At 72.6% G+C, this 114,491-nt stretch carries 97 protein-coding genes and 1 pseudogene (2 of these 98 cut by a window edge); 42 read left to right on the top strand and 56 right to left on the bottom strand.

Translation table 11 applies throughout. The annotated features are described in order from the left end of the window. The 3 genes in view from ACZ6R9_RS22680 to ACZ6R9_RS22670 are tightly spaced (at most 51 nt apart) and all read left to right on the top strand, a layout consistent with a single transcriptional unit that may run on beyond the window. A protein-coding gene (locus tag ACZ6R9_RS22680; RefSeq protein WP_380485940.1) for an HAD family hydrolase crosses the window boundary here: on the top strand, positions 1–339 show its 3' portion. 330 nt of this gene lie to the left of the window's left edge; only the last 339 of its 669 coding nucleotides appear in the window; its start codon lies beyond the left edge, outside the window; the stop codon is at positions 337–339. Further along, complete coding sequence (locus tag ACZ6R9_RS22675) at positions 339–659, top strand: DMT family transporter (RefSeq protein WP_380485938.1); 321 nt, start codon at positions 339–341, stop codon at positions 657–659. Before ACZ6R9_RS22680 ends, ACZ6R9_RS22675 begins: the two co-directional genes overlap by 1 nt. Before the next feature lie 51 nt (positions 660–710). Then, a complete protein-coding gene (locus ACZ6R9_RS22670) occupies positions 711–1,268 on the top strand; it encodes a DUF6584 family protein (protein ID WP_465539923.1) in 558 nt (185 codons plus the stop codon). A 124-nt stretch (positions 1,269–1,392) separates the two neighbouring features. On the opposite strand, the gene ACZ6R9_RS22665 is transcribed toward ACZ6R9_RS22670, so the two are convergent. The 4 genes from ACZ6R9_RS22665 to ACZ6R9_RS22650 form a co-directional block, all read right to left on the bottom strand. Next, positions 1,393–2,598: a glycoside hydrolase family 3 N-terminal domain-containing protein gene (locus ACZ6R9_RS22665; RefSeq protein ID WP_465539921.1), complete on the bottom strand. Its 1,206-nt coding sequence runs from the start codon at positions 2,596–2,598 to the stop codon at positions 1,393–1,395. 83 nt (positions 2,599–2,681) lie between these two features. After that, positions 2,682–3,362, bottom strand: a complete 681-nt coding sequence (locus ACZ6R9_RS22660; protein ID WP_465539920.1) for a phosphonatase-like hydrolase — start codon at positions 3,360–3,362, stop codon at positions 2,682–2,684. A 24-nt stretch (positions 3,363–3,386) separates the two neighbouring features. Then, entirely contained in the window at positions 3,387–4,508 is a 1,122-nt protein-coding gene (locus tag ACZ6R9_RS22655; protein ID WP_465539919.1) for a TIGR03364 family FAD-dependent oxidoreductase, read from the bottom strand. 96 nt (positions 4,509–4,604) lie between these two features. Next, on the bottom strand, positions 4,605–5,243 hold the full coding sequence (locus ACZ6R9_RS22650; RefSeq protein ID WP_380485929.1) for a phosphatase PAP2 family protein: 639 nt from the start codon (positions 5,241–5,243) through the stop codon (positions 4,605–4,607). A 189-nt stretch (positions 5,244–5,432) separates the two neighbouring features. Here ACZ6R9_RS22650 and ACZ6R9_RS22645 point away from each other — a divergent pair, with 189 nt between their 5' ends. The 3 genes from ACZ6R9_RS22645 to ACZ6R9_RS22635 all read left to right on the top strand — a co-directional run bounded on the left by ACZ6R9_RS22645 (position 5,433) and on the right by ACZ6R9_RS22635 (position 8,437). Beyond that, complete coding sequence (locus ACZ6R9_RS22645; RefSeq protein WP_465539917.1) at positions 5,433–5,801, top strand: BlaI/MecI/CopY family transcriptional regulator; 369 nt, start codon at positions 5,433–5,435, stop codon at positions 5,799–5,801. Further along, positions 5,798–6,862, top strand: coding sequence for a M56 family metallopeptidase (locus ACZ6R9_RS22640; RefSeq protein ID WP_465539916.1), 1,065 nt, complete (start codon positions 5,798–5,800; stop codon positions 6,860–6,862). The genes ACZ6R9_RS22645 and ACZ6R9_RS22640 overlap by 4 nt, the downstream gene beginning before the upstream one ends. 162 nt (positions 6,863–7,024) lie before the next feature. Further along, positions 7,025–8,437, top strand: coding sequence for a sigma-54-dependent transcriptional regulator family protein (locus ACZ6R9_RS22635; protein ID WP_465539914.1), 1,413 nt, complete (start codon positions 7,025–7,027; stop codon positions 8,435–8,437). Here ACZ6R9_RS22635 and ACZ6R9_RS22630 read toward each other — a convergent pair. Next, the gene (locus ACZ6R9_RS22630) at positions 8,356–8,853 is read right to left on the bottom strand and encodes an SsgA family sporulation/cell division regulator (protein WP_380485408.1); all 498 of its coding nucleotides are present in this window, start codon (positions 8,851–8,853) and stop codon (positions 8,356–8,358) included. The two genes, ACZ6R9_RS22635 and ACZ6R9_RS22630, sit on opposite strands and share 82 nt — an antisense overlap. 286 nt (positions 8,854–9,139) lie before the next feature. On the opposite strand from ACZ6R9_RS22630, the gene ACZ6R9_RS22625 reads away from it, so the two are divergent. Then, a complete protein-coding gene (locus ACZ6R9_RS22625) occupies positions 9,140–10,057 on the top strand; it encodes a hypothetical protein (protein WP_465539912.1) in 918 nt (305 codons plus the stop codon). A 172-nt stretch (positions 10,058–10,229) separates the two neighbouring features. Here the strand turns inward: ACZ6R9_RS22625 and pepN (ACZ6R9_RS22620) are convergent, their stop codons facing one another. Further along, a complete protein-coding gene (gene pepN / locus ACZ6R9_RS22620; RefSeq protein ID WP_465539910.1) occupies positions 10,230–12,722 on the bottom strand; it encodes an aminopeptidase N in 2,493 nt (830 codons plus the stop codon). A 127-nt stretch (positions 12,723–12,849) separates the two neighbouring features. Here pepN (ACZ6R9_RS22620) and ACZ6R9_RS22615 point away from each other — a divergent pair, with 127 nt between their 5' ends. After that, on the top strand, positions 12,850–13,992 hold the full coding sequence (locus ACZ6R9_RS22615) for a TerD family protein (RefSeq protein ID WP_380485414.1): 1,143 nt from the start codon (positions 12,850–12,852) through the stop codon (positions 13,990–13,992). 58 nt (positions 13,993–14,050) lie between these two features. Here the strand turns inward: ACZ6R9_RS22615 and ACZ6R9_RS22610 are convergent, their stop codons facing one another. Continuing rightward, on the bottom strand, positions 14,051–14,980 hold the full coding sequence (locus tag ACZ6R9_RS22610; protein WP_380485415.1) for a proline dehydrogenase family protein: 930 nt from the start codon (positions 14,978–14,980) through the stop codon (positions 14,051–14,053). 83 nt (positions 14,981–15,063) lie between these two features. Next, entirely contained in the window at positions 15,064–16,692 is a 1,629-nt protein-coding gene (gene pruA / locus ACZ6R9_RS22605; RefSeq protein ID WP_380485417.1) for an L-glutamate gamma-semialdehyde dehydrogenase, read from the bottom strand. 296 nt (positions 16,693–16,988) lie between these two features. Between pruA and ACZ6R9_RS22600 the strand changes: the two genes are divergently transcribed. Next, entirely contained in the window at positions 16,989–18,584 is a 1,596-nt protein-coding gene (locus ACZ6R9_RS22600; RefSeq protein WP_380485418.1) for a PucR family transcriptional regulator, read from the top strand. A 103-nt stretch (positions 18,585–18,687) separates the two neighbouring features. Here ACZ6R9_RS22600 and ACZ6R9_RS22595 read toward each other — a convergent pair whose 3' ends face one another. The 3 genes from ACZ6R9_RS22595 to ACZ6R9_RS22585 form a co-directional block, all read right to left on the bottom strand. Beyond that, on the bottom strand, positions 18,688–20,163 hold the full coding sequence (locus tag ACZ6R9_RS22595) for an alkaline phosphatase PhoX (protein WP_465539907.1): 1,476 nt from the start codon (positions 20,161–20,163) through the stop codon (positions 18,688–18,690). A gap of 144 nt (positions 20,164–20,307) precedes the next feature. Then, the gene (locus ACZ6R9_RS22590; RefSeq protein ID WP_465539906.1) at positions 20,308–21,414 is read right to left on the bottom strand and encodes a hypothetical protein; all 1,107 of its coding nucleotides are present in this window, start codon (positions 21,412–21,414) and stop codon (positions 20,308–20,310) included. 151 nt (positions 21,415–21,565) lie between these two features. Continuing rightward, on the bottom strand, positions 21,566–23,170 hold the full coding sequence (locus ACZ6R9_RS22585; RefSeq protein ID WP_380485424.1) for a hypothetical protein: 1,605 nt from the start codon (positions 23,168–23,170) through the stop codon (positions 21,566–21,568). 374 nt (positions 23,171–23,544) lie between these two features. Between ACZ6R9_RS22585 and ACZ6R9_RS22580 the strand changes: the two genes are divergently transcribed. Further along, entirely contained in the window at positions 23,545–24,870 is a 1,326-nt protein-coding gene (locus ACZ6R9_RS22580; RefSeq protein ID WP_465539904.1) for an MFS transporter, read from the top strand. A 190-nt stretch (positions 24,871–25,060) separates the two neighbouring features. Here ACZ6R9_RS22580 and ACZ6R9_RS22575 read toward each other — a convergent pair whose 3' ends face one another. The 8 genes from ACZ6R9_RS22575 to ACZ6R9_RS22540 form a co-directional block, all read right to left on the bottom strand. After that, positions 25,061–25,348, bottom strand: coding sequence for a metal-sulfur cluster assembly factor (locus ACZ6R9_RS22575; RefSeq protein ID WP_051055973.1), 288 nt, complete (start codon positions 25,346–25,348; stop codon positions 25,061–25,063). 125 nt (positions 25,349–25,473) lie between these two features. Then, a complete protein-coding gene (gene sufU / locus ACZ6R9_RS22570; protein ID WP_380485428.1) occupies positions 25,474–25,929 on the bottom strand; it encodes a Fe-S cluster assembly sulfur transfer protein SufU in 456 nt (151 codons plus the stop codon). A gap of 9 nt (positions 25,930–25,938) precedes the next feature. Then, positions 25,939–27,201, bottom strand: a complete 1,263-nt coding sequence (locus tag ACZ6R9_RS22565) for a cysteine desulfurase (protein WP_380485430.1) — start codon at positions 27,199–27,201, stop codon at positions 25,939–25,941. After that, positions 27,198–27,989 carry a Fe-S cluster assembly ATPase SufC gene (gene sufC / locus ACZ6R9_RS22560; protein ID WP_380485432.1) on the bottom strand — a complete coding sequence of 264 codons (792 nt, stop codon included), beginning with the start codon at positions 27,987–27,989 and terminating at the stop codon, positions 27,198–27,200. Before sufC ends, ACZ6R9_RS22565 begins: the two co-directional genes overlap by 4 nt. 7 nt (positions 27,990–27,996) lie before the next feature. Beyond that, on the bottom strand, positions 27,997–28,320 hold the full coding sequence (locus tag ACZ6R9_RS22555; protein WP_035867074.1) for a non-heme iron oxygenase ferredoxin subunit: 324 nt from the start codon (positions 28,318–28,320) through the stop codon (positions 27,997–27,999). Further along, complete coding sequence (gene sufD, locus ACZ6R9_RS22550; protein WP_380485434.1) at positions 28,317–29,549, bottom strand: Fe-S cluster assembly protein SufD; 1,233 nt, start codon at positions 29,547–29,549, stop codon at positions 28,317–28,319. The genes ACZ6R9_RS22555 and sufD overlap by 4 nt, the downstream gene beginning before the upstream one ends. Before the next feature lie 60 nt (positions 29,550–29,609). After that, positions 29,610–31,022 carry a Fe-S cluster assembly protein SufB gene (sufB, locus tag ACZ6R9_RS22545; RefSeq protein ID WP_380485436.1) on the bottom strand — a complete coding sequence of 471 codons (1,413 nt, stop codon included), beginning with the start codon at positions 31,020–31,022 and terminating at the stop codon, positions 29,610–29,612. Next, entirely contained in the window at positions 31,019–31,885 is an 867-nt protein-coding gene (locus ACZ6R9_RS22540; RefSeq protein ID WP_380485438.1) for a helix-turn-helix transcriptional regulator, read from the bottom strand. The genes sufB and ACZ6R9_RS22540 overlap by 4 nt, the downstream gene beginning before the upstream one ends. 124 nt (positions 31,886–32,009) lie before the next feature. Between ACZ6R9_RS22540 and ACZ6R9_RS22535 the strand changes: the two genes are divergently transcribed. Together ACZ6R9_RS22535 and ACZ6R9_RS22530 are read left to right on the top strand one after the other, a co-directional pair. After that, positions 32,010–32,927, top strand: a complete 918-nt coding sequence (locus tag ACZ6R9_RS22535) for an ABC transporter ATP-binding protein (RefSeq protein WP_465539899.1) — start codon at positions 32,010–32,012, stop codon at positions 32,925–32,927. Beyond that, entirely contained in the window at positions 32,924–33,694 is a 771-nt protein-coding gene (locus ACZ6R9_RS22530; RefSeq protein ID WP_465539897.1) for an ABC transporter permease, read from the top strand. The genes ACZ6R9_RS22535 and ACZ6R9_RS22530 overlap by 4 nt, the downstream gene beginning before the upstream one ends. Before the next feature lie 34 nt (positions 33,695–33,728). Here the strand turns inward: ACZ6R9_RS22530 and ACZ6R9_RS22525 are convergent, their stop codons facing one another. Next, positions 33,729–33,956, bottom strand: a complete 228-nt coding sequence (locus ACZ6R9_RS22525; protein WP_465539895.1) for an LPXTG cell wall anchor domain-containing protein — start codon at positions 33,954–33,956, stop codon at positions 33,729–33,731. 213 nt (positions 33,957–34,169) lie between these two features. Here ACZ6R9_RS22525 and ACZ6R9_RS22520 point away from each other — a divergent pair, with 213 nt between their 5' ends. Further along, positions 34,170–35,135 carry a COX15/CtaA family protein gene (locus ACZ6R9_RS22520; RefSeq protein WP_380485446.1) on the top strand — a complete coding sequence of 322 codons (966 nt, stop codon included), beginning with the start codon at positions 34,170–34,172 and terminating at the stop codon, positions 35,133–35,135. A 3-nt stretch (positions 35,136–35,138) separates the two neighbouring features. Here the strand turns inward: ACZ6R9_RS22520 and ACZ6R9_RS22515 are convergent, their stop codons facing one another. Continuing rightward, positions 35,139–35,288, bottom strand: coding sequence for a hypothetical protein (locus ACZ6R9_RS22515; protein WP_380485448.1), 150 nt, complete (start codon positions 35,286–35,288; stop codon positions 35,139–35,141). Between the two features lie 25 nt (positions 35,289–35,313). On the opposite strand from ACZ6R9_RS22515, the gene ACZ6R9_RS22510 reads away from it, so the two are divergent. Then, complete coding sequence (locus ACZ6R9_RS22510; RefSeq protein ID WP_465539891.1) at positions 35,314–35,643, top strand: hypothetical protein; 330 nt, start codon at positions 35,314–35,316, stop codon at positions 35,641–35,643. A 6-nt stretch (positions 35,644–35,649) separates the two neighbouring features. Here the strand turns inward: ACZ6R9_RS22510 and ACZ6R9_RS22505 are convergent, their stop codons facing one another. Genes ACZ6R9_RS22505 through ACZ6R9_RS22495 form a run of 3 tightly spaced genes read right to left on the bottom strand, consistent with a single transcriptional unit; the run spans position 35,650 to position 37,832 of the window. After that, the gene (locus ACZ6R9_RS22505) at positions 35,650–35,979 is read right to left on the bottom strand and encodes a hypothetical protein (RefSeq protein ID WP_380485452.1); all 330 of its coding nucleotides are present in this window, start codon (positions 35,977–35,979) and stop codon (positions 35,650–35,652) included. A 9-nt stretch (positions 35,980–35,988) separates the two neighbouring features. Beyond that, positions 35,989–37,236, bottom strand: coding sequence for an FAD-dependent monooxygenase (locus ACZ6R9_RS22500; protein ID WP_465539889.1), 1,248 nt, complete (start codon positions 37,234–37,236; stop codon positions 35,989–35,991). Next, on the bottom strand, positions 37,233–37,832 hold the full coding sequence (locus tag ACZ6R9_RS22495) for a chorismate pyruvate-lyase family protein (protein WP_380485456.1): 600 nt from the start codon (positions 37,830–37,832) through the stop codon (positions 37,233–37,235). The genes ACZ6R9_RS22500 and ACZ6R9_RS22495 overlap by 4 nt, the downstream gene beginning before the upstream one ends. 136 nt (positions 37,833–37,968) lie before the next feature. Between ACZ6R9_RS22495 and ACZ6R9_RS22490 the strand changes: the two genes are divergently transcribed. Then, complete coding sequence (locus ACZ6R9_RS22490) at positions 37,969–38,613, top strand: DUF2461 domain-containing protein (protein WP_465539887.1); 645 nt, start codon at positions 37,969–37,971, stop codon at positions 38,611–38,613. 27 nt (positions 38,614–38,640) lie between these two features. On the opposite strand, the gene ACZ6R9_RS22485 is transcribed toward ACZ6R9_RS22490, so the two are convergent. Beyond that, positions 38,641–39,582 (bottom strand): heme o synthase, encoded by a 942-nt coding sequence (locus tag ACZ6R9_RS22485; protein WP_380485460.1) that lies wholly within the window; start codon positions 39,580–39,582, stop codon positions 38,641–38,643. 403 nt (positions 39,583–39,985) lie between these two features. Here ACZ6R9_RS22485 and tkt point away from each other — a divergent pair, with 403 nt between their 5' ends. The 5 genes from tkt to pgl all read left to right on the top strand — a co-directional run bounded on the left by tkt (position 39,986) and on the right by pgl (position 46,728). Then, on the top strand, positions 39,986–42,082 hold the full coding sequence (gene tkt, locus ACZ6R9_RS22480) for a transketolase (protein WP_380485462.1): 2,097 nt from the start codon (positions 39,986–39,988) through the stop codon (positions 42,080–42,082). A gap of 98 nt (positions 42,083–42,180) precedes the next feature. Beyond that, positions 42,181–43,314 (top strand): transaldolase, encoded by a 1,134-nt coding sequence (gene tal / locus ACZ6R9_RS22475; RefSeq protein WP_465539885.1) that lies wholly within the window; start codon positions 42,181–42,183, stop codon positions 43,312–43,314. A gap of 68 nt (positions 43,315–43,382) precedes the next feature. Next, on the top strand, positions 43,383–44,942 hold the full coding sequence (gene zwf, locus ACZ6R9_RS22470; RefSeq protein WP_380485633.1) for a glucose-6-phosphate dehydrogenase: 1,560 nt from the start codon (positions 43,383–43,385) through the stop codon (positions 44,940–44,942). Next, entirely contained in the window at positions 44,939–45,994 is a 1,056-nt protein-coding gene (gene opcA / locus ACZ6R9_RS22465; protein WP_380485466.1) for a glucose-6-phosphate dehydrogenase assembly protein OpcA, read from the top strand. The genes zwf and opcA overlap by 4 nt, the downstream gene beginning before the upstream one ends. Beyond that, positions 45,991–46,728, top strand: a complete 738-nt coding sequence (pgl, locus tag ACZ6R9_RS22460) for a 6-phosphogluconolactonase (protein ID WP_465539883.1) — start codon at positions 45,991–45,993, stop codon at positions 46,726–46,728. The genes opcA and pgl overlap by 4 nt, the downstream gene beginning before the upstream one ends. A gap of 541 nt (positions 46,729–47,269) precedes the next feature. On the opposite strand, the gene ACZ6R9_RS22455 is transcribed toward pgl, so the two are convergent. From ACZ6R9_RS22455 to uvrA, 11 genes are all read right to left on the bottom strand, one after another. Beyond that, positions 47,270–47,605 carry an RNA polymerase-binding protein RbpA gene (locus ACZ6R9_RS22455; RefSeq protein ID WP_073814874.1) on the bottom strand — a complete coding sequence of 112 codons (336 nt, stop codon included), beginning with the start codon at positions 47,603–47,605 and terminating at the stop codon, positions 47,270–47,272. A gap of 127 nt (positions 47,606–47,732) precedes the next feature. Continuing rightward, on the bottom strand, positions 47,733–47,966 hold the full coding sequence (gene secG / locus ACZ6R9_RS22450) for a preprotein translocase subunit SecG (RefSeq protein ID WP_380485470.1): 234 nt from the start codon (positions 47,964–47,966) through the stop codon (positions 47,733–47,735). An 88-nt stretch (positions 47,967–48,054) separates the two neighbouring features. Continuing rightward, positions 48,055–48,840, bottom strand: a complete 786-nt coding sequence (gene tpiA, locus ACZ6R9_RS22445) for a triose-phosphate isomerase (RefSeq protein WP_380485472.1) — start codon at positions 48,838–48,840, stop codon at positions 48,055–48,057. Between the two features lie 7 nt (positions 48,841–48,847). Continuing rightward, positions 48,848–50,053 carry a phosphoglycerate kinase gene (locus ACZ6R9_RS22440; RefSeq protein WP_380485474.1) on the bottom strand — a complete coding sequence of 402 codons (1,206 nt, stop codon included), beginning with the start codon at positions 50,051–50,053 and terminating at the stop codon, positions 48,848–48,850. 158 nt (positions 50,054–50,211) lie between these two features. Beyond that, a complete protein-coding gene (gene gap, locus ACZ6R9_RS22435) occupies positions 50,212–51,219 on the bottom strand; it encodes a type I glyceraldehyde-3-phosphate dehydrogenase (protein WP_380485476.1) in 1,008 nt (335 codons plus the stop codon). A 232-nt stretch (positions 51,220–51,451) separates the two neighbouring features. Beyond that, positions 51,452–52,432, bottom strand: coding sequence for a DNA-binding protein WhiA (whiA, locus tag ACZ6R9_RS22430; RefSeq protein ID WP_043910002.1), 981 nt, complete (start codon positions 52,430–52,432; stop codon positions 51,452–51,454). Beyond that, positions 52,423–53,481, bottom strand: coding sequence for a gluconeogenesis factor YvcK family protein (locus ACZ6R9_RS22425; protein ID WP_380485478.1), 1,059 nt, complete (start codon positions 53,479–53,481; stop codon positions 52,423–52,425). The genes whiA and ACZ6R9_RS22425 overlap by 10 nt, the downstream gene beginning before the upstream one ends. Positions 53,482–53,542: 61 nt before the next feature. Further along, positions 53,543–54,427 carry an RNase adapter RapZ gene (gene rapZ, locus ACZ6R9_RS22420; RefSeq protein ID WP_380485480.1) on the bottom strand — a complete coding sequence of 295 codons (885 nt, stop codon included), beginning with the start codon at positions 54,425–54,427 and terminating at the stop codon, positions 53,543–53,545. After that, a complete protein-coding gene (gene uvrC, locus ACZ6R9_RS22415; protein WP_380485481.1) occupies positions 54,424–56,442 on the bottom strand; it encodes an excinuclease ABC subunit UvrC in 2,019 nt (672 codons plus the stop codon). The genes rapZ and uvrC overlap by 4 nt, the downstream gene beginning before the upstream one ends. A 43-nt stretch (positions 56,443–56,485) precedes the next feature. Beyond that, entirely contained in the window at positions 56,486–56,896 is a 411-nt protein-coding gene (locus ACZ6R9_RS22410; protein ID WP_380485483.1) for a Rieske (2Fe-2S) protein, read from the bottom strand. Between the two features lie 194 nt (positions 56,897–57,090). Next, complete coding sequence (uvrA, locus tag ACZ6R9_RS22405; RefSeq protein WP_380485485.1) at positions 57,091–59,967, bottom strand: excinuclease ABC subunit UvrA; 2,877 nt, start codon at positions 59,965–59,967, stop codon at positions 57,091–57,093. Between the two features lie 236 nt (positions 59,968–60,203). Between uvrA and ACZ6R9_RS22400 the strand changes: the two genes are divergently transcribed. Together ACZ6R9_RS22400 and ACZ6R9_RS22395 are read left to right on the top strand one after the other, a co-directional pair. Next, complete coding sequence (locus ACZ6R9_RS22400; RefSeq protein WP_465539877.1) at positions 60,204–60,956, top strand: maleylpyruvate isomerase family mycothiol-dependent enzyme; 753 nt, start codon at positions 60,204–60,206, stop codon at positions 60,954–60,956. 47 nt (positions 60,957–61,003) lie between these two features. Then, positions 61,004–61,657 (top strand): MBL fold metallo-hydrolase, encoded by a 654-nt coding sequence (locus tag ACZ6R9_RS22395; protein ID WP_380485489.1) that lies wholly within the window; start codon positions 61,004–61,006, stop codon positions 61,655–61,657. Between the two features lie 50 nt (positions 61,658–61,707). Here the strand turns inward: ACZ6R9_RS22395 and ACZ6R9_RS22390 are convergent, their stop codons facing one another. The 4 genes from ACZ6R9_RS22390 to zapE all read right to left on the bottom strand — a co-directional run bounded on the left by ACZ6R9_RS22390 (position 61,708) and on the right by zapE (position 66,834). After that, a complete protein-coding gene (locus ACZ6R9_RS22390; protein WP_465539875.1) occupies positions 61,708–62,688 on the bottom strand; it encodes a TerC family protein in 981 nt (326 codons plus the stop codon). 219 nt (positions 62,689–62,907) lie between these two features. Further along, positions 62,908–63,486 (bottom strand): TerD family protein, encoded by a 579-nt coding sequence (locus tag ACZ6R9_RS22385; RefSeq protein ID WP_380485493.1) that lies wholly within the window; start codon positions 63,484–63,486, stop codon positions 62,908–62,910. A gap of 172 nt (positions 63,487–63,658) precedes the next feature. Then, entirely contained in the window at positions 63,659–65,749 is a 2,091-nt protein-coding gene (gene uvrB, locus ACZ6R9_RS22380; protein ID WP_380485495.1) for an excinuclease ABC subunit UvrB, read from the bottom strand. A gap of 35 nt (positions 65,750–65,784) precedes the next feature. Continuing rightward, complete coding sequence (zapE, locus tag ACZ6R9_RS22375) at positions 65,785–66,834, bottom strand: cell division protein ZapE (RefSeq protein WP_380485497.1); 1,050 nt, start codon at positions 66,832–66,834, stop codon at positions 65,785–65,787. Positions 66,835–67,037: 203 nt separating this feature from the next. On the opposite strand from zapE, the gene ACZ6R9_RS22370 reads away from it, so the two are divergent. The 5 genes from ACZ6R9_RS22370 to ACZ6R9_RS22350 all read left to right on the top strand — a co-directional run bounded on the left by ACZ6R9_RS22370 (position 67,038) and on the right by ACZ6R9_RS22350 (position 72,520). Next, complete coding sequence (locus ACZ6R9_RS22370) at positions 67,038–67,814, top strand: pyrimidine reductase family protein (RefSeq protein WP_465539872.1); 777 nt, start codon at positions 67,038–67,040, stop codon at positions 67,812–67,814. A gap of 133 nt (positions 67,815–67,947) precedes the next feature. Next, the gene (locus ACZ6R9_RS22365; protein WP_380485501.1) at positions 67,948–68,412 is read left to right on the top strand and encodes an indole-3-glycerol phosphate synthase; all 465 of its coding nucleotides are present in this window, start codon (positions 67,948–67,950) and stop codon (positions 68,410–68,412) included. Between the two features lie 120 nt (positions 68,413–68,532). After that, complete coding sequence (murC, locus tag ACZ6R9_RS22360) at positions 68,533–69,918, top strand: UDP-N-acetylmuramate--L-alanine ligase (protein ID WP_465540068.1); 1,386 nt, start codon at positions 68,533–68,535, stop codon at positions 69,916–69,918. Positions 69,919–69,946: 28 nt separating this feature from the next. Continuing rightward, entirely contained in the window at positions 69,947–70,351 is a 405-nt protein-coding gene (msrB, locus tag ACZ6R9_RS22355; RefSeq protein ID WP_465539870.1) for a peptide-methionine (R)-S-oxide reductase MsrB, read from the top strand. 93 nt (positions 70,352–70,444) lie between these two features. Beyond that, entirely contained in the window at positions 70,445–72,520 is a 2,076-nt protein-coding gene (locus ACZ6R9_RS22350) for a restriction endonuclease (RefSeq protein WP_465539868.1), read from the top strand. 205 nt (positions 72,521–72,725) lie between these two features. Here the strand turns inward: ACZ6R9_RS22350 and ACZ6R9_RS22345 are convergent, their stop codons facing one another. After that, positions 72,726–73,640, bottom strand: a complete 915-nt coding sequence (locus ACZ6R9_RS22345; RefSeq protein WP_380485506.1) for a GNAT family N-acetyltransferase — start codon at positions 73,638–73,640, stop codon at positions 72,726–72,728. A gap of 206 nt (positions 73,641–73,846) precedes the next feature. On the opposite strand from ACZ6R9_RS22345, the pseudogene ACZ6R9_RS22340 reads away from it, so the two are divergent. The 3 genes and pseudogenes from ACZ6R9_RS22340 to ACZ6R9_RS22330 form a co-directional block, all read left to right on the top strand. After that, positions 73,847–75,017 (top strand): annotated as a pseudogene (locus ACZ6R9_RS22340) (MbnB/TglH/ChrH family RiPP precursor modification enzyme); the annotation flags it as partial. Positions 75,018–75,407: 390 nt separating this feature from the next. Continuing rightward, complete coding sequence (locus tag ACZ6R9_RS22335) at positions 75,408–76,463, top strand: TIGR04222 domain-containing membrane protein (RefSeq protein WP_465539865.1); 1,056 nt, start codon at positions 75,408–75,410, stop codon at positions 76,461–76,463. Between the two features lie 75 nt (positions 76,464–76,538). After that, positions 76,539–77,303 (top strand): TIGR04222 domain-containing membrane protein, encoded by a 765-nt coding sequence (locus tag ACZ6R9_RS22330; RefSeq protein WP_465539863.1) that lies wholly within the window; start codon positions 76,539–76,541, stop codon positions 77,301–77,303. Positions 77,304–77,359: 56 nt separating this feature from the next. Here the strand turns inward: ACZ6R9_RS22330 and hemQ are convergent, their stop codons facing one another. Both hemQ and hemG read right to left on the bottom strand, forming a co-directional pair. After that, positions 77,360–78,070: a hydrogen peroxide-dependent heme synthase gene (gene hemQ / locus ACZ6R9_RS22325; RefSeq protein WP_380485512.1), complete on the bottom strand. Its 711-nt coding sequence runs from the start codon at positions 78,068–78,070 to the stop codon at positions 77,360–77,362. A 30-nt stretch (positions 78,071–78,100) separates the two neighbouring features. Beyond that, complete coding sequence (gene hemG / locus ACZ6R9_RS22320) at positions 78,101–79,471, bottom strand: protoporphyrinogen oxidase (RefSeq protein WP_465539861.1); 1,371 nt, start codon at positions 79,469–79,471, stop codon at positions 78,101–78,103. Between the two features lie 186 nt (positions 79,472–79,657). Between hemG and ACZ6R9_RS22315 the strand changes: the two genes are divergently transcribed. Continuing rightward, a complete protein-coding gene (locus ACZ6R9_RS22315) occupies positions 79,658–80,623 on the top strand; it encodes a DUF4349 domain-containing protein (RefSeq protein WP_465539859.1) in 966 nt (321 codons plus the stop codon). Between the two features lie 179 nt (positions 80,624–80,802). On the opposite strand, the gene hemE is transcribed toward ACZ6R9_RS22315, so the two are convergent. Further along, a complete protein-coding gene (hemE, locus tag ACZ6R9_RS22310; protein ID WP_380485518.1) occupies positions 80,803–81,891 on the bottom strand; it encodes a uroporphyrinogen decarboxylase in 1,089 nt (362 codons plus the stop codon). A 166-nt stretch (positions 81,892–82,057) separates the two neighbouring features. Here hemE and ACZ6R9_RS22305 point away from each other — a divergent pair, with 166 nt between their 5' ends. The 5 genes from ACZ6R9_RS22305 (at position 82,058) to ACZ6R9_RS22285 (ending at position 88,795) form a co-directional block, all read left to right on the top strand. Further along, on the top strand, positions 82,058–82,711 hold the full coding sequence (locus ACZ6R9_RS22305; protein ID WP_380485520.1) for a DUF3000 domain-containing protein: 654 nt from the start codon (positions 82,058–82,060) through the stop codon (positions 82,709–82,711). A 388-nt stretch (positions 82,712–83,099) separates the two neighbouring features. Beyond that, the gene (locus ACZ6R9_RS22300) at positions 83,100–83,828 is read left to right on the top strand and encodes a LuxR C-terminal-related transcriptional regulator (protein WP_465539856.1); all 729 of its coding nucleotides are present in this window, start codon (positions 83,100–83,102) and stop codon (positions 83,826–83,828) included. A 190-nt stretch (positions 83,829–84,018) separates the two neighbouring features. Beyond that, the gene (locus ACZ6R9_RS22295) at positions 84,019–85,254 is read left to right on the top strand and encodes an HRDC domain-containing protein (RefSeq protein WP_380485524.1); all 1,236 of its coding nucleotides are present in this window, start codon (positions 84,019–84,021) and stop codon (positions 85,252–85,254) included. Between the two features lie 194 nt (positions 85,255–85,448). After that, positions 85,449–86,666 (top strand): thiolase family protein, encoded by a 1,218-nt coding sequence (locus ACZ6R9_RS22290; protein ID WP_380485526.1) that lies wholly within the window; start codon positions 85,449–85,451, stop codon positions 86,664–86,666. A gap of 2 nt (positions 86,667–86,668) precedes the next feature. After that, a complete protein-coding gene (locus ACZ6R9_RS22285; RefSeq protein WP_465539854.1) occupies positions 86,669–88,795 on the top strand; it encodes a 3-hydroxyacyl-CoA dehydrogenase NAD-binding domain-containing protein in 2,127 nt (708 codons plus the stop codon). Between the two features lie 278 nt (positions 88,796–89,073). Here ACZ6R9_RS22285 and ACZ6R9_RS22280 read toward each other — a convergent pair whose 3' ends face one another. From ACZ6R9_RS22280 to ACZ6R9_RS22250, 7 genes are all read right to left on the bottom strand, one after another. Continuing rightward, the gene (locus tag ACZ6R9_RS22280) at positions 89,074–89,526 is read right to left on the bottom strand and encodes a hypothetical protein (protein WP_465539852.1); all 453 of its coding nucleotides are present in this window, start codon (positions 89,524–89,526) and stop codon (positions 89,074–89,076) included. A gap of 2 nt (positions 89,527–89,528) precedes the next feature. Then, entirely contained in the window at positions 89,529–91,046 is a 1,518-nt protein-coding gene (locus ACZ6R9_RS22275; RefSeq protein WP_465539850.1) for a glycosyltransferase family 39 protein, read from the bottom strand. Between the two features lie 135 nt (positions 91,047–91,181). Beyond that, complete coding sequence (dxs, locus tag ACZ6R9_RS22270; RefSeq protein ID WP_465539848.1) at positions 91,182–93,083, bottom strand: 1-deoxy-D-xylulose-5-phosphate synthase; 1,902 nt, start codon at positions 93,081–93,083, stop codon at positions 91,182–91,184. Positions 93,084–93,289: 206 nt separating this feature from the next. Next, the gene (locus ACZ6R9_RS22265) at positions 93,290–94,546 is read right to left on the bottom strand and encodes a sugar ABC transporter permease (RefSeq protein ID WP_465539846.1); all 1,257 of its coding nucleotides are present in this window, start codon (positions 94,544–94,546) and stop codon (positions 93,290–93,292) included. Continuing rightward, the gene (locus tag ACZ6R9_RS22260) at positions 94,543–95,331 is read right to left on the bottom strand and encodes an ATP-binding cassette domain-containing protein (protein WP_465539844.1); all 789 of its coding nucleotides are present in this window, start codon (positions 95,329–95,331) and stop codon (positions 94,543–94,545) included. The genes ACZ6R9_RS22265 and ACZ6R9_RS22260 overlap by 4 nt, the downstream gene beginning before the upstream one ends. A 140-nt stretch (positions 95,332–95,471) precedes the next feature. After that, positions 95,472–96,566, bottom strand: coding sequence for a sugar ABC transporter substrate-binding protein (locus ACZ6R9_RS22255; protein ID WP_380485539.1), 1,095 nt, complete (start codon positions 96,564–96,566; stop codon positions 95,472–95,474). 201 nt (positions 96,567–96,767) lie between these two features. Then, positions 96,768–97,937 (bottom strand): ROK family transcriptional regulator, encoded by a 1,170-nt coding sequence (locus ACZ6R9_RS22250; RefSeq protein WP_465539842.1) that lies wholly within the window; start codon positions 97,935–97,937, stop codon positions 96,768–96,770. Between the two features lie 161 nt (positions 97,938–98,098). On the opposite strand from ACZ6R9_RS22250, the gene pepN (ACZ6R9_RS22245) reads away from it, so the two are divergent. Then, entirely contained in the window at positions 98,099–100,663 is a 2,565-nt protein-coding gene (gene pepN, locus ACZ6R9_RS22245; RefSeq protein ID WP_465539840.1) for an aminopeptidase N, read from the top strand. 127 nt (positions 100,664–100,790) lie between these two features. Here the strand turns inward: pepN (ACZ6R9_RS22245) and ACZ6R9_RS22240 are convergent, their stop codons facing one another. Together ACZ6R9_RS22240 and ACZ6R9_RS22235 are read right to left on the bottom strand one after the other, a co-directional pair. Then, entirely contained in the window at positions 100,791–102,338 is a 1,548-nt protein-coding gene (locus tag ACZ6R9_RS22240) for a sensor histidine kinase (RefSeq protein ID WP_465539838.1), read from the bottom strand. Next, a complete protein-coding gene (locus ACZ6R9_RS22235) occupies positions 102,335–103,039 on the bottom strand; it encodes a response regulator transcription factor (protein ID WP_380485545.1) in 705 nt (234 codons plus the stop codon). Before ACZ6R9_RS22235 ends, ACZ6R9_RS22240 begins: the two co-directional genes overlap by 4 nt. Before the next feature lie 180 nt (positions 103,040–103,219). Between ACZ6R9_RS22235 and ACZ6R9_RS22230 the strand changes: the two genes are divergently transcribed. The 3 genes from ACZ6R9_RS22230 to ACZ6R9_RS22220 are packed head-to-tail and all read left to right on the top strand — an operon-like array spanning position 103,220 to position 105,833. Continuing rightward, positions 103,220–104,578 carry a ferredoxin reductase family protein gene (locus ACZ6R9_RS22230; RefSeq protein WP_465539835.1) on the top strand — a complete coding sequence of 453 codons (1,359 nt, stop codon included), beginning with the start codon at positions 103,220–103,222 and terminating at the stop codon, positions 104,576–104,578. An 11-nt stretch (positions 104,579–104,589) separates the two neighbouring features. After that, on the top strand, positions 104,590–105,123 hold the full coding sequence (locus tag ACZ6R9_RS22225; RefSeq protein ID WP_380485550.1) for an FMN-binding protein: 534 nt from the start codon (positions 104,590–104,592) through the stop codon (positions 105,121–105,123). Next, entirely contained in the window at positions 105,120–105,833 is a 714-nt protein-coding gene (locus tag ACZ6R9_RS22220) for an FAD:protein FMN transferase (RefSeq protein WP_465539833.1), read from the top strand. Before ACZ6R9_RS22225 ends, ACZ6R9_RS22220 begins: the two co-directional genes overlap by 4 nt. 111 nt (positions 105,834–105,944) lie before the next feature. Here ACZ6R9_RS22220 and psbW read toward each other — a convergent pair whose 3' ends face one another. Both psbW and malQ read right to left on the bottom strand, forming a co-directional pair. Next, on the bottom strand, positions 105,945–106,163 hold the full coding sequence (psbW, locus tag ACZ6R9_RS22215) for a photosystem II reaction center protein PsbW (protein ID WP_083462161.1): 219 nt from the start codon (positions 106,161–106,163) through the stop codon (positions 105,945–105,947). A gap of 21 nt (positions 106,164–106,184) precedes the next feature. Beyond that, a complete protein-coding gene (gene malQ, locus ACZ6R9_RS22210; protein ID WP_465539830.1) occupies positions 106,185–108,335 on the bottom strand; it encodes a 4-alpha-glucanotransferase in 2,151 nt (716 codons plus the stop codon). 296 nt (positions 108,336–108,631) lie between these two features. Here malQ and ACZ6R9_RS22205 point away from each other — a divergent pair, with 296 nt between their 5' ends. Further along, on the top strand, positions 108,632–112,444 hold the full coding sequence (locus ACZ6R9_RS22205) for a beta-N-acetylglucosaminidase domain-containing protein (RefSeq protein WP_465539829.1): 3,813 nt from the start codon (positions 108,632–108,634) through the stop codon (positions 112,442–112,444). 91 nt (positions 112,445–112,535) lie between these two features. Here ACZ6R9_RS22205 and ACZ6R9_RS22200 read toward each other — a convergent pair whose 3' ends face one another. Continuing rightward, positions 112,536–113,153: an HNH endonuclease gene (locus ACZ6R9_RS22200; RefSeq protein WP_380485557.1), complete on the bottom strand. Its 618-nt coding sequence runs from the start codon at positions 113,151–113,153 to the stop codon at positions 112,536–112,538. A 306-nt stretch (positions 113,154–113,459) separates the two neighbouring features. On the opposite strand from ACZ6R9_RS22200, the gene ACZ6R9_RS22195 reads away from it, so the two are divergent. Next, positions 113,460–114,491, top strand: partial view of a mechanosensitive ion channel family protein gene (locus ACZ6R9_RS22195; protein ID WP_465539827.1) — the 5' portion only. Its footprint extends 39 nt past the window's final position; the window shows 1,032 of its 1,071 coding nt (coding positions 1–1,032); its start codon is at positions 113,460–113,462; its stop codon lies off the right edge, out of view.

The raw sequence follows: 114,491 nt of genomic DNA, 5'->3' as shown, positions 1-114,491 counted from the left end.
GTCTCCGCCTCCCCGCGCCGCGTCGTCGATCTCGTCCTGGGCGCTCTCGGCCCGCACTGGTTCGCCACCACGCTCGCCGCCGAGGACACCCCCCGCACCAAGCCCGCCCCGGACCCGTACCTGGCCGCCGCCGACCGTCTCGGTCTCGCCCCGGCCGCCTGCGTCGCCGTCGAGGACACCCCGACCGGTGTCGCCTCCGCGCACGCCGCCGGCTGCGCCGTCCTCGCGGTGCCGTCCACCGTCCCGATCCCGGCCGCCGACGGCATCACGGTGCTGGACAGCCTGGTCCACGCGGACCTCGGCTTCCTCGCTTCCCTCAGCGCCGCCCCGGCGTCCTGATGCCGTACCTGCTGCTCGCCCTCGCGATAGCCGGCGAGGTCTGCGCGACCAGCCTGCTCAAACTCACCGACGGCTTCTCCCGCCTGTGGCCCAGCCTGGCCGTGGCCGTCGGCTACGTGCTGTCGTTCCTCCTGCTGGGCCGCGCCCTCAGGCACATCCCGGTCTCCGTCGCCTACGCCGTCTGGTCCGGCGCGGGCACGGCCGCCGTGGCGGCCATAGGCGCCACCTTCTTCGGCGAGTCCCTGGGCCGTCTCCAGTGGTGCGGCATCGCCCTGGTGATCGCCGGCGTGATCCTGCTCAACCTGCGCTCCACGCACTGACCTGCCCGAACCCGATTGACCTCCGCACCACGGCTCGGCCAGCATCCCGTCATGCCCCTGCCCGCCGCCCTCGCCCGCGCCGACGCCGACCTCGCGGCGGGCCGCGTCCCGATGGCCCGGCGGCGGCTGCGCAGCCTGGTGTCGAACCACCCGACCGACCTGACGGCGCGCCACCGCCTGGCCGCCGTGTACCGCCTGCACGGCGAGCCGGCCGAGGCGGGCCGCTGGAACTACCTGGACGAGTCGCTCACCACGGACGAACTCCTCGCCTTCGAGCGCCGGTTCCGCACCCCGGCCCGGCGGCTGTCCGTCCTGCGCTGGCCCGACCCGGCACACAACCCGCCGCCGACCCCGCTCGCCCGCCGCCGTCTCGCCGCCCTGCACCGCCAGGCCACCGGCACCCCGCCGACCTGGCCCGACCACCCGGACGACGCGGCGACAACGGGCCCGCCCCGCCCGCCGCGCCCGATGCCGCCCCAGCTCCAACGGCGGCCGCCCCAGCCGCAGTTCGCCCCGCACCGACCCGAGATGCCGATGCGTGTCGCCGCGTTCCGCCTGGCGCTGTTCGTCGCCTGCGGCGCAGCCCTGATCGTCCTGGTGTTCCGCTGAGCACCCCGCGGCGGCCGAAGGAACCCGCCCGGCCGGACCGGCAACACCCGTGCCCGGCGGCCCGGTTGACGCCCCACCCGCCACGCGGACCGACCACTGGGCCTGAACTCGCCCACCCTGTCCGCTACTTGAGCGAATCGCGCAGCGTGTCCACCCGGTTCGCGGAGGCGGTGAACCCGTCGCGGTCGAGGTCCCCGGCGTCCAGCGCGCCCGCCAGCGCCGCGGCCGCCTGGTCGCCCTGGGCGACGTCGCGCGCGGAGCACAGGATCAGATCGACGCCGGCCGAGGCCACGGCCAGCGCACGCTTGCCGGTGCTGCCGACGGGGTCGAGCGCCTTGGCCTCCAGCGCGTCGGTGATGGTGACGCCCTGGTAGTTCAGCCGCCCCCGCAGCTCGTCGCGGACGATCGGGCCCGACATCCCGGCGGGGGTGCCGGGGTCGAGGGCGGGATAGACCGCCCAGGAGAGCATCACCAGTTTGACGTCTGCGGCGACCGCGTCCTGGTAGGGGCGTTCGTCGACGGTGCGCAGCTGGTTCAGCGGAACCGTGAGGGTGACGGGCTCCTCGTCGGTGTTCGCCCCGGCGGGGGCGCTGCCGAGGCCCGGGAAGTGCTTGGCGGTGGCGGCGACGCCCGCGCCCTGCTGGGCCTTGATGAACGCGGAGCCGAGCTTGCCGACGACCACCGGGTCGCTGCTGTACGAGCGCTGGGCGCTGTCGGCGAAGTCGCCGGGGGTGCGGAAGACGTCGAGCACGGGCGCCAGGTTGAGGTTGAGTCCGAAGCCGGCGAGCGTCGCGGCGGCCTGGCCTCCGGTGGCGGTGGCGGCGGCGGTCGGGTCGGCGGCCCGGCCGACGTCCTTCGCGGACTGCGCGGGGCCGCCGGGCAGTCGCCGGACCAGGCCGCCTTCCTGGTCGGTCATCAGCAGCAGCGGCCGGGGGTGCGGGGCCTGCTGTTCGGCCTGCCGAAGCTGGCTGACGGCGGTGCGCAGGACGGCCGGGTCGGTGCCGACGTTCTCGGCGAAGAAGATCACTCCGGCGACCCGGCCTTCGCGGATGCGTTGCAGCAGTGCGGCGGGCGGGGTGGTGCCGGGGTAGGAGTAGACGATCCGCTGCCCGGCGAGGTCGGCGGCGCCCGCCGAAGGCGCCGAGGTCGGCGACGGCGACGGCGACGGGCTGGACGGCGACGGCGACGGGCTGGCCGGCTGCTCGCTCGTGGCCGGCTCGGCGCTGCTGGTCGTGGGGCTGGGGGACGGGCTGTTGCCGGGGGATCCGCAGCCGGCGGCCAGCGCCAGGCCGAGCGTGAGCAGGCCGACCGACCTCAATGAGAGCGACATACCGTCAGATAAGCACGCGAACTGTCACCGGGCCAGCCCACGGGCGGCCCCGGGACGTCGCCCCGGGGCCGCTGAGCAGGACGTCAGCCGCGCAGCACCGCCGGCAGTTCGGCGATCGAGCCGAGCACATGGGTGGCGCCGTCGGCGCGCAGCCGGGCCTCGTCGTGGGCGCCGGTGAGCACGCCCGCCACCACGGCCGCGCCGGCCCGGGTGCCGGTGAGCATGTCGTAGCCGGTGTCGCCGGCCACCGCGATCTGCCGGACCGAGTCGGCGCGGGTGCGCAGCAGCGCGGTGAGCACCATGTCGGGGTAGGGACGGCCACGGCCCGCGTCGGCGGGGCACAGCGTCAGGTCGGCGAGGGACTGCCAGCCGAGGGCGGCCAGGATGCGGTCCTGGGTGGTGCGGGAGAAACCGGTGGTGAGGACCACCTTCCGGCCATGGCCGCGCAGTTCGGCGATCGCCTCGGCGGCGCCGGGCAGCGCCTCGCAGCGGCCCTGGTCGACCAGGTTCTCGTAGCCGGCCTCGAAGGCCAGGTTGGCGGCCCGGGCGCGGTCCTCGTCGCCGAACAGGTGACGGAAGACCGAGATCTTGGACTCGCCCATGGTGACGCGTACGTGCGCCAGCATGCCGGCGTGTTCGGGGCTGCCGGGCTCGACACCCTGCGAGCGGGCGGCGGCGTCGAAGGCGAGCTCCACCAGGCCGTCGTCGGCGACGGTGGTGCCGGCCATGTCGAGCACCACCAGGGTCACATCGTGCGTGGTCATGTTCTGCCTCTGCGATCGAAGGTGTCAGAGCCCGGCGAGGTCGGCGGTGGTCTCGGCGATGGCGGGCGAGCAGGTCATGCCGCGGCCGCCGGGGCCGGTGACCAGCCAGGTGCCCTCGGCGACCTGCTGGCGGTGCACCACCCGGGTGCTGTCCAGGCACTGGGCGTAGACGCCGGCCCAGCGGCGGCGGATCTTCGGCAGCGGTCGGCCGAGCAGCGCCTCGCCGACGGCGGCGAGGTGCTCGTACGGGTCCTCGACCACGTCGAAGCCGAACGGCTGGTCGTACTCGTGGGTGTCGCCGATGGTGAGGCCGCCGTCCTTGCGCTGGACCATCAGCAGCTGCATCTTGTGCTCGGCGGCGACCGGCGGCTGCGGCTGGGCGGCGCGCAGCGCGTCCAGCTCGGGGCCGGCGAAGGCGGGGTAGTAGCGGAACGAGTCGCCGTCGGCGACCGAGGTGGTGAGCGTCTCGCCCAGCGGGTCGGTCTGCATCATCTGCAGGCGCACCCGGCGCACCGGCAGGTCGGGGGCGAGTTCGCGGACCAGGCCGCCGAGCCAGGCGCCGGTGCACAGGATCACCTGGTCGCCCTGGTGCAGCTGTCCGTGGTCGTCGCGGACGGCGGCGGCGCCCACCACCTCGCGGACCTCGCGTCCGGGCCGGAAGGTGTAGCGGCCGGTGGCCTCCAGCGCGGCGCGCAGCGCGGGCTGGGCGACCCGGGACTCGACGGCGCCGTCCCGGGTGCAGTGCAGGCCGCCGAGGAAGGTGCCGCGCAGCGCCGGGTTGACGGCCCGGACCTGGTCGGCGTCCAGCAGCCGGTAGCCGCGGGCGGCGGCGTCGGGCAGTTTCACGGCGGCTTCGGCGACGGCGAGTTCGGCCTCGGTGCGGGCCAGGGTGAGCGAGCCGTTGGGGCGGAACCACAGGCCGGGGACGCGGGCGCCGATCTGCTCCCAGAGTTCGCGGGCGCGCAGCGCGACCTCGAGTTCCTCGCCGGCGGCGCGTCCGCTGACCCAGACCAGTCCGAAGTTGCGGACGGACGCGCCGCGGGCCTCGGCCTCGCGCTCGATGTGGACGACCTCGTGGCCGCGCTCGACGGCCTGCCAGGCGTGCATGGTGCCCAGCACGCCTGCTCCTACGACGATTACCTTCATGCGGACAGGCTCGGGCCGCGAGGTGGCCGCAGGTCGTCCGGCTCCCGTCGGGCGGGTGAACCGCCTGCGAGAGTTGTCCATACAACCTGCGAGGGGTCAGGCCGCTCCGGCGCCGAGGACGGGGCCGAGCGGGCCGGTGCGCAGGCGGTCCACCAGCGGTGCCGCCCGTCCGGCGAGCGCCGCCAGCGGGAGCGCCACCAGGACGCCGACCAGCGCGGCCACGGCCACGTCGTGCGGGTAGTGCGCGCCGACCCAGACCCGGGAGGCACCCATCAGCACGGCGGCGAGCAGGCCGATCCAGCCGAGCCGGCGGTCGGCGTACCAGAGCGCGGTGGCGGCGGCGAACGCGATCACCGTGTGGTTGCTGGGGAACGACCAGTCGCCGGGCGGCGGGCAGGCCTCGATGGTGAAGCTGCCCGGGATCTGCTGGCAGGGCCGGTTCTCCTCGACCATCCCCTTGAAGACCGAGTTGACCAGGTACGCGCCGACCACGATCAGCGGCGAGGCCAGCACCCGGGCCATCACCACCGAATCGGCGCCCCGGGCCCGCCACCAGCCCCACACCATCAGCAGCGCGAACACCGCGAGGCCGTACGCGGACCATTCCTTGGTCAGCTGGTCGAACCAGTGCGGCGCGGACTCGGCCCACCCGGTGACCCGGGTGTAGAGGCTGCCGTCGATCCCGCTGCCGTCGTAGGCGAGCAGGTGGGCGGGGGGATGAACGTTCGGAGTCACAGGGACAACATGTACCAGAACGGACGCGGCGTGCGGCGAGCTCGCGGTTCCGAGGAACACTGACTGGGGCAAGGCTGGCGGACCTCCCGTTACCTTGGGGGGGTCCAATTCCGGACCACCCCCTGGCGTCTACAGTGGTGTAGACGTCGATCGACAGGACTGTAGACGAACGCCGGAGGTTCGCGCGACATGACGGACACGACCGCCCGTCGGCCGGCGGGGGAGCTCGAAGCCCAGGTGCTCGCCGTCCTCTGGGCCGCCGGCACCCCGCTCACCCCGCAGCAGGTGCAGGACGCGCTCGACGCCGACCTGGCCCGCACCACCATCGCCACCATCCTGGCCAGGCTGCACGAGAAGGGCACCGTCGCCCGCACCAAGGCGGGCCGGGCCTTCGCCTACACCCCGACCGTCCAGGACGCCGACGGCCTCGCCGCCCGCCGGATGCGCACCGAACTCGACCGCGGCCGCGACCGCTCCACCGTGCTCGCCCGCTTCGTCTCCGACCTGTCCGGCGAGGACGAACGGCTGCTCCGCGAGCTGCTCGGGGAGCAACCGTGACCTGGGCCGTCTGGATCCCGCTGCTGCTGCCGCTGCTCGCCGCCCCGCTGGCCCGCCGGCTCACCGAGCAGCTCTCCCCGCGCACCGCCGCGCTCACCCTGGCCGCCACCGCCGCCGTCCTCGGCACCGCCGCACTGGGCTCGCTCGGCCTGCTCACCGTCACCGGCCTGCTGCACCTGCCGTACGCCGCCACGCTCGCCCACTTCTCCCCCGCCGCCCACCTGCCCGACGCACTGTCCGGGACGCAGTGGGCACCCGCCGCGGCCGCCGCCGCACTCGCCCTGCTGGTGATCGGCGCACTCGCCGCCCGCACCGCCCACCACCAGCTCGCCGACCTGCGCCGCGCCCGCCGCGCCACCGGCGACACCCCCACCGGCCGGCCCGAGTGGCTGCGCCCCACCACCACCGGCGCCCGCACCGGCCGGCCCGACCGGCCGCGCCGCACCGGCCCGCGCGAGTGGCTGCGCCGCACCGGCCCGGCCGCCGCCGCGCTCACCGTGCTCGACGACGACCGCGCCGACGCCTACGCGCTGCCCGGCCGTCCGCCCCGGATCGTCGCCACCACCGGCATGCTGGCCGCGCTCAGCGCCCCCGAGCGGGCCGCGCTGCTCGCCCACGAACGCGCCCACCTGGCCGGCCGCCACCACCTGCTGCTGGCCGCCGCCGAGTACGCCGCCGCCTGCCACCCGGCGCTGCGGCCGCTGCGCGGCGCGCTCGGCTACCACCTGGAGCGCTGGGCCGACGAGTGCGCCGCCGCCGAGGTCGGCGACCGGGCGCTCACCGCCCGGGCGATCGGCCGGGCCGCGCTGGCCGCCTCCCGCGCGCCGGCCGCCCCGCGCCCGCGGCTCGCGCCCGCCGCGGCCGGCGGCCCGGTGCCCCGCCGGGTCCGCGCCCTGCTCACCCCCGGCCCCCCGCGCCACCGCCGCGCCGCCCGCACCCTGGCCGCGCTGGCGCTGGCCGGCTGCCTGGCCGCCACCGCCGTCACCATCGCGGAGGCCGGCCACGACCTCCACCGGGCCGTCGAAACCGCCCAGGGCGAGCGCCCCGCGCAAGACCACTGACGGACCGTCGGCACCGCCCGCCCCGCACCGCCGACGTCCCGGGCCGAACAGAATCGACCGGCGCGCAGCACGTCCTGACGCGCACACGACACCTTTCGCCCGGTTCGGCGTGTCCACGCCGACCGGCCTACGCTGACAGCCGACGTCGAGACGGGGGTACGCATGCAGCACGGCAGCAGGGGCGCCAGGCCACCGACCCGCGTTCACGCCACTGCCCGGGCCTACGAGCGGATCATGGCGGGCGAGCGGATCGCCCCCGGCGACCACTCGGTCCGCCCGGAGATCGAGGACTCCTGGACCAGGCTGCGCCGCCTCGGCCTGGACCCGGAGCGCCCCCGCGAGACCCACCGGCTGCCGCCCGCCGAACTGGAGGAGCTGCGCCGCGCCACCGGCCTGGCCGCGGTGCTGCCGGTGCTGCGCTCCACCCTGTTCGCGCCCGGCGACTCCACCCCGCTGGTGCTGGCGGTCTCCGACCCGAAGGCCCGGATCCTGTGGATGGACGGCGAACAGCGGCTGCGCCGCGCGGTGGACTCGATCGGCTTCGAACAGGGAGCGCTCTGGTCCGAGGAGGAGGTCGGCACCAACGCCATCGGCCTGGCCGCCCGCACCGCCCGGCCCTCCCAGGTGCACTCCGCCGAGCACTACCTGCGCAGCCACCGGGGCTGGATCTGCTGCGGCGTGCCGATCCGCGACCCGCGCACCGGCCGCCCGGCCGGCGTGATCGACCTGAGCGGCCCGGCCGCCGGCGACCACCACTACCTGCGGCAGCTCACGCTGACCGCCGCCCGCCTCGCCGAGACCGAACTGCGGGCCGCCCACCTGGAGTCGCTGCACCACCTGCGCACCGTCGCGGTACCGCTGCTGTCCCGCTTCGGCGGCCCCGCGCTGGTGGTCGACCCGGCCGGCTGGACGGCCGCCGCAGTCGGCCTCCCCGCGCCGCCCCGGCTGGCACTGCCCGCAGAGAGCTGGGAGGGCGGCGGTGTGCACTGGGTGCCGGCGCTCGGCGAGTGCGCGGTGGAGCCGCTGGCCGACGGCTGGCTGATCCGCCCGTCCGCGCCGCGGCCCGCCGACCCCACCGAGCACCCCGGCTCCGGCCTGATCGAACTCGACCTGCGCCGCACCGACCGGCCGGAGCTGCGGGTGAGCGGCAGCGCGGGCTGCTGGTCGCACACCCCGAGCCCGCGGCACACCGAGCTGCTCCTGCTGCTGGCCCTGCACCGGGACGGCCTGAGCGCCGCCGAAGTCGCCGAGGAACTGTTCGCCGACGCCGCCCGCACCGTCACCGTCCGCGCCGAACTCTCCCGCCTGCGGCGGCACTTGGGACCGCTGCTGGAGGCCCGGCCGTACCGGCTGGCGGCCTGCGTCCGGGCGGCGGTGCTCGGCCCGGACGACCCGTACGACCTGCTGCCCGGCTCGGCCGCCCCGGCGGTGCGGGCCCTGCGGGCAGACCTGGCGCACGGCGTGCTTCGGCTGCCGACCGCCCCAGGGGCCGCTCAGCCCTCGGCGATCAGCAGCGCCAACTCCTCGTCGCTGGGCAGCAGTTCGCCCTCCTGGCCGTCCGCGACGAGCCGGTAGGTGCCCTCCAGCCAGGCCCTCACCTGCGGCCTGGACGCCTCCAGCAGCGCGCTGCCGTACGGGGACTCCAGCGCCACGTGCAGGGTGTGGCCGTGGCACGGGCAGTGGGTGGGCCACAGCTTGACGTCGCCCTGGCCGGAGAGCGAGTCCAGGCCGTCGCGCAGCAGCTCGCGGGAGAACACCCAGTCCGCCTCGTCGGAACGCCCCGCGTGGAACGTCAGGCGCACCTCGTACGGCTCGGCGGCGTCGTAGCGGAAGCGCGTACGCACCTCGCCGACCTGCTCCTCCTCCAGCGCGATCCGCAGCACCAGCGTCTCCTCCAGCACCCGGGGCACGGCGGCTCCGGTCGGTTCGCCGCCCGTGGGGGTGGCGGCGAGCGGCTGGTCGGACGGGGCGGGCAGCGGATCGCGCGGCATGACGGTCTCTCCGGGACGGCTGGGGATCCGCCAAGCCTGCTCCCGCGCACCGGCGCCCGCAACGGTTGCAGGGGGTTGCACACCGTACTGTGACCGGCCAGTCCCGGCGGGCGGGCAAAAGGCCCGATTCGCACCCCGGTTCGGTCCTGGAACTGGCGGACCGTCAGGCCGCTGATACTCTCATTCCCCCTGCGCCGTTCGTCCGGGCACCCCCGGCGGCGCGGGGTAGCGGCGTGGCGTTCGGACCGGACGCCGGACGCGGACCAGACCCAGGAAGGGGAGCCCGGTGGCGCTCCGCGAGCACTCCCGGCCCGTCGCCGCCGGGCGGACCGGACGGCACGGCCGCCCCCGGCCCTTCGGCGGGCGGCTCCGGCTGCCCACCATCCGTTTCTCCGGCGCGGCGATGGCGATGTCCACGGTGGTCGGGATCAGCCTGGCCACCACCTGGCTGCTGAACGAGCAGCAGCAGATCGGCCGCCGCCCCGGGGTCACCGTCGGCGGCCCGCCGGTGCCCAGCCCGGACGCCTCCTCCCCGACCGCCGAGGCCACCCCCGTCGACCAGCCCACCGGCGAGCAGACCGCCCCGCCGCCGTCCCCGCGCGGCTCCGCGGCCTCCTCGCCCGTCCCGGGCCCGGCCCGCACCGGGGCCCGCCCGGCAGCCGCCACCGGCCCGGCCGGGCCGTCGGCCCCGGTGAACGTCCCCGAGGCCACGGCGACCCGGCCCTCGCCGTCGATCCCGGGCACGCCGTCCCCGTCGCCGAGCGACACCAACTCGCCACTGAACCCCGGCGAGCCGTCGGCCACCCCGTCGCCGGCGCCCTCTCCCGACCCCGCGCAGACCCTGAGCGGCACGGCCCGGGTGGACGCCCTGGGCCGCGCCGGCACCCGGCACGTCGTGCAGGTGCGGCTGGACGAGACGATGACGGCCCTGCAAGTCGAGTTCCGGCTCGCCCGCCCGGCCGCGCTCCCCGGCACCGTCCCCGCCACCGACCTGCCGGGCGCGGTCGCCACCATCGCCCTGGAGCGCGACACCCTGGTGTACCGCTTCACCACGCCGTCCCACCTGCCACTGGCACCCGGCGTCTACACCTTCACCGTCACCGGCGCCCTCGCCGCCCCCACCCCCACCACCCCGGAAACCTGGACGGCCTCCGCCTTCGCCCTCCCCACCACCCGCGCGGTCGCGGCCCGCGGCACCTTCTGACCGACCATCGACGAAGCCTCATCAGGGGCCCGTGGGGGTACCTCCCAGCCCGCCAGGGCTGGGGGAGAAGGGCGGGGCCGTGTCTGCGGATGATCGACAGGGCGCTGTGCGCTCCGCCGTTTCCGGCCCCCGTCCCGTCCTGTCCCCGAGCCCCTGGGCCTCGCGCCGCGGCCTACTCGAACGCCACCCGAATCGCCCGGGTGCGCCGCAAATCGTCCGCGCAGTCGGCCAGGTTGCGCCGCAACGACGGCGTCAACTCCGGGTCCGCGAGAGCGTTCTCCGCAGCAGCCACCACCTCCGCGGTGGCCTGGTCCGCCGGGAACAGCGTCCCCCCGAGCAAGCGCGCGACAATGTCGCCGCGCTGCGCGGCCTCGCCGACCCGCTCGAAGTACCGCAGCGCGTACGCGGCCTGCTCGGCCGGGTCGCCGGAGTCCCAGAAGCCGCGGGCGGTGGCCTCCAGCAGGCGGTTGGACATCGAGTCGGGCGTGAACAGCTCCTGCCAGGCCGCGGCCTTGGCCGCACTCCCGGGCCGGGCCGCACGGCACCTCGCGGCGCCGAAGTCGGCCTCGGTGCCGGGGTCGCGGGCGAGTTCGGCGGCGATCTCGTCCTCGCCGAGTTCGCCGAGCGCGGCCAGCCGGGCCAGGCCCGCCCAGCGCAGCTCGGGGCCGATCTCCAGTCCGGCGGGCACGCCGTCGCCGGCCAGCCAGCCGCGCAGTTCGGCGAGCTGCTGCTCGCCGCCGGAGCTCTCCACGGCGACCCGCAGCGCGGCCAGCCGGATGCCGTCGCCGGCGCCGCCGGTGAGCAGTGCGCGGGCGGTCCGGCTGAGAGTGGCCAGGCCCTCGGTGCGGCGCTCGCCGGTCAGCTGGCGGCCGACCACGTGGACGTGGGCGAAGGTGAGCACCGCCTCGACGACGGCGTTGGCGCTCTCGGCGGGCAGGTGGCGTTCCATCAGGCCGAGGTAGGCGGCCGGGTCGAGTTCGGCGTCCCGGACCAGGTCGCGGGCGTGCGCCCAGAGCACGGCGCGGGTGACGTCGTCCTCGACCGCGGACAGCGACTCGGTGACGAGCTGCCAGGAGTGCGCGTCCAGGCGGATCTTGGCCCAGCTGAGGTCGCCGTCGTTGGGGACGACCAGCTGGGCTCCGGCCTCGACCAGGGCGGGCACGGCGACCCGGCGGCCGGGGCCGATCTCGACGGCGGCCCGGCCGACGGGGACGACCCGGCCGTCCTCGACCCGGTAGCCGCCGACCTCGATCAGGTGCGGCCGCTCGCCCTCGTTGACCACGGTGAGCGCGGTCAGGGTGCCGTCGGCGGCGCGCTCGGTCTCGGCGCGCAGCGTGTCGACGCCGCTGGTGCGCAGCCAGCTCTCGGCCCAGCCGTGCACGTCGCGGCCGCTGGCGGTGGCCAGCGCGGCCAGGAAGTCGGGCAGTTCGGCGTTGCCGTAGAGGTGGTCGGCGAAGTAGGCGTTCAGGCCGGTGAAGAACGCCTCGTCGCCGAGCCAGGCGACCAGCTGGCGCAGCACGGAGGCGCCCTTGGCGTAGGAGATGCCGTCGAAGTTGACCATCGCCTCGGCGACCGAGCGGGTGCCGTTGCCCGCCACCGGGTGGGTGGAGGAGCGCTGGTCGGCGTCGTAGCCCCAGCCCTTGCGCTGCACCGAGAAGCCGGTCCAGGCGCCGGTGAAGCGGGTGGAATCGGCGGCGATCCGGTAGCCGAGCATCTCGGCGAACGACTCGTTCAACCACAGGTCGTCCCACCAGCGCATGGTGACCAGGTCGCCGAACCACATGTGGGCCATCTCGTGGCAGATCACCATGGCGCGGCGCTCGTGCTCGACGTCGGTGGCCGGGGAGCGGAACAGCATCTCGTCGCGGAACACCACGCAGCCGGGGTTCTCCATCGCGCCCCAGTTGAACTCGGGGACGAAGGCCTGGTGGTACTCGCCGAACGGGTAGCGCTCGTCGAAGAGTTCGTGCAGCCGGTCGAAGGAGGCGGCCGTCACCTCGAACAACTCGGGGGCCTCGCGGTCGAGTTCGGCGGCCAGCGAGCGGCGGGCGTGCAGGCCGAGCGGGATGCCGTCGTGCTCGCCGTAGACCGAGTGCAGCGGGCCGGCCACCACGGTGAACAGGTAGGTGGAGATCGGCTTGGTGGCGGCGAACTCCCAGTGCCCGCCGTCGGACTTGACCGGCGCCCCGTTGGCGACCAGGGTCCACTCCTCGGGGGCGGTGGCGGTGAGGGTGATCGAGGCCTTCAGGTCGGGCTGGTCGAAGCAGGCGAACACCTTGGCGGCCAGGTCGGGGCCGCAGGTGGCGTACAGGTAGACCGCGTCGTCGGCGGGGTCGGTGTAGCGGTGCAGGCCCTCGCCGGTGCGCGAGTAGCGCATCTCGGCCTCGATCAGCAGCTCGTTCTCGGCGCGCAGGCCGGGCAGCGCGAGCCGGTTGCCGTCCAGGGCGGCCACGTCCAGCGGCTGCCCGTTCAGGACGGCCCGGTGCAGGGCGGCCGGTTCCAGGTCGAGGAAGCTGTCGCTGCCGGGCTCGGCGCAGCCGAACCGGATCACGGTGGTGCTGCCGAACCGGTCCGGTCCGCGGGTCAGGTCGAGGTCGACGGTGTAGCCGTGGACCGCCAACAGGCGGGCACGGACAGTTGCTTCGGCTCGTTGCAGTGCTGGCATGACTGCATGCTCGCCGAGCCCGCCGGGGACCGGCAAGCGCGTTCGGCCCGGATTCGCTGGCGGCGTACCCGGGCCGGTCCGAGGAGTTGGCTAGGGTGGGTCGCGGCGGCGAGTCGAGGAGGAGCAAGTGACGACTGATCTGGTGCGGGGCGGCAACGCGCCGCTCGGCGCGGGCCGGGTCGTGGTGGAGGTCACCGCACGCAAGCAGCTGGACGTGTCCGGGCTGCTGCTGACCGAGTCCGGCAAGGTTCGTTCGGATGCCGACTTCGTCTTCTTCAACGCCCCCGCCGGCCCCGGTGTGACGCACCGGCCGGCCGCCGGCAGCACCCCCGACGCGATCACCGTGGACACCTCGGCCGTGCCCGCCGACGTCACCCGGATCGTGGTCACCGCCTCCCTCGACGACCGGCAGGCCACCTTCGCCGGCACCGAGCCCACCGCGACCGTCCGGGACGCCGACAGCGGCCGGGAGCTGTTCACCTTCACCCCGCCCCGGCTCGGCGGCGAGACCGCCCTGGTGGTGGTCGAGGTGTACCGGCGCGGCGCCGAGTGGAAGATCCGCGCCGTCGGCCAGGGCTACGCCAACGGCCTGGCCGGCATCGCCACCGACTTCGGCGTCACGGTCGAGGACGCACCCCCGGCCGCGCCCCCGATGCCCTCGCCCCCGATGCCCTCCGGCTCGCCGGCCGTCGGCAAGATCACCCTCGACAAGGGCAGGGTCAACCTGGTCAAGGGCGGCTCGGTCTCCCTGGAGAAGGGCGGCAAGCCGTTCCTCGCCTCGGTGCGGATGGGCCTCGGCTGGGAGCCCGCCCACCACGGCCGCGGCATCGACCTGGACGCCTCGGTGATCGCCTACGACGCCCAGCGCGAAAAGGTCGACACCGCCTGGTTCATGAAGCTCTCGGTCTTCAACGGCGCGATCGCCCACTCCGGCGACAACCTCACCGGCAAGGGCGGCGGTGACGACGAATCCATCACCGTCCACCTCGGCGGCCTGCCTCCCGAGGTCTGCGGCCTGGTCTTCGTCGTCAACTCCTTCTCCGGCCAGAAGTTCACCGACATCAAGAACGCCTACTGCCGCCTCACCGACGCCACCACCGGCGAGGAACTCGTCCGCTTCGACCTCACCCACGCCGAACCCCGCACCGGCGTCGCCATGTGCAAACTCGTCCGCCAGTTCTCCGGCGAATGGGTCATGACCGCCCTCGGCGAATACGTCGACGCCAAGACCGCCCGCTCCATGGTCAAGCCGGCCGCCGCGATGCTCTGACAAGCCGACGGGGCCCGCGGCGTCAAGCCACCGGCCCCGTACGGGAGTTGAGCTGCCGTCAGCCGCGGGTGGCCATCGCCCGCAGGAAGAACGTCAGGTTCGCGGGGCGCTCCGCGAGGCGGCGCATGAAGTAGCCGTACCACTCCTGGCCATACGGCAGGTACACCCGCATGGTGTTGCCGGCCTCGGCCAGGCGCAGCTGCTCCTCGGGGCGGATGCCGAACAGCATCTGGTACTCGAAGGAGGTGACGTCGCGGCGGTTCCACTCGGCCAGCTGGCCCGCGATCTTGATCATGTTGGGGTCGTGCGAGGCCACCATCGGGTAGCCCTGACCGGCCATCAGGACCTTCAGCGCGCGGACGTACGCCAGGTCGACCTCGTGCTTGCCCTGGAAGGCAACCGACTCGGGCTCCTTGTAGGCGCCCTTGCAGATGCGCACCCGGGAGCCCTCGTGGGAGAGGTCGCGGCAGTCGGCCTCGGTGCGCCGCAGGTAGGCCTGCAGGACGACGCCGAGCCACGGGAAGTCGGCGCGCAGTTCGCGGGCGATGCCGAGGGTGGAGTCGGTGGTGGTGTGGTCCTCCATGTCGAGGGTCACCGTGGTGCCGGCGTCCGCGGCGGCCTGGCAGATCCGGCGGGCGTTCTCCAGCGCGATCTTCTCGCCGTCCACCGGCAGGAACTGGCCGACCGCGGAGAGCTTGACGGAGACCTCGGCGTCAGCGGCGAGGCCGGTCTCCTTGAGGGCGGTCAGCAGGTGCTCGTACGCCAGGGCGGTGGCGGCGGCCTGGTCGGCGTCCTTGGTGTCCTCGCCGAGGTGGTCGAGGGTGACCTTGCGGCCGCTGTTGACCAGCGTCTCGGTCGCGTCCACGCCCTGGTCGAGGCGGTCGCCGGCGACGAAGCGCTCGACTATCGCGTGGGTGGGCGGGAACTTCTCGACCATGGTGCGCACCTGCGGGGAGCGCGAGGCGGCGAGGAGGGCGGAACGGAGCATCGTGGACTCCCGGATCAAGGTTCAGCTGGTGGCGAGAGGTGCGGGGCGGCCGGGGTGGCGGCCGCCCCGCGAGCGGCGGACGGTCAGCCCATGTGCGGGTAGCGGTAGTCCGTCGGCGGGACGAACGTCTCCTTGATGGACCGGGTGGACGTCCAGCGCATCAGGTTCTGCTTGGCGCCGGCCTTGTCGTTGGTGCCGGAGGCCCGGCCGCCGCCGAAGGGCTGCTGGCCGACGACGGCGCCGGTCGGCTTGTCGTTGATGTAGAAGTTGCCGGCGGCGTTGCGCAGCACGTGCATGGCGTGCTGCACGGCCTCGCGGTCCTGGGCGATGATCGAGCCGGTCAGGCCGTACGCCGACACCGACTCCATCTGCGCGAGCATCTCCTCGTACGTGTCGTCCTCGTAGACGTGAACGGCGAGGATCGGGCCGAAGTACTCGTCCTTGAAGTACTCGGCGGACGGGTCCTCGCAGACCAGCACGGTCGGGCGGACGAAGTAGCCGACCGAGTCGTCGTAGGTACCGCCGGCCAGGACCTCGACCTTCGGGTCGGCCTGGGCGCGGTCGATCGCGGCCTTGTTCTTGGCGAACGAGCGCTCGTCGATGACGGCGCCCATGAAGTTCGCCAGGTCGGTGACGTCACCCATGGTGAGCCACTCGACCTCGTCGCGGAACTCGTCCTTCAGCTCGGCCCAGATCGAGGCCGGGACGTACGCGCGGGACAGCGCCGAGCACTTCTGGCCCTGGAACTCGAAGGCGCCGCGGGTCATCGCGGTCTTCAGGATCGCCTTGTCGGCGGACGGGTGGGCGACCAGGAAGTCCTTGCCGCCGGTCTCGCCGACGATCCGCGGGTAGGTGCGGTAGCCGGAGATGTTCTCGCCGACCGAACGCCACAGGTGCTGGAAGGTGGCGGTGGAGCCGGTGAAGTGGATGCCGGCCAGCGCGGGGTGCTTCAGCGCGACCTCGGAGACGGCCAGGCCGTCGCCGGTGACCATGTTGATGACGCCCTTGGGCAGGCCCGCGGCCTCCAGCAGGCGCATCAGGTAGTGCGCGGCGAACTGCTGCGTCGGGGACGGCTTCCAGATCACCACGTTGCCCATCAGCGCGGGCGCGGTCGGCAGGTTGCCGGCGATCGCGGTGAAGTTGAACGGGGTGATCGCGTAGACGAAGCCCTCCAGCGGGCGGTGGTCGGTGCGGTTCCACACGCCGTCCGAGGAGATCGGCTGCTCGGCCAGGATCTGCCGGGCGAAGTGCACGTTGAAGCGCAGGAAGTCGACCAGCTCGCAGGGGGTGTCGATCTCCGCCTGCTGGGCGGTCTTCGACTGGCCGAGCATGGTGGCGGCGGCCAGGGTCTCGCGCCACGGGCCGGCCAGCAGGTCGGCGGCCCGCAGGAAGATCGCGGCGCGGGAGTCGAAGGAGAGCGCCTGCCAGGCCGGGGCGGCGGCCAGCGCGGTGTCGATGGCCTCGCGCGCGTCGTCCTGGGTGGCGTTGCGCAGCGTGCCGAGCCGGGCCGCGTGGTTGTGCGGCTGCACCACGTGGATCTCGGAGCCGCCGCCGAGGCGCTGCTCGCCGTTGATCGTCATGGTGAGCTGGATCGGCCCCTGGCCGCCCAGCTCCTTCAGCTTCGCCTCCAGGCGGGCCCGCTCGGGGCTGCCGGGGGCGTAGCTGTGGACCGGCTCGTTGACCGGCGCGGGGACCTGGGTCACAGCATCCATGGCGCACGCTCTCCTTCTCGTCATGGGACGCCGACGGGAGGTGACACGCCGGCCATGCCACGAACGCTATTCCCCGTTCCCGCCACGAACTGTTGGCCGCGCCGCCAAAGTCCCCCGCTCGCCGTTGTCCGCCCGGACGAACACCGTCACATCCCGGTCACGGCCGCCGAATTCTGTCCGGCTCACTAAACTCGGCCCCGGGATGTTGTCCGCCCCGACGAAGACCCGACAGGGCCCCGACGAAAACCCGCCGGGGACCCGAAGAGAACCCGACGAAACCCGACGAGGACCCGCACATGAACGGCCTGCCGCTGCGCCAGCTGTTGATGTCGCTCGGCGAACCCCTGGTCGAACTCCAGGCCGCGCCGGCCGGCCTGGACGTCCCGGTCCGCGACGTCGCCATCCTCGACCCGGAGGACCCGCCGACCGCCGCCCCGGGCGAACTCGTCCTGGCCATCGGCGCCCGCGGCCGCGCCGCCCTCCCCGCCCTGCGTGCCGCCGGCCGCGCCCGGGCCGCCGCCGTCGCCGTCAAACTCGACGGGCCCGGCCAGGCCGACGCCCTTCGCGAGGCCGCCACCGAAGCCGGCGTCGCCCTGCTGTCGGTCCGCCGCGAAACCCGCTGGGAACACCTCGACTCGCTCGCCCGCACCCTGCTCACCGGACCCGACAGCGGCGCGCCGGGCGAGGCCGACACCGGCGACCTGTTCACCCTCGCCCAGACCGTGGCCGTCCTCACCGGCGGCATCGTCTCCATCGAGGACACCTCCAGCCGGGTCCTCGCCTACTCCCGCACCTCCGACTCCGACGAGGTCGACGACCTGCGCCGGCTGTCCATCCTCGGCCGCCAGGGGCCCGAGCCGTATCTCGCCAAGCTCCGCGAATGGGGCGTCTTCTCCCACCTGCGCGGCTCCGACGGCGCGATCGAGATCGCCGCCCACCCCGAACTCGGCATCCGCCGCCGCCTCGCCATCGCGATCCGCTCCGGCGCCCAACCGCTCGGCACCATCTGGGTCCAGGAGAGCACCCGCCCGCTCGCCCCGACCGCCGACCGCGCCCTGGTCGGCGCCGCCCGCGTCGCCGCCGGCCAACTGATGCGCCGCCGACGCGAGTTGTCCGCCGACGCCCGGCTCACCCAGACCCTGCTCACCGGCCTGCTCGAAGGCTCCACCGGCCCCCAGTCGCTCGCCACCCACCTCGGCCTCGACCTGCGCCGCCCGGCCACCGTCCTCGCCTACGCCCCGGCCGCCACCACCGAACGCGACGTCGAACTCTCCCGCGACGAAGTCACCGGCCTGATCTCCGTCCACACCGCCGCCCGCCACCGCGGCGCCCTGCTCGCCCCCGTCGACTCCCGCATCTACGTCCTGCTGCCCGAACTCCCGCCCGCCCTGCCGCAGTCCACCCTCCGCGACTGGGCGCAGGAAACCGTCGACGCCGCCCGCACCCACCTCGCCATCCCGCTGCGCGCCGCCATCGGCCCCACCGTCCCCGGCCTCGCCGACGTCCCCGCCTCCCGCGCCCAGGCCGACCGCATCCTCGACGCCATGGGTCGCGGCGGCGTCGTCCCCGATGTCGCCGCCCTGCACGACGTCCAGGCCGAGGTCCTGGTCTCCGAAGTCCTCGCCCTCCTCCAGGACCGCCCCGAACTCCGCGACCCCCGCCTCACCGCCCTCACCGCCTACGACGCCCGCCACCACACCCGCCTCGCCGAGTCCGTCCTCGCCTACCTCGACGCCCTCGGCGAAGTCCGCACCGCGGCGGACGCCCTCCACATCCACCCCAACACCCTCAGATACCGAGTCCGCCGCGCCGAACAGTTGACGGGCCTGGACCTGGCCCAACCCCAACAACGCCTCCTGGCCATGCTCCAGTTGAGGCTCACCGACAACTAGTTCCCGCTCGAACTCGGCGCCCGTCAGGCGCGAGCGACCCCACAAACGGCAGGATCCGCCCGCAGGAGAGCAACACCCTCCCCGGGCGGACCCACCAGTCACGTCACATGCGGTGCCACGGCCCAGTGATCGCCAGCATGATCCCCGGCTCCTGGATGTTCGCGAACAGCGTCCGCCCGTCCCGCGAGAACGTCACGCCCGTGAACTCGCTGAACTCCGGCTTCTCCGCCGTCCCGATGTTCAGCTCGTTCCGCGCCAGCGCGTACGTCCGCCCGTCCGTCGTCGCCCCGAACAGGTGCTGCAGCCCGTTGCCGTCCTCCGCGATGATCAACCCGCCGTGCGGCGACACCGTGATGTTGTCGGGACCGTCGAAGTTCCCCTGGTCGGTCCACACCTCCGCGTTGACCCCGAGGATCACCTTCAGCGTCAGCGTCCGCCGGGCCGGGTGGTAGAACCACACCTGCCCGTCGTGCTGCAGCGGCGACTCCTCACGGGCGAACGACGACACGAAGTAGATGCCGCCGTCCCCCCACCACATGCCTTCGAGCTTGCGGGCCCGGGTGACCTCCCCGTCCTTGAACTGCTTGCGGATCGAGGTGGTGCGGGCGTCCCGGTCCGCGACCTTGACCCAGTCCGCGCCGTACGTGGTGCCGGGCTTGGTGGCCCGGGACAGGTCGTCGACCAGCCTGCCCTGGGCGTCGAACGCCTTCAGCGCCTCCAGCACACCCGCGTCTGCGGCCAGCGTGCGCAGCTTGCCCTTGCCGTGCCGGAAGCCGGCCGGCGGGGTCCAGCGGTAGAAGAGGCCGTTGGGCTTGGCCGCGTCCTCGGTCAGGTAGGCGTGGCCGCGCTTCTCGTCGATGACGACGGCCTCGTGCGCGAACCGGCCGAAGGCCTTGATCGGCTGCGGGTTCCGGTTGGCGTCCTGGTCGTGCGGGTCCACCTCGAAGACGTAGCCGTGGTCCTTGGTGAAGCCGTTGGTGCCGGCCTTGTCCTCGGTCTCCTCGCAGGTCAGCCAGGTGCCCCAGGGGGTGGCTCCACCGGCGCAGTTGGTGGCGGTGCCGGCGATGCCGACCCACTCCCGCACCCGCCGCCGGCCGTGGCCGTTCCCCTGGCCGCTCCCGTGCCCGTGCCCCGACACCTCGACGACCGTGCAGCCACCGGCCGCCGCCGGGTCGTACACGTGGCCGTCCAGCAGCGGCACGGGGTGCGGCCACTTGGCGCGCGGGCCGGCCAGTTCGTGGTTGTTGACCAGCAGGGTCGCCCCGTGGCGGCCCTCGAACGCGGCGGTGCCGTCGTGGTTGCTGGGGGTGCTCTCGCCGGTCACCAGGGTGGTGACGCCGGTCCGGGTGATGATCTCGTACGAGAAGCCCTTCGGCAGCGCCAGGATGCCCTGCGGGTCGGACACCAGCGCGCCGTAGCCGACCGCGCCGTGCCCGCCCCCGGCGAGGGCGGCCTCGCCGCCGGAGGGGGCGGCGATCGCCCCGGGCGCGGTGGCGAGCACCTCGGCGCTGCCGGCGATCAGGACACCCGCGCCGAGCACGGTCGAACGGTTCACGAAGTCCCGGCGGGACAGCGACATGACGGTCACTCCTGAGGGGGAGGGGACGGATCGGTGACCGTCAGAGTCCGGCCCGGGCGTGAACCGGACGTGAACCCGATGCTGCGTCAAAGCACCGATCCACCAACCGTTTTACCAACCGAGAACAACCCGATGACCGGGCCTTTACCACCGGTTCCGGTGCTGCGTACGCTCGATCCGCCACTGCTCCCAGGCGGTCAGCCAGGCGTCCTCCGTGCCGGACGGCAGCTCGGGCGTGCCTCCCACCCACAGCCGTTCCCAGGCGCGCTGCGCGGGCAGGCTCGGCACCTCGCTGGCGAACACGGTGTACCGCACCACCTCCTCGACGGCCGCGCCGCCCTCCGGGGTGCCGCTCAGCCAGTCCACGTGGTGGGCGAGCCGGCCGAGGTGGTTGACCATCGAGGTGACGGCGCGGTCGGCCTCCTCCTCGGTCTCCGAGGCGAGCCACCTCTGCTGGTGCACCACGGTCTCCCAGCGGGCCTTGCGGTCCTCGCCGCGCAGGTGCCGGGGCAGCCGGGCGGAGCGGCCGGCCCGCAGCTGGGCGAGCAGCACGGTGGCCCGGGCGATGGCGTGCTCGGCCAGTTCGCGGTGGGCGCTCAGCCCGAGTTCGCCGGGGGTCGGCTCGGGTGCCGGCTCGGTCGGGGCGGGCCGGCGGGCGGCCAGCGTCCGCAGCAGCGCGGTGCGGCCGATGATGTACTGCTCGAAGTCGGCGATCCCGCGCAGTTCGATCGCGCCGGGCGGCACGCCGCGTCCGGTGACGGTGACGGTGGTGCCGTCCATCCACAGCCGGCCGGCCCAGACGGTGCCGGCGCCGGGGCGGCGGTCCTCGTGGATCTGCAGGGCGCGCGGGTCGCCGTCCACGGTGATCCACTCGCGCAGCGCCCGCACGCCGCCGGGGGTGTCGCCCTCGTCGATGCCGAGTTGCTCGTACACCCGGTCGCGCTCGTCCTCGACCACGTCCTCCAGGTCGGGCAGCGGTTCGGTGAGTTCCGCGCCGGGCCGGTAGGTGCGGACGGTCACGTACGGGCCGTCGGCACGGTTCCAGTCGCCGGAGCGGACCTCCACCCAGCCGAGTTCGCCGTTGTCGACCTGGTACTCGGCGAGGACGTCCCGCCCGGGCAGGCCGCCCGCGCGGTGCTCCCAGCCGAACACCGGGAACCCGGCCCCGGCCAGCAGCCGCCGGCTGTACGCCTCCTGGTCCGCGTAGACCTCCTCGATCTCCCACGGCCCGCTCGCGTGCTGCCTCTTCATCTCTCGCCGCACCCCCGGCACTCGCCACACCGTTCCCCGCCGGGCGGGCCCGGCACGGCCCCACCATACGGCCCGGGGAACCTGTCGATCCATCAGCTCAACGGCGGTCTTCCGACAGGAGGACGCGGCGGGAACACGCCCGGGTTGCCGGTCAGCGCTGCGCTCGCAGCGAACGGGCCTTGATCGCGGCCCGCCGCGCCTCCTTGGCGACCTTGCGGTCCAGGTGGAGCGCGCCGACGACCTCCAGCACCTCGACCGTCAACGGGTGCGGCACCCGCCACACCTCGCCGAAGTAGCTGGCCGGGTTGTCGGTGACCGGCAGGTCGGCGACCAGCGCCTGCAGGCGGCCGCCCTCGCCGGCGGTGAGCAGCAGCACGGCGGCCACCGAGTCGACCACCCGCCACAGCGCGGCGGGGCGTTCGGCGGCCTCGACGTCCACGCCGCGGGCGCGCAGCCACTCGCGGGCCAGGCCGCCGAGCTCGGGGTCGTCGACGACCTCCCGAACGGCGGGAACGGCGTCCTCGCCGAGCTCGCCGAGCGCGATCCCGCAGTAGTAGCGGCGCACCGGCGACTGCACGTCGCGGCCCCGGCCGCCGGCCAGCAGCGCGCGGGCGGCCTCGACGGGGTTCTCCCGGGCGGCCAGCCAGGCCTTGAGCTCGGGCTCGGCAAAGGTGGCGCCGTTCTCGGCGAGGGCGCGCAGCAGGGCGGGGCCGTCGAGCTCGGCGAGGTCGCCGATCAGCGGGGCCTCGAAGCCGTCGGCGATCAGCCACTCGCGCACCGCGTACTGGCCGAGCGGGGTGAGCCGGACGGTGCCGAAGCGGGCGGCGTCCTCGTCGGTCAGCGGCTGCTCGGGCTCGGTGGCCGCGGCGGCGGCGTCCTGTTCTTCCTCCTCCTCGAACAGTTCGGGGTCGATCGGGGTGTGCTCGACCAGGCCGAGTTCGGCGAGGTCGCCGAGCATCGGGTCGAGGATGACCATCAGGTCGGTGATCTCGCCGAGCATCTCCTCGTCGGGTTCCTCGCCCTCGGGAACGACCAGAAGCGCGGCCAGCACACCCAGCGGGACGGTGGTGTCCGCGCCGGGCTCGGCGAACGCGGTGGACTCGTACAGCACGTGCAGCGCCTCGTCGAGGATCTCGGCGGCCTGGTCCCGGGCGTCCTCCACCTCGGCCAGGGCCGCCGTGTCCTCGGAGGCGGCGCTCTTGTCGCCCTCGACCACCTCCGGGTCCACCGACTCGGCCTCGGCGGCGAGTTCGCGGACCAGCTCGGCGGCCTCGAACCACAGGCCGAGCACGGCCGCCGGCTCGCCGGCCTCGACGGCGGGCAGGTCGGGGCCGGGGACGGCGATGTGGGTGCCGCCCTCGGTGGTGCCGGTCTCCACCACGCCGAGGTCGCAGGCCAGCGCCCAGGCGCGCATCGCCTCGACCACGTCCTCCTCGTCCGGGTCCTCGAAGCCGAGCATCCGGGCCGCCCGGATCCGGTCCTCGGGGCCGAGGTCGCCGTGCTCGTCGACGTCCCGGTGCGGGTCGACCCAGCGGGCCAGCGCGACCACCCGGGCGATCAGCGGGACGGCGAGCGCCGCGTCGGCGAGTTCACGGTCCTCGGGCAGCACGATCGGCGGGATCAGCACCGCGGTGTCGTCGGGGTCCTCGTCGCCGCTCTGCGAGCCGTACAGGTCCGCGAGGTCGTAGTCGGCGGGCAGCAGGGCCTCGACGTCGGACGGCTGCTGCTCAGGGGTCTTACGGCTTCGTCCGGCCATCGCGCGCGAACTCCCGCTGCTCGTCGGAGGGTACCGCCGCCCGGTGGGCGGTCCGACAAAGGGGCGGACGCCGGGGCATCGGCGGCGCGGGCCGGTGTGTCGGCCCGTCAACCCAGCGTATCGGCCGCGATCACCGGACGCATGAGCCGCCCGGGGGTCCGCCCGAACGAGTGGGGTGGTAGGGCCGAACGAGTGCCCGGTGCACGTATCCTTCGGTGGGCGTCGCGCACACCCCCGCGCGTGCGCCCCCGGAGCGACGAGGCTCCGAACCCCCAGAACCACGTGCACACCCGCACCGACCGGGCCACTGGACCATGCCACCACTCCCCGGCCTGGCCGTGCCCGGCGGCGCCCGGCCACAGGAGACCCCTGCCATGGCGGACCTCTCCCCCGCCGGCGCCGGCCTGAGCACCGCTCAGTACGCCGGACGCCGACTGTCGGAGGCCCTGCTTCCACTGGAACTCGCCCCTCGGGGGCAGCTCCAGCTCGCCGCGATCAGCCGCTGGAACGCGCTGCGCGGCATCCGCGTCGGCCTGGTGGCCGCCGGACTGCTGTTGATGCTGATCGGCGCCAACCTGGTCACGCCGCTCTACCCCGCGCTCCAGCAGCGGCTCGGCCTGACCCCGCTCGACACCACGATCCTCTTCACGGTCTACGTGTTCGCCCTGGTCCCGGTGCTGGCCGCGGTCGGCCACTGGTCGGACCACCTGGGGCGACGCGCCATGATCCTGCCCGCGGTGGCGCTGTCCGCCGTCGGCGACGTGGTCTTCGCCAGCGCCGGCTCGTTCTGGCAGCTGGCCGCCGGACGCGCCGTCCAGGGCATGGCGGTCGGCCTGTCCACGGGCGCGGCGGGCGCCGCCCTCGGCGACCTGCTGCCCGACCGGCCGACCCTGGCCGCCAAACTCACCCTGGCCTGCTCGGCCGGCGGCGTCGCGCTCGGCCCGCTGGTCGGCGCGGCCATGGCCTCGGGCGCGAACCCGCTGCCCGGCCTGTTCCTGGCCCACGCCGTCGCGCTGCTCGCCCTGTGCGTACCCCTCGCCCTGGTGCACCCGCGGATGCCCGGCTCGGTCCGCCCGCCGGCCTCCCCGCCGCGCATCACCACCCCCGCCCACCTGCGCCCGCAGCGCCTGCGGCTGCCCCGCTCGGGACGCCGCGAGTTCCTGCTCGCCTCCGGCGCGGGCTTCGTCTCCTACGCGGTCTTCGGCGTCTACCTGGCGCTCGCCCCGGCGTTCTCCAGCACCCTGCTGCACACCGACTCCCGCATGGCGGGCGCCGCCGTCGCGGCCCTCCTCCTCGGCTCCTCGGCAGCCGCCCAGCTGCTCGTCCCGCCGACCTCCGACCGCGTCGTGGTCGCCGCCGGCCTCACCGGCCTCGCCGTCGGCCTCGGCCTGCTCACCGTGGCCGCCGCCACCGGCACCCCCGCCCTGCTCTTCGTCGGCAGCGTGGTGGCCGGCGTCTCCCAGGGCATCGCCTTCCGCTCCCTGTTCACCACCGCGGTCGCCGCCCTGGACCCGGCCCGCCGAGGCAGCGAACTCTCCACCCTCTGGGTCATCGTCTACCTCGGCTCCTCCGCCCCGATCATCGCCGTCGGCGCCCTCACCCGCACCTACGGCCTGCTCACCGCCGTCACCGGCTTCGCCCTCCTCGCCGCCACCGCCTCGCTGGCCCTGGCCGCCGCCGTCCTGCGCCGCAAGGACTGACCTCGCGGCCACCGGGCTCGGCACCGGGCGTCAGAGTGCTGCGTCGCGGCCCGGTCCGGCTCTCCGCCGCCCACCGCGAAAGTCACGGATTCCAGTTCGAACCCCATCGATGCGAACGGCCCCCGCCTCCTGCGGACATGCGGCAAGGGCGGGACCCGAAGGTCCCGCCCCTGCCGGTACTACTGGCGGATCAGACGTTGAAGCCGAGCGCGCGAAGCTGGTCGCGACCCTCGTCCGTGATCTTGTCGGGGCCCCACGGCGGCATCCAGACCCAGTTGATGCGCAGGTCCTTGACCAGGCCGTCGGTGGCGGTGCGGGCCTGGTCCTCGATCACGTCGGTGAGGGGGCAGGCCGCGGAGGTGAGGGTCATGTCGACGGTGGCGGTGTCGTCCTCGTCGATGTGCAGGCCGTAGATCAGGCCCAGGTTGACGACGTCGATGCCCAGTTCGGGGTCGACGACGTCCATCAGGGCCTCCATGAGGTCCTCGGTGGAGACGGTCCCGGCGGTGGTGAACGCACCGGGGCTGTCGGACACCGCGACCTCGGCCGCGGCGGCCTCGGGGGTCTCGTTCTCGCTCATGAATCAAGTGTCCTAACGGGGCGTCAGTCGGTGGTGATCTCGGGGTGGCCGGCGAGCGCCTTGGCGGTGGCGTCCTTCCAGGCCATCCAGCCGAGCAGGGCGCACTTGACCCGGGCCGGGTACTTGGAGACCCCGGCGAAGGCGACGGCGTCCTCCAGGATCTCCTCGTCGCCCTCGGACTGGCCCTTGCTCTGCATCAGCTCCAGGAACGCCTCCTGGACCTGCTGCGCCTCGCCGACCGTCTTGCCGACCACCAGGTCGTTGAGCACGGAGGCGGAGGCCTGGCTGATCGAGCAGCCCTGCGACTCGTAGGAGACGTCCGCGACGGTCGCGCCGTCGAGCTTCACCCGCAGGGTGATCTCGTCGCCGCACGTCGGGTTGACGTGGTGCACCTCGGCGTCGCCGTCCCGCAGCCCCTTGCCGTGGGGGTTGCGGTAGTGGTCCAGGATGATCTCCTGGTACATCGAGTCGAGCTTCATGCGACCACCTCAGCCGAAGAAGTTGCGGACGTGGTGGAGGCCGTCGATCAGCGCGTCCACCTCACCGGGCGTGGAGTACAGATAGAACGACGCCCTGGTGGTCGCCGGAATTCCGTACCGCAGGCAGACCGGCCGCGCGCAGTGGTGGCCGACCCGGACGGCGATGCCCTGCTCGTCGAGCACCTGACCGACGTCGTGCGGGTGGATGTCGCCGAGCGTGAAGGAGATCGCCGCGCCGCGGTCCACGGCCGTGCGCGGGCCGATGATCCGCAGGTCGGGCACCTCGGCGAGGCGCTCGATCGCGTACGCGGTGATCGCGTGCTCATGGGCGGCCACGCGCTCCATGCCGATCGCCGACAGGTAGTCGATGGCGGCGCCGAGGCCGACGGCCTGGGCGATCGGCGGGGTGCCGGCCTCGAACTTGTGCGGCGCGGGGGCGTAGGTGGACGACCCCATGGTGACGGTCTCGATCATCTCGCCGCCGCCCAGGAACGGCGGGAGGTCCTCCAGCAGCTCCTGGCGGCCCCACAGCACGCCGATGCCGGTCGGGGCCAGCATCTTGTGGCCGGTGAAGGCGACGAAGTCGGCCCCCAGCGCCTGCACGTCGAGGACGGCGTGCGGGGCTGCCTGCGAGGCATCGACGGCGACCAGCGCGCCGACCGACTGGGCCTTGCGGACGATGGTCTCCACCGGGTTGATGGTGCCCAGCAGGTTGGACACCAGCGTGACGGAGACGATCTTCGTCTTCTCGGTGATCAGCTCGTCGATGTTGGACAGGTCGAGCCGGCCCTCGTCGGTCAGCCCGAACCACTTCAGCTTCGCGCCGGTGCGCTGCGCGAGCAGCTGCCACGGCACGATGTTGGAGTGGTGCTCCATCTCGGTGATCACGATCTCCGAGTCGGCGTCCACCCGGTACGGCTCGTCGGCCCAACCCAGCATGTTGGCAACGAGGTTGAGCGACTCGGAGGCGTTCTTGGTGAAGATCACCTCGTTCCGGCTGGGCGCGTTGATGAACGCCGCGACCTTGTCCCGGGCGCCCTCGTACAGCGCGGTCGCCTCCTCGGCGAGCACGTGCACGCCGCGGTGGACGTTGGAGTTGTGCTGCTCGTAGTAGGCGTTCAGCGCCTCCAGCACCTGGCGCGGCTTCTGCGAGGTCGCCGCGTTGTCCAGGTACACCAGGGGCCTGCCGTCGTGCAGCACCCGCGACAGGACGGGGAAGTCCTTGCGGATCGCGTCGGTGTCCAGGAGTCCGGTCAGATGGGAGTGGGTCACTCGGCACCGTCCTTCGAGTTCGCTCCGCTCACGGAGCCGCCCTTCACGTAGCTCTCGTAGCCCTCTTCCTCCAGCTTGTCGGCGAGCTCGGCACCGCCGGACTCGACGATCCGGCCGCCCGCGAAGACGTGCACGTAGTCGGGCTTGATGTAGCGCAGGATGCGGGTGTAGTGGGTGACCAGCAGGGTGCCGACCTCGCCGGTCGAACGGACCCGGTTGATGCCCTCGGAGACGATCCGCAGCGCGTCGACGTCCAGGCCGGAGTCGGTCTCGTCGAGGATCGCGACCTTCGGCTTGAGCAGCTCCAGCTGGAGGATCTCGTGGCGCTTCTTCTCACCGCCGGAGAAGCCCTCGTTGACGTTGCGCTCGGCGAACGCCGGGTCCATCTGCAGGGCGGCCATCGCCTCCTTGACCTCCTTGACCCACAGCCGCAGCTTGGGGGCCTCGCCGCGGACGGCGGTGGCGGCGGTGCGCAGGAAGTTGGAGACCGAGACGCCCGGGACCTCGACCGGGTACTGCATGGCCAGGAACAGGCCGGCCTTGGCGCGCTCGTCGACCGCCATCGCCAGCACGTCCTCGCCGTCCAGCAGCACCTGGCCGCCGGTGACGGTGTACTTGGGGTGGCCGGCCAGCGAGTAGGCCAGGGTGGACTTGCCGGAGCCGTTCGGACCCATGATCGCGTGGGTCTCGCCCTGCTTGACCGTCAGGTCGACGCCCTTGAGGATCTCCCGCGGACCACCCTCGGCCTCGACGGTGACGTGCAGGTCGCGGATTTCAAGCGTTGCCATGGGGTACTCAGTTCTCCTGGTTGACGGAGACGAGCACATCGTCCCCTTCGATCTTTACGGGGTAGACGGCGACCGGCCTGGTCGCGGGCAGCCCGGACGGCTTTCCGGTGCGCAGGTCGAAGCTGGAGCCGTGCAACCAGCACTCGATCATGCAGTCCTCGACCTCGCCCTCGGAGAGCGAGACGTTGGCGTGCGAGCAGATGTCGTTGATCGCGAACACGCCCTCGTCGGTGCGGACGATCGCCACCGGGACGCCGTTCAGCTCGACCTTCTTGGGCACGTCCTCCTGCAGCACGCTCAGCGCGCAGGCGCGCACGTAGCCGGCGCTCATGCCACCGTCTCTTCCAGCTCGGCCTCGATCTTCTCCATCAGGCGGTCCTGGATCTCGGCGACGCCGATCTGCTGGACCAGCTCGGCGAAGAAGCCGCGCACCACCAGGCGGCGGGCCTCGTCGGCCGGGATGCCGCGGGACTGCAGGTAGAACAGCTGCTCGTCGTCGAAGCGGCCGGTGGCGGAGGCGTGACCGGCGCCGACGATCTCGCCGGTCTCGATCTCCAGGTTGGGGACCGAGTCGACCCGGGCGCCGTCGGTGAGCACCAGGTTGCGGTTGAGCTCGTAGGTGTCGGTGCCGATCGCGGCCGCGCGGATCAGCACGTCGCCGATCCACACCGCGTGCGCGTCCTGGCCCTGCAGCGCGCCCTTGTACGCGACGTTGGAGCGGCAGTGCGGGGTGTCGTGGTCGATGATCAGGCGGTGCTCCAGGTGCTGGCCCGCGTCGGCGAAGTACAGGCCGAACAGCTCGGCCTCGCCGCCGGGGCCCGCGTAGGAGACCCGCGGGTGCAGGCGCACCAGATCGCCGCCGAAGGTGACCACCACGGACTTGTAGGTGGCGTCCCGGCCGACCAGCGCGTTGTGCTGGGCGACGTGCACCGCGTCCCGGTCCCAGTCCTGGACGGAGACGAAGGTCAGCTTCGCGCCGTCGCCGACCAGCAGGTCCACGTTGGCGGCGCGGGTGCCGGTGCCGGTGTGGTTCAGCACCACGACGGCCTCGGCGAACGGCTTGACCTCGATCACCACGTGGGCGAAGCGGACCCCGCCCTCGCCGTGCACGTCGATCCGGACCGGCTCGGTCAGCACCGTCTCCTTGGGGACGGTCACCACCAGGGCCTCCTCGAAGGCGCTGAACGCCTGCGCGGCGATCCGGTCCACCGGGGTGCCGGCCTTGCCGACGCGGGCGTCGTCGCGGCCGACCAGCTCGGAGGTGACACCCTCCGGCAGGCCCAGCTCGATCTTGGTCTCACCGCGCACCGCGTCGACCGCGGTGCCGTCGTGCAGGCCGGCGAGGCGGTGCATCGGGGTGAACCGCCAGTCCTCCTCGCGGCCGGTCGGCACCGGGAAGTCGTTCACGTCGTAGGACGGCTTGACGGCGACGCGGGCGTCGATCGGCTGCCGGACGCTCTCGCGGCCGGTGCCCGGGCCGGCGAGCTGCGCGCCGGCGCCGGCGGTGCCCACCTCGATCGAACCGGCGGTGGTGGAGCCGGGGGTGTTCTGCTCAGCCATGGCTGTTCGTGTTGCTCTCTTTCGGAAATGGTCGACGGACGGGCGGGGGCTGACGGCGCGTCAGCCGACCGCGCCCTCCATCTGCAGCTCGATCAGCCGGTTCAGCTCCAGCGCGTACTCCATCGGCAGCTCGCGCGCGATCGGCTCGACGAAGCCGCGGACGATCATCGCCATCGCCTCGGTCTCGGTCAGGCCGCGGCTCATCAGGTAGAAGAGCTGGTCCTCGGAGACCTTGGAGACCGTCGCCTCGTGACCCATCGACACGTCGTCCTCGCGGACGTCCACGTACGGGTAGGTGTCCGAGCGGGAGACGGTGTCCACCAGCAGCGCGTCGCACAGCACGTTCGACTTGGCGCCGTGCGAGCCCTCGCCGATCTCGATCAGACCGCGGTAGGAGGTGCGGCCACCGCCGCGCGCCACCGACTTGGAGACGATGTGCGAGGAGGTGTTCGGCGCCATGTGGACCATCTTCGCGCCGGCGTCCTGGTGCTGGCCCTCGCCCGCGAAGGCGATCGACAGCGTCTCGCCCTTGGCGTGCTCGCCCATCAGGTAGACGGCCGGGTACTTCATGGTGACCTTGGAGCCGATGTTGCCGTCGACCCACTCCATGGTCGCGCCCTCGTACGCCACGGCGCGCTTGGTGACCAGGTTGTAGACGTTGTTCGACCAGTTCTGGATGGTCGTGTAGCGGCAGCGGCCGCCCTTCTTGACGATGATCTCGACCACCGCGGAGTGCAGCGAGTCCGAGGAGTAGATCGGCGCGGTGCAGCCCTCGACGTAGTGGACGTAGGCGTCCTCGTCGACGATGATCAGCGTCCGCTCGAACTGGCCCATGTTCTCGGTGTTGATCCGGAAGTAGGCCTGCAGCGGGATGTCCACGTGCACGCCCTTCGGCACGTAGATGAACGATCCGCCGGACCACACCGCGGTGTTCAGCGAGGCGAACTTGTTGTCGCCCACCGGGATGACGGTGCCGAAGTACTCCTTGAACAGCTCCGGGTGCTCACGCAGCGCGGTGTCGGTGTCCAGGAAGATGACGCCCTGCTCCTCCAGGTCCTCGCGGATCTGGTGGTAGACGACCTCGGACTCGTACTGGGCGGCGACACCGGCGACCAGGCGCTGCTTCTCCGCCTCCGGGATGCCCAGCTTGTCGTAGGTGGCCTTGATGTCGGCGGGCAGGTCCTCCCAGGACTCGGCCTGCTTCTCGGTCGAGCGCACGAAGTACTTGATGTTGTCGAAGTCGATGCCCGACAGGTCGGAGCCCCAGGTCGGCATCGGCTTCTTGCCGAACAGCTTCAGGCCCTTGAGGCGAAGGTTGAGCATCCACTCGGCCTCGTTCTTCTTCGCCGAGATGTCGCGGACGACCTCTTCGCTCAGGCCGCGCTTGGCGGCGGCACCGGCCGCGTCCGAGTCGGCCCAGCCGTACTCGTACGTGCCGAGACCTTCGAGCTCGGGGTGTGCGATGTCAGTCATGCGAGGTTCCTCCGCGCGGTGGAGCCGGTTTCGTCGGACGTTCGATGGGAGGTACCGGCAGTCGGCACGGCACCGGGCGCCCCGGAGGACGACGGTGCGGCACCGGATGCCGGCACATACGTGGTGCAGACCCCGTCGCCGTGGGCGATGGTGGCCAGCCGTTGCACATGGGTGCCGAGGAGCTGCGAGAAGACCTCGGTCTCCGCCTCGCAGAGCTGCGGGAACTGCTCGGCGATGTGCGCGACCGGGCAGTGGTGCTGGCAGAGCTGGGCGCCGGCCGGGGCGGCAGGCGCCGCGGCGGCGGACGGGACCGGCCGCACCGTGGCAGCGTACCCGTCGGCGCTCAAGGCCCGGGCGAGTGCCTGGGCCCGCTGCGGGGCGTCGGCCTGCTCGACCTCACCCTGGTACTTCCGGCCCTGCTTGGCGAGCCGGGCCCGGGCGAAGGCGGCGACCGCCTGCTCGCCCGCCTCGCCGCCGCCGGCGGCCTCCGAGATCCAGCGCAGCGCGTCCGCGGCGAGCTGGTCGTAGGCCTGGTAGAAGGCGTCCCGCCCGCCGTCGGTCAGGGCGAACACCTTGGCCGGACGGCCCCGGCCGCGGCTGCCGTAGACCCGCTGCTCGCGGGACTCGACCAGCCCGGCGGCGGTCAGGCCGTCCAGGTGGCGGCGCACCGCGGCGGTGGTCAGGCCGAGGCGGCCGGCCAGGTCGGCGGCCGAGGACGGCCCGTGGTCGAGGATCGAACGGGCGACCCTGTCCCGGGTGGCCCGGTGACCCTCGGCGGCGAGCGCCTCCGCGGCGGTCGCGGGCACGGCGCAGTCGGGAGCCTCGGGCTCCCGCTGAGCGTCATGCTCGCGAATCTTTTTCACAACACGATTGTTGCGTAATTCGTCCGCGGGAAACAAGCCGTGACCCCGGTCTCACCGGTGGCCTCCATCACGGAAGGCATGCCTTACCTGAAGAGGGCCGTGAACTGCTCCTACACTCGCCGGTATGCATGCAGACCCCGCCGTCGAGGTGACCGGACTGGTCAAGCGGTACGGCGACAAGACCGCCGTGGACGGCCTGGACCTGGCCATCGCGCGCGGAACCGTCACCGCGGTGCTCGGCCCCAACGGCGCGGGCAAGACCACCACCATCGAGACCTGCGAGGGCTACCGCCGCCCCGACGCCGGCACCGTCCGGGTCCTCGGCCTGGACCCGGTCGCCCAGGCCGGGCAGCTCAAGCCGCGGATCGGCGTGATGCTCCAGTCCGGGGGCGTGTACGCCGGTGCGCGCGCCCTCGAAATGCTCCACCACACCGCGAAGCTCTACGCGAACCCGCTGCCCGTCGGCCCGCTCGCCGAGCGCCTCGGCCTGGACTCCTGCGGCCGCACCCCCTACCGCCGGCTCTCCGGCGGCCAGCAGCAGCGCCTGGCCCTCGCCATGGCCGTGGTCGGCCGCCCCGAACTGGTCTTCCTGGACGAGCCCACCGCCGGCCTCGACCCGCAGGCCCGCCGCGCCACCTGGGACTTGGTCACCGAACTGCGCACCTGCGGCGTCACCGTCGTCCTCACCACCCACCAGATGGACGAGGCCGAACAGCTCGCCGACGAGGTCGCGATCGTCGACCGCGGCAAGGTCATCGCCCACGGCTCCCCCGACGCACTGCGCGGCTCCGAAGCCCAGCTGCGCTTCGACGGCCCGCCCGCCCTGGACTTGGCCGGCCTGCGCAAGGTCCTCCCGGACACCGCCGTCGTCGCCGAGCCCACCCCCGGCTCCTACCGCGTCGAGGCCACCCTGGACGCCGCCCTGCTGGCCGCCGTCACCGGCTGGTGCGCCGAGGCCGGGGTGATGCCCGACAAGCTCGCGGTGCAGCGCCGCAGCCTCGAAGACGTCTTCCTCGACCTGACCGGACAGGACCTGCGATGACCGCCACCGACCTCACCCCCCGCCCGGGCGCCGCCCCGGTCGGCCGGATGCTGCTCGCGCAGACCGCCCTGGAGACCAGGATGCTGCTGCGCAACGGCGAACAGCTGCTGCTCACCGTGGTCATCCCCACCCTGCTGCTGGTGCTGTTCTCCGCCGTGGACGTGGTCGCCGTGGACGGCCCCGGCAAGCGCGTCGACTTCCTCGCCCCCGGCCTGCTGGCGCTCGCCGTGATGTCCACCGCCTTCACCGGCCAGGCCATCGCCACCGGCTTCGAGCGCCGCTACGGCGTCCTCAAGCGCCTCGGCGCGACCCCGCTGCCCCGCTGGGCGCTGCTCACCGCGAAGACCGGCTGCGTGCTGGTCACCGAGCTGCTCCAGGTGCTGCTGCTGTCCGGCATCGCGCTGGCCCTCGGCTGGTCGCCGCACGGCAACCCGCTGGCGGTGCTGCTCCTGCTGGTACTCGGCACCGCCGCGTTCTCCGGCCTCGGCCTGCTGATGGCGGGCACGCTGCGCGCGGAGGCCACCCTGGCCGGCGCCAACCTGGTGTTCATCCTGCTGCTGCTGGCCGGCGGCGTGGTGGTGCCGCTCGCCAAGTTCCCGGACGCGGTGCGCCCGGTGCTGGAGCTGCTGCCGATCTCGGCGCTCTCCGACGGCCTGCGCTCGGTGCTCCAGCTCGGCCACGGCATGCCCTGGTCCGATCTCGGCGTCCTGGGCGTCTGGTCGGTGCTCGGCCTGGCCGCCGCCGCCCGCTTCTTCCGCTGGGAGTAGCCCCCGTCCCCCCGGGGGCCACCACGGCAGCCGCTCAGGAGGCGGCGCCGGCCTTCCTGCGACGGGCCGCCCAGACGAGCCCGCCACCTGCGGCGAGCACCGCGACACCGCCCACGGTCAGCGCCACCAGGCCCTCCGCCCCGGTGAACGCCAGCCCGCCACCGCCACCGCCACTGCTGCCCCCGCCCGCCGCAGCGGAGCGGCTCGCGGACGGGCTCGGCGCCGCACTGCCCGGGCCGCCCGGACCCGGCGACTCGCGCATGTGCAGGACTCCACAGGTGGAGGCGGGCAGGGGGAGTTGAGCCCGAACGGTGAAAGGTCTGGACCAAGCCGCACTCTTTCGGCCACTCGCCAAGTGGTCAAGACCAATGGGCCGACGCGCTCGATCCGTCCGTTTTGTCCGCGCGCCGCCCGCGAGGCCGGTCGCCGCACCCGTGCCGCCGGAGCACCGTGTAAGCCCGCCTACGATGGTCCGGTGACCAACCCGTTCTCCCTCCTCGCCGAGCGCTGGCACCCGAGCGCGCAGCACGTCCGCCGTGCGGCCATGGCCGCCCTGGTGATGAGCGTGGTGATCGTGGTCACCGGCGGCGCCGTCCGGCTGACCGCCTCCGGCCTCGGCTGCACCACGTGGCCGCGCTGCACCGCCGAGAGCCTGACGCCGACGCCCGAGATGGGCATCAACGGCGTCATCGAGTTCACCAACCGGATGCTCACCTACGTGCTGTGCGCGGCGGTCGGCTGGGCGATCCTGGCCGCCCGCTGCGCCAAGCCGTGGCGGCGCTCGCTGACCAAGCTCGGCTGGGCGCAGTTCTGGCTGGTGATGAGCAACGCGGTGCTGGGCGGCATCACCGTCCTGACCGGCCTGAACCCGTACATCGTGGCGGCGCACATGGTGGCCGCGCTGGCCCTGGTCTGGGTCGCGGTGGTGATGTGGGAGCGCACCCGGGAGGGCGACGGTGCGCCGCGGGCCCTGGTCGCGGAGCCGATCCGGCGCCTCGCCCAGGTGCTGGTGGCGGTGATCGGTCTGCTGGTGCTGGCCGGCACGGCGGTCACCGGCGCGGGCCACCACCCGGGGGCCTCGTCCAAGGACGGCAAGCCGGTGTACCGCATCCCGATCGACTACGACCGCCTCGTCCAGGCCCACGCCGACCTGGTGTTCCTCTCGGTCGGCCTGACGCTGGCCGCGCTGCTGGTGTTCGCCGCCGTGAAGGCCCCGCCGGCCGCCCGGGCCCGGGTCCGCGACCTGTTCGCCCTGCTGATGATCCAGGGCGTACTGGGCTTCATCCAGTACTTCACCGACGCCCCGGAGATCATGGTCGGCGTGCACATGCTGGGCTCGGCCCTGGTCCTGGGCGCCGCGCTCCGCATCCCGCTGGCCCTGCGCAGCCGCGCCGGGATCCCGGCCCAGGCCGCCGCCCCGTCGACCGAACTGGTCGCCTGAGGCTCACCACCTGTCCCAGTGCCGGACCTGCTCGCGCGGAATCCGTCGGGCCGGCTCGAAGTCGACCCCGACGGTGTGCGCGAGCGGGATGAACGCGGCCGGCATCACCTCCTCGTGCGGGACGCCGAGCACCCCGCCGAGTTCGCGCTCCACCGGGCCCCGCGCGGTGGTCCGGACGGTGCCCGGGCCACAGCCGCTGCTCCGCCTCGATGACGACGAGGAAGTGCCGGCGCTGCCGGTTGCGGCCGGTGGGCGCCTGGGTGGCCAGGTCCACGCACTGTTCGATCAGCTCGCGGGACACCTCGCTGCTGCCTCCCGCAGCTCGCGGCCGAGCGACCGTGCCGACCGCCGCGCCTACGCCGTCACCCTCACCCCGGCGGGCCGCGAACGGCTGACCGCCGCCGAGCGCACCGTCCCGGCGCTGCTGGACGAGGCGCTCGCCCCGCTGAACGCACAGGAGCGCGGACAGCTGTCCGCGCTCCTGCTCAAACTCACCGCCCCGGGGTGACGGCCCTCAGATCTGGATGCCCGCCATTCGCTTCCACTCGTACGGGCCGGTCTTCACCTTCAGGCCCAGCTCGCCCTCGAAGTCCTCGTGCAGGGTGAGCCCGGCGAGTTCGGCGGCCCGGCGGCCGATGGCGTAGGTCGGCGCGACCTGGTCGCCCCAGGTGCCGTCCGCGCCGACCACGACGATCCGGGTGGCGGTGCGGCCGACGTACTCGACGACGCCGTCGGCGCTGCCGCCGTGCTGCTTGGCGAAGCTGCTCAGGTGCTTGGCAATGCGCTTGGCGCGGCGCTCGACGCGGGCGTCCGGCGCGGCGGTGGTGGCGGTCTCTGCGCTCATGCCCGCATGCTACCGACCGGTAGCGCCGGTGGCGACGGCACCGGCCTGTGCCGACGGCCACATGGCGGGCAGCGGCAGCTCACCCGCCCCCGCGTAGGCCAGCGCGAAGGCCTCGCCCTCCGGCCCGGGGGCGGCGATCCGGCGGATCCGCTCCAGCCGCAGCCGCAGCGCGAACTCGCGCTGCTCGGGCGGCAGTCCGGCGGGCAGGTGCAGCAGGTCGAGCAGCTGCTCGGAGAACTCCTGGGTCTGCCAGGCGGCGTCCAGCCGGCGCCGCTCGTACCCCGCCAGGCCGGCGCCGTCCGGCTCGCCGCCGCTCAGCTCGGCGAGCAGCGCCCCCGCCAGATCGGCGACGTCCGCGACCGCCGAGTTGAGGCCCTTGGCGCCGGACGGAGTGACGGTGTGCGCGGCGTCCCCGGCCAGCAGCAGCCGCCCGGCCCGCATCCGGCGGGCGACCTTGCCGCGCATCCGCAGCATGCCGGTCTCCAGCAGCGCGCCGAGCGCGGGGTCCTCGCCGTCGAGCTCCAGCCGGCGTGCGAGTTCGGCACGGATCCGCCGCTCGCCCCAGCCGGCCGGGTCCTCCCCGGCGGGCACCTCCAGGTAGAACCGCCCGACGTCGGCGGTGCGCGGCATCATCCCGGCGAACCCGTCCGCGTGCACGGCGTAACGGATCTGCTCGACCGGCCGGGAGATCCGGGCCAGCACCGTCAGCCAGTCGTACGGGTAGCGCCGCCCTGGCCCGTCGGCGCCGTCGGGGAAGGCGGCGGCGACCACGCCGTGCGCGCCCTCGCAGCCGATCACGTACTCGGCGCCCAGCGGGCCGTCGGCGGTGTGCAGCACGGGCCGGCCGTCGGCACCGAGCGTGACGGACTCCACCGGCCGCTCGAAGGCGATGGCGCCGCCGACCTCCAGGTACGCGGCGATCAGGTCGCGCAGCAGCAGCTGCTGCGGGTACACCCAGTGCCGGATGCCGCCGGACAGCACCCCGTAGTCGACCAGCACGTTCTCGCCGAGGCAGGTGATCTCGCACCGGCCGTGCCGCTCGCCCTCGGCGGTCAGCCGGTCGGTGAGGCCCAGCGCGCGCAGGTACTCCACCACCCGGTGCTCCAGCACCCCGGCCCGGGCGGCGCTCTCGACGGCGGCCCGGGACAGGCGCTCGTGGACGGTGACGGCGACCCCGGCCCGGTGCAGCACGTGGGCGAGCACCAGCCCGGCGGGCCCGGCACCGACGATCGCGACGGTGGTGGTGCGGCGGGTCATCGGCGGCCTCCGACGGCGAGCAGGGCGGCCCCGGGCGCGACGGTCGCGGCGGGCACCAGGGCGGGGTTGAACGTTTCGGTGACGGCGGCCAGCGGGTTCGGCCCGTGCCACATCAGGTAGGTCTTGTACGCGGCGTCCGCGCCGTCCCAGTCGCGCACGCCGACGTCCAGCACGGTGCGCCGGTACCCGGTTCCGCGGGCCTGCAGGGCGGCGCCGATCGGCGCGGCGGTGTCGGTCAGGCACTGCTCGGCGCCGGCGGACAGCACGGGCCGGGCGACCACCACGTTGCGTGAGACCTCGGCGCCGTCACCGGCGGTGAGCACCGAGCGGCGGACGATCAGCTCCTCGCCGCCGTCGGCCAGCAGCAGCGCCGCCGCCCCGGCGGGCGCCTCGACGGCCGTCACCCGCCGGTGGTCGGCGTACCCGACCCGCACCGGCCCGCGGGTCCAGGCCGACAGCAGGGTGGTGGTGAGCCCGTCCGCGCCGAGCAGTATCCGGGTGGGCGCGTCGGCGAAGGCGCCGAGCAGCCCGGCGAGCTCGGCCGGTTCGCGGGCCAGGAACAGGTGTCCGGACAGGACGATGGACTGCAGCGGCATCGGTTTCCCCCGAAAGACAACGACAGGATCGCGGCGGTCGCCGACCCTACTGGAGAACTGTTGCCGCTGACGAAACGTCACCCCTTGCGCAGGCAAAGCCCGCGGCCCGCGCCGCCGCGGCGTGAATACTGGCCCTGTGAACGATTTCCGTGGCTGGCCGGCCGAGGCCCTGGAGTTCTACGAGCACCTGGAGGCCGACAACTCCAGGACGTTCTGGACGGCGCACCGCGCCCAGTACGAGGAACAGGTGCGCGCCCCGATGGAGGCGCTGCTGGCCCGGCTGGAGCCCGAGTTCGGCCCGGGGAAGATCTTCCGGCCGAACCGGGACGTCCGGTTCTCGGCCGACAAGTCCCCGTACAAGACGCACATCGGCGCGGTGCTGGAGTCCGGCGGGTACGTGCAGCTGTCCGCCGAGGGGCTGGCCTGCGGGCTGGGCTACTACCACCTGGCCACCGATCAGCTGGCGGCCTACCGCACCGCGGTGGCCGAGGACCTGCCGGGCGCCGAGCTGGAGCGGGTGGTGGCGCAGGTGCGCGCGGCCGGGCCCGAGGTGGTCGGCCGGGACAGTCTGAAGACGGCGCCGCGCGGCTACCCGAAGGACCACCCGCGGATCGAGCTGCTGCGCCACAAGGGCCTGATCGCCTGGCAGCGGTGGGAGCCCGCGCCCTGGCTGGGCACCGCGAAGGCGTACGGCCGGGTCACCGGCTTCCTGCACGCGGCGGCCCCGCTGCACGAGTGGCTGGAGAACCACGTCGGCCCCAGCGGGCTTGCGCCGCGCTGAGGCCGAGAGGTTTGGAAAACGGGGGTGTCAGCCCACGAACGGGTCGATCGCGACTTCCAGGAACAGCAGCGTCAGGTACGTGATCGACCAGTGGAACAGCCGCATCTCCTTGAGCTTGGCGCCCACGATGCCGGCCTTGGCGCGCGACTGGAGCGCGTACGCCTCCTTCATCCACAGCGCGCCGAGCACGGCGGCGGTGACCGGGTACAGCCAGCTGGTGTGCGCGACCGGCCACAGCAGCATCGAGGTCGCCACCATCACCCAGGAGTAGACGACGACCTGCTTGGCCACGCCGATGTTGCCGCGGATCACCGGCAGCATCGGCACGCCGGCCCGGGCGTAGTCGTCGCGGACCTTCATCGACAGCACCCAGGTGTGCGGCGGCGTCCAGAAGAACACCACCAGGAACAGCAGCAGCGCCGACCAGGACAGCGAGTTGGTGACGGACGCCCAGCCGACGAACACCGGCATGCAGCCGGCGATGCCGCCCCAGACGATGTTCTGCGCGGTGCGGCGCTTGAGGCCCAGCGTGTAGACGAACACGTAGAACAGCAGCGCGCTGCCGGCCAGCGCCGAGGACAGCCAGTTGACCAGCACGCCGAGCCAGACGGTGGAGACCACGGCCAGCGAGATGCCGAAGACCAGCGCCTCGCGCGGCGAGACCATGCCGGTGACGATCGGGCGCCGCTCGGTGCGGGACATCACCGCGTCGATGTCGCGGTCGATGTACATGTTGAGCGCGTTGGCGCCGCCCGCGGACAGGTAGCCGCCGACCACTACCGCGAGCACCCGCCACAGGTTGGGCACGCCGCCCTGGGCCAGGAACATCACCGGCACCGTGGAGATCAGCAGCAGCTCGATGATCCGAGGTTTGGTGAGGGCGACGAAGGCCCCGATGCGGGCCCCGAACGGCCGGCGCGCGGTGCTCGTCCCTACCACCCCGGCGGGGCGGGTTTCGACGGCGGTCACGGACACCTCAACAGTCGATGAACTTCCACAGGCGTCCCGGAGAACCCGCAGGGTGCCCACCGTCCGCGCTGCGCGTACCACGCAACCATAGACGCTCCATATCTCCCGATCCGCCCCGGGGTCCCCCGGCGAGCCGTGCGCATGCGCGTCTTACGCCTCGGACGGGCAAACCCTCCCCGGACGGGTGAATGTAGGACAGAGGAGTTGACGACCCGGCAGGGGAATGCGACGCCGCCGCTCCTGGTTGCCCGGCACGCAGGGTGAGGTGCCCCGCAAACGGTAGGCTCGCACAGAGAAGCGGGATCAACCCTCCGTGATCGGCACCAGCCACAGCGGCGTGGCCGACCGGTCCCCTTCACGGGGTGACACTTCTACAAAAATCCGGAAGGAGCCCTGAGCAAGGGTGAGCACGACGCCGAACGTATTCGAGTGGAGCGAGCTGGACCAGCGTGCCGTGGACACGGCCCGGGTCCTGGCCATGGACGCCGTGCAGAAGGTGGGGAACGGACACCCCGGCACCGCCATGTCGCTGGCCCCCGCCGCCTACCTCATCTTCCAGCGTTTCCTGCGCCACGACCCCACCGACCCGACCTGGGTCGGCCGCGACCGCTTCGTGCTCTCGCCGGGGCACACCTCCCTCACGCTGTACACCCAGCTGTTCCTGTCCGGTTACGGACTGTCGCTGGACGACCTGAAGGCCTTCCGGGTCGCGGGCAGCCGCACCCCCGGCCACCCCGAGCACGGCCACACCGCCGGCGTCGAGACCACCACCGGCCCGCTCGGCCAGGGCGTGGGCAACGCGATCGGCATGGCGATGGCCGCCCGCTACGAGCGCGGCCTGTTCGACCCGGACGCGCCGGCCGGCACCTCGCCGTTCGACCACACCATCTGGGCGATCGTCTCCGACGGCGACCTCCAGGAGGGCATCTCCGCCGAGGCGTCCTCGCTGGCCGGCCACCAGAAGCTGGGCAACCTGGTCGCGCTGTACGACGACAACCACATCTCCATCGAGGGCGACACCGCCACCGCGTTCTCCGAGGACGTGCTGGCCCGCTACGAGGCGTACGGCTGGCACGTCCAGCGGGTCGTCCCGAAGTCGGACGGCGACATCGACGTGGTCGCGCTGGCCGCCGCGCTGGAGGCCGCCAAGGCGGAGACCGGCAAGCCCTCGATCATCGCGATGCGCACCATCATCGCCTGGCCCGCGCCGAACGCCCAGGACACCGCCAAGGCGCACGGCTCGGCCCTCGGCGACGCCGAGATCGCCGCCACCAAGAAGGTGCTGGGCTTCGACCCGCAGAAGACCTTCGAGGTGACCGACCAGGTCGTCGCGCACGCCCGCGAGGTCGTGCAGCGCGGCCAGGCCGCCCGCACCGCCTGGGAGGAGCAGCTGCGCGAGTGGCGCGCCGCCAACCCGCAGCGCGCCGCCGAGTACGACCGGATCCAGATCGGCGAGCTGCCCGACGGCTGGGAGAAGGCGCTGCCGGTCTTCCCGGCCGGCAAGGACGTCGCCACCCGCAAGGCCTCCGGCGACACCCTGAAGGCCGTCGGCAAGCTGATCCCCGAGCTGTGGGGCGGCTCCGCGGACCTCGCCGAGTCCAACCTGACCACCATCGACGAGGAGTCCTCCTTCCTTCCGGAGGGCAACCCGCTCAAGAGCGCCTCGCCGTACGGCCGCACCATCCACTACGGCATCCGCGAGCACGCCATGGGCTCCGTGATGAACGGCATCGCGCTGCACGGCCGCACCCGCATCTACGGCGGCACCTTCCTGGTGTTCTCCGACTACATGCGCCCCGCGGTCCGGCTCGCCGCGCTAATGAAGCTGCCGGTGGTCTACGTCTGGACGCACGACTCGATCGGCCTCGGCGAGGACGGCCCGACCCACCAGCCGGTCGAGCACCTGGCCGCGCTGCGCGCCATCCCGGGCCTCGCGGTGGTCCGCCCGGCGGACGCCAACGAGACCGCCGTGGTGTGGCGCACCGTGCTGGAGCGGCAGACCAGCCACCCCGGCCCGGTCGGCCTGGTGCTGACCCGGCAGGGCGTGCCGACCTTCGACCGCGAGCTGTTCGGCTCCGCCGAGGGCGCGGCCAGGGGTGGCTACGTGCTGGCCGAGGCCGAGGGCGGCGAGCCCAAGGCGATCCTGATCGGCACCGGCTCCGAGGTGCAGCTGGCGATGCAGGCCCGCGAGGCGCTGCAGGCCGAGGGCACCCCGACCCGGGTGGTGTCGATGCCGTCGGTGGAGTGGTTCAACGAGCAGGACCAGGCGTACCGCGACAGCGTGCTGCCGCCGAACGTCCGGGCCCGGGTCTCGGTCGAGGCGGGCATCGCCCAGGGCTGGCGCGAGCTGGTCGGCGACGCCGGACGGATCATCAGCCTGGAGCACTTCGGCGCCTCCGCCGACTACAAGGTGCTCTACCAGGAGTTCGGCATCACCGCGGACGCGGTCGCCAACGCGGCCCGCGCCTCGCTGCGCACGGTCGAGGCCGTCTCCCGCTAAGGCCCGGTCGCACCCCGGCCCGGGGGATCCGCACTCCCCCGGGCCGGGCCCCGGACTCCACCGCAGACGTACGAAAAGAAGAAGAGGGACTGAGCACCATGACCGACGCATTGAACCGCCTCAGCGAAGAAGGCGTGGCGATCTGGCTGGACGACCTCAGCCGGGAGCGGCTGAACTCCGGCAACCTGGCCGAGCTGGTGCAGGAGAAGCACGTCGTCGGCGTCACCACCAACCCGACCATCTTCCAGAAGGCGATCGCCGGCAACGGCGCCTACAACCGCCAGCTGGAGGACCTCGCGGTGCGCAAGGTCACCACCGACGAGGCCGTCCGCATGATCACCACCTCGGACGTCCGGGACGCCGCCGACGTGCTGCGCCCGGTGTACGACGCCTCCAACGGCCGTGACGGCCGGGTCTCCATCGAGGTCGATCCGCGGCTGGCCCACGAGACCGCCGCGACCATCGCCGAGGCCAAGCAGCTGTGGTGGCTGGTCGACCGCCCGAACGTGCTGATCAAGATCCCCGCCACGCTGGCCGGCCTGCCCGCGATCAGCGCGGTGCTCGCCAAGGGCATCAGCGTCAACGTCACGCTGATCTTCTCGCTGGAGCGCTACAAGGCCGTCATCGACGCCCACCTGACCGGCCTGGAGCAGGCCAAGGCCGCCGGCCTGGACCTCTCGCAGATCGAGTCGGTCGCCTCGTTCTTCGTCTCCCGCGTAGACACCGAAATCGACAAGCGCCTGGACGCGATCGGTGGCGAGGCCAAGGGCCTGCGCTCCAAGGCCGCGGTGGCCAACGCCCGCCTCGCCTACCAGGCGTACGAGGAGGTGTACGGCTCGGTCGACGGCAGCAAGCCCGCCTCGGCCCGCTGGCAGGCCCTGGAGGCGGCCGGTGCCAAGCCGCAGCGCCCGCTGTGGGCGTCCACCGGTGTGAAGGACCCGAGCCTGCCGGACACCCTGTACGTGACCGAGCTGGTCGCCCCGGGCACCGTCAACACCATGCCCGAGGCCACTCTGGACGCCACCGACGACCACGGCGTCGTCACCGGCGACACCATCACCCCGAACTACGCGGACGCCAAGGCCGTGCTGGACGCGGTCGCCGCGGCCGGCGTGGACTACGACGACGTGGTGCGGGTGCTGGAGGAGGAGGGCGTGCAGAAGTTCGAGGTCTCCTGGAACGAGCTGCTCGACACCGTCACCGCCGCACTCCAGTCGCACGGCGACAACTGACTCCTGCTCACGAAACCGAACGGAAAGCGGAGCACACCACAGTGAGCAACACCCAGCCGTACCCGGACGTGGAGGGCACGGAGCCGGTCGGGGGCACCACCCCCAGCCAGCCCGTCAACCCGCTGCGGGACCCTGCCGACCGCCGGCTCCCGAGGATCGCCGGCCCGTCCGGCCTGGTGATCTTCGGCGTCACCGGCGACCTGTCCCGCAAGAAGCTGATGCCGGCCATCTACGACCTCGCCAACCGCGGCCTGCTGCCGCCGGGCTTCTCGCTGATCGGCTTCGCCCGGCGCGAGTGGGCCGACGAGGACTTCGCGCAGGTGGTGCACGACGCCGTCAAGGAGCACGCGCGCACCCCGTTCCGCGAGGAGGTCTGGCAGCAGCTCGCCAAGGGCATGCGGTTCGTCCAGGGCGACTTCGGCGACGACGAGGCCTTCGACACGCTGCGCCGCACCATCGAGGAACTCGACCAGGCGCAGGGCACCAGCGGCAACTTCGCGTTCTACCTGTCGGTGCCGCCGAAGTTCTTCCCCACCGTGGTCCAGCAGCTGAAGAAGCACGGCCTGACCGACCCGGCGCCGGGTTCCTGGCGCCGCGCGGTCATCGAGAAGCCCTTCGGCCACGACCTGGCCAGCGCCCAGGAACTGAACCGGATCGTCCACGAGGTCTTCCCGCGCGACGAGGTCTTCCGGATCGACCACTACCTGGGCAAGGAGACCGTCCAGAACATCCTGGCGCTGCGCTTCGCCAACCAGATGTTCGAGCCGATCTGGAACCGGTCGTACGTGGACCACGTGCAGATCACCATGGCCGAGGACATCGGCATCGGCGGCCGGGCCGGCTACTACGACGGCATCGGCTCGGCCCGTGACGTCATCCAGAACCACCTGCTCCAGCTGATGGCGCTGACCGCCATCGAGGAGCCGGCGTCCTTCCACCCGAAGGCGCTGGTCGCCGAGAAGCTGAAGGTGCTCAGCGCCGTCAAGCTCCCCGCCGACCTGGGCAAGCACACCGTGCGCGGCCAGTACACCTCCGGCTGGCAGGGCGGTCAGGAGGTGGTCGGCTACCTGGACGAGGACGGCATCAACCCCGAGTCCAAGACCGACACCTACGCGGCCATCAAGCTGGAGATCAACAACCGGCGCTGGGCGGGCGTGCCGTTCTACCTGCGCACCGGCAAGCGGCTGGGCCGCCGGGTCACCGAGATCGCGGTGGTCTTCCAGCGTGCCCCGTACCTGCCGTTCGACTCCTACGCCACCGAGGAGCTCGGCCAGAACGCCCTGGTGATCCGCGTCCAGCCGGACGAGGGCGTCACCGTGCGCTTCGGCTCGAAGGTCCCCGGCACCGCGCTGGAGGTCCGCGACGTCACCATGGACTTCGCCTACGGCGAGTCGTTCACCGAGTCCAGCCCCGAGGCGTACGAGCGCCTCATCCTGGACGTCCTGCTGGGCGACGCCAACCTCTTCCCGCGGCACCAGGAGGTCGAGCTGTCCTGGCAGATCCTCGACCCGATCGAGCAGTACTGGGACGCCAACGGCAAGCCCGCGCAGTACCCGGCCGGCACCTGGGGCCCGGCCGAGGCGGACGAGATGCTCGCACGAGACGGCAGGAGCTGGCGCCGGCCATGAAGATCGACCTGACGAACACCACGTCGAGCAAGATCAACGCTGCTCTGATGGACGCCCGGCGGGCCAGCGGCTCGACCGCCGCCGGCATGGTGCTGACCCTGGTCATCGTGACCGACGAGGGCAGCGCCTACGACGCCCTGAAGGCCGCGAACGACGCCTCCCGCGAGCACCCCTCGCGGACCCTGGCCGTCATCAAGCGGGCCGGCCGCTCGCCCCGCGCCCGGGCCGAGACCCGGCTGGACGCGGAGATCCTGGTCGGCAGCGACGCCGGCAGCGGCGAGACCGTCATCCTGCGCATGCACGGCGAACTCGCCTCGCACGCGCAGTCCGTGGTGCTGCCGCTGCTGCTGCCCGACGCCCCCGTGGTGGTCTGGTGGCCGGACAACGCACCGCTCCACCCCGCCCAGGACCCGCTGGGCGCGCTCGCCCAGCGCCGGATCACCGACGCGGTGACCGCCGAGTCGCCGGTCGGCCAGCTCGCCCAGCGGGCCGCCGGCTACACCCCCGGCGACACCGACCTGGCGTGGACCCGGATCACCGGCTGGCGCTCCATGCTGGCCGCCGCGCTCGACCAGCGCGACGTCGAGATCACCGCCGCGGTGGTCGAGGGCGAGTCGTACAACCCCAGCGTCGAACTGCTCGGCCTGTGGCTGCACAACCGCCTGCGGGTACCGGTCGAACGGGTCGTCACCGGCGGCCCCGGCATCACCGCCGTCACGCTGCGCACCAAGGACGGCGACATCGTCCTGGACCGCCCCGACGGCCTGCTCGGCACCCTGTCGATGCCCGGCGCGCCCGACCGCATGGTCGCGCTCAAGCGCCGCGACACCGCCGAACTGATCGCCGAGGAACTGCGCCGCCTCGACCCCGACGACATCTACGCCACCGCCGTCCGCACCCCCGTGGACCGGCTGCGCGAGCGGATCGCCGGAGTCGAGCACGCGGGCCCCGGCGGCACCGTCGAAGGACACGCCGCGAAGCACGCGGCCGACGAGGGCGAGGAGCCCGCCGCCACCAAGAAGACCGCCACCCGCAAGCGGAGCGCCCAGTGAGCACCGAGACGGTCCTGGTCCACCGCGACCCGGCGGTGCTGGCCGAGGCGGCCGCCGCCCGGCTGATCACCGCCGTGGTCGACGCACAGGCCGCGCGCGGCGCCGCCAACCTGGTACTCACCGGCGGCCGCAACGGCAACGCCCTGCTCGCCGCGCTCGCCGCCCACCCGGCGCGCGACGCGGTGAACTGGGCGCAGGTCGACCTCTGGTGGGGCGACGAACGCTACCTGCCGGCCGGCGACCCGGAGCGCAACGCCGTGCAGGCCGCCGCGTTCCTGGACGCCGTCCGGCCGCTCGGCGCCCGGGTGCACGAGATGCCCGCCGACGGCGGCTCCTCCCCCGAGGACGCCGCCGCCCGGTACGCCGCCGAACTCCGCACCGCCGCCCCCAACGGCGCGGACCTGCCGGTGTTCGACGTCCTCCTGCTCGGCATCGGCCCCGACGCGCACGTCGCCTCGCTCTTCCCCGGCCACCCCGGGGTCCGGCAGACCGAGGGCACCGTCATCGCCGTGCACGACTCGCCGAAGCCCCCGCCGACCCGCCTCTCCCTCACCCTCCCCGCGCTCCGCACCGCCCACCAGGTCTGGCTCCTCGCCGCCGGCCCCGACAAGGCCGACGCCGTAGCCCTGGCCCGCACCACCCCCACCCCCGAAACCGCCCCCGCCGGCGCCGTCACCGGCACCGCCCGAACCCTCTGGTTCCTCGACACCGCCGCGGCCGGCAAGCTCCCCTGACACCCCATCACCCAAGCCCCCACCAGGGCCACGGGGAAACAGCGCCCAACCCCCCACGCCCCACCAGGGACACGGGAAAACAGCGCCAAACCTCCGCGCCCCGCCAGGGGCCGCGTGGACACTGCACCCAACCCCCACGCCCCGCCAGGGGCCGCATGGAAACAGCGCCCAACCCCCGCACCCCGCCAGGGGCACGTGGAAACAGCGCCCAACCCCCGCACCCCGCCAGGGGCCGCGGGGACACTGCACCCAACCCCCACGCCCCGCCAGGGGCCGCGGGGAAACAGCGCCCAACCCCCGCGCCCCGTCAGGGGCCGCGTGGACACTGCGCCCAACCTCCGCGCCCCGTCAGGGGCGCGGGGAACTGCGCGAGGGGGAACGCGACCACGCCAATGCCGCCCACCCGGAGAACCCCCCAGGTGGGCGGCATTCGTTCCCACTGACGCCCCGTCACTCGTGGGGAACGCAGGGACGCACCCACGCAAAAAGCCGCCCACCCGGAGAACTCCCCAGGTGGGCGGCTTTCACGTTGCCGCACGGCTCAGATCTCGCCTCGCAGCTTGGCCAGCGCCTCAGCGAGAATCGCCTCGCCGTCGGCGTCGGTCCGCCGCTCCCGCACGTACGCGAGGTGGGTCTTGTAAGGCTCGTTGCGGGCCGGCGCGGGCGGGTTGTGCTCGTCCTGGCCGGCCGGGAACCCGCAGCGGGGGCAGTCCCAGGTGTCCGGGATGGCCGCCTCCGCGGCGAAACTGGGGCGCGTCTCATGCTTGTTGGCGCACCAGAAGGAGATCCGGTTGCGGGGAGCGGACTCGCCGCGCTCCGCCTCCCCCATCGGGCCGGCACCGACTCTGCTGCCTCGGATCGCGTTGCCACTTGCCACGGTCTGACTCCCCTGCGTGCTGGTGCCGTCCGGCCGCGGCTGGGCGGACGGTGGCGAAGTCGTCCTAGTGTAAGCGGCGGTTAAGGTTGTGCCACCATCGCCGCCGACTTCACGTCAGTTGTCGGTGTCAGCTGCTCTTCAGCAGCAGGCCGAGCACGATGATGCAGGCGAACCAGGCCAGGCCGACCACGACGGTGATGCGGTCGAGGTTGCGCTCGGCCACCGCGGAGCCGCCACCGGTGGACATCGCGCCGCCGCCGAACATGTCGGACAGGCCGCCGCCCTTGCCCTTGTGCAGCAGGACCAGCATGATCATCAGCACACTGAGAATGATCAGAGCAATCTCGAACCCGAGAACCACGACGGGACCAACTCTCTCGAATCTTCGGCGAAGGGGCCGGGCCCGCTCCACGCGGTCCGGCCCCAAAGCCTACGTTGCTGCGGCGGCGTTAGCCTACTGCCTGGTCACGGTACCGCACGATCTTGACGAACTCCTCGGCGTCCAGCGAGGCACCGCCGATCAGTCCGCCGTCGATGTCGGGCTTGGCCATCAGGCCGGCCGCCGACGAGGACTTCACCGAGCCGCCGTACAGCACGCGGACCTTGTCGGCCAGGTCGGTGCCGTACAGCTCGCCGAGCCGGGCCCGGATCGCGCCGCACACCTCCTGCGCGTCCTCGGGCGTGGCGACCTCGCCGGTGCCGATCGCCCAGACCGGCTCGTACGCGACCACGATGCTCTCCGCGTCGCCGGCCGGAACGCCGTCCAGCGCGCCGTCCAGCTGCGCGAGGGTGTACGCGACGTGGGTGCCGGCCTTGCGGATCTCCAGCGGCTCGCCGATGCACAGGATCGGGGTGATCCCGTTGCGGTAGGCGGCCTTCACCTTGGCGTTGACGATCTCCTCGTTCTCGCCGTGGTACTGGCGGCGCTCCGAGTGGCCGATCACCGCGTAGGTGCACTTCAGCTTCGCCAGCATCGGCCCGGACACCTCACCGGTGTAGGCGCCGCCGTCGTGCTGCGAGATGTCCTGCGAGCCGTACTTGAGCTTCAGCTTGTCGCCGTCGACCAGGGTCTGCACGGAGCGCAGGTCGGTGAACGGCACCAGGACGGCGACCTCGACGGCCTTGTAGTCCTTGTCGGCCAGCGAGAACGCCAGCTTCTGGGTGTGCTGGATGGCCTCGAGGTGGTCGAGGTTCATCTTCCAGTTGCCCGCCATCAGCGGGAGACGCTCAGTCATGTCCTTCTCAGTCCTCCAGGGCGGCGAGACCGGGGAGGGTCTTGCCCTCCAGGTACTCGAGGCTCGCGCCACCGCCGGTCGAGATGTGTCCGAACTTCGCCTCGTCGAACCCGAGGGTGCGCACCGCTGCCGCCGAGTCGCCGCCGCCGACCACCGTGAACGCCTCGGAGTCGATCAGCGCCTGGGCCACGGCCCGGGTGCCGTCCGCGAACGCCGGGTGCTCGAACACGCCCATCGGGCCGTTCCAGAACACGGTCTTCGCGTCGGCGATCTTCTCCGCGAACAGCTGCGCGGTCTTCGGGCCGATGTCCAGGCCCAGCGCGCCGTCCGGGATGGCGTCCACGTCCACCACCGCGAAGTCGTCCACCGGGGCGCCGGTCTTGACGTCCGGGAACGAGCCGGACACCGCGGTGTCCAGCGGGATCACGAACTCCACGCCCTGCTCGGCGCCGCGCTTCAGGTAGTCCTGGACGACCGGGATCTGGTCCTCCTGGAGCAGCGAGGCGCCGACGCCGTGGCCCTGGGCGGCGATGAAGGTGTACATCATGCCGCCGCCGATCAGGATCCGGTCGGCCTTGCCGAGCAGGTTCTCGATCACGCCGACCTTGTCGGAGACCTTGGAGCCGCCGAGCACCACCACGTACGGGCGGGCCACGTCCTCGGTGAGGCGCTTGAGCACGCCCACCTCGGTGGCGATCAGGTCGCCGACGGCGTGCGGCAGGCGGGCCGGAAGGTCGTAGACGGAGGCGTGCTTGCGGTGCACCGCACCGAAGCCGTCGCCGACGTACAGGTCCGCCAGGCCGGCCAGCTGGTCGGCGAACGCACCGCGCTCGGCGTCGTCCTTGGAGGTCTCGCCGGCGTTGAAGCGCAGGTTCTCCAGCAGCGTGACCTCGCCGTCGCCGAGAGCGGCGACGGTGGCCTTCGCGCTGTCCCCGACCGTGTCGGTGGCGAAGCTCACCGGGCGGCCCAGGATCTCGCCGAGGCGGACCGCCACCGGCGCGAGAGAGAACTTCGGGTCCGGCTCGCCCTTCGGGCGGCCCAGGTGCGAGGCGACGACCACCCGGGCGCCACGCTCGACGAGCTTGGCGATGGTCGGCGCGACGGCGCGGATCCGGCCGTCGTCGGTAATGGTGTCACCGGACAGCGGCACGTTGAGGTCGGCGCGGACGAACACCCGCTTGCCGGAGACCTCCAGGTCTTCGATCGTCTTCACGGTCTTGCTCCTCGATGGATGGATCGGCAGGCGGCGACACGGGGCAGCGAGTCACCGGGAAGGGTAGGACGGACGAGGTGGGCGCAGCGGCAGGGCCCGGTCGGCGGTGACAGCCGTCCGGGCCCTGCCCCTTACGTCACGTCAGCTACCGCTGGGAGTCAGAGCTGCTCGCCGATGATGGCGACCAGGTCGACGAGGCGGTTCGAGTAGCCGAACTCGTTGTCGTACCAGCCGAGCACCTTGACCTGGTTCCCCTGAACCATCGTCAGCTTCGAGTCGAAGATGCAGGAGTGCGGGTCGTTCACGATGTCCGAGGACACGATCGGGTCTTCGGTGTACGCCAGGATGCCCTTCAGCGAGCCCTCCTGGGCGGCCTTCTGGAACGCGGCGTTGACCTCGTCCTTGGTGACCTCGCGCTCCAGGGTGACCACCAGGTCGGTGATGGAGCCGGTCGGGACCGGGACGCGCAGCGAGGTGCCGTCCAGCTTGCCCTTCAGCTGCGGCAGCACCAGGGCGGTGGCCTTGGCGGCGCCGGTCGAGGTCGGAATGATGTTCTGCGAGGCGGCGCGGGCGCGGCGCAGGTCCCGGTGCGGGAAGTCCAGGGTGACCTGGTCGTTGGTGAAGGCGTGCACGGTGGTCATCAGGCCCTTGATGATGCCGAAGTTCTCGTCCAGCACCTTCGCCATCGGCGCCACGCAGTTAGTGGTGCAGGAGGCGTTCGAGATGATGTTGTGCGCGGCGGCGTCGTACTTGCCGTCGTTGACGCCCATCACGATGGTGATGTCCTCACCGGTGGCGGGCGCCGAGATGACGACCTTCTTCGCACCGGCGCTCAGGTGCTTCTTCGCACCGTCGGCCTTGGTGAAGATGCCGGTGGACTCGATGACGATGTCGGCGCCCAGCGCGGCCCAGGGGAGGTTGGCGGGGTCACGCTCGGCGGTGACCTTGAAGGTGTGGCCGTCGACGGTGATGGTGTCCTCGGTGTGCGAGACCTCACCGGGGAAGGTACCGAGGGTGGTGTCGTACTTGAACAGGTGAGCCAGCGTCTTGGTGTCGGTCAGGTCGTTGACACCGACGATTTCGATGTCGGCGCCCTGGGCCTTGACCGCGCGGAAGAAGTTGCGGCCGATGCGGCCGAACCCGTTGATGCCTACCCGGATCGTCACGAACCGATCTCCTCTTAGGTACGCCGGGCCGGAGCCCGACGGGGGTGAAATTTTGGGTTTTCCCCGACCACTGATGACCCTACCTCCCCCAAGTGTCGCAAGGCACATCGCCTCACCGGTAGGCCGCAAGGGCCCAGATGGCCGAAAGGAGCGTGCGGGCTTGACCGCGGCGAATGCCGCGTCATGCTCCGCACGCCCCTTCGGGGTTGCGTTCCGGGAGGCTGACGGCCCGTCAGTTCAGGGCCATCTCCTCCGTCAGGTTGGCCTCGGTGTTGGGCAGGCCGAGTTCGGCGGCGCGCTTGTCGGCCATCGCCAGCAGACGACGGATCCGGCCGGCCACCGCGTCCTTGGTCAGCGGCGGGTCGGCGAGCGCGCCGAGCTCCTCCAGCGAGGCCTGCTTGTGCTGCATGCGCAGCGCGCCGGCCGCCGCCAGGTGCTCGGGCACCTCCTCGCCGAGGATCTCCAGGGCGCGGGCCACCCGGGCGCCGGCCGCGACGGCGGCCCGGGCCGAGCGGCGCAGGTTGGCGTCGTCGAAGTTGGCCAGCCGGTTGGCGGTGGCGCGCACCTCGCGGCGCATCCGGCGCTCCTCCCAGGCCAGCACGGACTCGTGCGCGCCGAGGCGGGTGAGCAGCGCGCCGATCGCGTCGCCGTCGCGGATCACCACCCGGTCGACGCCGCGCACCTCGCGGGCCTTGGCCGGGATGCCGAGCCGGCGGGCCGCGCCGACCAGGGCGAGCGCCGCCTCCGAGCCGGGGCAGGTGATCTCCAGCGAGGAGGAGCGGCCCGGCTCGGTGAGCGAGCCGTGCGCCAGGAACGCGCCGCGCCAGGCGGCCTCCGCGTCGCAGGTCGCGCCGGACACCACCGCCGGGGGCAGGCCCCGGATCGGTCGTCCGCGTCCGTCCACCAGCCCGGTCTGCCGGGCCAGCAGCTCGCCGTCCTTCACCACCCGCACCACGTACCGGCTGCCGCGACGCAGCCCGCCGGGGGCCATCACCACCAGATCCGAGGAGTGTCCGAAGATCTCCAGGAGGTCCTTGCGCAGCCGCCGTGCCGCAATGCCGGTGTCCAGCTCCGCCTCGATCACGATGCGGCCGCTCACAATGTGCAGTCCGCCCGCAAAACGCAGGATCGCCGAGACCTCCGCCTTGCGGCAGCAGGCACGGGTGACGGGAAGCCGGGAGATCTCGTCTTTCACCGCTGCCGTCATCGCCATGGGCCGATCCTTCCATGAGTCCGGAAAATCCGGTCGTACGCCGCGGCCAAGAGCTCCGGGTCGTGTCGCGGGGTGCCGTCGGCGCGGGCCACCTGGTCGAGCACCAGTGCGGCGCCCATCCGCTTCGCGGCCTGCTCCAGGCCCGTCAGGTCGGCGAGCCCGAAAGCACCTCCGCTGACGGCCCGCTCATCCACCAGGATCGCATCCACCGCGAGGTCCGGAGCGTGGTCGGCGATCACCTCCAGGTGGCGCTGCGGGGTGAAGCCCTCGGTCTCGCCGGGCTGCGGGGCCAGGTTGAGGGTCAGCAGGCGGCGGGCCCGGGTCTCGGTGAGGGCCTTGGCCAGCTCCGGGACCAGCAGGTGCGGCAGCACGCTGGTGAACCAGGAACCGGGGCCGAGCACCACCCAGTCCGCCTCCAGTACGGCCTGCACCGCCTCGGGGACGGCCGGGGGCTCGTCCGGCAGCAGCCGGATCGACAGCACCGTGCCCGGCGTCACCGCCACCGCGGCCTGGCCGCGCACCGCCGACACCTCGCCCGGCTTCAGCGGGTCGTGGCCGCGCACCTGTGCCTCGATGTCCAGCGGCACCGCGGACATCGGCAGCACCCGGCCCTGCACGTTCAGCAGCCGGCCCACCCAGTTCAGTGCCTCCACCGGGTCGCCGAGCTTCTCCCACAGCGCCACGATCAGCAGGTTGCCGACCGCGTGGCCGCCGAGCCCGCCGGTGCCGGTGAAGCGATGCTGGATCACCTCCGACCAGGTGCGGCCCCAGTCGTCGTCCCCGCACAGCGCGGCCAGCGCCTTGCGCAGGTCGCCGGGCGGCAGCACGCCGAGCTCGGCGCGCAGCCGCCCGCTGGAGCCGCCGTCGTCGGCGACGGTGACGATGGCGGTCAGCTCGGTGGTCAGCCGGCGCAGCCCGGACAGCGACGCGGACAGGCCCTGGCCGCCGCCCAGCGCGGCGATCCGCGGGGCCCCGGGGCGCGGCCCGGGGGCGGCCCGCTCGGCAGGTCTGGTCCGGAGCTGCTGCCGCGCTGGCACGTATCCCGTCACGCCGACCCCATGTTCCTGTCTCGTGCTCGGCCGGGGCGGCGGTACGGGTGGTTCCCGGCCGCTACTCCCGGCCCATGTCCCGGTGGACCAGCACCGTCTCGACCCCGTCCGCGATCAGACGCTTGGTCAGCTGCTCGGACATCGCGACGCTGCGGTGCTTGCCTCCGGTGCAGCCTACGGCAAGCGTCATGTAGCGCTTCCCCTCGCGGCGGTAGCCCTCGGTGATGATCCGCAGCAGCTCGGTGTAGCCGTCCAGGAACGGTTGCGCGCCGGGCTGCTGGAACACGTACTCTGCCACCTCCGGATCGGTTCCGGTACGGGCCCGCAGTTCCGGGACCCAGTGCGGGTTCGGCAGGAAGCGGCAGTCCACCACCAGGTCGGCGTCGACCGGCAGGCCGTACTTGAAGCCGAAGGACATCACGGTGGCGCGCAGCTCGGGCTCGTCCTGGCCGGCGAACTGGGCGTCCATCTTGGCGCGCAGCTGGTGCACGTTGAGGTTCGAGGTGTCGACCACCAGGTCGGCCTCGCCGCGCAGTTCGCGCAGCAGCTCGCGCTCGCGGGCGATGCCGTCGACGATCCGGCCGTCGGCCTGCAGCGGGTGCGGGCGGCGCACCGATTCGAAGCGGCGCACCAGGGCGTCGTCGGAGGAGTCCAGGAACACCACGCGCAGGCGGACGCCGCGCTTCTCCAGCTCCTCCAGCGAGGTCAGCAGGTCGTCGAAGAAGGTGCGGCCGCGCACGTCGACCACCACGCCGATCCGCGGCACGGCGCCCTGCGAGCGGGCTCCCAGGTCGACCATGGTGGGAATCAGCGCCGGCGGCAGGTTGTCGACCACGAACCAGCCGAGGTCCTCCAGGCACTTGGCCGCCGTGGAACGGCCCGCCCCGGACATGCCGGAGATGATCACCAGCTCGGGGGTGCTCTCTCCCCCGTTGGACACAGTCACGTCTCTTCCCCGCTTCTCGGTACTGCTGTGGCGGTGCTGTCTTCGATGATCTCGCCGGTCGCGGTGTTCACCGCGAATGCGGCAGGTGTACGGGAGGCCAAGGCTGCGGCAACAGTCTCGGCGGTCCGGCGCCCGATCCCGGGGACTTCGCACAGCTCGTCGATGGTGGCCGCGCGGAGCTTCTTCAGTGAACCGAAGTGCTTCAGCAGGGCCCGGCGGCGAGTCTCGCCGAGCCCGGGGACGGAGTCCAGTTCCCCCGCCGTGAGCCGCTTGGCCCGCTTCGAGCGCTGGTAGGTGATGGCGAACCGGTGCGCCTCGTCGCGCACCCGCTGCAGAAGGTACAGGCCCTCGCTGGAGCGCGGCAGCACCACCGGGTCGTCCTGCCCGGGCAGCCACACCTCCTCCAGCCGCTTCGCCAGGCCGCACACCGCGACGTCGTCTATGCCGAGTTCGTCCAACGCCCGCTGGGCGGCCGCGACCTGCGGCTGGCCGCCGTCGACCACCAGCAGCTGCGGCGGGTAGGCGAAGCGCTTGGGGCGGCCGTTCTCGTCGGTGAGCGACTCGTCCTCCTCCGGGACGGCCCACTCGCCGGTCTGCTCCCGCTCCTGGAGGTAGCGGCGGAACCGGCGGGTGATCACCTCGTGCATCGAGCGGACGTCGTCCTGGCCCTCGCTGCGGCTCAATTGCTCGCCTCCGGCAAGACCCTTGATCTGGAACCGGCGGTACTCGCTCTTGCGCACCAGGCCGTCCTCGAACACCACCATGGACGCCACCACGTCCTCGCCCTGGAGGTGCGAGATGTCGAAGCACTCGATCCGCAGCGGCGCCGAGTCCAACTCCAGTGCCTCGGCGATCTCCTGGAGCGCCCGGCTGCGGGTGGTCAGATCGGAGGCGCGCTTGGTCTTGTGCAGGGCCAGCGCCTGCTGGGCGTTGCGCTGCACCGTCTCCATCAGGTCCTTCTTGTCGCCGCGTTGCGGCACCCGCAGATCGACCTGGGCGCCGCGCAGGCCGGACAGCCACTCGTGCACGGCCTCGCCGGGCACCGCCGGGACGAGCACCTCGCGCGGCACCTGCTCGGTGCCCGCGCCGTACAGCTGCTGCAGCGCGTGCTCGACCAGGCCGGCCGTGTCCACGTCCTCGACCTTGTCGGTCACCCAGCCGCGCTGGCCGCGCACCCGGCCGCCGCGGACGTGGAAGATCTGTACGGCGGCTTCGAGTTCGTCCTCGGCCACCGCCAGCAGGTCCGCGTCGGTGCCGTCGCCGAGCACCACCGCGTTCTTCTCCATCGCGCGGCGCAGCGCCCCCAGGTCGTCGCGCAGCCGGGCCGCCTTCTCGTACTCCAGCTCGGCGGCGGCCTCCTGCATCTGCGCCTCCAGGCGGCGCAGGTAGTTGCCCGTCCGGCCGGCCATGAAGTCGCAGAACTCCTCGGCGAGTTCACGGTGCTCTGCGGCGCTCACCCGGCCCACGCAGGGCGCCGCGCACTTGCCGATGTAGCCCAACAGGCAGGGGCGGCCGACCTGTTGGGCGCGCTTGAACACGCCGTTGGAGCAGGTGCGGACCGGGAACACCCGCAGCATCAGATCGACGGTCTCGCGGATCGCCCAGGCGTGCCCGTACGGGCCGAAGTAGCGCACGCCCTTCTTGTGCGCCCCGCGCATCACCTGGACCCGCGGGAACTCCTCGTTCAGGGTGACCGCGAGCTCCGGGTAGCTCTTGTCGTCCCGGTACTTGACGTTGAACCGCGGGTCGAACTCCTTGATCCAGGAGTACTCCAGCTGCAGCGCCTCGACCTCGGTGGACACCACCGTCCACTCCACCGACGCCGCGGTGGTGACCATCGTCGCCGTCCGCGGATGCAGGTTCGCGACGTCCTGGAAGTAGGAGGACAGCCGCTGGCGCAGGTTCTTCGCCTTGCCGACGTAGATGACCCGCCCGTGCGCGTCACGGAACTTGTACACCCCGGGCGAATGCGGGATCGCCCCCGGAGCCGGACGGTAGGTGGACGGGTCAGCCATGCCCCTACCGTACCGACTGGCGCCGACACCTCGGAGCGTGACGTTACTTGGTCACCTGGAGCTGTCCGTTCTGCACCGCGACCTTGTACTCCGGCAGCGGCTTCGGCGCCGGGCCGTCCAGCACCGCGCCGTCGGTGATCCCGAAACGGCTGCCGTGGCACAGGCACTGGATCTGCTCCTTGGCCACGCCGTTGACCAGGCAGCCGGCGTGCGTGCACTTCGCGCTGAACGCCTTGTACTCGCCGGCGGTCGGCTGCGTCACGACGACGGCCTGCTCGCGGTAGACCTTGCCGCCGCCGACGGGGACGTCCGAGGCGGAGCCGAGGTCGACCGGGCCGGAGGACGTTTCGGTCTTGCTGCCGCTGGAGGACGAGCAGCCCGCCGCCGTGGCACCCGCCAGCGCGACGGCCGCGCAGCAGAGGACGGTACGACGGGACGCGACGGGCTCGGACATCGGGGACTCCTCGGTGCGGGAAAGGGCGCCAGCAAGGTAGCACGCACAACGCCGACCGCCCGGGGGGCCTGGTGCGATCCCGGAGCGGACCTCGCTGGCGTTCCCCTCCCGCTTCGCGCAGTTCCCCGCACCCCGGACGGGGCGCGGGGATGAGGAACGAAGAGAACCTCAGTGGCCTGCGGCCGAGCCGGAGCTCACTTCCTCCTGCGCTTCACCGGGGTGGCGTCGGAGACGCCCGGCAGGATGTCGCGGAGGAACTTGCCGGTGTGGCTGGCCGTGGAGACGGCGACCTCTTCCGGGGTGCCCTCGATGACCACGCCGCCGCCGCCGGAGCCGCCTTCGGGGCCCATGTCGACCAGCCAGTCGGCGGTCTTGATGACGTCGAGGTTGTGCTCGATGACGATGACGGTGTTGCCCTTGTCGACCAGGCCCTCCAGGACCTTGATCAACTTGCTGATGTCCTCGAAGTGCAGGCCGGTGGTGGGCTCGTCGAGGACGTAGACCGTGCGGCCGGTGGAGCGCTTCTGGAGCTCGGCGGACAGCTTGACACGCTGGGCCTCGCCGCCGGAGAGGGTGGTGGCGGGCTGGCCGAGGCGGACGTAGCCGAGACCGACCTCCTTGAGGGTGCGCAGGTGGCGGGCGATCGCGGGGACGGCCTCGAAGAAATCGAGGGCCTCCTCGATCGGCATGTCGAGCACCTCGGCGATGGACTTGCCCTTGTAGTGGACCTCCAGCGTCTCCCGGTTGTAGCGGGCGCCGTGGCAGACCTCGCAGGGGACGTAGACGTCCGGCAGGAAGTTCATCTCGATCTTGATGGTGCCGTCGCCGGAGCAGTTCTCGCAGCGGCCGCCCTTGACGTTGAACGAGAACCGGCCGGGCAGGTAGCCGCGGACCTTGGCCTCCTGGGTCTCCGCGAACAGCCGCCGGACGTGGTCGAAGACGCCGGTGTAGGTGGCCGGGTTGGAGCGCGGGGTGCGGCCGATCGGCGACTGGTCGACGTGCACCACCTTGTCGACCAGGTCAGTGCCGGTGATCCGGGTGTGCCGGCCGGGGACGCTGCGGGCGCCGTTGAGTTCGCGGGCCAGGTGCGTGTAGAGGATGTCGTTGACCAGCGTGGACTTGCCCGAGCCGGAGACGCCCGTCACCGCGGTGAAGGTGCCCAGCGGGAAGGCGACCGTGACGTCCTTCAGGTTGTGCTCGCGGGCGCCGTGCACCACGATCTGCCGCTTCTTGTCGCGCGGGCGGCGGGCCACCGGGATCGGGATGCCGCGCTTGCCCGCCAGGTACTGGCCGGTGAGCGACTCCTCGTTCTTCAGCAGTTCCTTGAGCGCGCCGGAGTGCACCACCTTGCCGCCGTGCTCGCCGGCGCCGGGGCCGATGTCGACGATCCAGTCGGCGGTCTTGATGGTGTCCTCGTCGTGCTCGACGACGATCAGGGTGTTGCCGATGTCGCGCAGCCGGACCAGGGTCTCGATCAGGCGGTGGTTGTCGCGCTGGTGCAGGCCGATGGACGGCTCGTCCAGTACGTACAGCACGCCGACCAGGCCGGAGCCGATCTGGGTGGCCAGCCGGATGCGCTGGGCCTCGCCGCCGGAGAGGGTGCCGGCGGCGCGGTTCAGCGACAGGTAGTCGAGGCCGACATCGACCAGGAAGCGCAGCCGCTCCAGGACCTCCTTGAGGACCCGCTCGGCGATCTTCTTGTCGCGGGCGTCGAGGCGCAGCGCGCCGAGGAAGTCCGCACAGTCGCTGATCGACATGGCGGAGACCTCGGCGATGGACTTGTCCATCACGGTGACCGCGAGGACCACCGGCTTGAGCCGGGTGCCCTTGCAGGTCGGGCAGGGCACCTCGCGCATGTAGCCCTCGAAGCGCTCGCGGCTGGAGTCGCTCTCCGACTCGGAGTGCCGACGCGTCACGAACGGGACGGCGCCCTCGAACGCGGTGGTGTAGGAGCGCTCGCGGCCGTAGCGGTTGCGGTAGCGCACCTCGACCTGCGTCTTGTGCCCGTACAGCAGGGCCTTGCGGGCGCGGGCGGGCAGCCCGGCCCACGGGATGTCGGTGCGGAAGCCGAGTTCGCCGGCCAGCGCGTTGACCAGCCGCTGGAAGTACTCCTTGGTGGCGCCCTGCGACCACGGGTGGATGGCGCCCTCGTCGAGCGACCTCTCCTCGTCGGGGACCAGCAGCTCGGGATCGACCTCCATCCGGTTGCCCAGGCCCGAGCAGTCCGGGCAGGCGCCGAACGGGGAGTTGAAGGAGAACGACCGCGGCTCCAACTCCTCGAAGGAGACGTCGTCGTAGGGGCAGTAGAGGTGCTCCGAGAACATCTTCTCGCGCTCGGGGTCGTCCTCCGGCAGGTCGACGAAGTCGAGCACCACCATGCCGCCGGCCAGCTTGAGGGCCGTCTCCACCGAGTCGGTGAGCCGGCGCTTGGCGCCGGCCTTCACGGTGAGGCGGTCGATGACCACCTCGATGGTGTGCTTCTCCTGCTTCTTGAGCGTGGGCGGCTCGGTCAGCTGGATGGTCTGCCCGTCCACCCGGGCCCGCGCGTAGCCCTTGGACTGCAGGTCGGCGAAGAGGTCGACGAACTCGCCCTTGCGCTCCCGGACCACCGGGCTGAGCACCTGGAACCGGGTGCCCTCCTCCAGCGACAGCACCTTGTCGACGATGGCCTGCGGCGACTGCCGGGCGATCGGGCGGCCGCAGTGCGGGCAGTGCGGCTTGCCGATCCGGGCGAACAGCAGGCGCAGGTAGTCGTACACCTCGGTGATGGTGCCGACGGTGGAGCGCGGGTTGCGGCTGGTGGACTTCTGGTCGATCGAGACGGCCGGGGAGAGACCCTCGATGAAGTCGACGTCCGGCTTGTCCATCTGCCCGAGGAACTGCCGGGCGTACGAGGACAGCGACTCGACGTAACGCCGCTGGCCCTCGGCGAAGATCGTGTCGAAGGCGAGCGAGGACTTGCCGGACCCGGAGAGGCCCGTGAAGACGATGAGGGAATCACGGGGCAGGTCGAGCGAGACGTTCTTGAGGTTGTGCTCGCGTGCACCACGGACGACGAGGCGGTCTGCCACAGTTACTGGCGCCTTTCTCCGGGTTGAAATGTGTGAGGTCTGCTTCTTCCAGGATGCGCCCGCCAGCGTACTAGCTCATTTGTTCGAATATCGAACCGCCAGCGGGGTGCGCCCGAAGGGGTGAACGGCACCCGCGCCCGACGGTAGCGTCAACGACTGACAACCGCCCCCGGCAACGGCCCGGGGCAGGTCGAGAACCGCCCGGAACCGCTCCACCGACCGTCGAAAGGCACCCGATGAGCGACGCGACGACCGCAGCCGAGCAGCTGCGGGCCACTGTCGAGAGCACCGAGACCCTGCTGCACACCCTGTCCGAGCTGAAGCCCGAGGAGGTGTTCGAACCGTCCGGGCTGCCCGGCTGGACCCGCGGTCACGTGCTGACACACATCGCGCGCAACGCCGACTCGCTGGTCATCCTGCTGACCAACGCCCGCACCGGCCAGAACATTCCGCAGTACGCCGGCTCGGCGGCGCGGGACGCCGACATCGAGGCCGGCTCCGGCCGGCCGCTGGACGTGCAGCTGGCCGACGTCCGCGAGACCCAGCAGCGCTTCGTGGACGCCGCCCGGCTGCTCGGCACCGAACACTGGCAGGCCACCCTCACCCACCGCTCCGGCTACACCTTCCCGGCCTGGCAGCTGCCCGGCAAGCGGCTGGCCGAGCTGGAGTACCACCACGTCGACCTGAACGCGGGCTACACCCCCGCGCACTGGCCGGAGCCGTTCGCGATCGCCGAGTTCCGCCGCCTGGGCACCCACTTCGCCGCCCTGGACGGCCTCCCGGTGGTCCGGCTGATCGCCGAGGACGCGGCACTGGAGGCCCGGCTCGGCGGCGCGGGCGAGCCGGAGCTGACCGCCGAGGGCCCGGTGCGGGCGCTCACCGGCTGGCTCTCGGGCCGCTCGGACGGCGACGGCCTCCAGGTGCACCGCGGCCACGAGGGCCTGGTCGACGCGCGCAGCTCTCTGCCCCGGCTCCCCCCGATGGGATGATGGTGGCGATTGACGGGACACCCCCAGCGGCAACGAGGAGCGACGTGATGGCGTACCACGGAACGGTCAAGGTCGGCGGCGCGCCGGACGTCCGGGAGCTGGCCCACCTGATCATCACCAAGGTGGCAGTCGGACCGTACGACAACAACGCCTACCTGCTGCGCTGCCGGGCCACCGACGAGCAGTTGCTGATCGACGCGGCCGCCGACGCACCGGTGCTGCTGGAGACCGTCGGCAGCCGGCTGGCCGTGGTGGTCACCACCCACCGGCACCACGACCACTGGGGCGCGCTGGCCGAGGTGGTCGCCGCCACCGGTGCGCGCACCGCGGCCGGGCGGGTGGACGCGGAGGGCATCGAGGTGCCCACCGACGTCCCGTTGGAGGACGGCTCGGTGCTCCGGGTCGGCCAGGTCGAGCTGACGGTCCGCCACCTGGTGGGCCACACCCCCGGCGCGATCGTGCTGATCTACGACGACCCGCAGGGCCACCCGCACCTGTTCACCGGCGACTGCCTGTTCCCGGGCGGGGTGGGCAACACCTGGGGCGACCCGGCCGCCTTCGAGTCGCTGTTCCGGGACGTCAACGAGAAGATCTTCGACGTCCTCCCCGACGAGACCTGGGTCTACCCGGGCCACGGCAACGACACCACGCTGGGCGCCGAGCGCCCGCACCTGCCGGAGTGGCGCGAACGCGGCTGGTGAGCGCACACGTGAGGGCCCCCGCCGAGGCGGGGGCCCTCACGTTTTTTGCGTCAGGCGTCGATCTTCTCCGGCTTGTCGACGTCGTCCTGCTTCCGCGTGGCGATCAGACTGGTGACGGTGGTGACCGCCAGGGTCAACAGGATGAAGCCCAGCGACACCGGGATGCTGATCTCCGGGACGTGCGCGCCGGCCTCGTGCAGCGCGTGCAGCACCAGCTTCACGCCGATGAAGCCGAGGATCACCGACAGGCCGTAGGACAGGTGGACCAGCTTCTTCAGCAGCCCGCCGATCAGGAAGTACAGCTGCCGCAGGCCCATCAGCGCGAAGGCGTTGGCGGTGAAGACGATGTACGGGTCCTGGGTGAGACCGAAGATGGCGGGGATCGAGTCCAGCGCGAACAGCACGTCGGTGGTGCCGATCGCGATCATCACGATCAGCATCGGGGTCATCAGCCGGCGGCCGTTCTCCCGGATGAACAGCTTGGTGCCGTGGTACTGGTCGGTGGACGGGACGCGCTTCTGGATCGACTTGAGCAGCCGGTTCTCCTCGAAGTCCTCCTCGCCCTCCTCCTCGGCCCGGGCCTCCTTGAGCAGCTTCCAGGCCGTCCAGATCAGGAACCCACCGAAGATGAAGAACACCCAGGAGAAGCTGGAGACCAGCGCCGCGCCGCCGGCGATGAAGACCGCCCGGAGCACCAGGGCGATGATCACACCGAACATCAGCACCCGCTGCTGGTAGATCTTCGGCACCGCGAACTTGCCCATGATCAGGATGAACACGAACAGGTTGTCGACGCTGAGCGACTTCTCGGTGATGTAGCCGGCGAAGAACTCCCCGGCCGGCTGCCCGCCGCCGTACCACCAGAGGAACCCGCCGAACAACACCGCCAGCACGACCCAGACAGCCGTCCAGATCCCGGCCTCCTTGATGGAGACCTCGTGCGGCTTGCGGCCGCCGATGAAGAAATCGGCCAGGATCAACAGGGCCAGCACCGCGATGGTGCCGGCCCACAGGCCTGCGGAAACGTCCATGACTGCTCCTCCGGCAGCTAGGCGAACATCGTCACTGCCGGAGGTCTCTTCCGCCGCACGGCGCGCCAATCGGTCGGCGCCGCGCGACCAGTGCCCCGGGATGCCGCGACGGGCACCCGTGATGACGGGGTCACTGAACGGGGAATACTCCCCTCCGCTCCCGTCGAGAGTAACAGGAACGCCAAGGGAAGGTAAAGAAGGTAAAGGGCCGCCCTCGGTCTACAGGAAGGGCTCGATGAACGGCAGCATGTCCCGGAAGGTGCGGCCGGTCGCGGGCGCGCCGATCGCGGTCATCTTCCAGCCCGCGCCGTCCCGCTCCACCTTGGCCATGATCTGCCCGGTGTGGGTGCCGCCGCCGGCCAGCTCGTAGCGGGCCAGCTCCTGATTGGTGGTCTCGTCGACCAGCCGGCAGTGCGCGTTCTGCACCTCCAGGAAGTTCTGGCCGCTGTACGAGCTGACGGTGAACACGATCTGGGTGACCTTGCGCGGCACCTTGGTCAGGTCGACCAGGATGCTCTCGTCGTCCTCGCCTCCGACGCCGCCGACCAGGTTGTCGCCGGTGTGCTGCACCGATCCGTCGTTGCTGACCAGGTGCGAGAAGAACACCACGTCGCTCATCGTCTTGCCGTCGTACAGCAGGGCGGACGCGTCCAGGTCGATGTCCTTCGGCCGGCGGCTGAAGAAGCCGCGCTTGCCCGGGGCGGACTTCCAGCCGAGGCCCATCCGGACCACGCTCAGGGTCTCGCCACTGGACTTCAACAGGCTGACGCTCTGACCCTTGGCCAGGTTCACCGACACGCCACCACCCCTTCCTCCGGGTTGCCCCGGCTCTCGCCCGCGACCGGCCGTGACAGGAGCGTCCTGGCCCCATGCCGGCCACGCACCACCTTAGCCGCCGCCCCGCCGCCCCGGTCCGGGACGGCGAGACTGTGGCAGAACTACGACACGGCGGCTGTTTCGGGCAGCCGGATCAGGCCATGCCGGCCTCGCGCATCTGGCGCAGCTCGCGCTTGAGCTCCTTGACCTCGTCGCGCAGCCGGGCCGCCACCTCGAACTGGAGCTCGGCGGCGGCGGTGTGCATCCGGTCCGTCATGTCCTGGATCAGCTCGGCGAGTTCGGCCGCGGGCAGGTTCTTGGCGGGCTTGCGGTCGAGGCCCAGCGAGGGCACCTGGGCCTTGCCCTTGCCCTGCTGGCGGTAACCGGTGGCGAGCAGCTCCTCGGTGTCCACGTCCTCGCCGGCCATGGTGGAGAGCAGGTCGCCGATCTTCTTCCGCAGCGGCTGCGGGTCGATCCCGTGCTTCTCGTTGTACGCCTGCTGGACGACGCGCCGGCGGTTGGTCTCGGAGATCGCCAGCTCCATCGCCGGGGTGATCTTGTCGGCGTACATGTGCACCTGGCCGGAGACGTTTCGCGCGGCACGGCCGATGGTCTGGATCAGCGAGGTGCCGGAGCGCAGGAAGCCCTCCTTGTCGGCGTCCAGGATCGCCACCAGCGAGACCTCGGGCAGGTCCAGGCCCTCACGCAGCAGGTTGATGCCGACCAGCACGTCGTACTCGCCGGCCCGCAGTTCCCGCAGCAGCTCGATCCGGCGCAGCGTGTCGACATCGCTGTGCAGGTAGCGGACCCGGATGTCCAGGCCGAGGAAGTAGTCGGTGAGGTCCTCGGCCATCTTCTTGGTGAGCGTGGTGACCAGGACCCGCTCGTCCTTCTCCACCCGCTGCCGGATCTCGTGCACCAGGTCGTCGATCTGGCCCTCGGTCGGCTTGACGATCACCTCGGGGTCGATCAGGCCGGTCGGGCGGATGATCTGCTCCACCTGCCCGTCGCCGCGCGCCAGTTCGTACTTGCCGGGGGTGGCCGACAGGTAGACGGTCTGACCGATCCGCTCCTGGAACTCCTCCCACTTCAGCGGCCGGTTGTCCATCGCCGAGGGCAGCCGGAACCCGTGCTCGACCAGCGTGCGCTTGCGCGAGGCGTCGCCCTCGTACATCGCGCCGATCTGCGGGACCGTCACGTGCGACTCGTCGATGACCAGCAGGAAGTCCTCGGGGAAGTAGTCGAGCAGGGTGTTCGGCGGCGAGCCGGGCTCGCGGCCGTCGAAGTGCATCGAGTAGTTCTCCACGCCCGAGCAGGTGCCGATCTGCCGGAGCATCTCGATGTCGTAGGTGGTGCGCATCCGCAGCCGCTGGGCCTCCAGCAGCTTGCCCTGCTTCTCCATCCGGGCGAGGGTCTGCTCCAGCTCCCGCTCGATGTCGTTGACCGCCCGCTCCATCCGCTCCGGGCCGGCCACGTAGTGGGAGGCGGGGAAGACGTAGACCGAGTCGTCCTGGCTGATCACCTCGCCGGTCAGCGGGTGCAGCGTGTACAGCGCCTCGATCTCGTCGCCGAACATCTCGATCCGGACGGCGAGTTCCTCGTACACCGGGAAGATCTCGACGGTGTCGCCGCGTACCCGGAAGGTGCCGCGGCTGAACGCCAGGTCGTTGCGGGTGTACTGGATGTCCACGAAGCGGCGCAGCAGTGCGTCCCGGTCGATCTCCTCGCCGACCTTCAGCCGGACCATCCGGTCCACGTACTCCTGCGGCGTGCCGAGGCCGTAGATGCACGACACCGACGCCACCACCACGACGTCCCGCCGGGTGAGCAGGCTGTTGGTGGCGGAGTGGCGCAGCCGCTCGACCTCCTCGTTGATCGAGGAGTCCTTCTCGATGTAGGTGTCCGTCTGCGGGACGTACGCCTCGGGCTGGTAGTAGTCGTAGTACGAGACGAAGTACTCGACGGCGTTGTTCGGCAGCAGCTCGCGGAACTCGTTCGCCAGCTGCGCGGCCAGCGTCTTGTTCGGCGCCATCACCAGGGTGGGACGCTGCAGCTTCTCGATCATCCACGCGGTGGTGGCGGACTTGCCGGTACCGGTCGCGCCGAGCAGGACGACGTCCTTCTCCCCTGCGCGGATCCGGCGCTCCAGCTCGGCGATGGCCGCCGGCTGGTCACCATTGGGCTGGTAGGGGCTGACGACCTCGAAGGGCGCCACGGACCGCTCGATACTCGTGATGGGACGCACCCCTCCACCGTACGACCGGCCACCGACAGTCCGAGTTACTTGGCGGAATCCCGGGCCAGCGCGACCAGCCGGGAGACCGCGCGCAGGTACTTCTTGCGGTAGCCGCCGCGCAGCATCTCCTCGGTGAACACCTGGTCGAACGGCACACCGGAGGCGGTGATCGGCAGCTCCCGGTCGTACATCCGGTCCGCCAGCACCACCAGGCGCAGCGCGGTCGCCTGGTCGTCCACCTGCCGCACCCCGCGCAGGAACACCGCGCCGATCTCGTCCAGCAGCGCGCCGTAACGGCTGGGGTGCACCTCCTTCAGGTGCTCCAGCAAGGTGTCGAAGTCGTCCAGCGAGGCGTTCGGGGTCTTCTCGGCCCGCTCGGTCACCTCGGCGTCGGTGTACGGCGGCGGCGCGTCCGGCAGGCCGCGGTGGCGGTAGTCCTGGCCGTCGATCCGCACCGGGCGGAAGTGCGCGGACAGGCCCTGGATCTCCCGCATGAAGTCCGCGGCGGCGAACCGGCCCTCACCGAGCTTCTCCGGCAGGGTGTTCGACGTCGCGCAGAGCTTGACCCCGTTCTCCACCAGCCGGCTCAGCAGCGTCGAGACCAGCACCGTGTCGCCCGGGTCGTCCAGCTCGAACTCGTCGATGCACAGCAGCCGGTGCGAGCTCAGCGTCCGCACCGCGCCCTGGAACGTCAACGCGCCGACCAGGTTGGTCAGTTCGACGAAGGTACCGAAAGCCTTCGGCCCCGGAACCGCATGCCAGAGCGACGCCAGCAAGTGCGTCTTTCCTACGCCGTACCCGCCGTCCAGGTAGATCCCCGCCGGCCCGCTCGGCGCCGGCGCGGACCTGCGGAACCACCCGCGCTTGGCCGGCTCCGCACCCGCGTTCAGGCTCGCCGCGAAGCCCTCCAGGATCTGCACGGCCTCGTACTGGCTCGGCTGCGAGGAATCCGGCAGGTAGCTGCCGAAACTCACGCCGGCGAAACGTGGCGGCGGCACCATCTCGGCCACCAACCGCTCGGCCGGAACCACCGGCCGCCGAGAGGCGAGGGCTGTCGCGGTACGGATTTCGGACTCCGAGGCAGGTGCAGACACGAGAAACCAGCGTACAGGTGAGCGAGAGCCCAGGAGGCGCGAGGAACTGCGCGACCAGCGACACCACGTCCGTAAGGTCGCGATCAAGTGCAGGTCATTGTCCCGCAACGCGATCTCGCGGTTGGGTGCCTTCCGCTTCGCGCAGTTCCCCGCGCCCCCGGTTTCGCGCCCGCCTGCGTTCGCACCGCTGCGAGACTTGAGCCATGGAGCAACTGATCGGCAACACCCCCGGCACCCCCGGCAGCCTGGAGTGGCTGGCCCAGGCGTACGCGTACCCGTCTCACACCCCGTGGCTGCGGGCGAACATGGTCGCGTCGTTGGACGGTGCGGCCCGGCTGGACGGCCTCTCGGACGGGCTGTCGAGCGCGGCGGACAAGCGGATCTTCGGGGTGCTGCGCGCGCTGTGCGACGTGGTGCTGGTGGGTGCGGAGACGGTGCGGGCGGAGGGTTATCGGCCGGGGCGGGCGCGCAAGGAGTTCGCCGAGCAGCGGGCCGCCGCCGGGCAGTTGCCGGCGCCGGTGATCGCGGTGGTGACCCGGAGCCTGGACCTCGATCTCGCGGCTCCGCTGTTCGCCGAGCCGCTGGTCCCGACGGTGGTGATCACCACCTCGGACGCGCCGGCGGACAGACTCGCCCGGACCGCCGAGGTTGCCGAGGTGATCACCGCGGGAACGGGCTCGGTGGACCTGCCCAGGGCGGTCGCGGCGCTCACGGAGCGTGGTTGGCACCGCCAGCTCTCCGAGGGCGGTCCTCGCCTGTTGGGGCGGCTCGCGGCGGACGGTCTGCTGGACGAACTGTGTCTCTCGGTGGCCCCGTTGGTGACGGGCGGTGACTCGCCACGGATCGTGAACGGGCCGCCGGTTGCGGACGTTCGGCGGATGCGCTTGGTGTCCCTGATCGAGGAGGAAGGTTTCCTCTTCACCCGCTATCTGCGGCCGACCGATCCGGACCGGTCCCCGAGCGACCCCGCCCTCACCTGAGCCACTTCCTGACCGATGTGGACCACGTGTTCCATGTGGCGCGTGTGCAGCGTGAGGAATCCTTCCTCCGGGCACTATGAAGGAGGGGATGAGGAAGCCGGACCCGGGGGCCCGTACCAGCGAAGGGACTCACGTGTTCAAGACCGTACTGATGATCGAAAAGGCACTTTCCGACGCCGACGTGGAGCTGGTCACCACCCTCCACGGCGAGGAGCAGGTGTCCTTCGTCGTCCTGATGCAGCCGCGCGGTCGGCAGGACGAACTGCTGCGCGCCCTGGACGATGTGGCCCTCGGCCATCTTGACCAGGCGGTGCACGAGCACGACGAGCGCGACGGCGACGAACCGACGCTGGCCGGGGAGTCCCTGGAGCACAGCCTGCGGCACCTGCGGCGGGCCGGCGCGGAGGCGGTCGGCGAGGTGGTCGAGCAGCAGCCGCTGGTGCGCCTGCGCGAGGTGGTGGAGGAGAACCGGGCCGACGAGGTGCTGGTCCTGACCTCGCCGCACTTCGTCGAGGAGTTCTTCCACCGCGACTGGGCGTCCCGCGCCCGGCACGAGGTCGGCGTCCCCGTACTCAAGCTGTTCGCCAGCGACTCCTGACCGCCCTCCCGATTAGGGCAGAATCGTCCCGTGACTTGTGCCATGCGGCACAACTCGCGGGACGACCCTTTCCGCCCCCTTGCCAGTACGGAGCCAGCCTTGAACGACGCCGCGCACGACCTGCACGCCCCGCACTTCATCGGCATCGGCGGCGCCGGAATGTCCGGTCTGGCGAAGATCCTCGCGGTCCGCGGCGCGACCGTCTCGGGCAGCGACGCCAAGGAGTCGGAGACCGTGCGGGCGCTGCGCGAGCTGGGTGCGACGGTGTTCGTCGGCCACGCGGCCGAGCACCTGCCGGCCGGGACCAGCAGCGTGGTGGTGTCCAGCGCGATCCGCGCCGACAACCCGGAGCTGGTGGCGGCGCAGCAGCGCGGCATCCCGGTGGTGCACCGTTCGGACGCGCTGGCGGCGCTGATGGGCGGCCGTCGGGCGCTCGCGGTGGCGGGCACCCACGGCAAGACCACCACCACCTCGATGCTGGCGGTCAGCCTGGGTGAGCTGGGCCTGGAGCCCTCGTACGCGATCGGCGGTGACCTGGACCTGCCCGGGTCGAACGCGCACCACGGCGCGGGCGAGATCTTCGTCGCGGAGGCGGACGAGAGCGACCGCAGCTTCCACAAGTACGCGCCCGAGGTGGCGATCGTGCTGAACGTGGAGCTGGACCACCACGCCAACTACGCGTCGATGGAGGAGATCTACGAGTCCTTCGAGGCCTTCGTCGGCCGGATCGTGCCCGGCGGCACCCTGGTGGTGTCGGCCGACCACGAGGGCGCCCGCGAGCTGACCCGCCGGGTCGCCGGGCGGGACGGCCTGAACGTGGTGACGGTCGGCGCGGCCGAGGATGCGGACGTGCGGGTGCTGTCGGTGGCGGCGCGCGGCATGACCAGCGAGGTGACGGTCGAACTGGGCGGCGAGCCGCTGACGTTCACCGTCTCGGTGCCGGGCCGGCACTACGCGCACAACGCGGTGGCGGCGCTGGCCGCGGGCGTCGCGCTGGGCGTTCCGGCGGACGGGCTGGCGAAGGCGCTGGGCGCGTACACCGGCGTGAAGCGGCGGCTCCAGCTGAAGGGCGAGGCCCGCGGCGTGCAGGTGATCGACTCGTACGCGCACCACCCGACCGAGATGGCCGCCGACCTGGAGGCGATCCGCGAGGCGGCGGGCGCGGGCCGGGTGCTGGTGGTGTTCCAGCCGCACCTGTTCTCCCGGACCCAGCAGTTGGCCGAGGAGATGGGTCAGGCGCTGGCGCTGGCCGACGCCTCGGTGGTGCTGGACATCTACCCGGCCCGCGAGGACCCGATCCCGGGCGTCACCGCCGAGCTGATCATCGACGCGGCCCGCCGGGCCGGTGCGGACGTCCGCGCCGAGCACGAGTTCGCCGCCGCGCCCGCCGTACTGGCCGCGCTGGCCCGTCCCGGTGACCTGGTGCTGACCATGGGCGCGGGCGACGTCACCACCCTGGGGCCGGAAATTCTGGCCGCCCTGGCGGACGTTGCACCTGCTGTCTGAGTCCGACGGCCGAGCCCTGGAGAGTGCCGTGAGCTACGAGGTCCAGAAGTCCGACGCCGAGTGGCGGTCCGAGCTGACACCCGAGGAGTACCACGTGCTCCGCGAGGCCGGCACCGAGCGGCCGTTCGTCGGCGAGTACACGGACACCAAGACGGTCGGCGTGTACAGCTGCCGGGCGTGCGGGGCGGAGCTGTTCAGCAGCGAGACGAAGTTCGAGTCGCACTGCGGGTGGCCGTCGTACTACGCCCCGCTGGCCGGGGACTCGGTGGAGTACCTGGAGGACACCACCCTCGGGATGCGCCGGGTCGAGGTGCGCTGCAAGAAGTGCGGCAGCCACCTCGGGCACGTGTTCGAGGGCGAGGGCTACGACACGCCGACCGACCAGCGGTACTGCATCAACTCGATCTCGCTGCGGCTGAAGCCCGCCGCATAGGGCGCGCCGACGCCCGCCCCCGTGGAAGACTGATCGCTCTTGGTCGGTCTGGATGTGGGTGGGGCGGGCGTGGCGCGGCGGCGGTCTTCCGGGGTGTGGTCGGTACTGGCGGAGGCGCAGCGTGAGCAGCACCGCCGCGCGGAGACGCAGCGGAAGGCGGCGGCCGCGCAACAGCGGGACTACGAGCGGGCGCAGCGCGAGGCACAGCGGGCGGCGGCGCGGGGTGAGCGCGAGGCGCTGAAGGCGTACCAGCAGCAGCGGGACGCGGACGCGGCCCGTCGGACGGCCGAACTGGACGACCGGGTCGCCGAGTTGCGCGGGGTGCTGGCGGCGGGGCTGGCCGGTCCGGGGTTCTCGCTGGCGGAACAGAGCCGGGGCGGGCAGGGCGCGATCCCGCCGTTCGACCCGGGGCCGCTGGGCCACCCGGTGCCGATGCCGGATCAGAACTGGTACCTGGTGCCGCCGCTGACGGGCGCCCAGGCGTTCAACCCGGCGGCGCGCCGCCAGTGGGAGGAGCAGGCCGCGCACGCCCGGGCCAGGTTCGAGTACGACTGGCAGGCGGCGTGGACGGCCGAGCAGCAGCGGCAGCGTCAACTCGCGGACTACCGTGCCCAGTACGACGCGTGGGCGGCCGAGCGGCACCGGCTGCTGGCCGGGCAGAGCACCCAGGCCGGACGGCTCGCGCAGCGGCTGCGGGCCGGCGAGGCGGCGGCGGTCGCCGAGTACTTCGAGGCGGTGATCGACTGGCGGGAGGACTGGCCGGACGGCTTCCCCACCGACGGCGAGACCTCCTGGGACGCGGACACCCGCCGGCTGGTGGTGCGGTGGGAGCTGCCGCCGTTCGACGTGGTGCCGACGGTCGGCCGGTACCGCTACGTCCGGTCCGACGACCGGGAGGACGAGGTGGCCCGGCCCGCCACCCAGCGCAAGGAGATCTACCGCGAGGTGCTGGCGCAGTGCGCGCTGCGGGTGCTGGCGGAGGTGTTCCGGGCCGACACCGACCGGCTGATCGCCTCGGTCGGGCTGAACGGCGTGGTGGTGGCCCCGGACCCGGCGACCGGCCAGGAGGGCGACCGCTGCCTGCTGGCCGTCGAGGTGGACCGGGAGACCTTCGCCGGGCTGGCGCTGGACCGGGTCGCGCCGCTGGACTGCCTGCTGGAGGCACTCGCCGGGCGGCTGTCCGCCCGTCCGGAGAAGGCCGACACCGTGGCCGCGATCCCGGCCGCCGCGACCTCCGCCGGGGACGGCGAGGAGCCGGACCTGTTCGCGATGGACCCGATCGAGTTCGAGAAACTGATCGCCGAACTGTTCCGCCGCCGCGGCTTCCGCACCAGCACCACGGCCCGCAGCGGCGACGAGGGCGTGGACGTGCTCGCCGAGGACCCCGACCCGATCACCGGCGGAAAGATCGTCATCCAGGCCAAGCGCTACCGGCACACCGTCTCCCCCAGCGCCGTCCGCGACCTGGAGTCCACGATGCGCCGGCAGGGCGCCAACCGCGGCATCCTGGTCACCACTTCGGGCTTCGGCCCGGGCTCGCGCAAGCACGCGGAGGGCCAGCCGCTCACCCTGGTGGACGGGCCGATGCTGCTCACCCTGCTCCGCGAGCACGGCCTCCCGGGCCGCCTCGGGCCCGCCCCCGTCCCCGCACAACGGGCCGGCGAGGCAGCAGCGGTGGAGCTGGCGCCCGGCCAGAACACGGTGCTCCCGGACGACGAGGTGCGCGTCCGGTTCCGGGCCGACGGCGCGGAGGCCGACCTGACGCTGCTGCTGCTCGGCGCGGACGGCAAGGTGCGCACCGACGAGGACTTCGTCTTCTACCACCAGCCGACCGCGGCTGACGGCGCCGTCACCCTGGAGCCCGGCGACGGCAGCGCGACGGTCCGCACCGGCCAACTGCCGTCCGCCGTCCACCGGGTGGCGGTGTCGGTCAACCTCGACGCCGACGGCGACGCCACCTGCGCGGACCTGGTCGACCCGGCGGTGGAACTCGCCTCCGGCCCCGGCCGCTGGATCTTCCGCCCACCGGCCGACCCGGCGATCTCCGCAATGCTGGTCGCCGAGCTCTACCGCCACCCGGCCGACGGCTGGAAGCTCCGCGCCATCGGCCAGGGCTGGGCCGACGGCCTGGCCGGCCTGGCCCGCGACCACGGCGTGGACGTCGAGTAACGGGAGAGACAGCAGGCGGGCGCGGGGACTGCGCGAAGCGGAAGGCGCTCATCGGCAAGATCGCGACGCAGGACAGTGACCTGCACGTGATCGCGACCTTGCGGACGTGACTTGCGCTTGTCGCCCAGTTCTCCCCCCGCCCTGGCGGGCCGGGAGGTACCCCACGCGCCCCCGGTTGCGCTCTCCCGGGCTTCGCGCCCGCCGGCTACAGCGTCCGGCTGTACTTCCACTCCTCCGCACAGACCCGGTACCCGAACCACTCGTTGATGGCGAGCATCGCCACGTTCTCGCCGTCGTTGTGCGTGTACGCGGCCGCCAGCCCCCGCGCCTGCGCGCGATGCAGGGCGTGGGCCTTGGCGAGTTTGGCGAGGCCGCGGCCGCGATGGGTGGAGCGGGTGGCGGTGAAGGCGGACCAGTAGTTCCGGCCGTCGGTCTGGGCGGCGGAGAAGGCGACGGCCTCGCCGTGGTCGAGGGCCACGGTGGTGAGGGTGTGGTCCTGGTCGGGGCGCTGCCAGATCTCGGCGAGCCAGCTCTCGTACGACTGGTCGTCGAGGGTCAGGTCTCCGGGCTCGGAGCGGGTGGCGTCGATGTCGACCAGGTAGACGGGGTACGGGTCGTCCAGGAAGTCCGCGGCGGTGCGCAGTTCGATGCCGGGCGGGGTGGGCGGCAGCGGCGGCAGCGGGGCGGTGAGGTCGCGGCCGGCGTACTGGGCGCGGCGGCCCTTGAGGTAGCCGCGGGCGGCGGCGAAGCCGAGCGCCTCGGGGGTGCTGTCCGCCCAGCCGTGGGCGTCGCGGACGCCGAGCGTGGCGAGTTCACGTTCGGCGGCGGTGAGCAGCGCGGTGCCGATGCCGGCGCCGCGGTGTTCGGGCACCACGCTGACGTTCAGGAAGCCCTGGTGCGGGGTGGTGCTCTCGGTGACCGGGCCGAACCTCGCGGAACCGACCACCTGCCCGCCGCGTTCGGCGACCAGCAGGTTGTAGTGCGGCAGACCGACGAGCCAGCTGGTCACCTCGGGCGTGACGACCAGGTGGGGCCGGCCGGCCCGGTAGGCCTCGGTGGCCCCGGCGGCGTCTTCGGGTGCGAACGGGCGGATGTGGTACGGCATAGAAGTCATAGGCATGTCACGTTAGTCAATCGTTCGCCTGCGCGCTGCTGAATTTCCCCCACCTGCGGGCCGGTCTGTTCAGTGGTCGGGAAAGCTCAAGTTCAGCTCTGAGTTTCCGGTGTCCTGCTTGGCACCGGCTCCGTCCGGATACACCCTCGGCATGGGGGACCGGGGTCGTCGAAAGGCCCGGCGGGAAGGGGTGGATTGTGTCCTCGCACGGAATTCCGCAGCTGGGCACGGGGCTCGGCTGGCGACCCGAGATCGACACCGCCGTGGAGCGGCTGCCCGGCCTGGACTGGGTGGAGGTGGTCGCCGAGAACGTCTGCGCCGACCACCTGCCGCCCTCACTGGCCGCGCTGCGCGGACGGGGCGTCACCGTCGTCCCGCACGGTGTCTCGCTCGGGCTCGGCGACGCCACCGAACCCGACCCGGCGCGGCTGGCCCGGCTGGCGGCGGTCGCCCAGGCGCTCGGCTCGCCGCTGGTCAGCGAGCACCTGGCGTTCGTCCGGGCGGGCGGCCTGGAGGCGGGGCACCTGTTGCCGGTGCCGCGCACCCGAGAGGCGCTGCGGGTGGTGGCCGCCAATGTGCGGATCGCCCAGCGCGAACTGCCGGTGCCGCTGGCGCTGGAGAACATCGCCGCCCATCTGGCCTGGCCCGGCGACGAGTTGACGGAGGCCCAGTTCCTCGCCGAACTCGTCGAACGCACCGGCGTGCACCTGCTGGTGGACGTCGCCAACCTGCACACCAACCGGGTCAACCTGGGCATCGACCCGGCCGCCGAACTCGACCGGCTGCCGCTGGACGCGCTCGCCTACGTGCACGTCGCCGGCGGCGTGGAGCGCGACGGCGTGTGGCACGACACCCACACCCACCCCGTCACCGCCCCCGCACTGGAGGTGCTCGCCGCACTGTGTGAACGCACCGACCCGCCGGGGGTGCTGCTGGAACGCGACGGCGCCTGGCCGCCGCCCGCCGAACTGTCCGCCGAACTCGACGCCATCCGCCGGGTCCACCGCACGGCCCGCGACCACCGGAAGGAGCCCGACCGTGTCCGAACTGGACGAATACCTGATCCGTGACCGCGCCGACGCCGAACTCGCCCTGGCCCGCCACCACTTGGCCCACCGCCAGGAACAACTGCTGACCGCCCTGGTGGCCGGCGGCCCCGCCCCGGACGGCTTCGACCCCGCACAACTGCGCACCCAGACCGAGGGCCTGCTCGCCAAGCGCCGGGAGACCGTCGGCCACCTGATGCCCGAACTGCCCGAACTGCTCGGCACGGACTTCGCGCCGCTGTTCCGCCGCTACGCCGCCGACCACCCGCTCACCGGCGGCTACCGGGCCGACGCCCGCACCTTCGCCGCCTGGGCCCTGGACGCCGCACCCACCGCCCCCTGGCACCCGGCCCTCCACCACCTGCTCCACCCCACCACCCGCCGCTGGACCCGCCTCCTGCCACAACGGCACGCGAAGGCACACCAGTAGCCACCACACGCACCGCACCACCACACGGCCGCCACCGCACGCACCACCGCCGCACCGCACCCACCGTCGCTCCGCAGCACTGCACCTCACCACCGCTGCACCGCACTACCGACCCGGTGCACCGCACCACGGCACTGCCGCCGCACGATCCATCGCTGCACCACACCGCCTACCCGGCGCACCGCACCACGGCACTGCCGCCGCACGATCCATCGCACCGCACCACCGCACTGCCGCCGCACCGATCCATCGCGCTGCCGCCGCACCGATCCATCGCACGAAAGGACACCCGGGGGAATGTGGAACATCCAGTTCGTCCTGGCCCTGGCCCTGGTCTCCGTGACCATGACCGTTGCCACCGTCTTCGACCGGCGCTGCCGCCGGGTCGCCGAACCGAAGGGCCTGCCCGGGCGCGGTATGCCGCTGCTGGACGCCGCCTTCCTGGCCGGCGGTCCGGCCCGGGTGGTGGACACCGCGCTGGTCCGGATGGAGCGCGAGGGCCGGGTGGTGATCTCCCGCGCCCACCGGGTGACGGTCACCGACACCGCGCCGCGCGACGACGTCGAGCGGGTGCTGATCACCGCCGTCGGCGGCCGTACCGGGCGGGACCTGTCCGTGCTGCGCGCCTCCGTGCTGGGCAGCCCGGACGTACAGCGGATCGGCGACGCACTGGCGGCCCGCGGCCTGCTGCGCCACCCGGCCGCGCTCCGGGCGGCCTGGCGGGCCCGCCGACTGGAGGTGGCCGCGCTGTGCGTCACCCTGGGGGTCGGGGCGGTCACCACCGCCCACTGGCTGAACGGTCCGGAGCGGGACACCGGCACTCCCCCGTTCTTCGCGTTCGGGGCACTGACCCTGGTCACCGCGGTGCACCTGCTGGTCGGACGGCCGCCGAAGGCGCGGATCACGCCCGCCGGGGAGCGTCAGCTGGAGCTGGTGCGTGGCAGCAGCCCGTGGCGTCCCCGCGAGCTCGACCGGGAGCACGCCGCCGTGGTGGGCGCGTTCGCCCTGGACGGGTCCGCCGCGCTGACCGACCCCGCGGACCTGCCGCTGCGCGAGGCGCTCGACGGCACCGCGGCCCGGCCGGTCCGGATGGCGAAGGCGGGACGTTCGACGCACTCGTTCAGCACCTCGGACACCGCGACGGCGGCCGGCGGCGGGGCGTGGTGCGGGAGCCCCGTCGCCTCGTGCGGATCGTCCGGCTCCTCGGATCACTCCGGCCACTCCAGCCACTCGGGGCACTCGGGGCACTCGGGCGGGCACTCCTGCGGCGGGTCGTCGCACTCCTGCGGCTCGTCGAGTTCGTGCGGTTCGTCCAGCTCCTGCGGCTCGTCCAGTTCCTGCGGGTCGAGCTGAGTTCGTGTCACAGTTCGATATCGCGGCAGGTGGATCCATTCCGTTTGCCGCGCACGCAGGGCTAGAACAAACACCATGTGGGTGCTGCTGCTGATCCCGACCTGTGCCGCCGCGGTGCTGTCCTGTCTGCACTTGGTCCGGGTCGCCGCGATCGCCGATGCCCTCGCCGAGGACCTGCCGGCCGCCGACCGGGCCGCCGGGATCGGCCTGTACGAGACCGCGTATCTGGCGGGCGGCCCGGGCCGGGTGGTGGAGCTGGCGCTGGTCCGGATGGCCGGGCTGGGCCGGCTGCACCTCGCGCACACGGGGTGGACCACGGTGGTCGATCCGCAGGGCCGGGGCCGGCTGGAGCGGGCGCTGATCAGCGCGATCGGCCCCGAAGGCCAGTGCCGCACCGCCCAGTTGAAGGCGTCACTGGCCACCCACCCCACCGTCCGGGACATCGGCGACCGGTTGGCGCTGGCCGGGCTGGCCACGCCGGCGGTGGTCCGCGACCGGGCCCGGCGGGCGGTCCGGCAGGTGCGGTACACGCTGTTCGGAGCGGTCGCGATGCTGCTGCTCACGGTCGTCCTGACCGCCGACGGCCAGGCGGCCCGGACGGCGCTCGCCTGGTACGCCCTGCCGCTGGTGCTGACCGGCGGCACCCTGCTGATGGCCCGGGTCGACGTGCACGCCTACACCGCCTGGGCGGCCCCCGCCGGCCAGCGCCTGCTGCGCACCCTGCGCTGGCCGCACATCTGCCGCACCGGCGCCGCCGACGATCTGCTCACCGCGGTCGCGATCCGCGGCCCCGAGGCCGTCCAGGACCCGCGCCTGCGCGCGGCGCTGAGCCACCGCTAGCAAGAATGCCGACAGCCGCCACGGCGCCGGGGCGCGGTGGCGGCTGTCGGGGCAGGTCAGAACAGTCCGGCGACCAGGTCGCCGACCGACTTGCGGCGGCCGGTGAAGAACGGCACCTCCTCGCGCACGTGCAGGCGCGCGCGGGACGGGCGCAGGTCGCGCATCAGGTCGACGATGCGGTGGAGTTCGTCGGCCTCGAAGGCCAGCAGCCACTCGTAGTCGCCGAGCGCGAACGAGGCCACCGTGTTGGCGCGGACGTCCGGGTAGCCGCGGGCCATCTGGCCGTGCTCGGCCAGCATCGCCCGGCGCTCCGCGTCGGGGAGCAGGTACCACTCGTAGGAGCGGACGAAGGGGTAGACGCAGACGTACTCGCGGGGCCGCTCGTCGGCGAGGAACGCCGGGATGTGCGACTTGTTGAACTCGGCGGGGCGGTGCAGCGCCATGTTCGACCAGACCGGCTCCATGCGGCGGCCCAGCTCGGTGCGGCGGAAGCGGTTGTACGCCTCCTGCAGGTCGTCCGAGTTCTCGGCGTGCCACCAGATCATCAGGTCGGCGTCGGCGCGCAGACCGGACACGTCGTAGGTGCCGCGGATGGTGACGTCCTTGGCGGCGAGCTGCTCGAAGAGGGCGTCCACCTCGGCGACCAGGGCGGAGCGGTCCTCGGGAAGGCCGTCCTTGAGCTTGAACACCGACCACATGGTGTAGCGGATCACCTGGTTGAGGTCGCGGGCCTTCTTCTTCACGGGCTGCTCAGTGCTTTCGGTCATGAGCCCATTGTCCCTTCTGTGCGGGATGGTTCAGGTGGCGGGGTGGACGGCGTCGGCGGCCCGGCGGGCGCTCGCGACGACGGCGGGGATGCCGACGCCGTCGTAGGCGGCGCCGCAGACGGTGATCGCGCCGAGCGCGTCCAGCTGGGTGCGGATCCGCTCGACCCGGTCGAGGTGGCCGACCGGGTACTGCGGGAGGCCGTCGGTCCAGCGGGTGACGGCGTGGTCGTAGGGGGTGGCGTCCAGGCCGACGGCGGCGTGCAGGTCGGCCAGCGAGCGGGCGACCAGCTCGGCGTCGTCCAGCTGGAGCGCGGCGTCCTCGCGGTGCCGGCCGAACGAGGTGCGCAGCAGGAAGGTGTCGGGCGCGGAGCGCTCCAGCCAGCCCCACTTGTTGCTGGAGAAGGTGGACGCCTTGATGTTGCGGCGGTCCACCGGCGGCACCAGGAAGCCGCTGCCGGTGAGCGGGCTTTCGGCCAGGTCGGCCCGCCGGAAGGCCAGCGTGACCAGCGCCATCGAGGCGTACTCGACCTGCCGGAGCTCGGCCGAGGCGGCGGGCGCGTCGGCGGCGAGCAGCGCGGCGGCGTGCGGGGCGGGGACGGCCAGCACCACGGCGTCGGCGTGCAGTTGGCGTCCGGCGGTGGTGACCTGCCAGCCGTCGGGGGTGCGGCGCAGCGCCTCGACGGGGTGGCCGGTGAGCAGTTCGGCGCCGTGTTCGCGATCGTACGCGGCGATGGCTCCGGGGAAGGTGCCGAGGCCGCCGCGCAGGCCCTGGAAGACCGGGCCGGTGGCGGTGGCGCGGCCGGTGAGCTCGCGGACGGCCTCGGTCAGCGAGCCGTCGCGCCGGGCGAGCGGCAGCAGCTGCGGGACGGCGGCGCGGATCGAGATCTCGTCGGCGTGCCCGGCGTACACGCCGCCGAGCAGCGGTTCGACCAGGCGGTCGACGACCTCGCGGCCGAGCCGGGCGGCGATGTACGTGCCGATCGGGGCGTCGTCGCCGATCTCGGCGGGCTGCTCGTGCGCGGCCCGCTCCAACCCCTCGGTGGTGAGCACGCCGGAGGCCTTGAGCGCGTCCAGGTCGCCGGGCACGCCCATCAGTTGACCACCGGGCATCGGGCGCAGGCCCTCGCGGGTCCAGATCGACGCCTTGGCGGTGGTGGGCGGTTCCAGTTGCTCGCCGAGACCGACCTGCCGGGCCAGCTCGACGGCTTCGGGGCGGCGGGCCAGCATCGACTCCGCGCCGAGATCGACCCCGACGCCGCCGACCTCCCCGCCGAGCAGTTTGCCGCCGAAGCGGTCGGATGCCTCCAGCACGGTGACCCGCACCGGTCGGCTACTGAGGAAGGCGGCCGCGGCCAGGCCCGCGACGCCGCCACCGATCACCACGACGTGAGGTTTCGCCATGCCTCGAAGTCTTCCAGCCCTTATCCCGAATCCCGAACCGGCCCGCACACGGCGCCGAGACCGCAGTGACGCCGCAGCGTGATCATTCCGGTACCGCCGGTGCGGGTCCGGTTCGCGGGCCCGCGCGTCACAGTGCCGACGGGGCGGGCGAGCGGCCCGCCCGCTACCCGGGGAGGGGACGGACACATGGGAGTACGGGTGCGCGGCGCGGGGGCGGCCGGCGTCCTGGCGGCGGTGCTGCTGCTGGCCGGATGCAGCGCGAGCGGAAGCGGTTCGTCGTCCGGGGCCAAGGCGGCGGACCACGCAGCCGCGCCGGCGGTGGCCGAGGGCGGCAGGGCGGCGGACGCCGCAGCCGGGGCGGGCGGCTCGGCGGCCCCGTCCACCGGGGCGAACGGGCAGCCGATGAGCCGTCAGATCGCCTACCAGGCCCGGATGACCGTCCGGGTGAACACCCTGGAGGCGGCCCGGGACAAGGCCGTGGACCTGGTCGGACAGGCCGGCGGCTACGTGGCGGGCGAAAACCGGCGCGGCGCGGGCGACGGCGCCGAGGCGACGCTGACGCTGAAGGTGCCGTCGGAGTCCTACCAGAAGACCGTGGACGCGCTCGGCGGGCTGGGCCAGCGGCTCGCCCTGACCAGCCAGGCCGACGACCTGACCGACCGGATCGCCGACGTGGACAGCCGGGTCAAGTCGATGCGGGCCAGCGTGGACCGGGTCCGCGCCCTGCTGGCCGAGGCCAAGACGCTCTCCGAAGTGGTTTCCCTGGAAAGCGAGTTGACCCGCCGCGAGTCCGACCTGGAGGCACTGGAACGCCAGCAGCAGGAGCTCGCCTCCCGAACGTCGCTGTCCACCGTGACCCTGGACCTGCTGACGGACGCCCAGCGCCCCACCGGCGCCGTGCCCAAGCACAAGGACGGCTTCTGGGCCTCCGTCGGCAAGGCCCTCACCGGCGGCTGGCACGCCCTGCTCACCCTGCTGCACGGTCTCCTCGTCGCCCTGGCCGCCGGCGCCCCGTTCCTGCTGATCCTGGCCCCCGCCGCCTGGCTCCTCCGCCGCCACTACCGCACCCGCCCCCGCCGGGCGGCCCCCACCGCGTCGAAGAACCTGCCCGCACCCCCACAGCATCCCCCGACGCCCGACACCGAGGCCTGACCGCTCAACACAGCGGCACGCAATCACCACACAGCACCGCCGCCGCCGGTGTCGGAGGCGGCGGTGGCAAGCACATCGGCACCATCCTGCTGAAGCTCGGCCTGCCGCCCGCCGAGGGGCACTCACCGCCGGGCCTTGGCGGTCCTGGTGTTCCTCGGCGGCGGCGAGCGCGGCCGGAGTCAGCGAGCGCTGGCCTCGTGCACGAAGGCGACCAGGCGGGTCAGCGCGTCCGGGTCCATGGTCGGCATGACGCCGTGGCCGAGGTTGAAGATGTGGTGGCTGCCGCCGAGCGCCTGGGCGGCGTGCAGCACCTCGCGGGCCTTGGTCTCCACGACGTGCGTGGGGGCGTACAGCACGGCCGGGTCGAGGTTGCCCTGCAGGCCCTTACCGGGGCCGACCCGGTTGGCGGCCTCGTCCAGCGGGACCCGCCAGTCGACGCCGACGATGTCCGCACCGGCCTGGCCCATCAGGCCGAGCAGCTCGCCGGTGTTGACGCCGAAGTGGATCCGCGGCACCCCGTACGGCGCGACCGCGTCGAACACCTTGGCGCTGGCGGGCATCACCGAGCGGCGGTACTCGTCGGGGGCGAGCGCGCCCGCCCAGGAGTCGAACAGCTGGATCGCCGAGGCGCCCGCCTCGATCTGGATCTTCAGGAACGCCGAGGTGATCACCGCGAGCCGATCGACCAGCTCCGCCCACAGCTCGGGCTCGCCGTACATCATCGCCTTGGTGTTCTCGTACGACTTCGACGGGCCGCCCTCGACCAGGTAGCTGGCCAGCGTGAACGGGGCGCCGGCGAAGCCGATCAGCGGGGTGGCGCCGAGCTCGGCGACCAGCAGGCCGACCGCCTCGGTGATGTACGGCATGTCGTCCGGCTCCAGCGGGCGCAGCCGCTGCAGGTCTTCCTTGGTGCGGATCGGGTCGGCGATCACCGGGCCGACGCCGCCCTTGATCTCCACGTCGATGCCGACCGCCTTGAGCGGCACCACGATGTCGGAGAAGAAGATCGCGGCGTCCACCTTGTGCCGGCGCACCGGCTGCAAGGTGATCTCCTTGACCAGCTCGGGCCGCATGCAGGAGTCGAGCATCGAAATGCCCTCGCGCACCTTCAGGTACTCGGGCAGCGAGCGGCCGGCCTGCCGCATGAACCACACGGGGGTGTACGGCACCGGCTCGTTGCGTGCGGCGCGCAGGAAGACGGAGTCGTACGCGGCGCCGCGGGGCCGCTGACCGGACTGGGCTGCGGGGGTCTCACTCACGTCCCACATCCTCGCACGCGGGCGGTCCCGTCCCGGCCGTCCACCAGGCAAAACGGACACCTCGGACACCGGTGGTGCGGACAGTGGTCCCGGCCTGGCCGATTTCCGGAATTTCGGCACGCCGGAGGAACGAAAGTGCTCGGATTGCGGGCCCGCGCCACCTAGGCTTCCGGACATGGCAGCGGTCGGCGGGCAATCCGCACAGGGTGGAGGAACGGGCAGGGAGTCGGTGCCGATCGAGTTCCGCGAGGCGGTCGAGGCGCTGACCGGGGCGCGACTGCGTCCCGAGGTACGGCTGTCCCCGCAGCCCGCCCCCCGCCGGCTGGCCCCGTACACCTTCGCGCTGTCCGCCTCGGTCGAGGTGGACGGCGAGGAACTGGCCGACGGCACCCTGGTGCTGCTGCACGACCCCGCCTCACCGGAGGCCTGGAACGGCGACTTCCGGGTGGTCACCATGACCCGGGCCGAGCTGGAACCGGAGATGGCCGGTGACCCCTTGCTGTCCGAGGTCGGCTGGAGCTGGCTGCTGGACGCCCTCCAGGCGCACGGCGCCGGGTTCGAAGAGCCGAGCGGCACCGTGACCAGATGCCACTCGCAGTACTTCGGGGCGCTGGCCGAGCGCGGCGCCTCCACCGAGATCGAGCTGCGCGCGTCCTGGACGCCCGCCGACCGCCGCTTCGACCGGCACCTGGCCGCCTGGGCCGAGCTGCTGTGCGTGTGCGCCGGGCTGCCGCCCGCCCCGTCCACCCCGGCGCCGGCCGCCGACTCCGGCGGGCTCGGCGGCGTGGTGCCGATGCCGGCCCGCCGCCGGCCGCGCAACCCGCACTGACCGCCGTCCGGCCCGGCGCCGCCGTCGCGCCCGGGCTCGCACGGGTGTCCGCACCGCCCGCGCCGTAGACACCCCGGGGGGACAGTCGCACGTCCCGGTCCGGCGACCACCCGCAGGGCTGACGGAGTGCGACTTCGTGGACGCTCCCGGTCGGTTACCCGACCGTTCGTGATCACCGGGCGGCCGAAATCGATCGAATCCGTGCGATTTCCGGGCACGTCGTACCGCTCGCCCGCGCGATTTGTCCGTATTGTTACTCACCAGATCGTGATCACTTGCTAAAGCCGGTCACGGTTGTTGCCGAAGGTGTCAGTGACCCTTTCCAGACGCGGAACACTCCGACCGCCCCCTCGGGGTTCCGTCCGCCACTCCCCGCAGGAGGCCCCAGGTGTCGGTCCTTCTTGAGCACCCCGCAAACGTGGTCGCCTACCGTCCGACGAAGCCCACCGCCATGGTGGTCATCGCTGATCCCCGGGTCCGGAACACGGTGACCCGGCACCTATGGGCGCTCGGCGTCCGTGACGTCATCGAGGTCTCCTCGATCGCCGAGGCCCGGCCCCGGATCTCCAACCCGCGCGACATCTGCATCGCCGATGTCCACCTCCCCGACGGCTCCGGCCTGACCGTCCTCGCCGAGACCCGCGCCGCGGGCTGGCCCAACGGCCTGGCACTGTCCGCCGCCGACGACATCGGCGCGGTCCGCTCGGCACTGGCCGGCGGCGTCAAGGGCTACGTGGTCACCGGCACCCGCACCAGCATGCCGATGCCCGGCCGCCCCGGACTCCCGATCGGCGCCGGCCTGGCCGGCCGGATGCGCCGCCCCGGGATCCCCGGCCACCACCCCGGCATGCACGGTGCGCCCGGCCAGCCCGGCGCCGCCCCCGGCGCTCCCGGTGCGCCCGGCGCACAGCCCTCCGCCTACCGCGAGCTGTCCGGCCGCGAGGTCGAGGTGCTGCGGCTGGTCGCCGAAGGCCAGTCGAACAAGGCGATCGGCGTCGCGATGGGCCTGTCCGCGCTCACCGTGAAGAGCCACCTGGCCCGCATCGCCCGCAAGCTCGGCACCGGCGACCGGGCCGGAATGGTCGCCGTGGCGCTGCGGACCGGAATCATCCACTGATCCGCATCGTCCCTGGTGGCGGCCCGGAGGAACGTTTCCTCCGGGCCGTTTCCGTGACGTCCCCCGACGGCCCGTCACCTCGCCACCGCCTGCCCGTTCCGGCCCGCCGGTTACGAGCGGCCGAGGTCCGAACATGGTCCGACCAGTCGGACAACACTCCCGGCAGCGGGACACGACGTACCCTTGGGGGGTGACCGACGCCGTAGCCTCCATCCCAGAAGAGATCGCCCCGGTTCCGCTCCTCGAACCCCGGGACGGACTCCCACCGGTGGTGTCGGACCCAGCGGCACTCGCCGCCGTCATCGCGGCCTTCCGCACCGGCACCGGCCCCGTCGCCGTCGATGCCGAACGCGCCTCCGGTTACCGCTACGGCCAGCGCGCCTACCTGATCCAGCTGCGCCGCAAGGGCGCGGGCACCGCGCTGATCGACCCGATCGCCTGCCCCGACCTGTCCGCGCTGGACGAGGCCATCCACGACACCGAGTGGGTCGTGCACGCCGCCACCCAGGACCTGCCCTGCCTGTTCGACGTCGGCATGCACCCCGGCGTGCTGTTCGACACCGAACTCGCCGGCCGGCTCGCCGGCTTCCCCCGGGTCGGCCTCGGCCCGATGACCGAGAACGTCCTCGGCCTCTCGCTCGCCAAGGAGCACTCCGCGGTCGACTGGTCCACCCGCCCGCTGCCCGAGCCCTGGCTGCGCTACGCCGCGCTCGACGTCGAGGTGCTGGTCGACCTGCGCGACGCACTGGAGACCGAACTCGACCGGCAGGGCAAGCTCGACTGGGCCCACCAGGAGTTCGCCGCCCTCGCCGCCGCGCCCCGCCCCGCCCCCCGGGTGGACCCCTGGCGGCGCACCTCCCAGCTGCACAAGGTCCGCCGCCGCCGCCAGCTCGCCGTCGTCCGCGAGCTCTGGCTGACCCGCGACCGGATCGCCCGCGAACGCGACGTCTCCCCCGGCCGGGTGCTGGCCGACAGCGCGATCGTCAACGCGGCCCTCGCCATGCCGCTGAACGCGCCCGCGCTGATCGCCGTCCAGGGCTTCGGGCCCCGGGTCAACCGGCGCCAGCTCGAACAGTGGCTGGGTGCGATCGAACGTGCCCGCGCGATCCCGGAGAACGCGCTGCCCTCCGCGACGGCCCCGCACGACGGGCCGCCGCCGCCGCGCGCCTGGGCCGAGAAGGACCCGGTCGCGGCGGCCCGCCTCACCGGCGCGAGGGCTGCCGTCGCCGCGCTTGCGGAGCAGCACCACCTCCCCGCGGAGAACCTGATCACCCCCGACCTGGTCCGCCGCGTCTCCTGGGAGCCGCCGACCCGACCGGACGCGACGTCGATCGCCGACGCACTGCGGGCCCTGGGGGCCCGCGCCTGGCAGACGGAGCTGGTGGCGCCGGTGCTGGCGGAGGCGTTCAAGACGGCGAGCGAGTAGCAACGCAGGCGGGCGCGCACAGTTTTCGCGCCTTGGGTTCACGCCCGCTCGCGTTTCGTGCCCGCTCGCGGTGCGGTCTCGCTCACTCTTTCATCTCCTTGCCCACCGTTGTTACTCGTGGGTAGATTGGTCGCGTAGCAGCGCCGCTGGTTCGCGCGCTCGCCCAGCCATGTCCCCTTGGGAGGAGAGCCCCCGTGCCTCGTACCGCGAGGGACGTCGTCTTCGTCGACGGCGTCCGCACCCCGTTCGGCAAGGCCGGCCCGAAGGGCATGTACCACGAGACGCGGGCGGACGACCTGGTCGTCAAGTGCATCCGCGAGCTCGTGCGTCGCAACCCGAACCTGCCGGTCGAGCGGATCGACGAGGTCGCCGTCGCGGCGACCACTCAGATCGGTGACCAGGGTCTGACCATCGGCCGCACCGCCGCGCTGCTCTCGGGTCTGCCGAAGTCCGTTCCGGGCTACTCGATCGACCGGATGTGCGCGGGTGCGATGACGGCCGTCACCACCACCGCAGGCGGCATCGCGTTCGGCGCCTACGACGTGGTCGTGGCCGGCGGCGTGGAGCACATGGGCCGGCACCCGATGGGCGAGGGCGTGGACCCGAACCCGCGGTTCGTCTCGGAGAAGCTGGTCGACGAGTCCGCCCTGTTCATGGGTATGACGGCGGAGAACCTGCACGACCGCTTCCCGCACCTCACCAAGGAGCGCTGCGACGCGTACGCGGTGCGCTCGCAGGAGAAGGCGGCGAAGGCGTACGCCAACGGCGACATCCAGCCGGACCTGGTGCCGATCGCGATCCGCAACACCAACCCCGAGGTCGGCGAGACCGGTTGGGGCCTGGCGACCACGGACGAGCCGATGCGCCCGGGCACCACCATGGAGTCGCTGGCCGGCCTGAAGACCCCGTTCCGTCCGCACGGCAACATCACCGCGGGCAACGCGGCGGGCCTGAACGACGGCGCGACCGCCTCGCTGCTGGCCGCCGAGGACGTGGCCCGCGAGCTGGGCCTGCCGGTCAAGATGCGCCTGGTGAGCTACGCGTTCGCGGGCGTCGAGCCCGAGGTGATGGGCATCGGCCCCGTCCCGGCGACCGAGAAGGCGCTGGCCAAGGCCGGTCTGACCATCGAGGACATCGGCGCGTTCGAGGTCAACGAGGCGTTCGCCGTCCAGGTGCTGGCGTTCCTGGACCACTACGGCATCGCGGACGACGACGAGCGGGTCAACCCGTACGGCGGCGCGATCGCGTTCGGCCACCCGCTGGCCTCCTCCGGTGTGCGTCTGATGACGCAGCTGGCCCGCCGCTTCGAGCAGCGCCCGGACGTCCGCTACGGCCTGACCACCATGTGCATCGGCTTCGGCATGGGCGGAACCGTCATCTGGGAGAACCCGCACTTCGAGGGTGGTAAGTGACCATGAGCACCACTGAGATGCTGCAGCGCGCCGCCGAGCTGTTCCCCGGCGAGGTCGTCACCACCGCGCACGTGCGCCACCTGGACCTGCCGCTGCAGGCCGGCAAGCTGGCGCTGATCACCCTGGACAACGGCTTCGACCACACCAAGCCGACCACCTTCGGCCCGGGCTCGCTGGCGAAGCTGTCCGAGGCGCTGGACCAGGTCGAGGCCGAGGCCGCCGAGGGCAAGGTGGTCGCCGTCGCGATCACCGGCAAGCCGTTCATCTTCGCGGTCGGCGCCGACCTCAAGGGCGTCGAGGTGCTCAAGGAGCACGCGGACGCGCTGGCCATCGGCAAGGGCGGCCACGACGTCTTCAAGCGGATCGCCGCGCTGCCCGTCCCGTCCTTCGCGTTCTACAACGGCGCGGCGATGGGCGGCGGCGTCGAGGTCGGCCTGCACTGCTCCTACCGCACCGTCAGCGCGGGCGTCCCGGCGTTCTCGCTGCCCGAGGTGTTCCTCGGCCTGGTGCCCGGCTGGGGCGGCTGCACCCTGCTGCCGAACCTGATCGGCCCGGCCAAGGCCGTCAAGGTCATCGTCGAGAACTCGATGGCCCAGAACAAGCAGCTCAAGGGCAAGGAGGTGTTCGAGCTCGGCATCGCGGACGCGATCTTCGAGCCGGCCGACTTCCTGGAGCAGTCGCTGCTGTGGGCCGCGCGCGTCCTCAAGGGCGACGTGGTCGTCGAGCGCGAGGAGTTCGACCGCGGCAAGGCGTGGGACGACGCCGTGCTGTGGGGCCGCTGGGTCGCCGACGCCAAGGTGCACGGGGCCGCTCCGGCCGCGTACAAGGCGCTCGACATCATCCAGCAGGTCAAGGACGGCGACCTGCAGGCCGGCTTCGACGCCGAGGACGCCGCGCTGGCCGACCTGATCATGAGCGGTGAGCTGCGCTCCGGCCTGTACGCCTTCAACCTGGTGCAGCGCCGCGCGAAGAAGCCGTTCGGCGCGCCGGACAAGTCGCTGGCCCGCCCGGTCACCAAGGTCGGCGTGGTCGGCGCCGGTCTGATGGCCTCCCAGCTGGCGCTGCTGTTCGCGCGCCGCCTGGAGGTGCCGGTGGTACTCACCGACATCGACCAGGAGCGCATCGACAAGGGCGTGGGCTACGTCCACGGCGAGATCGACAAGCTGCTGGCGAAGGGCCGCATCGGCGGCGACAAGGCCAACAAGCTCAAGGGCCTGGTCTCCGGCCACCTCGACAAGGCCGTCGCGTTCGGCGACGCGGACTTCGTCATCGAGGCCGTGTTCGAGGAGATGGGCGTCAAGCAGAAGGTGTTCGCGGAGCTGGAGGCGGTGGTCTCGCCGACCACCATCCTGGCCACCAACACCTCCTCGCTGTCGGTCACCGAGATGGCCTCCAAGCTCCAGCACCCGGAGCGCGTGGTCGGCTTCCACTTCTTCAACCCGGTCGCGATCCTCCCACTGCTGGAGATCGTCCGGGCCGAGAAGACCGACGACGCCTCGCTGGCCACCGCGTTCGGGGTCGCCAAGAAGCTGAAGAAGACCGCGGTGCTCACCAAGGACGCCCCCGCGTTCGTGGTCAACCGCATCCTGACCCGCTTCATGGGCGAGATCCAGAACATCATCGACGAGGGCACCTCGTTCGAGACCGTCGAGGCCGCGGTGAAGCCGCTCGGCCTGCCGATGTCCCCGATCGCGCTGCTCGAACTGGTCGGCCCGGCCATCGCCCTGCACGTCTCCGAGACGCTGCACGGCGCGTTCCCGGAGCGGTTCACCGTCTCCGAGAACCTCGGCAAGGTCGTCAAGGCCGGCAAGCGCGGCTTCTACATCTGGCAGGACGGCGCCCAGGTCCTCGACCCCGAGGTCCTCGCCCTCCTCACCTTCGGCGACTCCGTCCTGACGGAGGACCAGGTCCGCGCCCGCGCCCTGGAAGCCGTCGCCCAGGAGATCGGCCTGATGCTCGACGAGGGCGTCGTCGGCGAGGCGCAGGACATCGACCTGTGCATGATCACCGGCGCCGGCTGGCCCTTCCACCTCGGCGGCATCACCCCGTACCTCGACCGCGAGGGCGTCTCCGAGCGCGTCAACGGCAAGAAGTTCCTGGCCCCCGGCCTGGCTTCGGTCCCCGCCTGACAAAGCGTTCCGTCAACGGGCGGGCAGCACTCCCCCTCGGGGGAGGGCTGCCCGCCCGTTGTCGTGCCACGGGGCTACCTTGGTCCGGGCCGACCCAGTCCTGCCGGTGGGGGTGCTGCCGTCGGTGCCGGAGGGGCTGGTGCACCAGCGGCGGACGGTGGGCGGGCTGCTGGGGCTGATCCCGGGGGCGGTGGAGTTGCCGGGGTGTCCGGAGCCGCCGCATCCGGCGTTCCGGCCGGAGGGGCTGGTGGCGGCGGTGGCGGGGTTCGCGGCGGGGGTCAGGCGTCCTTGAGCCAGGCCTCGGTGCGGCGGTGGCGGCCGAGGCCGAGGGCGTCGAACTCGTCGTGGTGGCCGTCGGCGTGGGCGCCGAGGTGGCGGAGGGCGAGGGAGATCGGGCTGTCGGTCGGTGCGGTGAGGGGGCCGAGGGTGAGGGCGCCGCGGGTCCAGACGGCGACGGACTGGTCTCCGGTGCCGCCCCAGATGTCGGCCTCGACGTACGCGACCGGGCCGGTGGCGGACCAGGTGGCGAGGGTGTGGTGGAAGCCGCCGGGGAGCTTCCGGAAGCCGGGGTGGGCGGGGGTGCCGTCCATCACCGCGTCGTGCAGGTCGTCGGTCATCGGCAGCAGGGCGAGGCCCTGGGCGAGCGGGACGACGTGGGCGTCGGGGAGGTCGGCGGTGGCGGCGCGCAGCAGGGGTTCGGCCGCGACGACCGCTTCGAGGGCGTACCCCACGACTAGCCCTTCTTCAGGCGGTAGATGACGGTGTCCCCGGTGACGCCGACGACCTCGTAGTGGGTGTCGAGCAGGGTGGCGATGCGCGGCACCATGTCGGGCTGGTAGGGGGAGGTGCCGGAGTCGTCGACGACGACCTCGGGGAAGCCGTTGGTGGAGATCTCGTCGTCGAAGGTCTGCCAGGCCTCGGCGACGGAGTACTGTTCGCCGACCTTGTCGCCGCCCTTGCCGCCGCTGAAGTTGGTGAGGAAGCCGGCGGTGAGGTAGCGGGTGACGGGGCGTCGGTCGGCGAGCCAGTAGAGCTCGGGGTGCATGCCCCAGATCAGGACGGTGTCCTTGGGGGTGGTCTGGGCGGCGATGGCGGTGGCGACCTCGGTGGTCTGGGTGAGGCGCTGGCCGGGCCACAGGACGGCGAGGCCGCAGAAGAAGCTGCTGGCGAGGGCGGAGTAGATCAGGACGGGCCGCCAGGAGATCGCGGAGGTGGCGACGGCGCCGACGCCGAGCAGGACCAGCGGGGGCATCAGCTGGAGGTAGTAGTGGCCGAAGAAGTGGAAGCCGACGGAGACGGCGATCACCGAGGAGGCCAGCCACATCCACAGGTCGACGGTGGAGCCGTGCTCGGGTCCGCGGGCGGGGACGGGTCGTCGGCGGTGGCGCAGCCACAGGCGGTGCGCGAAGGGCAGTAGGAAGGCCAGGCCGGCGCTCATCAGGATGGCGGAGTTGCCGAGTGCGCGGCCGATCATCTGGGGCCAGTTGGAGCCGAGGCCGGCGTAGTCGCCGGAGCCGGTGACGACCCAGAACAGGAAGCCCTTGGGTTTGGTGAGGATGACGGCGACCAGCGCTATCGGCAGCGCGAATCCGAAGCCGATCTTGGCGAGTGCGGGGGGCCAGCGGACGCCGCGGCGGCGGGTGTCCTGGAGGAGCATCCACAGCACGGGGAGCATGACGGCGCCGCCGGTCTGCTTGGTGAGCGAGCAGAGCGCGACCGCGATGCCGGCGGCCAGCCAGCGGCGGCGTTCGGCGTAGCGGAAGGCGGCCACCATGGCGGGCAGCATGAAGACTTCGAAGGTCGCGGCCTGGGTGTCCTCGGGTGAGAGCCCGATGGAGAGCAGGAGGTAGAGGATGCCGGCGCAGCGTCCGGCTTTGTCGCCCCAGCGGCCGCGGGCGAGCGAGGCGAGCAGGATGGCGGTGGTCAGGTGGGCGACGATCGCGAGGGTGCGCAGCGGCCAGAGCGAGGCGGATCCGAAGAGCGCGAAGCAGGCTTCGTAGAGCCAGGGCAGCAGCGGGGGTTTGCGGTCGACGACGGTGTCGTAGAGGACGCCGCCGTCGGCGAGCATCCGGGCCTGGGTGGCGAGGTAGCCCTCGTCGGGGCTCCACACCGGGCGCAGGAAGGACGGCAGGTGGGTCAGGGTGGCCAGCACGGCGAGCAGCGGGACCAGTCTGGTCCAGTACCCGGTGCGCAGGCGCTCTGGGAGGCGCTCGGCAAGGGCACGTCGGCTGCTCGTGAGGGTGTGGGACACGGGTGACAACCTACCGGGCGTGGACGGGCGTAGTCAGTGGCAGTCCACGAATGAGTGTGACCGTCCGACAATAAGCGCACCGCCACGGGGCCAAAAGGCGGTCCCGTGACGGTGCGCTGGGGGGATTCCGGGTGGTCAGCTCCGGGCGAAGGAGCGGGTGCTGACCAGTGCTTCGATCTTCTTGGCGAGGGCGGGGGCGGTGAGGCCGATCTCTTCCAGGATCTCGCCGCGCGAGGCGTGGTCGAGGAATTCCTGCGGGATGCCGAAGTCGCGCAGCGGCACGTCCACGTCGGCGTCGCGCAGCGCCTGCGCGATCGCGGAGCCGACGCCGCCGGCCCGGCCGTTGTCCTCGACGGTGACGACCAGGCGGTGCTGGGCGGCCAGGCCCGGCAGCGCGGCGTCGACCGGCTTGACCCAGCGCGGGTCGACCACGGTGCTGCTGATGCCCTGCGCGGCGAGGAGTTCGGCGGCCTCCAGGCAGATCGGGGCCATCGCGCCGATCGAGACGATCAGCACGTCGGCGACCTCGTCCGCGGTGTCGCCCTCGGGGCGGCGCAGCACGTCCATGCCGCCGACGGTGCCGACGGCGGGCACGGCGGGGCCGACGTTGCCCTTGGAGTAGCGGACCACGGTGGGGGCGTCGGCGACCTCGACGGCCTCGCGCAGCTGGAGCCGGACCTGCTCGGCGTCGCGCGGGGCGGCGAGGCGCAGGCCGGGGACGACCTGGAGGATCGACATGTCCCACATGCCGTTGTGGGAGGCGCCGTCGGTGCCGGTGACGCCGGCCCGGTCGAGCACGAAGGTGACGCCGAGCTTGTGCAGGGCGACGTCCATCAGGACCTGGTCGAAGGCCCGGTTCAGGAAGGTCGCGTAGACGGCGACCACCGGGTGCAGGCCGTTGGTGGCCAGGCCCGCGGCGCAGACGGCGGCGTGCTGCTCGGCGATGCCGACGTCGAAGATCCGCTCCGGGTAGGCCTTGGCGAACGGGGCCAGGCCGACGGGGTGCAGCATGGCGGCGGTGATGGCGACCAGGTCGCGGCGCTCGCGGCCGAGCGCGACCATCTCCTCGCCGAACACCGAGGTCCAGTCCTTGCCGGCGGTCTTGACCGGCAGGCCGGTGTCGGGGTGGATCACGCCGACCGCGTGGAAGCGGTCCTCGTCGTTGTTCTCGGCGGCGTGGTAACCGCGGCCCTTCTCGGTGATGCAGTGCACGATCACCGGGCCGCCGAAGTTGCGGGCCTTGGTGAACGCGGACTCCAGGGCCTGCAGGTCGTGGCCGTCGATCGGGCCGAGGTACTTCAGGCCGAGGTCCTCGAACATGCCCTGCGGGGCGATGAAGTCCTTCAGGCCCTTCTTGGCGCCGTGCAGGGTGTCGAACATCGCCTGGCCGACCACGGGGGTGCGCTGCAGCGCGTCCTTGCCCCAGGACAGGAAGCGCTCGTAGCCCTGGGTGGTGCGCAGGGTGGCGAGGTGGTTGGCGAGGCCGCCGATGGTCGGCGAGTAGGACCGCTCGTTGTCGTTGACGACGATGACGATCGGCAGGTCCTGGCTGTCGGCGATGTTGTTCAGCGCCTCCCAGGCCATGCCGCCGGTGAGCGCGCCGTCGCCGATCACGGCGACCACGGCGCGGTCCTTGTGGCCCTGGATCTTGTTGGCCTTGGCGAGACCGTCGGCGTAGCCGAGGACGGTGGAGGCGTGCGAGTTCTCGATCACGTCGTGCTCGGACTCGGCGCGCGAGGGGTAGCCGGACAGGCCGCCCTTCATCTTCAGCCGGGAGAAGTCCTGGCGGCCGGTCAGCAGCTTGTGGACGTAGCTCTGGTGGCCGGTGTCGAACAGGATCCGGTCACGCGGGGAGTCGAAGACCCGGTGCATGGCGAGGGTCAGTTCGACCACGCCGAGGTTGGGCCCGAGGTGGCCGCCGGTCTTGGAGACCTCCTCCACCAGGAAGGCGCGGATCTCCTCGGCGAGTGCCGACATCTGCGCGGGGGTGAGTCGATCGAGATCGCGCGGTCCCCGAATACGGGTCAGCAGGGCCACCCGTTCCTCCTCGTCCAAGTTCTCGCGCCCGCATGGGCCCGGAGGGCGTACGCCCCGCTTGAGTCTAATGTCCATTACCCGGCCGTAGTGCGGCGGGCAACCCCGTCGCTCGTTCGGGTGGCGGGGGCGGAAAAGCACCGAACCGCGCGACCGGCCCCGCTAATGCGGGGAGGTGTGCCGGTCGCGCGGTTGCGGGTGGTGCCGGGTCAGCCGCGTCCGTTGGACTTCTGGGAGCGGCGGGAGACCGAGTCCAGGACCACGGCGGCGAGCAGCACCGCGCCGGTGATCATGTACTGGATGGCCTGCTGGGCGTGGATCATGTCCAGGCCGGTGGTGATGGACTGCAGGACCAGGATGCCGAGCAGCGCCGACCAGAGCTTGCCGCGGCCGCCGAACAGGCTGGTGCCGCCGATGACGGCTGCCGCGATGGCGTTCATCAGCATGGTGCCGCTGCCGAGCGACTTGTCCGCCGAGCCCTGCTGGGAGGCGATGAACAGGCCGCCGAAGCCGGCCAGGCCGGCCGAGATCATGTACACCGAGGTGCGCACCCAGGCGACGTTGATGCCGGCCCGGCGGGCCGCCTCGATGCCGCCGCCGACCGCGAAGATCTGCCGGCCGTAGGTGGTGCGGCGGAGCACGAAGTCGCCCAGCGCGACGACGCCGACGAACAGCACCAGCGGCAGCGGCAGGCCGCGGTCCTGGTTGAGCATGTAGGCGACCACCAGCGCGACCACGGCGAGCGCGCCGGTGCGCAGCGCGATCTCGGCGATCGGGCGGGCCGGCAGGCCGGCGGCGCTGCGGCGGCGGGCGTCGAACAGCTGGCCGGCGGCGAACAGCACGATGGCGAGGATCGCGAACAGCCAGGCCCAGACGATGTCGCCGTCGCCCAGGAAGTAGGTGTCCAGGTTGGCGATGACGCCGTCGTTGAGGTTGTTGACCGTGCCGAGGTTGCCGATGACCAGGTGCTGCACGCCGAGCCAGGCCTGCATGCCGGCCAGGGTGACCAGCAGCGCGGGCACGCCGACCTTCGAGAAGAAGAAGCCGTGCACGGCGCCCATGGCGATCGCGGCCGCGATGCCGATCAGCACCGCCAGCCACTCGTTGACGCCCTGGCGGGCCGCCAGCACCGAGGAGATCGCGGCGGTGACACCGGCGATCGAGCCGAGCGACAGGTCGATCTCGCCGAGCAGCAGCACGAAGACCACACCGGCGGCGATCAGGCCGGGGCCGGCGATCCACTTGCTGATGTTGGTGATGTTGTCGGCGTTGAGGAAGGAGCCGGTCTTCCACTGGAAGATGACGGCGATGATGATCAGGCCGACCACGACCGGCAGCGAGCCGATCTCGCCGCTGCGCAGCTTGCGGCCGAACTCCTCGAAGTAGCCGGCCAGGCCCTCCTTGCGGACCAGCAGGCGCGGGTCGACGGCGGGCGGGGTGGGCGTGGTGGGGGTGTCGGTGCTCACTTGGCGTCCTCCGCGATACGGGCCTGACGACGGGTCACCGCGTTGTCGGTGGCGCCGGTGATGGCGGAGATGATCTCCTCGTGCGAGGTGCCGGCCACCTCGAAGCTGCCGTTGTTGCGGCCCAGGCGGAGCACCGCGACGGTGTCCGCGACGGCCTTGACGTCGGCCATGTTGTGGCTGATCAGGATCACGCCGAGGCCGCGCTCGCGCAGCCGCTCGACCAGGTCGAGGACCTGGGCGGTCTGCTCGACGCCGAGGGCGGCGGTGGGCTCGTCCAGGATGACGATCTTCGGGTCGCCGACCAGGGCGCGGGCGATCGCGACCACCTGGCGCTGGCCGCCGGACAGGCCGGCGATCGGGATCCGGACGCTCGGGATGCGGATCGACAGGGTGTCGAGGAGTTCGCGGGCGCGCTTCTCCATGGCGACCTCGTCCAGGGTGCCGAAGCGCTTGAGCTCGCGGCCGAGGAACAGGTTGCCGACCACGTCGAGGTTGTCGCACAGGGCGAGGTCCTGGTAGACGGTGGCGATGCCGAGCGCCTGGGCGTCGTGCGGGCGGCCGATGGAGACCGGCTTGCCCTCCCACTCGATGACGCCCTCGTCGATCGGGTGGACGCCCGCGATGGTCTTGACCAGGGTGGACTTTCCGGCGCCGTTGTCGCCGACCAGGGCGACGACCTCGCCCGCGTGGACCTCCAGTTGCACGTCGGTGAGTGCCTGGACGGCACCGAAGCGCTTGGAGACCCCGCGCAACGCCAGTACGGGTGCGCCTGTCACGTGAACCATCTCCTTGAGTTCCGTGTCGGACCTGACGTTTCCGACACGGGCGACCCGCGCGCCGGTCCGGACGCGCGGGGTGGGACTGCGGGAACAAAAAGGGCCGGCGGGAGCTTCCGGGTGGTCAGGAAGCCCCCGCCGGGCGGGTATTACTGCAGGCCGGCCGCGGTGCAGGCGGCGGCGAAGTCGGCGGTGCAGATGTCCGCGACCTTGTACAGGTTGTCGGCGATCACGGTGTCCTTGATGTTCGCCTTGGTGACGACCTTGGGCTCCAGCAGGGTGGCCGGGATGCCCTTGTCGGTGTCGCTGTCGACGGTCGCGGTGGCGACGCCCTTGATGTCCTTGCCCTGGAGCAGGTCGACCGCGAGCTCGGCGGCACCCTCGGCCAGCGGCTTGTAGGCCTTGTAGATGGTGTAGGCCTGGTCGCCGGAGACCAGGCGCTGGATCGCGTCCAGGCCCGCGTCCTGGCCGCCGACCGGGACGCTGACGCCCTGGGCCTTCAGCTGGGTGATGATCGCACCGGCCATGCCGTCGTTGGCGGAGTAGACGGCCTGGAAGCCGTCCTTGCCGAGCGAGGAGATGGCGGCGCCGATCTTCTGGCCCGCGACGGTGGGCTTCCACTCGCCGCTCTGCTCGTAGACGACGCTCTTGACCTTGCCGTCCAGCACCTTGTGCGCGCCGGACTTGAACTTGCCCGCGTTCGGGTCGGCGTCGTCACCGTTGATCATCACGATGTTGGCGTCGGCGGCCTTGGCGCCGAGGGCGTCGACCAGGGCCTGGCCCTGCAGCTCGCCGACCTTCTCGTTGTCGAAGGAGACGTACGCGGAGACCGGGCCGGTGGCCAGGCGGTCGTACGCGATGACCTTGACGCCCTTGTCGGCGGCCTCCTTCACCCAGGACTGGGTGGACTTGGCGTCGAACGCGTCCAGGATGATCACCTTGACGCCCTGGGCGATCAGGGTGTCGAACTGCTGCTTCTGCTTCGCGGCGGAGCCCTCGGCGTTGCTGTACTCGACCTTGCAGTCGGAGCAGAGCGCGCGGACCTTGTTCTCGATGAACGGCTTGTCGAACGACTCGTAGCGGGTCGAGGAGGCGTTCTCCGGCAGCAGCAGGCCGATCGACTTGTTGTTGCCCGAGGCCGCGCCGTCCTTCTTGTCACTGCCGGCCTTGCCGCAGGCGGCCATGGTCAGAGCCATCGAGACAGCGGCGGTGCCGACGACGACGCGACGCATCATTGCGTTCATGGTGAGGGGTGCCTCCCTGACAGAGCCGCAACGTTGCGGCGAGGTGGGCAGGAGTCAACCCCGTCACCAAGCTTGTCGTCAACAAGTAAAGCATCAGCCCCAGGGATTCAGACCCTTTCGTTATCTTCCTGAAGGCTCAGTCGAGATCGGACGGCCCGTCGGGAGCCGAATCGGGCCGTCGGAGGTCCTCCCGCGACCGGTTCAGATCCCTCCCGTCTCACCCATCTCACTCATCACCAGGGCGAGTGCCCCGAGCACCTCGGCGCGGCCGCCGAGCGTCCCCGGGACCACCGACAGCTGGCGGGCGGCGCTGGGGATGGCGTACCGGGCCACCGAGTCGCGGATCGGGGAAAGCACCAGTTCACCGGCCTCGGCCAGATCGCCGCCGAGGATCACCCGGCGGGGGTTGAGCAGGTTGCACAGGGTGGCCACGCCCATGCCGATCTGGCGGCCGGCGTCGGCGATCACCCGGCGGCAGCCCAGATCGCCCTGCTGGGCCAGCTGCACCACCTTTCCGAGTGTCAGTTCGCCCGGGTGGTTGGCGTTCAAGAGGTTGAGCAGGTAACGGGAGCCCACGAAGGTCTCCAGGCAGCCGCGGTTGCCGCAGCGGCACACCGGGCCCGCCTCGTCCAGCGTGATGTGCCCGATCTCACCCGCGGTGCCGCCCGGGCCGCGGTAGATCTGGCCGTTGATCACCAGGCCGGCGCCGACGCCGCTGGCCACCTTGATGTACGCCAGGTCGCCCAGGCCCCGCCCGGCGCCCCACACCAGCTCGCCCAGCGCGCCCAGGTTGGCGTCGTTGTCCACGTGCACCGGCATGCCCAGGCGGCCCGCCAGCTCCTGGCCGGGCGTCACCCCGGACCAGCCGGGCAGGATCGCGGTCGAGCCGAGCGCCCCGGTCTCCTGGTCGATCGGGCCGGGCACGCCCAGGCCCACGCCGATCACCTTGTCGTTCCGGAAACCGGCCTGCTCCAGCAGCCGCGCCACCATCCGCTCGGCCAGGTCGAAGCCCTGCTGCGCGGAGACGTCCACGTCCAGCGGCTCGCTCTCCTCGGCCAGCACCCGGTGCGCCAGGTTGCCGATCGCCACCCGCAGGTGGGTGTGGCCGAAGTCGACGCCCACCACGATCCCGGCGTCCCCGCTCAGCGAGACGCTGCGCGCCCGGCGCCCGCCCGAGGAGGTGTCGGCGACCACCACGGTGCCGGACTCCTTGAGCTCCCGGACGATGTTGGACACCGTCGCGGCCGACAGCCCCGTACCCCGGGCGATCTCGGCCTGGGTCAGCGATCCGGCCATCCGCACCGCCCGCAGCACCCGTTCGAGATTCGCCCGGTGCAGCGAGGACTGCGATCCCGGTGTGTCCGTCGACATGTTCCACCCTCCAGGGCGCACTTGCGTTCGTCCAAAGTTCAGCTTCAACTTGTGAACTCTATGCTCCGGTACCGATCGGAGGGGCCGTCAAGTACGAACACGGATCGTTACGCACGTGGGAGGATGCCGGGTAACCGAGCCCTGACGAAGGAGTCCTGCGAGTGCCTGGCACCAACTTGACCCGTGAGGAGGCCCGCACCCGGGCCGCACTCCTGCATGTGGAGTCGTACGACATCGAGCTCGACCTGAGCTCGGCGCGCGAGGGCGGCACCTTCCGGTCCACCACCGTGGTCCGGTTCACCGCCACCGAACCCGGCGCTTCCACCTTCATCGACCTGGTCGCCCCCGCCGTCTCGGAGATCGTCCTCAACGGCCGTGCGCTGCCGTTGGAGAACTTCGCCGACAGCCGGATCGCGCTGCCCGAGCTGGCCGCCGCGAACGAGCTGCGGGTGGTCGCCGACTGCGCCTACACCAACACCGGCGAAGGCCTGCACCGGTTCGTCGACCCGGCGGACGGCGAGACCTACCTGTACACCCAGTTCGAGGTCCCGGACGCCCGCCGGGTGTTCGCCAACTTCGAGCAGCCCGACCTGAAGGCCGCCTTCGCCTTCACCGTCACCGCCCCGGCCGGCTGGGTCGTGGTCTCCAACTCGCCGACCCCCGAGCCCACCGGCGACGGCGACACCCGGGTGTGGACCTTCGAGCCCACCCCGCGGATGTCCACCTACATCACCGCCCTGGTGGCCGGCCCCTACGTCGGCGTGTTCGACGCCTACGAGAACGGCGCGCAGCGCGTGCCGCTCGGTGTCTACTGCCGCCCCTCGCTGCGCGAGTTCCTGGACGCCGACGCCATCTTCGCCGTCACCAAGCAGGGCTTCGACTACTTCCAGGACAAGTTCGACTTCGCCTACCCGTTCGCGAAGTACGACCAGCTGTTCGTCCCGGAGTTCAACGCCGGCGCGATGGAGAACGCGGGCGCCGTCACCCTGCGCGACCAGTACGTGTTCCGCTCCAAGGTCACCGACGCCTCCTACGAGATGCGCGCCGCGACCATCCTGCACGAGCTCGCCCACATGTGGTTCGGCGACCTCGTCACCATGGAGTGGTGGAACGACCTGTGGCTGAACGAGTCGTTCGCCACCTTCGCCGAGGTGGTCTGCCAGGCCGAGGCGCCCGGCTCCAAGTGGCCGCACTCCTGGACCACCTTCGCCAACCAGATGAAGACCTGGGCGTACCGGCAGGACCAGCTGCCGTCCACCCACCCGATCATGGCGGAGATCAACGACCTGGAGGACGTCCAGGTCAACTTCGACGGCATCACCTACGCCAAGGGCGCCTCGGTGCTCAAGCAGCTGGTGGCGTACGTCGGCCAGGACGCCTTCTTCCAGGGCGTGCGCGCCTACTTCAAGCGCCACGCCTGGGGCAACACCCGCCTCACCGACCTGCTCGGCGCCCTGGAGGAGGCCAGCGGCCGCGACCTGCGCACCTGGTCCAAGGCCTGGCTGGAGACCGCCGGCATCAACGTGCTGCGGCCGGCCCTGGAGGTCTCGGCGGACGGCGTCATCGAGTCCTTCGCCGTCCTGCAGGAGGCCCCCGCGCTGCCCGCCGGCGCCCGCGGCGAGGCCGTGCTGCGCCCGCACCGGATCGCCATCGGCCTGTACGAGCTGGTCGACGGCAAGCTGGAGCGCACCGAGCGGATCGAGCTCGACGTGGACGGCGAGCGCACCGAGGTCCCGCAGCTGACCGGCCGCCGGCGGCCCGCCGTGCTGCTGCTCAACGACGACGACCTGTCCTACGCGAAGGTCCGCCTCGACGCCGACTCGCTGGCCGTCGTCACCGAGCACCTCGGCGACTTCACCGACTCGCTGCCCCGCGCGCTGTGCTGGGCCTCCGCCTGGGACATGACCCGCGACGGCGAACTCGCCACCCGCGACTACCTGTCGCTGGCGCTGGCCGGCCTGCCCCGCGAGAGCGACATCGGCGTGGTCCAGTCCGTGCACCGCCAGGTCAAGCTCGCCCTGGAGCTGTACGCCGACCCGGCGTGGCGCGAGAGCGGCCTGCAGCGCTGGGCGGCCGCCTCCGAGACCGCGCTGCGCGAGGCCCCCGCCGGCAGCGACCACCAGCTCGCCTGGGCCCGCGCGCTGGCCGGCTCGGCCCGCACGGACGGTCAGCTCGCGCTGCTCGCCGGGCTGCTGGACGGCTCGGAGACCATCGAGGGCCTGGCCGTCGACACCGAGCTGCGCTGGACCCTGCTCGGCCGCCTGGTCGCCACCGGCCGCGCCGACGAGGCCGCGATCGACGCGGAGCTCGCCCGCGACAACACCTCCTCCGGCCAGGAGCACGCCGCCACCTGCCGGGCGGCCCGCCCGACCGCCGAGGCCAAGGCCGAGGCCTGGGCGTCCGTGGTGGAGTCCGACACCCTGACCAACTACGTGCAGGAGGCCGTCATCGCCGGCTTCCAGCAGGCCGACCAGCGGGACCTGCTCGCGCCGTACACCGAGAAGTACTTCGCCTCGGTCAAGCAGGTGTGGGAGACCCGCAGCCACGAGATCTCGCAGCAGATCATCGGCGGCCTGTACCCCGCGTTCGCCGTCTCGCAGGCCACCCTGGACGCCACCGACGCGTGGCTGGCCTCCGCCGAGCCGGCGCCGGCGCTGCGGCGCCAGGTCGTCGAGGCGCGGGCGGGCGTGGAGCGGGCGCTGAAGGCTCAGTCCGCGGATCGCTGACGCGAGGTCATGGCGGGGGCCCGGGGGACGTGTTCTCCCGGGCCTCCGGCGTGTTCGGGCGGGGTGTTTGTGTGGGGGGCTGCGCGGCAAGCGCCGGGCGGTCCGGGAGGTCGCGAGCACGTGCAGGTCATTGTCGTGCGTCGCGATCTGGCTGACGGGTGCCTTCCGCTTCGCGCAGTTCCCCGCGCCCCTGCTTTCGCGCCCGCTCGCGCGGCAGGGTGATGCGGAAGACCGTCGCGCCGGGGGTGCTGTGGACCGTGGCCGTGCCGGCGTGGGCCTGGACGACGGCTTGGACGATGGCCAGGCCGAGGCCGGTGGAGCCGGTGCGGCGGGAGCGGGTGGGGTCGCCGCGGACGAAGCGGTCGAAGACGTGCGGGAGGAGTTCGGGCGGGATGCCGGGGCCGTTGTCGGCGACGGTGAGGAGCACCTCGGTGGCGGTGGTCGAGAGCCGGAGCGTGACTTCGGTGCCGTCCGGGGTGTGGGTGCGGGCGTTGGCCAGCAGGTTCGCCACCACTTGGGTGAGCCGGTGCGGGTCGCCGGGGGCGGTGACGGGTTCGGCGGGCAGTTCCAGCAGCCAGCGGTGCTGCGGGGCGGCGGCCCGGGCGTCGGCCGTGCAGTCCAGGGCGATCCGGGTCAGGTCGACGTCCTCGACGGCCAGTGGGCGGCCGGCGTCGAGGCGGGCGAGCAGCAGCAGGTCCTCGACGACGGTGCCCATCCGCTGCGACTCGGCGGTGATCCGCTCCAGCGAGTGCCGGACCGGCTCGGGCACCGGGCCCGGGTGCCGCAGCGCGAGTTCGGCGTGGCCGCGCACGGCCGCCACCGGGTTGCGCAGTTCGTGGCTGGCGTCGGCGGCGAACGCGCGCAGCCGCTCCTCGACCTCCTGGCGGCGGGTCAGCGCGTCCCCGATGTGGCCGAGCATCCGGTTCAGCGCGGCGCCGACCCGGCCGACCTCGGTGCCGGGGTCGTCGTCCGGGACGCGCTCGCCGAGATCGACCGCGCCGCTGGCCAGCGGCAGCGCGGAGACCCGTTCGGCGGTGGCCACCACCCGTTCCAGTGGGCGCAGGGCGAGCCGGACGCCGAGGGCGCCGGCGAGTGCGGCGGCGGCCAGGGCGACGGCGAACACCACCAGTTCGATCAGCAGCAGGCGCTGCACGGTCTCGTCGACGGGGTGCAGCGGCAGGCCGGTGACCAGCACGTCCGCGTCGGATCCGGCGACGGCGGCGGCCCGGTAGTGGCCGAGGGCGGACAGGGTCAGGTCACGCGGGTGGCCGTTCACCGGGAGCGCGCGCAGGGCCCGCACGTCCGCGTCGGTGAGCGGGACGGGGGCGTCGCCGGGCCGGAGCCCGGCGACCGGGACGGGGTCGTCGTCGCCGGGCGGGATGCCACCGACCACGGCGGCGTGCGTGACGGTGCCGTTCACCAGGCGGGCGCCGAAGGTGCCGGGCGACTGGGCGCGGGTGTCGTGGCCGTTCGTGCCGGGGTGTTCCAGGCTGGCGGCGTAGCGTCCGCCGCCGGCGGCCAGTTGCTGGTCGATCCGGTCGACCAGGAAGTGCCGCAGTGCCCCGGTGGTGGCGAAGCCGACGCCGACGCAGATCAGGGCGATCAGCACCAGGACGCCCGCGACCAGCCGGGCCCGCAGGGTGCGCGGGCGTCGCACGCGTCCGGTGGCCGTCATCCGGTGGCCGCCTTGAGCACGTAGCCGGCGCCGCGCACGGTGTGGATCATCGGAGCCCGGCCGGCGTCGATCTTGCGGCGCAGGTAGCTGATGTACAGCTCCACCACGTGGGCCTGTCCGCCGAAGTCGTAGGACCAGACGGCGTCCAGGATCTGGGCCTTGCTGAGCACCTGCCGGGGGTGCTCCATCAGGTAGCGCAGCAGGGCGTACTCGGTGGGGCTGAGGTCGATCGCCTCGCCGCCGCGGCTGGTCTCCCGGGCGGCCGGGTCGAGGTGCAGGTCGCCGACGGTGAGGGTGCCGGGGGTGGCCGGGCCGGCGGGGGCGGCGCGGCGCAGCAGGCCGCGCAGCCGGACCACGACCTCTTCCAGGCTGAACGGTTTGGTGACGTAGTCGTCGCCGCCGGCGGAGATGCCGGCGATCCGGTCCTCGACGGCGTCCCGGGCGGTGAGGAACAGCACCCGGACCTCGGGGTCGGTGCGGTGCACCCGGCGCAGCACCTCCAGTCCGTCGAAGTCGGGCAGCATGACGTCCAGCACGATGGCGTGCGGGTGCCACTCGTCGGCGGTGGTGACGGCGTCGAGGCCGCTGGTCGCGCCGCGGGCCTGCCAGCCCTCGTAGCGCAGGGCGCCGCAGATCACCTCGACCAGGTCGGGTTCGTCGTCTACCACCAGGACCCGCCACGGGGTGTCCGCGTGCTGCATGGGTCCATTCTGGCGTTCCGGGATGAGAAAGCGGTGAGATCGTCCGACCGCCTCGTGTGGAGTGCGGGCCCGGCGACCTGCGCGAACGCCCTGGGGAGGGGGCCGGGGGCGGCGTCCTTTCATAGGGAACTGAGAGGTTCCGGTGCCACGGTGGGCAGCGCACCACCGAAGGAGGGCCCGTTGACCTCACTGACCAGCCCGACCCGGGCCGCCCGCCGTGCCGCCCGGCGCCGGAGCCTCCCACCGGATGCCGTCCGGCACGGCGCGCTCGCCCTGATCGCTCTCGGCGCCCTCGGCGTGCTCGCCCTGTGGTGGATCGACACCCCGCGGACAGCCGGTGCGGCGGACTGGCTCACCGGCACCGCCCGGATCACCGGCCTGCTGGCCGGTTACGCCGCGCCCGTCCTGCTGCTGCTGATGGCCCGCGTCCCGCTGCTCGAACGCGAGGTCGGCGCCGACCGGATGGCCCGCTGGCACGCCTTCGGCGGCCGGTACCTGGTTTCGCTGATCACCGTGCACGTGCTGACCGTCATCTGGGGCTACGCGCTGACCAGCGGCCAGGGCCTGTGGAGCCAGGGCGTGGAGATGGTCCTGCACTTCCCCGACATGCTGAAGGCCACCGCCGCCACCCTGCTGATCCTCGGCACCGGCGCCGTCTCCGCCCGCGCCGCCCGCCGCCGGCTGAGCTACGAGGCCTGGTACTACCTGCACCTGGCCACCTACCTGGCCGTCGCGCTCGGCTTCGGCCACCAGCTCACCACCGGCGCCGACCTCGCCGACAACAAGGCGAAGGCCCTCTGGTACCTGCTGTACCTCGGCACCGCCGCCGTCCTCGGCTGGTACCGGCTGCTGCGGCCGTTCCTGCGCGACCGGCGGCACCGGCTGCGGGTCGCCGAGGTCCGGCCCGAGGGCCCCGGTGTGGTCTCGGTCTTCCTGACCGGCCGGCACCTGGACGAGCTGCGCGCCGAACCGGGCCAGTTCTTCCGCCTCCAGTTCCTCACCCGCGAACTGCGCTGGGCCGCCAACCCGTACTCGCTGTCCGCTCCCCCGCACCCGCACTTCCTGCGCTTCACCGTCAAGGGCCTGGGCGCACACAGCGCCGCCGTCGCGGCGCTCGCCCCCGGCACGGCCGTCCGGGCGGAGGGCCCGTACGGGGCGTTCACCGCGCGGCGCCGCCACGGCGGGCCGGTACTGCTGCTCGGCGCGGGTGTCGGCATCACCCCGCTGCGGGCCCTGTTCGAGACGCTGCCCGGACGGCTGACCCTCGTTCAGCGGGCCCGGCGGGTGGAGGACGTGCTGTTCCGCCACGAGCTGGCGGCCGTCGCCGCCGGGAGCCGGGACAGGCGGGCGTACGAGCTGCTCGGCAGCCGCGAGCAGGTCGGTGACCTGGGCGCGGCGCTGCACCGGCTGGTGCCGGACCTCGGCCGCCACGAGGTCTACCTGTGCGGACCGGAGGCGTTCACCGCCGAGGCCGTCCGCGCCCTGCGCGCCGCCGGGGTCCGGCCGTCCCGCATCCACCACGAGTCCTTCGTCTTCTAGGAGCCCCCGCCATGCGCCGAGCCGTCATCACCGCCTCCGCGACCGCCGCCGGGGTCGTCCTGCTGCTCTCCCTGAAGCCGCACGACCCGTCCGGTGCGGCCCCCATCTCCTCCACGCCCGTGGGGGGCGGCGCGGCCTCGTCGTCGCCGCCGTCCGGTGGTGGCGGTGCGTCGTCGCCGCCGTCCGGTGGTGGCGGTGCGTCGTCGCCGCCGTCCGGTGGTGGCGGTGCGTCGTCGTCGCCGTCGCCCGCTGCCACGGGTGGTGGAAGCCGGACCGTCACCGGCAGTGCCATCAACACCCGGTACGGGCCGGTCCAGGTCCGGGTCACGCTGAACGGCAGCGCCATCAGCAAGATCGACGTGATCCAGTACCCCAACCGGGACCGCCGCGACCAGGAGATCAACAGCTACGCCGTCCCGCAGCTCAACCAGGAGGCGATGGCCGCGCAGAACGCGCACATCGACGTGGTCTCCGGCGCCACCTACACCAGCGACGGCTACACCCGCTCCCTGCAGAGCGCGCTCGACCGGGCGGCGCGGAAATGACCGTCACCCATGTCGAGCACGTGATGGGGACGGTCTTCTCCTTCACCGTCCGCGACCCCGGCCCCCGCACCGTCGAGACCCTCGCCCGGATCGTCGCCCGCCTGCACCGGATCGACGCGGTGTTCTCGCCGTACCGGCCGGAGAGCGAGATCAGCCGGCTCGGGCGCGGGGAGATCACGCTCGCCGCGTGCGACCCGGAGGTGTCGTCGGTGCTGGAGCGCTGCGCGGAGCTCGCCGCCGAGACCGACGGCTACTTCACCGCGACGCCCGGCGGGCGCCTCGACCCGAGCGGCTGGGTCAAGGGCTGGGCCGTCGAGGAGGCCTCCCGCACCCTGCGGGACTCCGGCTCCGTCCAGCACTGCGTCAGCGGCGGCGGCGACGTCCAGACCGCCGGCGGCCCCTGGCGCATCGGCATCGCCGACCCGCACCGGCCCGGCACCGTCGCCCACGTCGTCACCGGTCACGACCTCGCTGTCGCCACCTCCGGCACCGCCGAACGCGGCCCGCACATCCTCGACCCGCACACCGGCCGCCCCGCCACGGCCCTCGCCTCCCTCACCCTCCTCGGCCCCCGCCTCGCCCACCTCGACGCCCTCGCCACCGCCGCGTTCGCCATGCCCGACCCGCTGCCGTGGCTCACGGCCCGGGGTGTCCCGGCGCTCGCGATCCGCCCGGACGGGACGCGGGAGCAGAGCCCTGACTTTCCGTGAGACGCGGGAACGGGCCGGTGCGGCGGGAATGGGAACGGCGACTGCCGGGGTGGCCGAATAGAGAATTTCGGCTGCCCCGGCAGTCGCCGTTCGGGTCCTGGGACCCGGGGGTTACTTCTTCCGACCCGGGATCATGCAGAGGCCCGCGATCACCAGGAAGGAGACGATCGGGAGGGCGACAAACAGGCCCAGGGTCTGGCCGACGCTCAGGCCGGCGCCCGGGTCGTCGCCGTCGTCGCGTACGAGCGCCATGGCGGGCGACGACATCAGCATCATCAGCGTGGCCGCCGCGGTGACCGCACCGGCGCGCATTGCGTTCCTCTTGTCCACGTTTTCCAAGGTACCGGCCCCCTACACCGGGTCGCCCGGCGGGGTGCGCCTGTCGGCGTGTCCCCCTGCCGGGACGCCGAGCGGGGCGAGGGTGGCGGCGAGGGTGGCGGTGCCGGGGGCGGCGGCGATCCGGTCGAGGGTGCGGGGGGTTCCGGTGGTGTCGGCGACGGGGAGGCGCCAGTTGGGGTACTGATCCCAGGTGCCGGGGAGGTTCTGCGGGCGGGGGTCCGAGACGGTGTCGGGCAGCCAGACGCCGACCAGCCGGGCGGGGGTGGCGCGCAGGTAGGCGTACAGCGCCTCGATGGTGACGGGTGCTCCGTCGGCGAGCAGGCCGAGGCGGACGAGTTCGCGCTGCCAGTCGGCGAGTTCGGTGGCGGCGGCGTGCTGTTCCTCGACCAGCGGGCGGGCCAGCAGGCCGAGTTGGTGGCGGAGGGCGACGTGGTCGCCGGTGAGCCGGGCGGCGGTGCTGGGCAGGTCGTGGGTGGTGAGGGTGGCGAGGCAGCCGGCCCGCCAGCGTTCGGGGGGCAGGACGGTGCCGCCCGCGTGCCAGTCGCGTTCGAACCAGAGCACGGAGGTGCCGAGCACGCCGTGTTCGGCGAGCCGTTCGCGGACGCCGGGTTCGACGGTACCGAGGTCCTCGCCGATGACGGCGGTGCCGGCCCGGTGCGCTTCCAGGGCGAGGACGGCGAGCATCGCCTCGGCGTCGTAGCGGACGTAGGTGCCTTCGGTGGGGCGGGCGCCGACCGGTACCCACCAGAGCCGGAACAGGCCCATCACGTGGTCGATCCGGATCGCGCCGGCGTGCCGGGCGGCGGCGCCCAGCAGTTCGGCGAACGGCGCGTAGCCGGTCTCGGCGAGGGCGTCGGGCCGCCAGGGCGGCAGGCCCCAGTCCTGGCCGTGGGCGTTGAAGGCGTCGGGCGGGGCGCCGGTGGAGATGCCGGTGGCGAGGACGTCCTGCAGGGCCCAGGCATCCGCGCCGTCGGGGTGGACGCCGACGGCGAGGTCGTGGATCAGGCCGATCGGCATGCCGGCGTCGGTGGCGGCGCGCTGGGCGGCGCGCAGTTGCTCGTCCACCAGCCAGGCCAGCCAGCGGTGGAACTCGACCCGGTCGGTCAACGCGGCTTTCTCGGCGGCGACTTGGGGGTTGGACGGGTGACGCAGGCCCTTCGGCCAGGAGTGCCAGGCGGCGCCGTGCACCTCCGCCAGCGCGTTCCACACCGCGTACCGCTCCAGCCACTCGCCCTCGCGGCGGACGAACGCCCGGTACGCGGCCTCCCGGCCGACCCCGCGCGGCACGGTGTGCAGCAGCTCCAGTGCCTGCTGCTTGAGCGCCCGGACGGAGTCGCGGTCGATCAGCGCGTCGTGCTCCAGTACTTCCTCGCGCAGCAGCCGGGCGCGGCGGGCCAGGTCGCGGACCTCGTCGTGGCGGGTGTACTCGGGGATCGCCTCGATCCGCAGGTGCACGGGGTCGGCGAAGCGGCGGGAGGAGGGCCGGTACGGGGACGGGTCGGAGGGTGTGCCGGGCATGCCCGCGTGCAGCGGGTTGATCTGCAGGAAGCCCGCGCCGAGTCGGGCGCCGGCCCACTGGGCGAGTTCGGCGAGGTCGGCGAGGTCGCCCATGCCCCAGGACTGTTCGCTGAGCACCGAGTACAGCTGCGCGAGGAAGCCCCAACTGCGCTGCTGCGGTTCGGGGATGCGCGGCGGGGCGACGATCAGCGCGGCCCGGCCCGCCCGTTGGCCCGCTGTCACGTGCAGGGTGTGGCGGCCGAGCGGCAGGTCCTCGGGGAGCCACCAGGAGTGCTCGTGCGTCAACTCCCAGGAGCCGCCGTCCTCCAGCTCGACCCGCACCTCGGCGTCGGCGGGCAGGTCGAGCGCGGTGCGCCGGCCCTGCCAGGCGACCACGGTGGGCGGCAGCAGCCGCCGGGCCTGTTCGGTGCGGTGGCGTTCCAGTGCGGCGGCGGCGAGTTCGGGCGTTCCGGCGTCCACGCCGAGGGCGGCGAGCACGGTGCTCAGGGTGCGCGGCGAGACCTGGACCGGTCCGGCGCCGGCGTCGTAGCTGGTGTCCACCCCGTACGCGTGGGCCAGTGCCAGCAGTTCCGGTGGCGCGGGCGGGTTGTCCTCCGCCGGTACCTGCTCGGTTCCCGGCTGCTCACGGTCAAGGTATGCGGCCACCCAGCGCACTCCGTCCTCGGGCTCCCGAACGCAACAGGCACAGTCCTACCCGCGCACCCGTCCGCCGACCCCGACCGACACGGCCGCCTGTCGGCACCGGACGGGTGAACGTTCCGTCGGCGAGTTGCCGCGAGCGAGGGCGATAGCACCGTAATACCAGGCGATAACGGACATAGCTGTCAGCGGCGTTGACAGGGACGCGGAGAGCTGATGGGCTGGTCGGGCCGGATGGCCATGGGGGGCCGGGGCGGGCTGTGGGGGCCGGTGAGCTGGATGTTTCGGGCGAGGAGGCTCCGGTGCAGGCGCGGGTGTCGGTGGCGGCCGGGCGTCGGCTGCGGCAGCAGTTGGAGCAGGGAACGGCGCTGCGCGAGGTGCTGTACCACCCGGCGGCGCTGACGGCGCGCCGGACGGCGGCCCGGACGGCCCGTCAACTGGCGCCGCGCGCCGCGGACCGGTTCATCGCCGACATCAAGGGCACGGACCCGCTGCTGGCCTCGGTGCGCGCCGAGCGCCGCTCGGGCCGGCGCGGCAGCTCCTTGCGGCTGGCGGCGACGCTGTCGGCGGCGGCCGTGGTCGGCGGGCTGCTGATCCCGGCGCAGAGTTTCGCCTCGCAGCCCGGCGACCGGCGGACGGTGGCCGCGGAGGTGGACGTCCCGGGCGCGGCGCAGGCGCCGCTGCCGCTGGGTTCGCTGGCCGATCCTCAGGTGTTCCCGCGCCCGCAGCAGTTGCGGCCGGGCGGCAAGCCGGTGACGGTGCCCCGGCGGGTGACGGTGGTGATGGCGGACGGCGCGGACGGGCCGGCGGTGGACGCGGTGCGCGCGCTGCTGACCAGGGCCGGCGCCGCCGAGGTGATGACCGTCCCGGAGGCACCCGAACCGCCGGCGGCGGGGTCGCTGGTGGTGTACGTGGGCGGCCCGCACGAGGGCGCGGGCGGCACGACCGACCGGGCGCTGCGCTCCCTCGCGGTGGCGGCGGGGCTGAAGGACACCGAGGTGCCGGCGCTGGCGGGCCTGCCGCCCGGCGGCCATCTGCTGGCGGTGGGTCAGCTGCCCACCGCGGGCGGCGCGTACGGCGCGGTGGTGCTGACGGGCATCGACGGCGAGGGCACGTTCTACGCGGCGCAGAGCCTGGCGCAGCTGCTGGCGCCGATCGGGCCGGGGCAGGGTCAGGGCGCGGCGGGCGACAAGGGCTTCCCGGGCGTGCTGGTGCGGGACTGGCCGACCGGCGCGGCGGTGCGCGGCACCGCCGAGTCGTTCTACGGGGAGCCGTGGAGCGCCGGGCAGCGGCTGGCGGCGGTGGACTTCCTGGGCCGCACCAAGCAGAACTTCTTCCTGTACGCGCCGGGCGGCGACCCGTACCGTTCGCGGCGCTGGCGCGAGCCCTACCCGGCCGAGCAGGTGCGGGAGTTGACCGAGCTGGCGGGCCGGGCCCGGGACAATCACGTGACGCTGGCGTACTCGGTGAACCCGGGGCAGTCGTTCTGCTTCTCCTCCGGCAAGGACCTGGACGCGCTGGTCGCCAAGCTCGACGGGCTGCGTCAACTCGGCTTCCGGGCCTTCCAGTTGGACTTCGCGAACGTCTCCTACGACGAGTGGCACTGCGGCACGGACCGCCGGAAGTTCGGCACCGGGCCGGCGGCCGCGGCGAAGGCGCAGGCCGCGGTGGTGGCGGCGGTGCAGAAGCGGCTGGTGGCGCCGCACCCGGAGCTGGCGCCGCTGTCGGTGGTGCCGACGGAGTACCAGAAGCAGGGTTCGACGCCGTACCGGAAGGCGCTGGCGGCGGGGCTTCCCGCCGGGGTGCAGGTGGTGTGGAGCGGCGGCGCGGTGATCGCCAAGCAGGTCACGGGCGCCCAACTCACCGAGACCGCCGAGCTGTTCCACCGACCGCTGATGACGCTGGACAACTACCCGGTGAACGACTCGGCGCCGGACCGGCTGTTCCTGGGCGGCTACGGCGGGCGGGACGCCGAGGTGGCGCAGCGCTCGGCGGTGCTGCTGACCTCGGCGATGAGCCAGCCGGTGGCGTCCCGGATCCCGCTGGCCACCGCCGCCGACTTCGGCTGGCAGCCGGGCGGCTACGTGCCGGAGCGTTCGCTGTCCGCGGCGCTGCGGCTGCTGACCTCCGGCCCGGCGCAGCAGGCCGCGGTGGCGGCGCTGGCCGGCAACAGCGCGTCCTCCGTGCTGGGCGGCACGGAGTCGGCGTACCTGGCGCCGCTGATGGAGCGGTACTGGGCGGCGGTGGAGCCCGCTTCGGGCGCGCCCGCCGACCAGGCGAAGCTCAAGGAGGCGGCGCAGCCGCTGCGCGAGGCGTTCGCGGTGATGGCGGACGCCCCGAAGACGCTGGCGGGCGACCCGCTGGGCGCGGACGCCGCACCGTGGCTGGCCCGGCTGGCGGCGTACGGCGCGGCGGGCCGGGCCGCGCTGGACATGCTGGCCGCGCAGCACGCCGGCGACGGCACCGCGGCCTGGCAGGCCCGGCTGGAGCTGGGCCGACAGCGCGCGGTGCTGGAGCAGAACCCGGTGACGGTCGGCAAGGGCGTACTGGACCCGTTCCTGGACCGGGCCACGAAGGCCGCCGACACCTGGGCGGGCATCACCACCGGCGCCGCCCCGACCACCACCCTGGGCACCGCGCACGACCACGGCCCGGCACTGATGGCGGACGGCTCCGCGACGACGTTCTACTGGTCCTCGGCGCCGCCGCAGGTCGGCGACAGCTTCGGCCTGGACCTGGGCACCGCGAAGCCGCTGGGCACGGTGACGGTGCTGATGGGCGGCCGGGGCGACGACCCGGACTCGGCTTCGGCGGCCGACGACTACCTGCACGACGGGGTGCTGGAGTACTTCAGCGGCTCGGGCGGCTGGCAGCAGCTGGCGACGGTGCACGACCAGCGGGTGGTGATCGCCAACGCCCCGGCGGGCGCGCTCGCCAAGGCGGTGCGGCTGCGCGCCACCGGCGGGCAGAAGACCGCGGTCGCGGTGCGCGAGTTCACCGCCGGTGCGCCGGGCGTGATGGACGCCGAGGTGAGCGGCCCGCCCGCCGTCCCCGGTTCCTCGCCGGACGCGGTGCTGTCGGGCGACCCGGACTCGGCGTTCCGGGCGGCGGCCCCGCCCGCGGCGGGCGACGCCCCGCTGACCGTGGAGCTGGGCGCGGCCCGCCCGCTGGACCGGCTCACCGTGCTGACCGACCCGACGGTGCGCGCCGAGGCGACCGTGCAGGTGCGCCACCCGGACGGCACCTGGGCCGAGCTCGGCCAGGTCCGCCCCGGCTACAACGAGCTGCGCGCCGACGGCGGCCCGGTGGACGCCTTCCGCCTGGTGTGGCGGCCCGGCGGCGAGGCCCCGGTGGTCAACCAGGTGATCCCCTGGTACGCGGACGTCCCGGCGGCCCGGCTGACCCTGGCCGAGCCGACCCTGGACGTGGTGGCGGGCGCCGCCGCCCCGACGCAGACCCGGGCCACCGTGGAGTCGGGCCGCCCGGACGCGCTGACCGGCGAGCTGAAGGCCGAGGTCCCGGCGGTCGCCAAGGGCCTGACGGTGGCCCCGGCCCCGTCCGTGACGGTGCCGCGCGGCGGCAAGGCGGGCGCCCCGGTGCAGGTGTCGGCGGCCGCCGGCACCCCGTCGGGCACCTACCGGGTGCCGCTGGTGTTCACCGCGGGCGGCGTGACCGTCCGCCAGGAGCTCCAGGTGCACGTGGTCCCGCCCACCGGCGGCCCCGACCTGGCCCGTTCGGCCAGCGCGGCCTCCTCGGGCGATGACAGCGGCAAGACCCCGGCGGCGGCGATCGCCGACGGCAACCCGAAGACCTCCTGGACGGCCCCCGCGAAGGACGACGCCTGGGTGCAGCTGCGGCTGCCGCAGCCGTCCCGCCTCGGCACCGCGGTGCTGCACTGGGGCGACGCGTACGCCTCCCGGTACCGGGTGGAGACCTCCCCCGACGGGGTGGTGTGGACCACCGTGGCGGTGGTGGACAACGGGCAGGGCGGCACCGAGACCGTCCGCTTCGACGCCCCCGACGCGCAGTACCTGCGGGTGCACGGCGTCAGCCGGGCCGGCCGCTACGGGTACACGCTGTCCGCCGTCGAGCTGTACGCGGTCCAGGAGCCCTGACCGCACGGCGGGCCGCCGACGCTCCCGCTGCGGGGTGCGCCGGCGGCCCATGAGGCGTACCGAATGTCGTGTCGGGCAGGCCCTTGTCTGGTCAGGCGGAGAGCGGAGCGTGCTGCTCGCCGCGGCGGACGGGACGGGTGCGGACCGGGGACGGAACGGCGGGTGGCAGCTCCGTATGGTCGTGGTGCTCGAAGTCCCGGAACTGGTCGAGGCCGCCGTACGGCTCCAGGTAGGGCCGCCAGCGCGGATCCTTGATCCCGGTGCCGATGACCCGCCAGGCCAGGCCGCTGGGCGCGGCCGGGGGGCGCTTCATCCGCCAGCCGAGGTCGGCGAGGTGCCGGTCGGCCTTGGTGTGGTTGCAGCGGCGGCAGGCCGCCACCACGTTGTCCCACCGGTGCTGACCGCCCCGGCTGCGCGGGATCACGTGGTCGACACTGGTGGCGGCGGCCCCGCAGTACACGCACCGCCCGTGGTCGCGGGCGAACAGCGCGCGCCGGGTGAGCGGCACGGGGCCTCGGTAGGGAACCCGCACGAAACGGGTCAGCTTGACGACGGACGGCGCCGGAACGGCGCTGGTGGCGCTGTGCAGAGTGGTTCCCGCGTCCTCCAGGGCGATCGCCTTGTGATTGAGGAGCAGGATGAGTGCGCGTCGCATCGAGACGACACCGAGTGGCTCGTACGACGCGTTGAGGACAAGGACATGCGGCACGGGGCCTCCTTGGACGCCTGCGGCGCGTGGCTCGCGCCGAGTCGAGCGGGCGATCGTGCCCCTGCGGGACGCGATCTCCCTCAGTGTCGCCTTACGCCCTCGTACGACGCCACCATTTCTCTGTGACGGGCCGCACACCCGGGTGGACCCCGCGCCGCCGCCCATAGCCGGTATGCCCAGCTCGGGGCCCACCTGCACCCACCGTGGCCGGGGCGGCGCGGACGGTGGCCGGAACCGGTCTGACGGACCGTCCGGGCGGGTGAACGGGGTCGCCGGGGCCTTCCCGGCAGGCCCTAGAGTGGGGCGATGCTCGTCGAAGACTCTCCCCCCGAAGCCACCACGCCGACCTTCAACCTGCCCACCAGCGCCGCCGACGTGACCGACTCCACCCGGCAGGCCGCCAGCTGGCTCGACGACAACTGGCAGGGCTGGCTGATCGACGGGCTGCGGATCGTTTTCATCATGCTGCTCGCGCTGATACTGCGAGCGGTGGTCCGCAAGGTCATCGACAAGCTGGTCGCCCGGATGGGCCGCCCCGCCGAAGCGGACAACGACCACGGCGTGATCGGCGGGCTGCTGGCCAACAGCGGCGTCGTCAACACCGAACGCCGCCAGCAGCGTTCCGAGGCGATCGGCTCGGTGCTGCGCTCGGTGGCGTCCTTCACCATCCTCGGCACCGCCTCACTGATGGCCCTGTCGGTGCTCGGCGTGGACCTCGCCCCGCTGCTGGCCTCCGCCGGTGTGGCCGGTGTGGCCATCGGTTTCGGCGCCCGCAACCTGGTCACCGACTTCCTCTCCGGCGTCTTCATGATCATGGAGGACCAGTACGGCGTCGGCGACGAGATCGACACCGGCGTCGCCACCGGCACCGTGCTGGAGGTCGGCCTGCGGGTCACCAAGCTGCGCGGCTCCGCCGGCGAGATCTGGTACATCCGCAATGGCGAGGTCAAGCGGATCGCCAACATGAGCCAGGGCTGGGGCACCGCCACCGTGGACGTCCAGGTCGGCTACAAGGAGGACCTGGAGCGGATCGAACTGCTGGTCACCGAGGCCGCCGAGCAGCTCTCCAAGGAATCCCCCTACGACGAGCTGATCTGGGGCCGGGTCAAGGTCCTCGGCATCGAATCGGTCGCCGTCGACTCGGTGGAACTGCGGATCGAGGCCCGCTGCACGCCCGGCAAGTCCGCGCAGGTCTCCCGCGCACTGCGGCTGCGCATCAAGGCCGCGTTCGACCTGGCCGGCGTCAAGCTCAAGGAGGAGGCGGCCGCCGCCGTCCCCGCCCAGGCCGTCGCCCCCGAGATCCTGCCGCCGTCCGCGCTGGCCGACCCCAGCTCGGCG

The organism is Kitasatospora sp. NPDC048662, assembly GCF_055587065.1.
Note: the sequence above shows the minus strand (reverse complement) of the source record. Positions and strands in the feature narration are given on the sequence as shown.

Excerpts from the sequence above, each read along its gene's own strand:
- pepN (WP_465539910.1), bottom strand. The coding sequence starts at position 12,722 with ATGCCAGCACTGCAACGAGCCGAAGCAACTGTCCGTGCCCGCCTGTTG.
- ACZ6R9_RS22495 (WP_380485456.1), bottom strand. The coding sequence starts at position 37,832 with ATGCCGCTGCAGTCCATCGTCCTGTCCGGACACCTGTTCCTGGCCCGC.
- sufU (WP_380485428.1), bottom strand. The coding sequence starts at position 25,929 with ATGAAGCTCGACTCGATGTACCAGGAGATCATCCTGGACCACTACCGC.
- ACZ6R9_RS22535 (WP_465539899.1), top strand. The coding sequence starts at position 32,010 with ATGCATGCAGACCCCGCCGTCGAGGTGACCGGACTGGTCAAGCGGTAC.
- ACZ6R9_RS22395 (WP_380485489.1), top strand. The coding sequence starts at position 61,004 with ATGGCGTACCACGGAACGGTCAAGGTCGGCGGCGCGCCGGACGTCCGG.
- ACZ6R9_RS22255 (WP_380485539.1), bottom strand. The coding sequence starts at position 96,566 with ATGAACGCAATGATGCGTCGCGTCGTCGTCGGCACCGCCGCTGTCTCG.
- ACZ6R9_RS22505 (WP_380485452.1), bottom strand. The coding sequence starts at position 35,979 with ATGAGCGCAGAGACCGCCACCACCGCCGCGCCGGACGCCCGCGTCGAG.
- uvrC (WP_380485481.1), bottom strand. The coding sequence starts at position 56,442 with ATGGCTGACCCGTCCACCTACCGTCCGGCTCCGGGGGCGATCCCGCAT.
- ACZ6R9_RS22315 (WP_465539859.1), top strand. The coding sequence starts at position 79,658 with ATGGGAGTACGGGTGCGCGGCGCGGGGGCGGCCGGCGTCCTGGCGGCG.
- ACZ6R9_RS22220 (WP_465539833.1), top strand. The coding sequence starts at position 105,120 with ATGACCGTCACCCATGTCGAGCACGTGATGGGGACGGTCTTCTCCTTC.
- ACZ6R9_RS22610 (WP_380485415.1), bottom strand. The coding sequence starts at position 14,980 with ATGCTCCGTTCCGCCCTCCTCGCCGCCTCGCGCTCCCCGCAGGTGCGC.
- ACZ6R9_RS22595 (WP_465539907.1), bottom strand. The coding sequence starts at position 20,163 with ATGTCGCTGTCCCGCCGGGACTTCGTGAACCGTTCGACCGTGCTCGGC.
- ACZ6R9_RS22670 (WP_465539923.1), top strand. The coding sequence starts at position 711 with ATGCCCCTGCCCGCCGCCCTCGCCCGCGCCGACGCCGACCTCGCGGCG.
- ACZ6R9_RS22225 (WP_380485550.1), top strand. The coding sequence starts at position 104,590 with ATGCGCCGAGCCGTCATCACCGCCTCCGCGACCGCCGCCGGGGTCGTC.
- sufC (WP_380485432.1), bottom strand. The coding sequence starts at position 27,989 with ATGGCAACGCTTGAAATCCGCGACCTGCACGTCACCGTCGAGGCCGAG.
- ACZ6R9_RS22500 (WP_465539889.1), bottom strand. The coding sequence starts at position 37,236 with ATGACCCGCCGCACCACCACCGTCGCGATCGTCGGTGCCGGGCCCGCC.
- tal (WP_465539885.1), top strand. The coding sequence starts at position 42,181 with ATGACCGACGCATTGAACCGCCTCAGCGAAGAAGGCGTGGCGATCTGG.
- pruA (WP_380485417.1), bottom strand. The coding sequence starts at position 16,692 with ATGGATGCTGTGACCCAGGTCCCCGCGCCGGTCAACGAGCCGGTCCAC.
- sufD (WP_380485434.1), bottom strand. The coding sequence starts at position 29,549 with ATGGCTGAGCAGAACACCCCCGGCTCCACCACCGCCGGTTCGATCGAG.
- ACZ6R9_RS22630 (WP_380485408.1), bottom strand. The coding sequence starts at position 8,853 with ATGCCGCGCGATCCGCTGCCCGCCCCGTCCGACCAGCCGCTCGCCGCC.
- ACZ6R9_RS22240 (WP_465539838.1), bottom strand. The coding sequence starts at position 102,338 with ATGACGGCCACCGGACGCGTGCGACGCCCGCGCACCCTGCGGGCCCGG.
- ACZ6R9_RS22525 (WP_465539895.1), bottom strand. The coding sequence starts at position 33,956 with ATGCGCGAGTCGCCGGGTCCGGGCGGCCCGGGCAGTGCGGCGCCGAGC.
- ACZ6R9_RS22370 (WP_465539872.1), top strand. The coding sequence starts at position 67,038 with ATGGAGCAACTGATCGGCAACACCCCCGGCACCCCCGGCAGCCTGGAG.
- hemQ (WP_380485512.1), bottom strand. The coding sequence starts at position 78,070 with ATGACCGAAAGCACTGAGCAGCCCGTGAAGAAGAAGGCCCGCGACCTC.
- ACZ6R9_RS22600 (WP_380485418.1), top strand. The coding sequence starts at position 16,989 with ATGAACGGCCTGCCGCTGCGCCAGCTGTTGATGTCGCTCGGCGAACCC.
- ACZ6R9_RS22530 (WP_465539897.1), top strand. The coding sequence starts at position 32,924 with ATGACCGCCACCGACCTCACCCCCCGCCCGGGCGCCGCCCCGGTCGGC.
- ACZ6R9_RS22660 (WP_465539920.1), bottom strand. The coding sequence starts at position 3,362 with ATGACCACGCACGATGTGACCCTGGTGGTGCTCGACATGGCCGGCACC.
- ACZ6R9_RS22260 (WP_465539844.1), bottom strand. The coding sequence starts at position 95,331 with ATGGTTCACGTGACAGGCGCACCCGTACTGGCGTTGCGCGGGGTCTCC.
- hemG (WP_465539861.1), bottom strand. The coding sequence starts at position 79,471 with ATGGCGAAACCTCACGTCGTGGTGATCGGTGGCGGCGTCGCGGGCCTG.
- tpiA (WP_380485472.1), bottom strand. The coding sequence starts at position 48,840 with ATGACTGAGCGTCTCCCGCTGATGGCGGGCAACTGGAAGATGAACCTC.
- ACZ6R9_RS22390 (WP_465539875.1), bottom strand. The coding sequence starts at position 62,688 with ATGGACGTTTCCGCAGGCCTGTGGGCCGGCACCATCGCGGTGCTGGCC.
- ACZ6R9_RS22335 (WP_465539865.1), top strand. The coding sequence starts at position 75,408 with ATGTGGAACATCCAGTTCGTCCTGGCCCTGGCCCTGGTCTCCGTGACC.
- ACZ6R9_RS22665 (WP_465539921.1), bottom strand. The coding sequence starts at position 2,598 with ATGTCGCTCTCATTGAGGTCGGTCGGCCTGCTCACGCTCGGCCTGGCG.
- hemE (WP_380485518.1), bottom strand. The coding sequence starts at position 81,891 with ATGTGGGACGTGAGTGAGACCCCCGCAGCCCAGTCCGGTCAGCGGCCC.
- ACZ6R9_RS22590 (WP_465539906.1), bottom strand. The coding sequence starts at position 21,414 with ATGAAGAGGCAGCACGCGAGCGGGCCGTGGGAGATCGAGGAGGTCTAC.
- ACZ6R9_RS22580 (WP_465539904.1), top strand. The coding sequence starts at position 23,545 with ATGGCGGACCTCTCCCCCGCCGGCGCCGGCCTGAGCACCGCTCAGTAC.
- ACZ6R9_RS22555 (WP_035867074.1), bottom strand. The coding sequence starts at position 28,320 with ATGAGCGCCGGCTACGTGCGCGCCTGCGCGCTGAGCGTGCTGCAGGAG.
- ACZ6R9_RS22585 (WP_380485424.1), bottom strand. The coding sequence starts at position 23,170 with ATGGCCGGACGAAGCCGTAAGACCCCTGAGCAGCAGCCGTCCGACGTC.
- ACZ6R9_RS22575 (WP_051055973.1), bottom strand. The coding sequence starts at position 25,348 with ATGGAGGCCCTGATGGACGTCGTCGACCCCGAACTGGGCATCGACGTC.
- ACZ6R9_RS22400 (WP_465539877.1), top strand. The coding sequence starts at position 60,204 with ATGAGCGACGCGACGACCGCAGCCGAGCAGCTGCGGGCCACTGTCGAG.
- ACZ6R9_RS22285 (WP_465539854.1), top strand. The coding sequence starts at position 86,669 with ATGAGCACCACTGAGATGCTGCAGCGCGCCGCCGAGCTGTTCCCCGGC.
- ACZ6R9_RS22655 (WP_465539919.1), bottom strand. The coding sequence starts at position 4,508 with ATGAAGGTAATCGTCGTAGGAGCAGGCGTGCTGGGCACCATGCACGCC.
- sufB (WP_380485436.1), bottom strand. The coding sequence starts at position 31,022 with ATGACTGACATCGCACACCCCGAGCTCGAAGGTCTCGGCACGTACGAG.
- ACZ6R9_RS22345 (WP_380485506.1), bottom strand. The coding sequence starts at position 73,640 with ATGCCTATGACTTCTATGCCGTACCACATCCGCCCGTTCGCACCCGAA.
- ACZ6R9_RS22675 (WP_380485938.1), top strand. The coding sequence starts at position 339 with ATGCCGTACCTGCTGCTCGCCCTCGCGATAGCCGGCGAGGTCTGCGCG.
- ACZ6R9_RS22410 (WP_380485483.1), bottom strand. The coding sequence starts at position 56,896 with ATGTCCGAGCCCGTCGCGTCCCGTCGTACCGTCCTCTGCTGCGCGGCC.
- whiA (WP_043910002.1), bottom strand. The coding sequence starts at position 52,432 with ATGGCGATGACGGCAGCGGTGAAAGACGAGATCTCCCGGCTTCCCGTC.
- opcA (WP_380485466.1), top strand. The coding sequence starts at position 44,939 with ATGAAGATCGACCTGACGAACACCACGTCGAGCAAGATCAACGCTGCT.
- ACZ6R9_RS22645 (WP_465539917.1), top strand. The coding sequence starts at position 5,433 with ATGACGGACACGACCGCCCGTCGGCCGGCGGGGGAGCTCGAAGCCCAG.
- ACZ6R9_RS22235 (WP_380485545.1), bottom strand. The coding sequence starts at position 103,039 with ATGCAGCACGCGGACACCCCGTGGCGGGTCCTGGTGGTAGACGACGAA.
- ACZ6R9_RS22250 (WP_465539842.1), bottom strand. The coding sequence starts at position 97,937 with ATGTCGACGGACACACCGGGATCGCAGTCCTCGCTGCACCGGGCGAAT.
- ACZ6R9_RS22305 (WP_380485520.1), top strand. The coding sequence starts at position 82,058 with ATGGCAGCGGTCGGCGGGCAATCCGCACAGGGTGGAGGAACGGGCAGG.
- ACZ6R9_RS22635 (WP_465539914.1), top strand. The coding sequence starts at position 7,025 with ATGCAGCACGGCAGCAGGGGCGCCAGGCCACCGACCCGCGTTCACGCC.
- ACZ6R9_RS22330 (WP_465539863.1), top strand. The coding sequence starts at position 76,539 with ATGTGGGTGCTGCTGCTGATCCCGACCTGTGCCGCCGCGGTGCTGTCC.